Origin of the sequence: Lelliottia amnigena, assembly GCF_019047465.1 — a bacterium.
In the GTDB taxonomy this organism is placed as follows: domain Bacteria; phylum Pseudomonadota; class Gammaproteobacteria; order Enterobacterales; family Enterobacteriaceae; genus Enterobacter; species Enterobacter amnigenus.
Genome location: NZ_CP077236.1, coordinates 806,297 through 921,639, shown reverse-complemented (window position 1 = coordinate 921,639; position 115,343 = coordinate 806,297). Strand labels below are relative to the sequence as shown.

The following is a 115,343-nucleotide window of genomic DNA, read 5'->3' as shown; positions in this document are numbered from 1 at the left end:
CGGGTAAACTGAGCAAATATTCCGACAACGGTTCCACGCTTTCTGCAGTGAACTTCCCGGAAGTGTCTCTGCCGCTGCACGGCGGGCGTCGTTTGCTGCACATCCACGAGAATCGCCCTGGTGTGCTGACAGCGATTAACCAGATTTTTGCCGAGCAGGGTGTCAACATTGCCGCGCAGTATCTGCAGACCAACGCACAGATGGGCTACGTGGTTATCGACATTGAGGCTGAAGACGATGTTGCTGAGAAAGCGCTGTTGAGCATGAAGGCGATTCCAGGAACGATTCGCGCGCGCCTGCTGTACTGATCTGCCGCACACTGATTTCTCTGCGTCGGAAGAGGACGCAAACAGTAAAAACGGTAACTGGCGTTACCGTTTTTTTATCACCACTCCCATACTTTTGATGGCGTGACCACGGCGGGCAGCGGGATATCCCATTTCTCTACCGGAAGTCTGTCTACGCCCTGACAATCATGCGCATATCCTACCGGCTGTAGGCCATGCTGCTGCCAGTTCTGTAGTGTGCGATCGTAGAATCCACCGCCCATTCCCAGGCGTTGACCATACCTGTCGAATGCCACCAGCGGCGTAATCAGCACATCCAGTTCATTGAGCGGTAAAACATCGCGCACATCCAGTTTGGGTTCAGTGATTTTCAGACGATTTACGACCAGTTCGCTGTGCGGATGATAATGCAGGAACAGCAAATTACCCGGGCTGAAGGGATGTAAAACGGGCAGATAGACTTTCTTTCCGGCGCGCCACAGTTGTTCGATCAGCGGTTGGGTATCCAGTTCACCATCAAACGATAAAAACAGCGCCACCGTATGCGCCATCACAACGGGCGAATAGGCCATCATACGTGCCGAGGCTTGTTGGGCAAAGTGAGCTTGTTGATCGGGGGACAGCGCACGACGTTGTTTGCGGATAAACTGACGGATTTCTTGTCGAGATGCAGGAACTTCAGGAAGTTGCGTCATGGTAGAAGCTAGGTAGTAAGAAGAGTGGGAATCTCCGAGATGCCGCCGCAGGCTGTAACCCTTGAACCCTTGGTTCAAGGTGAATATGTCGTCATAGTCTTAAGGCTTCTCGGACGAACCGAGCATGCTCACCGACCATGGAGCGCCACATTCTTGTGGTATGAAATATCGGCTCAGGGGACTGGCCCGCTTGCGAACATCTCAGAGAAATTTTTTCTTCACAGTCACTCTACCATAGTCAACTGCGAAGTGTTATTCAAACTTTTGTCCCGGTCTTTCGGGAGTGCGACCTTGATCAAGCAACGCTTGTTCGATGGTCTGCTGGAGCATTTTAATGCGTTGCTCCATGCTCGCCGCGTAATCGCGGGTCTTCGCTTTTTCCTGAGTTAATTCATAGCTGATGTTCAACGCGGCGATGAAAACCAACTGCTCAGTATTTGTGACTCTAGTGCGTTCTTTTAAATCTTGCAACCGCTGATTCAAATCGTCCGCAGCCTGACTCAAAGCATCCCTTTGTTCAGGCGGACAATTCACTCGCAGCGAACGGCCAAAAATTTGGAGATCGACGGGTTGTGCAGACATGCCACCTTCCTGCTTATTGACTGCGCGACCTTCGCTCATGGCCCGGGGGCTGCGAAGGGGCGACACTATAGCTACCATGATATGAAGATACAAGCCCTTTTCTGGTATCTCCAGGGTCCAAAGTGGTAGCATATCATGAATATTCTCCTAACGATGACGAATGCGCATGTCTATACAGAACGAAATGCCTGGTTACAACGAAGTAAGCCAGTTACTTAACCAGCAGGGCGTGGGTTTGACCCCTGCTGAAATGCACGGTCTGATCAGTGGCATGCTGTGCGGCGGAAACAGCGACAGCTCATGGCAGCCGCTGCTTCACGACCTGACAAACGAAGGTCTGGCGTTTGGTCACGAGCTGGCGGAAACGCTGCGTAAAATGCACTCGGCCACCAGCGACTCGCTGGAAGATGACGGCTTCCTTTTTCAGCTTTATCTGCCTGATGGCGATGACGTTAGCGTGTTTGATCGCGCCGATGCGTTGGCGGGGTGGGTAAACCACTATCTGTTAGGTCTGGGCGTGACGCAGCCTAAGCTTGATAAAGTCACTGGCGAAGCGGGTGAAGCTATCGACGATCTGCGTAACATTGCCCAGCTTGGCTACGATGAAGACGAAGACCAGGAAGAGCTGGAAATGTCTGTCGAAGAGATTATTGAGTATGTGCGCGTTGCCGCGCTGCTGTGCCACGATACTTTTACGCGCTCGCAGCCAACCGCACCGGAAGTCCGCAAACCGACATTACATTAAGAATAAGAACGCACAGGAGGGTGTCATGACTCAGCAGGAGTATCTTCGCCGCCGCCGGGCGCTGTTGGCAAAAATGCAGCCTGGAAGCGCGGCGCTGATTTTTGCCGCACCGGAAGCGACGCGCAGCAACGACAGCGAGTATCCGTATCGCCAAAGCAGCGATTTCTGGTACTTCACCGGTTTTAACGAGCCGGAAGCGGTCCTGGTGCTGATAAAAAGCGATGACACCCATAACCACAGCGTTTTGTTCAATCGTGTTCGCGATCTCACTGCAGAAATCTGGTTTGGTCGTCGCTTAGGTCAGGATGCCGCTCCCGAAAAACTCGGCGTAGAGCGCGCGCTGGCCTTTAGCGAAATCAACGAACAGCTTTATCAGTTGCTCAACGGTCTGGATGTGGTGTACCACGCGCAGGGTGAGTACGCATACGCGGACGATATCGTTTTCACTGCGTTGGATAAACTCCGCAAAGGGTCGCGTCAGAATTTATCTGCGCCCGCATCGCTCACCGACTGGCGTCCTATAGTTCATGAAATGCGCCTGTTTAAATCGTCAGAAGAGTTACAGGCCATGCGTCGTGCGGGCGAAATCAGCGCGCTGGCCCACACCCGCGCGATGGAAAAATGTCGTCCGGGCATGTTCGAATATCAGCTTGAAGGCGAAATCCTTCACGAGTTTTCCCGCCACGGCGCGCGCTTTGCGTCCTATAACACCATTGTGGGCGGCGGTGAAAATGGCTGCATTCTGCATTACACGGAAAATGAAAGTGCGTTGCGCGACGGCGATTTAGTGCTGATCGATGCAGGATGCGAATACAAAGGCTATGCCGGTGATATCACCCGTACCTTCCCGGTGAACGGCACATTTACCCCTGCGCAGCGAGCCGTTTACGACATCGTTCTGGAATCACTCGAAACTGCATTAACGCTGTTCCGCCCCGGCACGTCGATTCAGGAGGTGACGGGCGCAGTCGTGCGCATTATGGTCACAGGCCTGGTGAATCTCGGTGTTCTCAACGGCGACATTGATGAGCTCATTGCGGATAACGCGCACCGCGCATTCTTTATGCACGGCCTGAGCCACTGGCTGGGGCTGGATGTGCATGATGTCGGCGGCTACGGGCCTGACCGCTCGCGGACGCTTGAGCCGGGCATGGTGCTCACCGTCGAACCGGGACTCTACATCGCCCCGGATGCTGACGTGCCTGCCGAGTATCGCGGCATCGGCATCCGTATCGAAGACGACATCGTCATTACCGAAACCGGTAACGAAAATATGACTGCGCAAGTGGTGAAAAAGGCAGACGATATCGAAGCGCTGATGGCGGCGGCACGCGCATGAGTGTCATCATTGTGGGTGGTGGCATGACTGGCGCGACGCTGGCATTGGTGATTTCTAAGCTCACCGAGGGGCAATTGCCCGTGCATCTTGTCGAAGCGGTTGCCCCGCAGGTTTCTGAGCACCCGGGTTTTGACGCCCGAGCGATTGCGCTGGCGCAAGGCACCTGCCAGCAACTCGCACGCGTGGGGATCTGGCAAGCCATCGCCGACCGTGCAACCGCAATCAACACCGTTCATGTCAGCGACCGGGGCCATGCTGGTTTCGTGACGCTGGATGCGCAGGATTACCGCATTGACGCGCTGGGGCATGTCGTTGAGCTGCATGACGTTGGCCTGCGTTTATTCCGCTTATTGCAGGATGCGCCTGGCGTCACGCTGCACTGCCCAGCGCGGGTGGCCAGTTTTACCCGTAGCCAGGATAGCGTCAGCGTTACGCTTGATAATGGCGACACGCTCGAAGGGCAACTGCTGGTCGCTGCTGATGGTTCTCGCTCCGCGCTGGCCACCCAGTGTGGCGTTGAATGGCATCAGCAGCCTTACGGTCAGGCGGCGGTGATTGCGAATGTTTCTACCGCTGTCGCCCATCAGGGGCGTGCGTTCGAACGTTTTACTGAGTTCGGCCCCCTCGCGATGCTGCCGATGTCGGACGGACGCAGTTCGCTGGTCTGGTGTCACGCGCTGGACCGTATTGACGAGGTGATGACCTGGTCTGACGCCCGTTTTTGCGACGAGCTGCAAAAAGCATTTGGCTGGCGGCTTGGTCGTATCACCCATGCGGGACAGCGTTCCGCATACCCCCTGGCGCTGACCACTGCATCGCAATCCATTTCCCATCGCGTCGCCTTAGTCGGCAATGCCGCGCAAACGCTGCATCCAATTGCAGGACAGGGATTTAACCTGGGTTTACGCGACGTGATGAGCCTGGCAGAGACGCTGGCACAGGCGTGGCGAGATCACAATGATTACGGTGCCTATGCCATACTCAGCCACTATCAGAAGCGTCGCCAGACAGACAAAGAGGCCACTATTGGCGTCACCGATGGCCTGGTGCATCTTTTCGCAAACCGTTGGGCACCGCTGGTTGCCGGGCGCAATGCGGGGCTGATGGCGATGGAACTATTCATTCCGGCACGTAACGTGCTGGCGCAGCGGACTCTTGGTTGGGTCGCGCGTTAAGGAGTTAACTCAGTGCAGAATGTTGATGTTGCCATTGTTGGCGGCGGAATGGTTGGGCTGGCTTTAGCCTGCGGTTTGCAGGGAAGCGGCCTGCGCGTTGCCGTTCTTGAAAGCACGCCACCGCAGCCCGTAGCCCCGGACGCACCGCCTGAACTTCGCGTATCGGCCATCAACGCCGCCAGCGAAAAGCTGCTGACGCGTCTTGGCGTCTGGTCAGATATCACGGCGTTTCGCGCAAGCTGTTATCACGGGATGGAAGTGTGGGACAAAGACAGCTTTGGTCACATTGCGTTTGATGACGAAAGCATGGGCTACAGCCATCTGGGTCACATCGTCGAAAATGCGGTCATTCATCATGCTCTATGGCAAAAAGCGCAGCACAGCGCAGATATTACGCTGTTAGCGCCTGCACAGGTGCAGCAAGTCGCCTGGGGTGAGAACGAAGCCTTCATTACGTTGCAGAGTGGCGAGATGCTAACGGCGCGTCTGGTTGTTGGCGCAGATGGTGCGAACTCCTGGCTGCGAAATAAAGCGGATATCCCACTGACGTTTTGGGATTACCGTCATCACGCGATGGTCGCGACGATTCGTACCGCTGAGCCGCACGGTGGCATAGCGCGTCAGATCTTCCATAATGACGGCATTCTGGCGTTTCTGCCGCTGAGCGATCCGCATCTGTGTTCAATTGTCTGGTCGTTGATCCCGGAGAAAGCCCAGCAGATGCAGGACGCGACGCTGGAAGAATTCAGCCAGGCGCTGTGCATGGCGTTTGATAACCGCCTGGGTCTGTGTGCGCTTGAAAGCGAGCGCCAGGTGTTCCCATTGACTGGCCGATATGCGCGCCAGTTTGCGGCGCACCGTCTGGCGCTGGTGGGTGATGCTGCGCATACCATCCATCCCTTAGCGGGACAGGGCGTTAACCTGGGCTTTATGGATGCCGCTGAGCTCATCGAAGAGCTGCGTCGTTTACATCGTGAAGGGAAGGACATTGGTCAGCACCTTTATCTGCGCCGCTACGAGCGCAGCCGCAAGCACAGTGCCGCGATGATGCTGGCGGGTATGCAGGGATTCCGCGAGCTATTTGCAGGCGATAACCCCGCCAAAAAACTGCTTCGCGATCTGGGTCTGAAAATGGCCGATACTCTTCCAGGTGTAAAACCCCAACTGCTTCGTCAGGCGATGGGGTTGAACGATCTGCCAGACTGGCTGCGCTAAGTTAGACCCCCATCACACTTTCATTTCCCGGCTTCTGAGCCGGGACATTTCTCTCATTTGAAATATTCTAATTTCACACCCTAATTCGCATTAGATTATCTAATCTCGCGTTTTTTTCATGATGGGAAATCGCCATCTTTTTCCGCATTAAATATCACTCTTATCTAAATAACTCGGCCATTACATTGCGTTTACTCGGCGTTAATTGCATTTATCCAGTGAATCGTTCTGTTGTCGTTTTGGTGTTTTTTAGTCATAAGCTAATGTGATGACCCGTTTTACCTTATGGTTAATCCCTGGTTTCGGTGGTAAGTTCAGGTAAAAGAGAACGTTTGCGTCGGCGTCCAGGCGTGATGCCAACGCCGGGTTTCGTGATGGATTTTTATGCGAAACACAAGATAGCCCTGCTTATTCAACGAGGACAAGATGGCTCAACAAACTCCTTTATACGAACAACACACGTTATGCGGTGCACGCATGGTGGATTTCCATGGCTGGATGATGCCGCTGCATTACGGCTCACAAATCGATGAGCATCATGCCGTGCGCACCGACGCCGGTATGTTTGATGTGTCGCACATGACCATTGTCGATCTGCGCGGGAGCCGCACCCGGGAGTTTTTGCGTTATCTGCTGGCAAACGACGTCGCTAAGCTCAAGACCCCAGGCAAGGCGCTCTATTCCGGCATGTTAAATGCCTCCGGCGGCGTCATAGACGACCTGATTGTTTATTACTTCACTGAAGATTTCTTCCGCCTCGTTGTTAACTCCGCCACCCGCGAAAAAGACCTCTCCTGGATTTCCCAACACGCTGAAAAGTACGCCGTCGAAATTACCGTTCGTGACGATCTGTCGCTGATCGCCGTTCAGGGTCCTAACGCGCAGGCGAAAGCCGCCACGTTATTCACGGATGAGCAGCGTCACGCGACTGAGGGCATGAAGCCATTCTTCGGCGTGCAGGCGGGCGATTTGTTTATCGCCACCACCGGTTACACCGGTGAAGCGGGTTACGAAATTGCGATGCCGAACGAGAAAGCTGCCGAATTCTGGCATGCGCTGGTGGAAGCCGGTGTCAAACCTGCTGGTCTTGGCGCGCGTGATACGCTGCGTCTGGAAGCTGGCATGAATTTGTACAGTCAGGAAATGGATGAAACCGTCTCTCCGCTGGCCGCCAACATGGGTTGGACCATCGCGTGGGAACCTGCCGATCGTGAATTTATTGGCCGCGAAGCGCTTGAGATGCAGCGCGAAAAAGGCACCGATCAGCTGGTCGGCCTGGTGATGACTGAAAAAGGCGTGCTGCGTAACGAGCTGCCTGTGCGATTTACCGATGAGCTCGGCAATCAGCGTGAAGGCATGATCACCAGCGGTACCTTCTCGCCGACGCTGGGCTACAGCATTGCGCTGGCGCGCGTTCCGGCTGGCATTGGCGAAACCGCCATTGTGCAGATCCGTAATCGTGAAATGCCGGTCAAAGTGACTAAACCGATTTTTGTTCGCGCCGGTAAGCCGGTCGCCTAATCATTTTTTATCAGGAGAATTCCAATGAGCAATGTGCCAGCAGAACTGAAATACAGTAAAGAACACGAATGGCTGCGCAAAGAGGCCGACGGCACGTACACCGTAGGGATCACCGAGCATGCGCAAGAGCTGCTGGGTGACATGGTGTTTGTCGACCTGCCGGACGTCGGCACGACCGTCAGTGCGGGCGACGACTGCGCGGTAGCGGAATCAGTTAAAGCCGCATCCGACATCTACGCACCCGTGAGCGGCGAAATCGTTGCGGTCAACGATGCGCTGAGCGACTCTCCGGAGCTGGTGAACAGTGACCCGTACACCGACGGCTGGATTTTCAAAATCCGCGCGGCTGACGAAGCAGAAGTGGAAGCGCTTCTGGATGCGACGGCGTATGCCGCTCTGCTAGAAAACGAGTAAATACGCGTCATCCTTCACGTTGCAGGTGCGTAGGCGTCCTCGCTCATCTCAGTCACTTACTCATGTAAGCTCCTGAGGATTCGCAGCGTCGCTGCCTTCCTGCAACGCGAATGATTAAGCGTATCAAGGCAAGACAATCACGATTTCTACATCGATTCACCGCACGTTTCAGGAACCATCGCTCATGACACAGACTTTAAGCCAGCTTGAAAACCGTGGCGCCTTCATTGAACGTCACATTGGGCCGGATGCTCAGCAACAGCAGGAGATGCTGAAGACAGTTGGCGCGGATTCGTTAAACGCACTGATCGGCCAGATCGTGCCGAAAGACATTCAGCTCGCCACGCCGCCGCAAGTGGGTGAGGCGACAACGGAATTTGCTGCGCTGGCGGAACTGAAGGCCATTGCCGGTCTCAACAAGCGCTTTAAGTCTTACATTGGCATGGGTTACACCCCAGTGCAGTTGCCGCCGGTTATTCTGCGTAACATGCTGGAAAACCCGGGCTGGTACACCGCCTATACGCCTTATCAGCCGGAAGTGTCTCAGGGCCGTCTGGAAGCGTTGCTGAACTTCCAGCAGGTCACGCTGGATCTGACCGGATTGGACATCGCCTCTGCTTCTTTGCTGGACGAAGCAACTGCCGCCGCCGAAGCGATGGCGATGGCAAAACGCGTGAGCAAGCTGAAAAACGCCAACCGCTTCTTCGTCGCGGCTGACGTGCATCCGCAAACGCTGGACGTTGTGCGTACGCGTGCCGAAACCTTTGGTTTTGACGTGATTGTCGATGATGCAGATAAAGTGCTGGATCATCAGGATGTCTTCGGCGTGCTGTTGCAGCAAGTCGGCACCACCGGTGAAGTACACGACTACAGTGCGCTGATTGCCGAGCTGAAATTCCGCAAAATTGTTGTCAGCGTGGCGGCCGATTTTATGACGCTGGTGCTGTTAACGGCACCGGGCAAACAGGGCGCGGATATTGTTTTCGGTTCCGCGCAGCGCTTTGGCGTGCCGATGGGCTACGGTGGCCCGCACGCGGCATTCTTCGCCGGAAAAGACGAATTCAAACGCTCTATGCCTGGCCGCATTATCGGTGTGTCGAAAGATGCCGCGGGCAATACCGCGCTGCGTATGGCGATGCAGACGCGTGAGCAACACATTCGTCGCGAAAAAGCGAACTCCAATATCTGTACCTCTCAGGTACTGCTGGCGAATATTGCCAGCCTGTACGCGGTGTTCCACGGTCCAGTGGGCCTGAAGCGCATCGCGACCCGCATTCATCGCTTTGCGGATATTCTGGCTACCGGTTTACAGCAAAAAGGCCTGAAGCTGCGCCATGCCCATTACTTTGACACGCTGTGTGTTGAAGTTGCGGATAAAGCCGGTGTGCTGGCGCGCGCAGAAGCCGCAGAGATCAACCTGCGCAGCGATATTCTCAACGCCGTCGGTATCACGCTGGATGAGACCACCACCCGCGAGGACGTGCAAAATCTGTTTAACGTCCTGCTGGGCGATGCACACGGACTTGACGTCGATGCCTTGGATAAAGAAGTGGCGCACGATAGCCGCTCTATTCAGGAAAGCATGCTGCGCGATGATGCGATTCTGACTCACCCGGTATTCAATCGCTATCACAGCGAAACCGAGATGATGCGGTATATGCACTCTCTGGAGCGCAAAGATCTGGCGCTGAATCAGGCGATGATCCCGCTGGGTTCCTGCACCATGAAGCTGAACGCCGCCGCAGAAATGATTCCGATTACCTGGCCTGAGTTCTCTGAGCTGCACCCGTTCTGCCCGGCAGAACAGGCGGAAGGGTATCATCAGATGATCAACCAGCTCTCCGACTGGCTGGTGAAGCTGACCGGTTATGACGCACTCTGCATGCAGCCAAACTCCGGCGCACAGGGCGAGTACGCCGGCCTGCTGGCGATTCGTCATTACCACGAAAGCCGCAACGAAGGTCATCGCGATATCTGCCTGATCCCAAGCTCCGCACACGGCACCAACCCGGCATCCGCGCAGATGGCGGGAATGGAAGTCGTTGTCGTCGCATGCGACAAAAACGGGAACATCGACCTGACCGATCTGCGTGCCAAAGCAGAACATGCGGGCGAAAAACTCTCCTGCATTATGGTCACGTATCCGTCCACGCACGGTGTGTACGAAGAAACCATCCGTGAAGTGTGCGAGATTGTGCATCAGTTCGGCGGCCAGGTGTATCTTGATGGCGCGAACATGAACGCGCAGGTGGGCATCACCTCTCCGGGCTTTATCGGCGCGGATGTTTCGCACCTGAATCTGCATAAGACCTTCTGTATCCCGCACGGCGGCGGCGGCCCGGGTATGGGACCGATTGGCGTAAAAGCGCACCTGGCACCGTTTGTTCCAGGCCACAGTGTGGTGCAGATTGAAGGTATGTTGACCCGTCAGGGCGCGGTATCCGCGGCACCGTTTGGCAGCGCATCCATTCTGCCAATCAGCTGGATGTACATCCGTATGATGGGCGCAGAAGGGCTGAAACAGGCAAGTCAGGTAGCGATCCTGAACGCCAACTACATTGCCACACGTCTGAAAGACGCCTATCCAGTGCTCTATACCGGTCGTGATGGCCGCGTGGCGCACGAATGTATTCTGGATATTCGTCCGCTGAAAGACGAAACCGGGATCAGCGAACTGGATATCGCCAAGCGCCTGATTGACTACGGATTCCACGCACCGACCATGTCGTTCCCGGTAGCGGGCACGCTGATGGTTGAGCCGACCGAGTCAGAAAGCAAAGTTGAACTGGATCGCTTTATCGAGGCGATGCTGGCGATTCGCAATGAAATCACCCGCGTGAAGCAGGGCGAATGGACGCTGGAAGATAACCCGCTGGTCAATGCGCCGCACACGCAAAACGAGCTGGTAGCGGAGTGGCATCACGGCTACACCCGCGAAGTGGCGGTCTTCCCGGCGGGCGTGGCAAACAAATACTGGCCAACGGTGAAACGTCTTGATGACGTTTATGGCGACCGCAATTTGTTCTGCTCCTGCGTGCCAATGAGCGAATATCAGTAATACTTAACGTGACTGCTTAAGCCGGGCGAGTGATGCCCGGCTTTTTTTATTTTGGAGGGACGTCTCTTGGCTATTGCTCTTGTAACCGGCGCAAGCCGCGGAATTGGTAAAGCGACCGCGCTGCAACTGGCGCGTGAAGGCTACACGGCGGCGGTGAATTATCACCACAACATCAAAGCCGCGACGGATGTGGTGAATCAAATTACCGACTCCGGCGGCAAGGCTTTTGCGTTACGCGCTGATATCAGCGACGAAACGCAGGTGATGGCGATGTTCGAAAGCCTGGACCGTGAAGGCGAACCGCTGGCCGCGCTGGTCAACAACGCCGGCATTTTGTTTGAGCAAAGCACGATTGAAAATCTGACCGCCGAGCGCATCAATCGCGTATTAACCACTAACGTGACGGGCTATTTCCTCTGCTGTCGTGAAGCGGTGAAACGCATGTCTCATCAACACGGCGGCAAAGGCGGGGCGATAGTGAATGTGTCGTCTGCGGCGTCGCGTCTTGGGGCTCCCGGTGAGTATGTCGATTATGCCGCCTCGAAAGGTGCGGTAGATTCGTTGACCATCGGATTATCGCTGGAGGTGGCGGCGCAGGGCATTCGCGTGAACTGCGTGCGTCCAGGGCTAATTTATACCGACATTCATGCTTCTGGCGGTGAGCCGGGGCGTGTAGATCGGGTGAAGTCTCTGTTGCCGATGCAGCGCGGCGGCCAGCCCGAAGAGGTGGCGCAGGCGATTGTCTGGCTGCTGAGCGAAAAGGCGTCTTACGTGACGGGAAGTTTTCTTGAATTAGCGGGCGGGAAATAATTCCTCTCGCGCAGGGGAGAGGAATACGCGGTGCAGTTTTCCCCCTCATCCTTTGCGGAGAGGGGGAGTCGGTGCGATCTTTTCGATCTCGCCCGCAGGGGAAAGGGCTGGGGTGGCTAGAGCGTTTCGCCGTTGCTGGCGATCACCGCTTTGTACCACTCGAAACTTTTCTTACGGGAACGCGACATGTCGCCAGTCCCGTCGTCGTGTTTGTTCACGTAGATAAAGCCGTAGCGTTTACTGTACTGACCGGTGGTGAATGACACGCAGTCGATGCAGCCCCATGGCGTATAGCCCATCAGATCTACACCGTCGTAGGTAACCGCTTTGATCATCTCTTCGACGTGAGCGCGCAGGTAGTCGATGCGGTAGTCATCGTTGATGCTGCCATCTTCTTCCACTTTATCGTAGGCACCAAAACCGTTTTCCACGATAAACAGTGGTTTCTGATAGCGCTCGTAAAGCTCGCACAGCGCATAGCGCAGACCCACAGGGTCAATCTGCCAGCCCCAGTCTGAAGCTTTCACATGTGGGTTTGGCACGCTGCCTTCAAAGCCAGAAATCGCGTCACCTGTCCCGCCTTCCGCTTTGACCGCATTGGTCATGTAATAGCTGAAACCTAAGTAAGCGCAGGTGCCTTCACGCAGGATTTGCTCGTCGCCAGCGTCCATTTTGATTGAGAAACCGCGGCGTTCCCATTCGTTCAGCACGTATGACGGGTAGTAACCGCGCAGCTGGACGTCGGTAAAGACATAGCGTTCACGCATTGATTCCTGAGCAAACATCACGTCTTCGGGTTTGCAGGAGAACGGATAGAGCGCCACCATCGCCAGCATGCAGCCCACCTGCATCTCTGGATTAATACGACGCGCGGCTTTTACCGCCAGTGCGCTGGCCACAAACTGATGGTGCAGCACCTGGTACATGGTCTCTTCCGGGTTTTCATGCTCGGTGTACACCACGCCAGAGCAGCAATAACCGAACAGCGGCGCACGCCAGTTACGCTGATTATTGATTTCGTTAAAGGTCATCCAGTATTTGACCTTCGTTTTGTAGCGCTCGAAGACCACTTCGGCAAAACGCACGAAGAAATCCACCACTTTACGGTTGGTCCATCCACCGTACTCCTGCACCAGATGCAGCGGCATTTCGAAGTGGGAGAGGGTGATGACCGGTTCGATGTTGTACTTCAACAGTTCATCGAACATGTCGTCGTAAAACTTCAGGCCTTCTTCATTGGGCTGGGTTTCGTCGCCTTTCGGAAAGATACGCGTCCAGGCGATAGAGGTTCGGAAGCATTTGAAGCCCATCTCAGCAAACAGCTTGATGTCTTCTTTGTAATGACCGTGAAAATCGATGGCTTCGTGGTTCGGGTAATATTTCCCGTCGATCACTTCCTGCGTGATTTCGCGAGGAACGCCGTGCGCGCCGCCGGTCAGCACGTCACAAATGCTCGGCCCTTTGCCGCCTTTGTTCCAGCCGCCTTCGACCTGGTGAGCAGCGACCGCGCCGCCCCATAAAAAGTCTTTTGGTAAGGTGAGTTTTTTCATATTGGCTAGTCTCGAATTATTGCTGTTGTGTTCGAGTCTAGCAAAGCGGAATTAAATGTCACGATATAACAAATGGCGGTTTATGTGATTTGTTACATCAAAAAAACAGCCTGTTTTATTCCGCCAGTTTCTTCGCCAGTTTCCGACCTAACGATTCAAGAATATAAATAACCGGGATTTGAGTGGTTATATCGTAGACGCCGCCAATGCGGGTTTGAGGTACATGCCATGAGAGATTAAAGTCGGCAAGTTTTGCCAGTCGAGAGTGTTCATGGCTGGTGATGGAGAGCACTTTACAGTTGTGCAGGCTGAACTGGCTGGCGAAGCGCAGGATCTCTTCGGTTTCACCGGAAACAGAAAGCACAATCGCCAGCGCATTTTTTGCCATGTCGTTGGTGACCGGAAAATAAGGATCGTCGATATGATTGCTGAATTTTCCAATATTTGAAAAGAACCGCGCGCCATATTTTGCCAGCGAACCAGAGGTGCCAGCGCCAACAAAAATAATACGCTCTGACGATAATATAATATCGACAGCGTGCGCTAATAACGAATCGAATTCTTCGTTATTAACACTGCGGAAGAAACTGATAATTTCACTGGCACCGAAATTAGCCTGCTGCGGTTCATTATTCTCTAAATACAATTTAAACCGCACACGGAATTCAGAATAGCCTTCGCAGTTGAGCTTGCGGCAAAAGCGCAGCACGGTGGTGGTGGAGACTCCCGCCGCGTCCGCCAGTTCGCGGATGGTCATGTACGTGACCTTGTCGCGGTTTTTGATAGCATAGTTGTAAACCATCATCTCAAGATTGTTGAGACTGGCAATAGCAGAATGGGAGAACATGCTCACGCTGGCTAAACTCACTTATCAGACTTTATCTTCAGGGAATAATACCATGCAGCCAAACGACATTACTTTTTTTCAGCGCTTTCAGGAAGACATTCTGGCCGGGCGTAAAACCATCACTATCCGCGACGAATCAGAATCACATTTTAAAGCAGGCGATATTCTGCGCGTTGGGCGCTATGAGGATGAGGGGTACTTTTGCACCGTTGAAGTCATCCGCACGTCGACGGTGACGCTGGATGCGTTAACCGAAAAACATGCGCAGCAGGAAAACATGTCACTGGAAGCACTCAAAGCGGTTATCGCCGAGATTTACCCTAACCAGTCCCAGTTTTATGTGATTGAATTTAAATGCCTTTAATAAAAGTGAACGAGTGTTAGGTGAATTTTAACCTCAATGTAATGATTTTAATGGATTATTCTGGAATAGGTATTTATTTTAGCTAACATGTGTTCACTGGAATCGTTCTCAGTTAGCATAGTTTGGTGATACATTTTTATCTTCTGTTTTCCTGGAGTTTCCTATAGTGAGCAAACCAATCGTTGCACAGGGATATTCACTGGCTGAGGAAATAGCCAACAGCATTAGTCACGGGATTGGCCTCGTTTTTGGTATTGTCGGTTTGGTACTTCTGCTGGTGCAGGCGTTTGATGCGAACGCCAATGCGCTGGCTATTACCAGCTATAGCCTGTATGGCGGGAGTATGATTCTCCTCTTTCTCGCCTCAACGCTTTACCACGCCATTCCGCATCAGCGTGCCAAAATTTGGCTTAAGAAATTTGATCACTGCGCTATCTATCTCCTGATTGCCGGAACCTATACGCCATTTTTGCTGGTGGGATTGAACTCGCCCTTATCACGCGGCCTGATGATCGTCATTTGGGGACTGGCACTGCTCGGTATCTTGTTTAAGCTCACGATTGCGCACCGGTTTAAAGTGCTGTCGCTGGTGACATATTTGACGATGGGTTGGCTGTCGCTGATCGTGGTATATCAACTGGCGACAAAGCTGGACGCGGGTGGGGTGACGCTGCTTGCGGCGGGGGGGATCATCTATTCACTCGGGGTGATTTTTTACGTCTGTAAACGTATTCCGTACAACCACGCTATCTGGCATGGCTTCGTGCTGGGCGGCAGCGTGTGCCATTTCCTGGCGATATATTTATACGTGGCGCAGGCTTAACGTTTTGAACGCCCGGCAATGAATCCACTGCCGGGCAAAGTATTACTCTTCTAATGAATACGGCAGCGGCTGGATGCTTAATGTATTGGCATCGTCACGCACGCGGAACACGCTGTCAGCTTCCATGTCATTGTTCATCACCACCTGCACCAGAACTCGGCCATCGTCCAGCTGAACAGCAGCCAACACAGTACCTGTGCGACGCCAGTTTTCACCCATTTTCAGCTCGAGATCTTCACCGGCTTCTGGAACGCGACTGGCGTTTCCTGCCAGATACCACAGCGCGCGTTTATTGGCCCCGCGGAATTTTGCCCGGGCCACCATCTCCTGACCGGTGTAACAGCCTTTTTTAAAGCTGATGCCGCCGAGTGCCTGAATATTGGTAGCCTGCGGAATAAACTGTGCGCTGTTTGCCGCGTCAATGATCGGCAGACCCGCTTCAATATTCAGCGCTAACCACTGCAGGCTGTTGTTGAATTGTGCTTCGCCACGCAGCGCTTCGGTCACGCGCTCCGCAGTCGCGACATCCGTGACCAGCAGGAAGCGTTCCTCTGGGTATTCAAACCACAGAAGGGAAGTCGCGCCATCATTAATCAATGGTTTATCAGCATCAGGCAGCTCGCTGAAAAGAGTTTTCAGCGCCGCGCGGGCCTGAAAACCGGCGACGCCAAGCAGCACATTTTCGTCGTCTGCAACGATTGTCACTTTAGAGAAAACCGCATACTTTTTCAGTTCAGTCAGTTGCGCATCTCGCAGGCTACGGCGTTCGATAATGGCAAAACCATCCTGACGACGGAACAGACGCAGATTGCTCCACATCTTTCCTTTAGGATCGCAATGCGCCACCAGCAGATGCTGATGCTCGCCTAACTGGGCGACGTCGGCAGTGACCTGACCCTGAAGATATTTTTCGCTATCAGCGCCAGAGATTGTTGCCAAAGCCCAGTCATCAAGAGAGATAAGCGTCAGCGGCAGACGCGCGGAGGCGACAGGCTGGCGAGGAGGAAATGGTGTAAAAGCCATAGTGATATCCTGAATTGCTTAACGCTTTGTTAATGCCTAATGGTAAAAGAGACAGCAGTCATTGCAAGCCCTTTCAGCAGCCCAATTGTGCCTTATTAACGTTCTGCGTAGCGTCACGCAAAACAGAGTAATCCGCTCTCTTTATAGGGGATTTTTCTGGAAGCGTGCTTCCAGTCAGTGATTTTCCTGTAATGAAACGGCAAAAAACACGTTACACTAGAAATCGTCCCTCTTAGAGGTAGAAGAAACGTTTAGCAGGAAATCAACATGGACATTAGCAATAAGGCTCGTATTCACTGGGCGTGCCGCCGCGGCATGCGCGAACTTGATATTTCCGTCATGCCATTCTTCGAATATGAATACGACAGCTTAAGCGATGACGATAAGCGTCTGTTTATTCGCCTTCTTGAAAGTGACGATCCTGATTTATTCAACTGGCTGATGAATCACGGCAAGCCCGCCGACACCGAGTTGCAACGGATGGTGCAATTAATTCAAACACGGAATCGGGAACGTGGTCCTGTGGCAATCTGATCTGCGCGTATCCTGGCGCTCACAGTGGATGTCTTTGTTGCTCCACGGAATGGTTGCGGCCTTTGTTTTGCTGATGCCGTGGCCACTCAGCTACACCCCGTTATGGATGCTGTTACTCTCGCTTGTGGTGTTCGACAGCGTGCGCAGCCAGCGACGTATCAATTCCTGTCAGGGCGAAATCAAGCTGCTGATGGACTCTCGTCTGCGCTGGCAAGGTAAAGAGTGGGAAATCGTCGGTACGCCCTGGATGCTGAGTTTTGGCATGATGTTTCGCTTGCGTAACGTGCAAGGCGGACGAAACCAGCATTTATGGCTTTCGGCGGACAGTATGGATGCTGACGAGTGGCGAGATTTGCGTCGGATGGTTTTGCAGCAACCGACGCCCGGTCGATAGCGGATTAGCTAAATTTTTCCGCCATTTCACCCAGAATTTGTTCACACCAGCTTTGCAGGCGCTCGTCACTGAGGTCGTACTGGTTGGTTTCGTCCAGCGCCAGGCCCACAAACAGCTGGCCATCAGCAATCACCGGTTTTGGGCTGGTGAACTCGTAACCCTCTGTTGGCCAGTAGCCGATAAAATGGACGCCTTTTGGGGCAAGCTTATCGTGCAGCATGCCGAGCGCATCAAGGAACCACTCGCCATAACCTAGCTGATCGCCCATACCGTAAAGCGCAACGATTTTGCCTTCCAGGTTGAGTGAATCGAGCTGCTCCCAAATGGCTTCCCAGTCCTCCTGTATCTCACCAAAATCCCAGGTCGGAATGCCCAAAATCAGAACATCGTACTGTTCCATTTCGGTGGGGGCATCGTCTTTAAGATTGTGGAGCGTCACCAGTTCAGGGCCGATAATGTCGCGAATTTTCTCCGCGGCCATCTCGGTATAGCAGGTGCTGGAACCATAAAACAGACCAATATTCATCGCGTAAACTTCTCAATACTTGCTATGACTTTGCGCGTAGTGTACCAGAAAGCTGTACCATTACGTCATAATGGCCGAGGGCAGAATCACAGGAGCAGACGTGGAAAAGGATCTCGCACTCATCGAACAATTTCTCGATGCGCTGTGGCTTGAGAAGAACCTGGCGGAGAACACGCTGAGCGCCTATCGTCGCGATTTAACGATGCTGGCGGAATGGCTCGCGCACCGTGGCTTGTCGCTCGAACAGGCACAGCGAGACGATCTCCAGTCTCTACTGGCCGAACGTATGGACGGCGGCTACAAAGCCACCAGTTCCGCGCGCCTGCTGAGTGCAATGAGACGACTGTTTCAGCATCTGTATCGCGAGAAGCTTCGCGCTGACGATCCGAGTGCGCTACTGGCATCCCCCAAGCTGCCGCAGCGTTTACCTAAAGATCTCAGCGAAGCACAAGTTGACAGATTATTACAGTCACCGACGGTTGACGTGCCGCTGGAGTTACGCGATAAAGCCATGCTTGAAGTGCTGTATGCCACGGGTTTGCGCGTCTCGGAACTGGTGGGTTTGACGATGAGCGATATTAGCCTGCGTCAGGGCGTGGTCCGCGTGATAGGTAAAGGAAACAAAGAACGTCTGGTCCCGCTTGGCGAAGAGGCGGTGTACTGGGTGGAGAACTATCTCGAGCATGGTCGACCATGGCTTCTGAACGGTGTTTCTATTGATGTTCTGTTTCCCAGCCAGCGTGCGCAACAAATGACGCGACAAACCTTCTGGCATCGCATAAAACATTACGCCACACTGGCGGGTATCGACAGTGAAAAACTTTCGCCGCACGTTCTGCGCCATGCCTTCGCAACGCACTTGCTCAACCATGGCGCTGATTTGCGCGTCGTACAGATGTTGCTGGGACACAGCGACCTGTCAACCACGCAAATCTATACCCACGTTGCAACAGAACGGTTGCGGCAGCTACACCAACAGCACCACCCGCGAGCGTGAGTGCCGAAACATAGTCATAGGACCGAAAATGAAAAAATCTTTAGCGCTGTTCTCTCTGCTGGCTGCATCCTGGGCGGGCTTTGCTCATGCTGACGATGCGGCAATTAAACAGTCACTGGCCAAACTCGGCGTGACCAGTAGTGATATCCAGCCTGCACCCGTAGCCGGCATGAAAACGGTACTGACAAACAGCGGTGTGCTCTACGTTACCGAAGACGGCAAGCATTTCGTTCAAGGTCCAATGTATGACGTCAGCGGCGCGCAGCCGGTTAACATCACTAATCAGTTACTGATGAAAAACCTGAATGCGCTCGAAAAAGAGATGATTGTCTACAAAGCCGCGCAGGAAAAACACGTTATTACCGTTTTCACTGATATCACCTGCGGCTATTGTCACAAGCTGCATGAAGAGATGAAAGACTACAACGCGCTGGGGATCACCGTGCGTTACCTGGCTTTCCCGCGTGCGGGTATTCAGAGCCAGCCAGAGCAGGACATGAAAGCCATCTGGTGTGCCAAAGATCCGAAACAAGCGTTTGATGATGCGATGAACGGCAAAGGCGTCAAACCGGCGTCCTGCGACATCGACATTGCGAACCATTACGCGCTGGGTGTGCAGTTTGGCGTGACCGGAACGCCTGCCATCGTGCTGAGCAACGGATACGTCGTGCCGGGTTATCAGGGGCCGAAAGAGATGAAAGAGTTTCTCGACGCACACCAGAAACAGACTGGCGGTAAATAATTCGCGTGAAAGCAAAGACTCAACTGCGCCGCCGTGAGGTGGATGAGAACGTTAATTTACCTGCCGATCTTTCGCCGCTTCTGCGCCGACTTTATGCAGGACGTGGCGTGCGCAATGCCGATGAACTTGAGCGTAGCGTCAAAGGCATGTTGCCCTGGCAACAGCTCAGCGGTGTAGAAACAGCGACTGAACTGCTCTACAACGCGCTGCGTGAAGGGACGCGCATTGTCGTCGTCGGTGATTTTGACGCCGATGGCGCAACCAGCACCGCGCTAACGGTGCTCAGCCTGCGTGCGCTCGGCTGCGATAATGTCACCTATCTGGTGCCTAATCGCTTTGAAGATGGCTACGGCCTGAGTCCGGAAGTGGTTGATCAGGCTCAAGCGCGTGGCGCGCAGATGATCTTAACCGTCGATAATGGGATCTCGTCACACGCCGGGGTCGATCGGGCGCATCAGCTTGGGATCCCGGTTATCGTTACCGATCACCATTTGCCGGGTGACACCTTACCGGCTGCCGAAGCGATTATTAACCCCAATCTGCGCGACTGCGACTTCCCGTCGAAATCGCTCGCGGGCGTGGGAGTAGCGTTCTATCTGATGTTGGCGCTGCGCACGTTGCTGCGTGATAAAGGCTGGTTTGAGACGCGTGGTATCGCGGTGCCTAATCTGGCGGAATATCTCGATCTGGTCGCGCTGGGGACGGTTGCGGACGTTGTCCCGCTGGACACCAATAACCGTATTCTGACCTGGCAGGGTTTGAGCCGGATTCGCGCGGGGAAATGCCGACCAGGCATCAAAGCGCTGCTGGAGATTTCCAACCGCGATGCGCAAAAGCTGGCGGCAAGCGACTTAGGTTTTGCTTTGGGCCCACGTCTGAACGCGGCAGGGCGACTGGATGACATGTCTGTTGGCGTGGCGCTGCTGCTGTGCGACAACATCGGTGAAGCGCGCGTGCTGGCGAATGAACTGGATGCGCTGAATGAGACGCGCAAAGAGATTGAGCAGGGGATGCAAGCAGAGGCGCTGACGCTGTGTGAAAAACTTGAGCGCAGTAGCGAAACGCTGCCCGGCGGGCTGGCGATGTATCACCCGGAATGGCATCAGGGCGTCGTGGGTATTTTGGCCTCGCGCATCAAAGAGCGTTTTCATCGTCCGGTGATCGCGTTTGCACCGGCGGGTGACGGCACGCTAAAAGGGTCGGGTCGTTCTATTCAGGGGCTGCATATGCGCGATGCGCTAGAGCGTCTGGATACGCTGCATCCTGGGCTGATGATTAAATTCGGCGGTCACGCCATGGCGGCGGGTTTATCGCTGGAAGAGACGAAGTTTGATGAGTTTCAACGGCTCTTTAGCGAACTGGTGACCGACTGGCTGGATCCCGCCTTGCTGCAAGGTGAAGTGGTTTCCGATGGTGCGCTGACGCCTGCTGAGATGACCATGGAGATCGCGCAACTGCTGCGCGAATCAGGACCCTGGGGACAAATGTTCCCGGAACCGCTGTTTGACGGCCGTTTTCGTCTACTGCAACAGCGTTTGGTGGGCGATCGTCATCTGAAAGTGATGGTTGAACCGCTTGGCGGCGGCCCGCTGCTGGATGGGATTGCTTTCAACGTCGACACCTCAGTTTGGCCTGATAACGGCGTGCGTGAAGTCGAACTGGCCTACAAACTGGATATCAATGAGTTTCGCGGAAATCGCAGTTTGCAAATCATCATCGATCATATCTGGCCGATGTAAGCTGACCAATTTAGCGTCACTATTCTCTATAAAAAAGAGCGTGGATTGGGTACAATCCCGCTCTTATCACCGCATTTTGACTAGTCCAATAAAGAAAACAGACCATGTTTGAAATTAATCCGGTAAAAAACCGCATTCAAGACCTTACGGAGCGCTCCGCCGTTCTTAGGGGGTATCTTTGACTATGATGCGAAGAAAGAACGCCTTGAAGAAGTAAACGCCGAGCTGGAACAGCCGGACGTCTGGAACGAACCTGAACGCGCACAGGCGCTGGGTAAAGAGCGTTCCTCCCTCGAAGCCATCGTTGAAACGCTGGATCAAATGACGCAGGGACTGGAAGACGTTTCTGGTCTGCTGGAATTAGCGGTCGAAGCCGACGACGAAGAAACATTCAACGAAACGATCGCTGAGCTCGACGTATTAGAAGAGAAACTGGCGCAGCTTGAATTCCGCCGCATGTTCTCTGGCGAATACGACAGCGCCGATTGCTATCTCGATATCCAGGCCGGTTCTGGCGGGACCGAAGCGCAAGACTGGGCGAGCATGCTGGCGCGTATGTATTTGCGCTGGGCAGAAGCGCGCGGCTTCAAAACCGAGATTATCGAAGAGTCTGAAGGTGAAGTGGCGGGTCTTAAATCCATCACCATCAAGATCATTGGCGATTACGCTTACGGCTGGTTGCGTACCGAAACGGGCGTTCATCGCCTGGTGCGTAAAAGCCCGTTCGACTCCGGCGGTCGCCGTCATACCTCTTTCAGCTCTGCGTTTGTCTATCCAGAAGTGAAAGACGATATCGATATCGAAATCAACCCAGCCGACTTGCGCATTGACGTTTATCGCGCATCTGGCGCGGGCGGTCAGCACGTTAACCGAACGGAATCCGCGGTGCGTATTACCCACCTTCCGACCAACACGGTAACGCAATGCCAGAACGACCGTTCGCAGCATAAGAACAAAGACCAGGCCATGAAGCAGATGAAAGCGAAGCTTTATGAGCTGGAGATGCAGAAGAAAAATGCCGAGAAACAGGTGATGGAAGATAACAAATCTGACATCGGCTGGGGCAGCCAGATTCGTTCTTATGTCCTTGATGACTCCCGCATTAAAGACTTGCGTACCGGGGTTGAAACCCGTAACACGCAGGCGGTGCTGGACGGCAGCTTGGATCAATTTATCGAAGCAAGTTTGAAAGCAGGGTTATGAGGAACCAACATGTCTGAACAACAAGCACAGGGCACTGACGCGGTAGTCGATCTTAATAACGAGCTGAAAACGCGTCGCGAAAAGCTGGCTGCACTGCGTGAGCAGGGTATTCCATTCCCGAACGATTTTCGTCGCGATCACACTTCCGATCGGCTGCACGCTGACTTCGATGCAAAAGAAAACGAAGAGCTGGAAGCGCTGAACGTAGAAGTGTCCGTTGCAGGCCGCATGATGACCCGTCGTATCATGGGTAAAGCGTCCTTCGTGACGTTGCAGGACGTCGGTGGCCGTATTCAGCTGTACGTTTCCCGTGACGATCTGCCAGAAGGCATTTATAACGAGCAGTTCAAGAAGTGGGACCTGGGCGATATTCTTGGCGCAAAAGGCAAGCTGTTCAAGACCAAGACGGGCGAACTCTCTATTCACTGCACCGAACTGCGCCTGCTGACGAAAGCACTGCGTCCGTTGCCGGATAAATTTCACGGTCTGCAGGATCAGGAAGCGCGCTATCGTCAGCGCTACCTGGATCTCATCTCTAACGATGAATCCCGCAAAACGTTCAAAATCCGTTCCCAGATTATGGCGGGCATCCGTCAGTTCATGGTTGGCCGTGATTTTATGGAAGTCGAAACACCAATGATGCAGGTGATTCCGGGTGGCGCGTCTGCGCGTCCATTCGTGACCCATCACAATGCGCTGGATCTGGACATGTACCTGCGCATCGCGCCGGAACTGTACCTGAAGCGTCTGGTGGTTGGCGGCTTCGAACGCGTGTTCGAAATCAACCGTAACTTCCGTAACGAAGGTATTTCTGTTCGCCATAACCCAGAGTTCACCATGATGGAACTCTATATGGCGTATGCGGATTACAAAGATCTGATCGAGCTGACCGAATCGCTGTTCCGCACCCTGGCGCAGGATATTCTCGGCACCACGGAAGTCCCTTACGGTGACGAAGTGTTCGACTTTGGTAAGCCGTTCGTCAAGCTGACCATGCGCGAAGCGATCAAGAAATACCGTCCAGAAACCGAAATGGCCGATCTGGATAACTTTGACTCTGCGAAAGCCATCGCGGAAAGCATCGGTATCAAGGTTGAGAAGAGCTGGGGTCAGGGTCGTATCGTGACTGAGATCTTCGAAGAAGTGGCAGAAGCGCATCTGATTCAGCCTACCTTCATCACCGAATACCCGGCTGAAGTGTCTCCGCTGGCGCGTCGTAATGACGAAAACCCGGAAATCACTGACCGCTTTGAGTTCTTTATTGGCGGCCGTGAAATCGGTAACGGCTTTAGCGAGCTCAACGATGCGCAGGATCAGGCGCAGCGCTTCCAGGATCAGGTTGATGCGAAAGCCGCAGGCGACGATGAAGCGATGTTCTTCGACGAAGACTACGTGACCGCGCTGGAACACGGCTTGCCGCCAACGGCGGGTCTGGGCATTGGTATCGACCGTATGGTGATGCTGTTTACCAACAGCCACACCATCCGTGATGTGATCCTGTTCCCGGCGATGCGTCCGGTAAAATAATACCGTAACGATTGAAAAGCCCCGGCGTTTATCACGTCGGGGCTTTTTTTATGCCTTTAGGTTATCGGCGAACTGTCTGAGTTTTTCACACGCGTTAGCCGCTTCCGAAACCATCCACGGGCTGAAAGCCCACGGCGTGGCCTCCAGGGTACGTAACAGTGACGCCAGTTCAACCCACTGATAGTCCATCACCTCGTCGGGATTTACCCTGAGCGGGCTGACAATCTGTGCTGCAAATACCGGGCAAATTTCGTTTTCAACGATGCCCGAAGGATCGATCTCACAGTAACGGAAATCTGCTGCGATCGGCGTAAGATGCGCGATCTCTACGCCGACTTCGAAACGACAGCGGCGTTCTATCGCCTGTTCGGTGGTTTCGCCGATTTGTGGATGGCCGCAGACCGAGTTTGTCCAAACGCCAGGCCAGGCTTTTTTGCTCAGTGCGCGGCGGGTAACAAGGCATTGACCCCGATCGTTAAACAGCCACGAAGAGAAAGCTAAATGCAGCGAGGTATGAGAAGTGTGCGCAGCGTACTTCTCCTGAGTGCCAACAACCTCTCCCTGGTCGTTAACCAAAATGACGTGTTCTTGTATGCTCATTCCGACTCCAGTACCCGAACGACGGGATGGCGAAATTATATCTCACTCTTTCCCAAACGAGTTGTCGCCGCGAGCTTAAATATGTATTACCGGCAAAAGTTGGCAACAGGATTTAGGCTGTTATCATAGGACGCCATTTACCTTGACCAAGGATCCGTTTTGTTCGCAGGAAGCCTGACGAGAAATCCCCTGAGTGCTCTTTTCTGCCTGATGCTGGCATTGCTGCTGGCGGGCTGTTCTGGCAGTAAATCATCTGATTCGGGAAGCTACTCCGGCGCGGTCTACACCGTTAAGCGCGGCGACACACTCTATAAAATCTCGCGCTCAACCGGAACGAGCGTGAAAGACTTGGCTCGCCTGAACAATATTTCTGCACCTTATACCATCGAAATAGGGCAAAAGCTCAGGCTCAATAGCGGTAGCTCGACGGCGAAAAAATCCTCTTCCTCGAAGGGTAAAACCGCCAAGGTGACGCCGTCTTACGCTGTGCCGCAATCGTCATGGCCGCCGGTCGGACAGCGCTGTTGGGTCTGGCCTGCCAGCGGAAAAGTGATTACCCCGTATTCGACGGCAGAGGGCGGCAATAAAGGGATCGATATTGCGGGCTCACGCGGTACGCCAGTCTATGCGTCCGGAGCAGGAAAAGTGGTCTATGTGGGGAATCAGCTGCGCGGTTATGGCAATTTAATCATGATTAAGCACGGCGAAGACTACATTACCGCCTATGCGCACAACGACTCGTTGCTGGTCAATAACGGGCAAAATGTGAAAGCCGGGCAAAAGATCGCGACGATGGGCAGCACGGGCGCGAGTTCTGTTGCCCTGCATTTCCAGATTCGTTACCGTGCAACCGCTATCGATCCTCAGCGCTATCTGCCTGCGCAGGGCAGTAAGCCAAAATGCTAAACGGTTAATTAATCACCGGTTAGCGCGTGAGTGACTTGTGCGAAAAAGCGTAAGGTCTATAATGCCTTACGCACCATCAAAGCGGGCGTAGTTCAATGGTAGAACGAGAGCTTCCCAAGCTCTATACGAGGGTTCGATTCCCTTCGCCCGCTCCAGATCTCTCCCCTTGTGGCAAAACACTGCCAGTAGCTGGCTTAAACGTGTTTCGCTATCAACAACTTACCTTAAAGTAAGTTGCCGTGATCGTTCTACCATTGAACGACGAAGTACCAACGGGGATTACACTGTTAGTTGTCACGGATAGTTACTATGGAAGTGAGAGTATAACTATTTCGGCGGCGGCAGTTTCAACCTCACACCGCGATAGCACAACGTGAAGGAAAAGCCTGATCCGGGCATTGTCTCTTACAACAGACTGATCACACGCATTTCAAGCCCGATGTGCGGCTCTCAGAGCCTCGTAAACAGGTTTATGTTAATAACGTACCTACAAACGACATGTAGGTTCTATCAGCGTTTCAGCCACGCTCCCGCAAGGGTGACACTCACGAGTGTTTCCCGATGGGTACACGGTTATCCTGATAAGGTGTGATCCTTCTGACAATCCGATGAAGTCGCTACGCTCCGCTTGTTGCTGTATCACCAACGGGGCTTTATGGCTTCTATTGCCTAAAATCGGGGGGAAGGGGAAAGGCTGGTGGATTCCAGCCTTTGGCTGTCATCTCACCTTCTTGAAAATGAGCAAGACCAAAACAAGGCAAATGGCACTACCGAAAAATGCTTTGATCAAGAGGTTATCCACTGAACGCGATAAGTCATCTATGATCGCCTCACATAAACGGGCTTCCATCTCACCTGTTGAAGGGGGGCCGTTGTATTTCCGGGTTAACCCAAAATCAAGCACTGGAATCATCAGGGCGATAGAGTAGATGGCGAAAACTAAAGCAATGCCTCCCCACCGAAGAATCGTTTTTGTTCTACTCGCAATCGCTTCGCGGCTCTCCAAATCATCTCACCTTTTTGAAGATAAGTAGGATCAGAGGTACGCAGACAGCGAAACCGTAAATTGCCACATAAAAAACACCGCTTGTAGCTTGACCAAGTGAATCAACAGCTTGGTAATACTCTTTTAATGGAACAGGGTTTGAGACAAGAGTCTGATTTTCAGAGAAAACCGCGAATGCTTGTGAGGCGACAAACAGACCGAAGAAGTAACCCAAGCTAACGATGAAAATCCCTCCCCATCGTAAGAAAAATTTTATGCCACTGTTCGTGTTTATGAGTGTTTCCAAATCATCTTACTTTTTTAAAGATAAGCAGAATCAGAGGTACGCAGATCGCAAAGCCAAACAGGGCGACAGTAAAAACACCATCAGTGGCTTGCATGATCGAGTCTATCGAAGCTTGGTAGGCTTTTAATGAGATTGGGCCAGAAAAACGCACACTTTCTCTTTCCCTAAATGCACTAAAAGTGAATGTTGATGCTATCAGAGTAATAAAGTAGCAAAGTGATACTGTGACTATTCCAGCCCATCTAAGAATGGTTTTAGTTGAACTACTCATCATAATCTCCAAGAACAGCGCCAACATTTTCGCCTGAGTATGGAGAAATCGAACCTAGTGAAGACATTGTTTCTGCGGCGTATCGTTTGGCTTTGCCTGCCCTACCTTCTGGGGATACGTGTTGTCCGTTCACGTTCGGATACAGGTTTTTAAACTCGCCAGTAACTTCTACAACAGCCATTGAATGTAGGCTTCGGCTTTTGCTGAGAAGGTAATTTTGCAATGATACTGGTATGGTGAAATGCTCTTCTGATTCAATAGGAAGCAGAGTGCTTTTTGAGCTGTAACTTGTATCAAAGATCGTTGAGCCTGCGGCTTTTATGCCAGCTACTGTGTGCGTTGTGCAGTTGCTTCCCGTTACATCGTAGGAGTCAATAGAGAGACCAGTTCGATCTGTAGCACTGTTTTCCTCTACCCCTATGGGCTTTCGCCCTTCTTTCCACAAATTTTCAAAGAATGCACGGGTTTCTGGTATGACTGCATCATTGATTTTAAAAACTCGAGCGTCGTTTTCGTAAAGTTCTTTTCTGTAATAGTCTCGGGCATCATCACCTTTCATAAAATCGAGAATACCATCACCCGTCATTCCGAATGGCCCACCAGTTCTTCCGTATCTGCCATGGGTGTAAATGTATACAGTATTGTTTTCATGCACGGCAACAAAAGCGTGTCCGGTTTCGATGGTTTCAGTCCAGATATAAACGCCGTTCAAGAGCGGGTTATCTTCGGGTTTGCAGGTGTCAGCAAAGCTATCAGTTTTAGGATCCGCAATTGGTCCCGGAAGTACAGGCATCTCGACGAGGTGAGACAAATCCATGTGCGTTACTGTTGGTTCTCCACCAAATTCGTAGTCATCATCCCAGTTTGATGGAACAAATTTCGATTTGCAGGGGCATGAACTATAGCTGTGTAGCGTTCCAGCAATCCTTTTACCATGTATATCGTCGTCTTCAAGCCCGCCGCAAATACGGTAATACCCGGGATGTTTGCCGCAAGTCACTTTATGACCTTCGCACGCCATGTCTTTATCGAAGAACTGATGATCGCTCCATCCTTCAAGGATCCTTCCACCACAAACCGTCTTATCACCCCTGAGCAGATAATTCCCTTTAGCACCCATTAGTGTTTACTCCCAGGCATGATCAGGAATCCTTCCGGGAGAGAGTCACCCTCACGGAATACCAGTCGATTGCTGGATTGTGGTGTTGAGATTATTTCATCGCCATTATCAAGCATACTTCCAACCAGTGCAGCGGATGCTCCCTGCATGACTCGAGCCTTGCCAGCACCAGAAATGATAGTGGCTTCACTGCCGTCAGCGTATACAATCTTATCTCCTATTCGTGTGACCTGAAATCCTCCAGCAGTGCTCTTACCTGATGCTTTTCGAAGAACGCCACCGTTACGGGTAAGACTTCCGACCGTTGCTATTCTGAATATTAGCTTGACAGGGCAGGTGGCAAATCGTGTGGTCAGATTTAACACTTCCGGCTGCGTGCTTTCGTCAAATGTGGCGATCTCTTCTGGTGTGAATGGTGGTTGAGAGGATGATTTTATTATTTCGTCGGTTAGCTCGTTGGTGTATTGCTGCACAAATCCCTCTACTTGCTATGGGTATAATCCTGTCGGTCATTTTACAAACAACTGCTATGTGAGCAATAAACGTTGAACTTAAGTGAAACTCCTTTTCGTAACAGAAAGTTATCAGGTAAAACGATGGGCGTTAATCGTCGATAAATCTCAAGTAGGGGATGTTATGGCAGGTGTATTGGCAAGCAAGGCGGCAGTGGTTGGGGTTGCTGATAAAGCGATTAAAGGAGTATTGCCCTTTTCAGGCACTCGCGCCTGACGATCGGCTTTCACAATATGTTCTGCACCGTTTTATGACCGCACAATATTCTCAGTGGCCAGGATGCCCGCAGCGGGAGCACCCTGGCCAGACGCCAAACCGTTTCAGGCATCAGGCATTTACGCGTGTGAATTCAGCGTCAATGGCTTCAACCTGATCGCGCCATTTAGCAAATTGCGCCTGGCGTTCCTTACTTTGGCGTAATGTCTTCTCTAACCCTTCGAGTTCGTCATTCATCATCACGTAGCCTGAGAAGAAACGCTCAACATAGTCAGGTGCATTGAGGATGCCAATTAACTCTTCACGCTGAGCGCGGAAGTTTGCCACCATATCCTGAATAGTTTTGGCAAACTGCTTTTCACGCTTCGCCTGTTCCAGCGAATCCCACGCCTCCAGAGCCAATCCTGCAAAGGAGAGAAGTCCATTCAGACCTTTTGCCAAATTGACCGCTCCCCAGGGTTTGAAGCTCAGTATCTTACCGAGATCCAGGCCAACCATTTTTGCTAGCGAAACCACACCATCACGAGCGGCAAGTACGGTCGTATTGTTGATGACTTTACTCTTCACCACATAATTCAGACCCTGCTTACCCATAGCGGATAGCGTTCCGTTGTAATGGTTAATTTCGGCATTATAGCCAATCTGCATTTTTTCAAGCGCCTGAGAGACGGACTGAATTCGTCGATCAAATTCGTTTTGCAGACGTGTTGAAAGAACAATGCCCTTATCACCGACTTCACGTTCGAAAAAGGCCAGGTACGTTTCCATGCTTAATCCCTCAGCCTGAAGGATCAAATCGCTGAAGTAATCGGTGACAAATGTTCGCAGAGCGGTACGAGTTGCCGCCATGTCCTTTTCCATACCGATCATTTCGTTACGCATCCGCTGATGAATGACAGCAAGTTCGGCAACCTCTTCGCTGATGCGTTCATCGTTCTCAATGGCAACGGGCAATTTGCGCGTAAGGATGTCACGAATAACGCTTTTCTTCGTCTCTTCACCCAAAGCCTGAAGGCCGCCACTAAGCGCAATTTTTTGACTGGTCGCGGTCTGTAGCATGCTGATATGCGAAAGCGTGCGGAACTTCTCAGGATTTTCAAGCCAATAGTCTGTACCCATATCGAATGGGTTGGCGGCGACAGCCACTATGCTTAACTCCTCACGTTCTTTTGGCGTAAGAGCGATTAAATCGTGCAGGCGTGATGCCACATTTTGACATTTTACGCTGGCGTTGGACTGGTAGTCCTCTTCATCTTCCACATCCGCGACTTCGTCAAAACGGCTGAGAACAAAGACAGTCCGATCGAGCAAATTCAGCGTACGGAACAGCCATTCCAGATCCTGTTTGTGGCTTTCTTTGATCGGGTTGGTGGAGTTCATGACATACAAGACAAGATGCGCTTCACTGACGTATTTCTTCGTCATGTCTTTGTATTTTTCCATGGACTGCGTCCCTTCATCGAACTGTTCTTTAAAGCCAAACAGCCCGGGGGTATCAATCAGCACAAAATCAGAACCAACATCATAAACTTTTACCTCGTTTGATGATTCCTGGTGGCTGATATTCATACTCGCCTTATCCAGTTTCTCCATCCAGGCTGCTGCAATAGAGGTTTTCCCTTCAGAAAAACCACCAATCAACGCAATATGCAGTTTTCCATTAGAAGCATTCTCTTTTGCCGTCTGCAATTTTTGCAGCAAATGCGGTTCTGTTTGAATACCAAACGCTTCGCCTTGCTGCAGAAATGCATTCAGATTATTAAGGATTTCAAGATTCTTCGCTTGCTGCGATTTGAATACATCGAGTGTCTTTTCCATTACTTATTTCCTGACATATCTAGGCTGAGTGACAGATGGCGTAAGTTAGCGGTAGCGTTAATCAGGATCTTATTAATCTGCGCCGCCTGACGGGTGGGTTCTTCCAGCATGGATTTAAGTTGCACCACTTTTTCTTCCAGTTCAGGAAACACGTTGTCAATACCCTCTTCTATTGCTGACTTCATACTCCGGGCAATCTTGTTCAGGTTTTCGTCAGCTGACTGCTTTTGCTGAGAAATTTTGTAAGAGGAACTGAAGAAACTGCGTACTGCTTTATAAAACGCGAAAACCATTCCTGCGATTGCAGGGCCCAGAATGAACCACCCGGCCGGGTTCCAGAAAAGCAATGCACCACCCGCTAAAGTCGCAAGCATGCTGGTTAACTTCAGGCCATTATCAATATCGATTTTCAACTCGAACGCGTTATCGAATTTTTGTTTCTGTAACTTCGAATACGTTTCCAGAACATCTTTGGCATACCCCTGGAAGCGTTTGACGATCTCTTCGGTTTCGCCTTTAAACTTATCCAGTTCACTCTTTAAGAGTTCCGGAAGCGTGTTGTTGAGTTCCGCATGTTGCTGCTTGATGGTACTTTCCAGCTCATCTTTGAAACGATCGTTGCCGATATCGTCTTCGATTTCTCGATAGATCTGCTTCCTCGCACGACTTCTGAAAGCATCTACGGCGGTTTCGCTCTGATCTTTCAAACGTGTTTTTAACGAAGCCAGAGAGATATCCAGCAGCTGATGGGCATTGATCGTGTCGCTTTGCAGTTGTTTTGCCAATTTGCCATAACTCTCTTTTTGCAAATACGACAGCTCGGAAGTGACATCTTCGACGGTGGTGCGCGCTTTATTAAAATTAGAGCGGGCGATCTTGGTTTTGCTGTCAGACACCAGTCGTTGGGTCAGTAATGATAAGAATCCCTTTAAACCTGTCTTTTCCAGAATCTCTTCGGGATTTAATTTCTCTAATAATTTAACGCGTTTTTTGGCATTTTCTGACCCAGGTACCAAATGATCCGCAACGCTCAGGAAAGCAGGCATCGCGCTAACGGACCAAGTATCCCGGTAATTATCACCCAGTTGTTCACTCATTTTTTTATTCAGATCGTCAAGGCTAAGTTGCTCGTCGGCGCTGACTAGAGTAGGGCGATTCAACTGAACGGGATTCGTAATGCGTTTATTAAATAACGTCCAAACTTCAGTCTGAGCATTAAGATGGGCCTTAATTTTTTCCAGTGTTCCAGGTGTTTTGTCATCCCCTTTTTGCGGGGCTGTAGGTTTACTGGTGACATAAAAAACGGCATGGGCTTTCTCGACCGCGTGCTGAATTTGAGACAGAACTTTGCTTTCTTTTCCTTCAATGCCTGGTACGTCCAGCAGTGCAAATTGTTGTGCACCAGACTCGAAAGGATACAGGGTCGTGTCCATTGTGAAGTCAGAAACACCTGTGCCGATGATTTCGCCATCGGCAAGCAGAGATAACTCATCCAGCTTATTCTTTTGCGCCGCCTGTAATTGTCTCAGGGACGAGGCGTTCGATTCGCATTCGGATTTTTGCTCTTCAATGGATTTCAGCGCGTGTGCTTTTTCATGTGCCAGTGCCTGTTTTAGCACTTCCTGGCTCTCTTTTTCTTTCTGTTCAGGCGTTTTTACCCATAGGTTGAGAAATTTGCGCCAAAGGGAGAGATGCTGCCGTTGTGCGGTAATTAGCGCAGTAATAGATTCTATCTGATCCTGAAACGCATTTTCTCGCTCAAGGTATTCATGATTGATTGTCTCGATTGCGACCGCCAACTCTTTAGCGCGTTTTTCATTTTCGTTAAGCGCGTTCTGAAGTGTTTCGATGTCGCTTTCAGTGAGCTGATGTTGTTGCTGGAATTCTCTGAATGCCTGCTGCCGAGCGCGTTTACTCTGTTCATTAAGCAAAATGCGCAGGGTCTCAATGATGGTAGATTTGCCGGCGTTGGTTTCGCCATAAAAGGCAATGGTAAATGTATTCCACTCAGCATTTTTTTGCAGGCTTTCAATGTTATCGTTTAGCTTCTGGCGGAACGCATCAAGCTGCTGGCGTGCATTTTCATTCGCGTGTTGTAATGCAGAATCGGTTGTTGTTTGGGTGAGATTCTGCAGAATGCGATCAACTTCCAGTGATATTTTTTGGTAGACCCCGCCAGGAGTCACAGCTTCAACTGACATATTACTTCCTTTGATATGACATCCATGGCAAATCGATGTAATGGGCAGATATGTCCTTTATCCACTCTTAACTTCACTGATGTGTCGTAGTGTGAGAGATGAAACTGACAAACTTTGTCAGTTAAAATAATTAAATCCCCCAGACATAAACGGCAAAGTAAGGGCATTACTTTAATCCTAATTACGATTTTATGATTAATTTTATTTAATGATTTCAACTGAGTAGTTTGCGGTTGGATGTTTGAAAAACTACGAGGAATGATAGTTGTTGCTGGGAAGGTAATTCTATATTCTCAGGGAGGAAGTAGATGATAAATGTCGTTGCTCAGGTAGATTTAATAATATCCTTTTCAGATTGAACACGCACCGGGAAAACCGCTGCGTGCTCACTCTAATTAACCCACAAACATCACCAATACGCACAACACACCCACAATCAGCGTGATCAGGTTGCCGATGGAGCGATGCGGTTTGAGTGCGGGAATCAAGTACGTGGAGAGTGTTGGCATAATAAACAGAATGATGGCGATAAGCGGGCCGCTGATCGCATAAATCATTGAAATGGCGTTCGGGTTAATGCAGCACACCACGAAGGTAATGAGCGAGGCGGCCATTATCGACAGCGCGCGGTTAAAGGCACGGCTTTTCTTAATTCCCACCTGATTCAGCGATGATTTCACGATCTCCGTCGCTCCCTCAATCACTCCAAAATAGGTGCCGAGAAATGATTTCGACATCGCTACAATCGCCACGATGATGCCAGAAATACCCAGCCAGGCGGGCGATGACGGCATCATTGAAAGCGCTGAAAGAATGGTCACACCTTCTTCTTTTGCCGCCACAATATACGACGGCGGAATCGACAGCAGACAGCTGAAGACAAAGAACAGCACGCTCAGACAAATAATCAGGTACGCGACTTTCATGATTTTTTTGCATTTACCCATGGCCGCATCGCCATACTTTTCACGTCGGTCGACGGCGAAAGTAGAGATGATCGGAGTATGGCTAAAAGCGAAAACCATCACTGGAATAGAAATCCATACCTGGTGCAGCGTGTGCTGATTCACTGCCATCTGGCTGGTGAGCAATGACGGCTGCCAGCTGGAGGTGAGATACAGCGAAACAAACAGAAAGTAGGCAATCAGCGGAAAGACCAGAAAGCCCATCACCTTGATGGTGATATGGCGGCCCGTCAAAAAGATCAGGTTTAGCACCATCACCACGCCCAGGCTCACCATGACCCGCACGGACGTGTCCACCGTCAGATGCCTGGCGAGCTGTTCGGTTATTGAGTTAGTGATCGCCACAGCATAGATCAGTACCACCACGAAAAAGGCGATAAAGTAGAGCGTGGTAATCAGGTTGCCAATTTTCTTCCCGTAATAGTGAGTGACCGCGCGGGTGATCCCTTCGCTGCCTTTGGCATTTGACGAGAGAATGAACTGTGCGAGCGCTTTATGCGGCCAGTAGGTTAACGGATACGCCACAAGGGCAGTAACGAGCAGGACGATAGCGCCTGCGGAACCGAGCTGAATAGGCAAGAACAGCGTTCCTGCGCCCACGGCAGTGCCGTAGAGGGCGAAACTCCAGAGAGTCTCTTCTTTTGACCAAATTTTCGACATTAGAGCAACGTATCAACTGTAAAACCAACAAAAAGGAGTGCAATTTACCATAGTTATGGTTTAAGGGCGCAGTTGACGTGATCGTTAAGGGCCGGAAAGGCTTCCGGCCCGTGCAGAAATTAGTTTGCCAGAGCGCGTCGTTGCTGGCGGCGTTTGATATTTTTCTCGCGCAGTTTATCGTACGCCCAGTTGTAAAACATGGTGTACGGCAGGAAGAACAGGAAGAAACCTATTTCTAACGTGAATGCCTGAAGCAGCGTCACGCCGAGCACCGCTGCGACAATGGACACCCCGATCACGATAAAGCCGCACTCAAAGCCCAGCGCATGCAGCGCGCGGACTTTTGCGGTACGGGTGACGCGCTGAACGGGCCAAAAACGGTCAAATCCAAAGTTATAGATAATATTCCAGAGCATCGCCGTGGTCGCCAGGATAATGGTTAATCCGCCCATTTCTACGACCGAGCGCTGCATCAGCCAGGCGGCCGTTGGGGCCAGAATGGCGGTGGCAATCCCTTCGAAGCAAACCGCGTGAAAGATCCGCTCCGGCAATTTGCGGTGATGTACATCATGTTGCATAACCTGAACCTCATTAATTCGCCGTTATGGGCGTTGATGTGCGCTATTTTCATCGCAAAAAATGATATATAAAAGATAGTAACCATCGATAAAGTAGATAGATTATGCGTTATTCCCCTGAAGCACTTACTGCGTTTGTCGAAACCGTGGCCACCGGATCGTTTTCCGCGGCGGCGCGCCGTCTGCGTAAAAGCCAGTCCACCGTCAGCACTGCGATTGCCCATTTTGAGGCGGATTTAGGTTTTGCACTTTTCGATCGATCAGCGCGTCAGCCCGTGTTGACCTCACAAGGAAAACAGGTTCTGGGCTATGTGCAGTCGATTCTGGCCGCCAGTGCGCGTCTGGATGAACTTGCCGTGTCGCTGACCGCGCAGACCGAAGCACGGCTGGCGTTTGTGCTGTCGGATACGCTGCATCCGGATGTACTGGAAGACCTGATGATCCAGTTCGACAAACGTTTTCCCCATACCGAGTTTGAATGTCTGATTGGTGAAGACGAGGATGTCGTCGATCTGGTGCAAAAAGAGCGGGCGCAAATCGGGCTGATTGAAGCCCGCGAAAGCTATCCCACGGATATCGGCGTGGTCCGCCTGCCGCTGCAAACGCACATGGCGATCTATGTCGCGCAAGCGCATCCGCTTGCCTCACAAAACGTGGTTGAACGGGACGAGCTGCAGGGCTGGCGCGAATTACGGCTCAATACCTATCTTGAGCGCGAACCGACGCTGACGGCGGGCCCCGTGTGGTCTGCGCCAAACTATTTGTTGTTGCTGAGTATGGCGGTGCAAGGTTTCGGCTGGTGCGAGCTGCCCGTCGCGCTGGTGGAGGAGTTTTCTGCAGCGAAAACGCTCACCCAACTGAATGTTCCCGGCTGGCCACGCTCGATTGCTATTGACCTGTTATGGAACAAACGGACACCGCCGGGGGTGGCCGGAAGTTGGCTGCGTGAGTTTTTGCAGGAGAAACAGTGATCCTTTGTGATTAAACTCACTTATTTTAAACAATTACGTTAATAGTCGATAACAATGCCTCTACTATCAGCGCTGTTAATTTGCGCTGAGGTAGTGATGAAAGATGTCGTGATAGTGGGTGCGTTACGTACGGCTATCGGCTGTTTTCAGGGGGCGCTGGCACGGCATTCTGCGGTGGATCTGGGAAGCGTGGTGCTTAAAGCCCTGGTTGAGCGCAGTGGAATTGCCGCACAAGAAATCGACGAAGTGATTTTGGGCCAGGTGCTGACGGCAGGCGCCGGGCAAAACCCTGCGCGTCAGGCAGCGCTCAAAGGCGGGTTACCCAATACGGTGTCGGCCATTACGATTAACGATGTCTGTGGATCGGGATTAAAAGCACTGCATCTGGCGACGCAGGCGATCCAGTGCGGTGAGGCGGACGTTATCATCGCGGGCGGCCAGGAGAATATGAGCCGTGCCCCGCACGTCCTTACCGACAGCCGTACCGGTGCGCAGCTCGGCAACAGCCAGTTGCTGGACAGCCTGGTACACGATGGATTATGGGACGCCTTCAACGATTATCATATGGGCGTGACGGCCGAAAACCTGGCCCGCGAATACGGCATTAGCCGCGCATTACAGGATGATTACGCGCTCAATTCGCAGCGCAAAGCGCGCGCCGCAATCGACTCCGGTCGCTTCCGCGATGAAATTGTCCCGGTAAAAACCGTGCGTCAAAATGGCGAGCCGCTGATCGTAGATACCGACGAACAACCGCGTACGGATGCCAGCGCAGAAGGGCTGGCGAAACTGGATCCTGCGTTCGAGACGCTGGGCTCGGTGACGGCGGGGAACGCCTCTTCTATTAACGACGGCGCGGCCGCTGTGATGATGATGAGTGAAAGCAAAGCGGAAGCGCTGAATCTGCCGGTGCTGGCACGTATCAAAGCCTTTGCCAGCGTCGGGGTCGATCCGGCTCTGATGGGCATCGCGCCGGTTTACGCCACGCGGCGTTGTCTGGAACGTGCGGGCTGGCAGCTTGGCGATGTTGATCTGATTGAGGTCAACGAAGCGTTTGCCGCTCAGGCGCTATCCGTGGGGAAAATGCTGGAGTGGGATCCTCGCCGTGTGAATGTCAACGGCGGGGCGATTGCCCTCGGCCATCCCATTGGTGCCTCCGGCTGCCGTATTTTGGTTTCACTGGTTCATGAAATGATCAAGCGCGATGCGCGGAAAGGCCTGGCGACGCTGTGTATTGGTGGCGGTCAGGGCGTGGCATTGGCCATCGAAAGATAAGTTCCACTCAATCTATTTTCTGAAAAAAGGCTTTCCTTGGGGAGCCTTTTTTTGTGTGAGCGAAATCATATTTTTTTCCACTTCAGTTAATTCTAATGCGACAAGTTTAGCGCACCAGAAATAAATCCCCTCTCATTATAATTTTTATGTGATCTCAATCCTGAAATTTACCCTTAATTCCGTGAGTTTGTTGATGCCTGTCACGTCGATTCTTGCCAAAAAAAATGAAACAAATAATTACGATCTCGATCACTAAAATATTGTTACGTTAAAAATAAAATGCAGTTCCATAAAAACGAAATGATATTTTAATTGAGGGTTTTTTCATGTTAAAGAAATCTCTGGTCCTTGCGTCTCTTGTTGGTGCGTCATTTGCAGCTCAGGCTGTTACCGTTGATTTACGTCACGAATACATCGATAGCGGCTCAAACGCCGATCGCGTTGCTGTCTCGCATCGCTTTGCGAATGGTTTTGGATTTTCCGTTGAAGCTAAATGGAAATCAGGCGGCGATAAAGCTGACCGCCCATTCTCAGACACGGTAGGCAACGGTCATGAAGATCAAATTAGCTGGCGCTGGAAAGCAACAGATAATATTGCGCTGACGCCGGGCTTTACGCTTGAGAGTAATGACAGCCGCACCATTTATAAACCCTTCTTGCATGCGCAATACAGCTTTGACAATGGCTTCTATGTGGCCGCGCGTTATCGTTATGATTATACCCGCTACCCGTCAAGCGCTGAGAAAGATGACGATAAAGTCAACCGTGGTGATGCATGGTTAGGTTGGGTGATGGGTGATTTCCGTACCGAGCTGAATTATGTTTACGCGAAAAGTTCAGAAGGTACCATTCGTAGTAATAACAAAGATTACTCCGAAGAATATAACGCGAAGCTGGCGTACAAAATTGATAAAAACTGGTCTCCGTATGTTGAAGTGGGTAATGTAAACGGCAGTAAAACCACCGACGAGCGTCAAACACGGTTCCGTTTAGGTGTGGCATATTCATTCTAATATCAGTATCTCCGGGTAAAAATAGCCGGCTCATTCGAGCCGGTTTTTTTACATCTGTATTATTTGGCTGAATTCCACGCATAAAAAAAGCCCTCCACAGGGGAGGGCAAGGCCAGTTACAGAAACACTAACTCAAATCATGCTTGCAACATTTCAGGTTGCTCGGGGAGTTTCGCAATATAGAGGGCAGGTTTGCCGTCTTTATCGGAACTGAACAGAACCGCTTTATCATCCGGGGTAAAGGATGGATGCGGGTGGGTTACCTGGCGGCTGTTCGCCACGGTTGCCCATGAGGTGTCGTGACGAGCGATGCGGAAGTGCGCTTTTTTCGCCACATCAAATGCGTACAGGTAAGGGTCGTTGTCGATCGTATACCCGCTGGTATCTTTCACGTCGACAGGCGTGCCGGAGCCATCACCCACAAACAGTGAGCCGTCAAAGTTGCTCATTAAATGCGAACAAGCTGGCATCTGCATCACTGCTTCGTTCACGCCGGTATCCGGATTGAAGCTATAAATGGTACGGCCCTGCTGACCCTTAAGATAAGAGACGTAAACCAGCGCGGAGCCGTTTGGCACCCAGAACTCATGCGTGCAGCTTTCGCCTTCGGCGTGTTCTTTCACTTTACGAACATTGCTGCCGTCCTCGTTTACCATCCACATGCGTGCATCGACCAGGTCGTGCGGGCCTTCATGGCAGAACGCGACGGTATTGTCGTCGAATGGGCGGTAAATAGGATGACCCAGCCAGTTCTTCTCTTCATGAATCGTTGCGCTTTCGCCCGTTTTCAAATCGACGCGCAGCAGGCGGCAGTGCGGCCCTTTATGGAAGAAGTCGTGGAAGATTTTCCAGTCGTTGAGCGGCGTCCAGTCACTTTTCGCGATCTCAATACCGACCAGTTTAGTGCAATCACTGTTGGCAACCCAGGTCCCGTAACCGACCCAGTCATCCGCAACCCGGTAAACTTCGCGCTCGGCCAGCGTTTCCAGATTCACTTCCAGCAGCGTGCGATCGTTCTTCACGTAATAAAGAGACTTATCGTCTGGCGACAGGAAACCGCCAAAGGTGTTGTCGCCTGCGCCTTCTGTCAACTGCACGGCTTCTGCTTTGTTCAGGTCCAGCAGGTAATAATTCCAGTGACCGTCGAACTCCCCCGCAAACAGCAAATGGCTGCCGTCATTAAAGAAGCACTTCTGATAGAAGTAGTTTCGGTGACACGTTACTTCCGGTGGGGTCAGGCGGGTGATTTCCACGCCTGTATCCGGATCGCGGCTGACCTCATAGTTCAGCTTGACCCGCATACCTTTAGCCATGATGCGCTCCTTTGTATCGACGGCTGGACACTGTTCCGGCAGTCAGATCTACATGTGAAATAAGTTAAAAACCAAGTATTAAATTATCAAAACGACGTTTCAATATGTGTGACTGATAGCGCACTTTGTGAGATTCATTACACATAATGATGATTATCTTTGATTTTTAACGCTGAATGAAATTTATACGGTCAAAACTTCAAGGTTTTATAATTGATTGTTTACTATGATAAATCTGAATCCCGTATTTTGACTCTTAAACCATCCTTGCGCCGTCAACTCTCAACAATCGTGATCCCAACTGCATTTCTGTCATTAAGATGCAGTAAAATTGAAACAACGTTTTAAATGTAATTGAAAACCCATTTCGCAGCGGATACTATGTGCCAATAAAGAAATCGGAACATTGTTTCGTTAATTTTCCAGGCCTTCGGGCACGATCATTTGGAGGTAAATGTGGACGTCAGACAAAGCATCCACAGCGCGCATGCTAAAACGCTGGATACTCAGCAGCTGCGCAATGAATTTTTGGTTGAGAAGGTGTTTGTTGCCGATGAGTACACCATGGTGTACAGCCACATTGATCGCATCATTGTTGGCGGCATCATGCCGGTGGCAAAAACGGTGTCAGTCGGTGGCGAAGTGGGCAAACAGCTCGGCGTCAGCTATTTCCTGGAACGCCGCGAACTCGGTGTGATCAATATTGGTGGCCCAGGCACGATTACGGTTGACGGTCAGTGCTTTGAGATTGGCCATCGCGATGCGCTGTACGTCGGCAAAGGCGCGCAGGAAGTGGTGTTTGCCAGCGTAGAGAGCAGCAAGCCTGCGAAGTTCTACTACAACTGTGCACCTGCTCACATGACTTATCCGACCAAAAAAGTGACCCCTGCAGACGTTGCGCCGGTCACGCTGGGCGACAACCTCACCAGCAACCGTCGCACCATCAACAAATATTTTGTTCCGGATGTGCTGGAAACCTGCCAGCTCAGTATGGGTCTGACAGAGCTGGATCCGGGCAACCTCTGGAACACCATGCCGTGCCATACCCATGAGCGCCGCATGGAAGTGTACTTCTATTTCAACATGGACGAAGACGCCTGCGTTTTCCACATGATGGGACAACCCCAGGAAACTCGCCACCTTGTGATGCACAACGAGCAAGCTGTGATTTCACCAAGCTGGTCGATTCACTCCGGCGTTGGAACCAAAGCCTATACCTTCATCTGGGGTATGGTCGGTGAAAACCAGGTCTTCGATGACATGGACCACGTTGCTGTTAAAGATCTGCGCTAGTCGCGGGCAGTTAAGCATAACCCTGCCTGTCCGTGACAGGCGCTGAAAGATTAAGGAATAAAAATGATTCTGGATGCATTTTCTCTGCAAGGTAAAGTCGCGGTAGTGACGGGCTGTGACACGGGTCTTGGCCAGGGTATGGCGTTAGGTCTGGCTGAAGCGGGCTGCGATATCGTCGGTATCAATATTGTTGAGCCGACTGAAACTATTGAGCGCGTGACTGCGCTGGGCCGTCGCTTCCTGAGCCTGACTGCCGACCTGCGTAAAATCGACGCGATCCCGGAACTGCTGGAGCGCGCGGTGGCAGAGTTTGGTCATATCGATGTGCTGGTTAACAACGCGGGTCTGATTCGTCGTGAAGACGCAATCAACTTCAGCGAGCGTGACTGGGACGACGTCATGAACCTGAACATTAAGAGCGTGTTCTTTATGTCCCAGGCGGCAGCGAAGCACTTTATCGCTCAGGGTAATGGCGGCAAGATCATCAATATCGCGTCTATGCTCTCCTTCCAGGGTGGCATCCGCGTGCCGTCTTACACCGCTTCCAAAAGCGCAGTCATGGGCGTGACCCGTCTGCTGGCGAACGAGTGGGCGCAGCACAATATCAACGTCAACGCGATTGCACCGGGTTACATGGCAACAAACAACACCCAGCAGCTGCGTGCCGACGAAGAGCGTAGTGCGGCCATTCTTGAGCGTATCCCTGCGGGCCGTTGGGGTCTGCCAAGCGACCTGATGGGACCGATTGTGTTCCTGGCGTCTCCGGCATCTGACTATATCAACGGCTATACCGTTGCTGTCGATGGTGGCTGGCTGGCGCGTTAATCTTCGCTTTCATCGAGAAACCTCTGCCTGGCGCGGAGGTTTTTTTTGTCTCAATTTCGTCATTGTCCATATGGCGAAAATAAGAAAATCCATAGAAATATCCCTTGTGATGATAGCGATCACATTTATATTTCTTATAAATTATAGAGTTAATATTAAATGATGATTATTCATTAAAAGTTTAAATTGGAATATCCATCACAAAACGATGCCTGACAACCCAATAATCCATATCTTCGCGTTATAAGACCTGACACTTTATCGCGCTTTCTCGTAATTTCAGTAAACGTCTTACGCTGTTATGGCTGGAAATAATGACATCATTTAATGACTCACTCTTAATGCCCCGCGCGCTGCGCGATACCCGCAGAATGAACCAGTTCGTCTCGATCTCTGCTGCGGTAGCGGGTTTGCTGTTTGGCCTGGATATCGGCGTGATTGCCGGTGCGTTACCGTTTATTACCGATCACTTTACGCTCAGTAATCGCCTGCAGGAGTGGGTGGTGAGCAGTATGATGCTGGGCGCGGCGCTGGGCGCGCTGTTCAACGGCTGGCTCTCGTTCAAACTGGGCCGAAAATACAGCCTGATGGTGGGGGCGATTTTGTTTGTCGCCGGATCGTTAGGCTCGGCGTTTGCGACAGGTATTGAAGCCCTATTGCTGTCACGCGTGTTGCTTGGCGTGGCTGTTGGCATCGCGTCGTACACGGCACCGCTTTATCTCTCTGAGATGGCGAGTGAAAATGTGCGCGGCAAAATGATCAGCATGTACCAACTGATGGTCACGCTCGGGATTGTGCTGGCGTTCCTGTCGGACACGTATTTCAGCTATAGCGGCAACTGGCGCGCGATGCTTGGCGTACTGGCGCTCCCTGCTGTTCTGCTGATGGTGTTGGTGATTTTTTTACCGAACAGTCCGCGTTGGTTGGCGCAAAAAGGGCGTCACGTTGAGGCGGAAGAGGTGCTGCGTATGCTGCGCGACACATCGGAAAAAGCGCGCGAAGAGCTGAATGAAATTCGCGAAAGCCTGAAGCTAAAGCAGGGCGGTTTTGCACTGTTTAAGGCGAACCGTAACGTGCGCCGCGCGGTGTTTCTCGGCATGTTGTTGCAGGCGATGCAGCAGTTTACCGGTATGAATATCATCATGTATTACGCGCCGCGTATCTTCAAAATGGCCGGATTCACCACGACCGAGCAGCAGATGATCGCCACGCTGGTGGTGGGGCTGACCTTTATGTTCGCGACCTTTATTGCGGTCTTTACCGTGGATAAAGCTGGGCGTAAACCCGCGCTGAAAATTGGTTTCAGCGTCATGGCGATCGGCACGTTGATTCTCGGCTATTGCCTGATGCAGTTTGATAATGGCACGGCGTCGAGCAGTCTCTCCTGGCTGTCCGTTGGGATGACGATGATGTGTATTGCGGGTTATGCGATGAGCGCCGCGCCGGTGGTATGGATCTTGTGCTCTGAAATTCAGCCGCTGAAGTGCCGCGATTTTGGTATCACCTGTTCGACCACCACCAACTGGGTGTCGAATATGATTATCGGCGCGACTTTCCTGACCTTGCTCGATGCTATTGGCGCTGCGGGAACGTTTTGGCTCTATACCGCGCTCAACGTGGTATTTATTGGGATCACGTTCTGGTTAATTCCTGAAACCAAAAACGTTACGCTGGAACATATCGAGCGCAGGCTGATGTCTGGAGAGAAGTTACGCAATATCGGCGTGTAATTTTCCGCTCCTTCGCCTAAGGCAAAAGCGAAACGGCAACGTCGGTTGCCGTTTTAGTGTTTACTCCCTCTCCCTGTGGAATAACAAAGCAAAGACCCGCATAAAACCTTAGAGAACTGCGGTCAGGCCAGGATAGCGCCGAAACGGCCCCTTACATTTTAAGCGTTTGGACTTGAGCTAAGGCAGGGCGTGAACATCCGCCGACAGTCGACGGCTTAGATGGGGACACCCTAATCCTTATCGTCTCTGCTGAAACAGGTGCTTATGTTTTTATCAACGGCATTCTTGCGTCTATCCTGCGAGACATAAACAGAGCAGAGATCCCCGCGGATTTGCGATCTTCATGTAGCACATCATTCTCACCCCCCGGAAGGGAACATGACGCCCTAGCATTAAGGCTTGCTAACTTATACAATGCTGGGCTCTTAACCTATTTCGAACATTATGTGTATCAGATGTTGAAGAGATTAAGATTAAATATTCATGTTTCCTGGAATTCCAATGAGTAATATAACAATATCGTTAGCAAGCGATAAATCCACAGAGAAAGTAAATTTTCGCCACGATATAAATTTATTACGTGGGCTGGCCATTTTATCCGTTGTTTTTTACCACTTCGTGCCAAAGTTGCTACCAGGTGGATTTATAGGTGTTGACATTTTCTTTGTTATCTCCGGCTACTTGATGACATCAATAATCACAAAAAATGCCATCAAGGGAGATTTTTCATTCATATCTTTTTACTCAGCCAGATTCAGACGGATAGTTCCGGCACTATTTGTCGTGACTATCACGCTGATGCTTGCATTTTGGTACTGGTTGCCAACAGTCGAATACAGAAAACTCGGGAACTACGTTGGGTACGTCGTATTATTTATTTCAAACATCAGGTTAAATAAAGAATCAGGGGATTATTTCGCCGGTGACTCCCATGAGAATTGGTTTCTTCACACATGGTCACTCTCAGTGGAATGGCAATTCTATTTGCTATTGCCGCTTTTAATTGTTTTTTTAGTGAAAATAAAAAAAGCGAAATCATTGCCATATGTATTTTTGGCGCTTGCTGTTTTGTCATTTTCTTCTTCTGTCTATCATAGCTCTGAATTTGACTCTTCCACGTTTTATTTATTACAGTACCGGGCCTGGGAAATGTTGTGTGGCGGGTTAAGTTTTTTCTTAACCGCAAAGATGAGTTCTACTGTCAGAAATTTTGGTGCCGCAACAGGTCTTGTTGCTATCATTCTTTGTGCATTCTTATTAGATCAAAATGTGACTTGGCCAGGCATATTTACAGTAATACCTGTTGCCAGCACAATGCTGTGTATCATCTGTAATAGCCAAACATTGGCGTCCCAGTTAGATCGTCATATTAGTTGGGTCGGTTTAAGTTCGTACTCCGTCTACCTGTGGCACTGGCCCCTTGCGGTATTGCTGGTTTATGCCAACGTAAACAACGATGTTCGTTGGGTAAGTCTTGCACTCATCGCATCGTTTATTATTGGTGTTCTCTCATGGAAAACTATCGAAAACCCAGCAAGAAGCGCATTAGCCCGGATTTCCAACCTTTCGCTTTTAACGGTGGCTGTAGTCTTTGCAGGAAGTCTTTATTTGACTTCATATGCCATTAAAAATCAGATAGTAACCAACGATCCCAATCCCCGAGTCGATGTAATCGCCTCTGAAGCAATCAACAAAAACTACAGTGAAGATAGTAGAACCCATATCAGTCACTATGGTTCAGGTCCTGTCAAAGCTATTATTATTGGCGATTCACATGCGGTGGCGACAGCGACAGTGCTGGCTTCAGCGGTAGGCGATAATGGGTCAGTCGTTGGCCTTACGTATTCCGGATGCCCAAATATTGCGTTTGGCGATCTTAAAGACCACCCAGGATGTAGCCTCTTTAATCAACAGCTTTTGAATCGTTTGTCAGAATTCAATTCGCAGACTCCCGTTTTTTTGGTTAACCGGTCCACACATTACATTGAAAATGGATTAATTGATTTTGGTTCCAGGACTGATTCAAAAGAAAAAAATGATGAATTGTTCAAAGAATCCTATTCTGAAATGGTGTGTGCAATACGCAAGCGTCATAACGTCTTCATGGTGAATCCGATCCCTGAAATGCCCGTGAATGTCCCAAGACGTATATCACACGATTTGATGATGGGGAAAACACCAGAAGATATATTTACAACAGTCCAGTCGTATATCGAAAGGAATCACTTGATTTTAGACGCTCAAAAAAACGCAGCGAAAAGCTGTAGTGCAGAAATCTTAAAACCTATCGATTATTTATGTCACGATGGGTTGTGTTATGGAAGCGAAAATCTTCAACCACTTTATTTTGATGACAATCATATAAGTGAAACAGGAAATAAAAAACTCATACCCATGTTCAAAAGCGCCTTGAAGTGAAAAAATAAAAAAGCGCCATCACAGGCGCTTTTTTTAACTTCTTCTGATACCAATAACGTAAATTATGCTGACACCACAGATAATTCACCCCTCTCATTGTCAAAATCTCACCAACTGATGTTGTTATCTCTCATTTAATTTCAGTCTATTAGCGCTATGTAAACAAAATTCGCCACATCACTGTAGGGTTAAAGAAGTCATCGATGAGTTCTATCTCTGACATCACGGCTGGAGTGATGGCATCAGACGGCGCAAAGATAAAGTGCCGGCATCCCTTCCTCATCCGACGTATACAGAACCCACTTATTGTCCGGTGAAAACGACGGGTGCGGATGCGTCACCTGCCGATCGCCATCCAACACTTTCCAGCTCGTGTTGTGCTGACAAACGGCTTTTTGCGTTCCGGCCGCAATATCAAACACCCAAATAAACGGATCGTTCAGACTGATATCGCCGGTATTGTGCGGCGCGCCGTCGCCAACAATCAGCGACCCGTCGAAATTGCTCATCAGATGTGAGCACGGTGGGATCGCCATGAGCTGGCGGTTGTCGAGAGAGTGAGGGTCCGCGCTAAACAGATAGCGCTGCGGATCGTTTTCTTTATGCGCCACGTAATACAGCGCGGAACCGTCCGGCACCCAGAATTCATGAGTAAAGCTTTCACCTGGCGCATGCTGGCGCACCTTACGCAGATTGCTACCGTCCTCGTTGATCAACCACATACGGGCATCAATCGCATCGCGCGGTCCTTCGTGACAAAACGCGACGGTATTGTCGTCGAACGGGCGATAAATGGGGTGCCCTAGCCAGCGTTTTTCTTGCAAAATCACGCGCGGTTCACCCGTGCATAAATCGATGTTAATGAGGCGGCATTCCGGCTGGGTGAAGTAAAACTCGCGGAATTTGCTCCAGTCTGTCAGCGGCTGCCAGTCGCTCTTTTTAATCTCGATTCCGACCAGTTTTGTGCAATCAGAATTCGCGACCCAGGTGCCGTACGCCACCCACTCATCATCCACTTCATACACCACATGCTCTTCGAAACTCTCGAGATCAACCCGGCGCAGCTCACGGCTGTTTTTCACATACCACAGAGATTTATCGTCATCAGATAAAAAACCGCCAAAGGTATTATCGCCAGCGCCCTCGGTCAGTTGGGTTGCATGTTGTTTTTCAATATCTAACAGGTAGTAATTCCAGTGGCCTTCGAATGCGCCACCAAAAATGATCTTGCTGCCGTCCTGCGTAAAACACTTTTGATAGAAATAATTACGGTGACAAATGATGTGCGGGGGCGTCATCCGTATCACCTCGTGTCCGGTTTCTGTATCCAGACGCGAGCGAAAATTCAGTGGGATGATTTTGCCTTTCATAGGGTTTCTCCAGATAAAAAAATACCCTGCCACCGAAGGGACAGGGTAGGGATCGGACGGAATGATTAGCGCATTGCGCGTTTCAGGATACGTTCAGCCTGACGCTGGAAGTCTGCCGCGGTCTCTTCTACGGTTTTCTGGCCATAGTCGATGTACTGCAGAGAGGTACCAAACTGCGCCACGATCTGCGGATCGTCAAAGTAAGGTGACACGGAGAGTTTAGCTGGCAGAGATTGCGCCATGCGCAGACCCGCAACAGACGGATCGCTCTCTTTGATGGTGCCATCTTCAGTCAGGTACTGTACCGCGACTTTGCTTAATGGTACGCCGCGCTCAAGGCCCAGAGTGTGCACGCCTTCTTTGCTGTTCAGCAGGAAGTTAATCACTTTTGCAGCGGCTTCTGGGTTTTTGGTCGTTTTACCGATAGAGAGCATCTGTGCAGGTTTAAAGAACAGGCCCGCATCGGTTGCACCCGGCAGCATTGGGTAGTTACCCAGCTCCAGTTTTGCTGGTGGCTTCAGGTTATCGGAATACTTATTAATGGTGGAGTTCCACATGTAAGTTCCGCCCCATTCACCCTGAATCCATGGCTTCATTTCATACATGTTGCTCTTACCAAATGACGCATAGTATTTGGTGTCAGGCATCACGTGGCTATCCACCAGATTTTTATAGGTCTGGAAGAATTCAACCCACTGCTCTTTGGTGTAGGAGAACTTTTTGGCTTTCTCATCAACCGCAGGAATGTTGTATTTCTGAATCATGTAAGAGTTCAGCAGCGCCAGCGTATCCTGGTGTTCCAGAACCACAGGGTAATACTGTTTGCCCAGCTTGCTTTCGAAGGCTTTACCCGCCGCCATCAACGCGTCCCAGGTTTTCGGGTATTCAACTCCCGCTTTTTTCCAGGTCTCGTCATTGAAGTAGAACACGCGAGCCGTCACGGAGATTGGGATCCCGTTCAGCTTGCCGTTAACCGTGGTGGACTGCAGCTCTTTCGGATCAAACTGCGTTAAGTCGATCACGTCTTTCATTTTGTTCAGATCGTAGAAACCGTCGCCATTTTTCGAGAAAATTGGCAGCCAGTTCCAGTTGGTCTGCATCACGTCCGGCTCTGTGCCGCCCGCGATTTGCGTGGTCAGACGGGACAAGTGACCGTCCCAACCGGTGTATTCTGCTTTGACGTTAATGTCAGGGTTCTGTTTATGGAACTCTTCTAACGCCTTCAGCGTCACCTGATGACGGCCATTGCCCCCCCACCAGGACATACGTAAATCAACATCTTGCGCCATTGATGGTAGCGCGGTAAGGCCCAGGGTAGCGGAGATTGCTGCGCTTAAAAGCACTTTTTTCATTTTTATAACTCCATTTAGAGAGAGATGTTCTGTTCAGTTTTCGCGTCAAAGATATGACACTTATGCATGTCGAACTTAAAATACACCTTACGGTGAAGGCCCTTGTTGATCAGAGGCTTAGCTTCATCGGAAGGAATTCGGGCAGTCAGTTCGTACTCGCCAACTTTCAGGTAAACGAAGAATTCGTGTCCCATGTTTTCAGCGCGAACCATCTCGCCGCTGCAACTTCCCTCCGCGAATGGCTCATCGGAGATCGACACAAAGTCCGGGCGAATGCCGTAGAACATGTCTTTATCGGCGTAGCTGGCGACTTTCTCTTTCAGCTCTGCGCTTAACGGCATGGTCTGGTTGCCAATGGTCAGAGACAGCTGACCGTCCTGCTGCACCAGTTTGCTGGCACGGATGTTCATTTCTGGCGATCCAATAAAGCCGGCTACGAACATGTTTTTCGGTCTGTGGTACAGGTTATCCGGGGTATCCACCTGCATGATATGGCCGAGCTTCATCACGCAGATGCGGTCGCCCATGGTCATTGCTTCGGTCTGGTCGTGTGTGACGTATACCGTGGTAGCCGGCTTGCCGGAAGCCTTCAACTGCTTGTGCAGGTCAGAGATACGGATACGCATCGAGGCACGCAGCTTGGCATCCAGGTTAGACAGCGGTTCATCGAACAGGAACACATCGGGTTTTTTCACAATCGCACGGCCTACGGCCACACGCTGCGCCTGACCACCGGAAAGCTGACGCGGCAGACGATCCAGCAGCTCATCGAGCTCGAGGATTTTTGCCGCTTCGTTAACCTGCGCTTCGATCTGCGCTTTTGGCAGCTTGCTCAGCTTCAGGCCAAAGGCCAGGTTTTCACGCACGGTCATGTGCGGATACAGCGCATAGTTCTGGAACACCATCGCAATCCCGCGTTCTTTTGGCGCGAGGTTGTTCACGATTTTCTCACCGATGCGCACTTCGCCACCGCTGATGGTTTCCAGCCCGGCCAGCATGCGCAGGGTCGTTGATTTGGCGCAGCCGGACGGACCGACAATCACCATGAATTCCCCTTCAGCGATTTTCAGGTCGATAGCATGTACCGCTTTGAAGCCGTTGGAGTAAACCTTTTCCAGTTTGTTGAAAATAACTTCAGCCATGATATTTCCCTCTTAACCTTTAATTCCGCTGCTGGTTACGCCCTGTACGAAGTAGCGCTGTGCCAGGAAGAAGACAATGATAGATGGCAGAATGGAGATGCTCGCCATTGCCAGAATTTCGTTCCACGGCGCACCTTCGGTGACGTCGATGGACATTTTCAGAGCCAGTGCAATCGGGTATTTATCCACGCTGTAGACATAAATCAGCGGCCCGATAAAGTCGTTCATTGACCACATGAACTGGAACAATGCGACGGATATGATGGCCGGTTTCAGAATCGGCACCACCACGTACCAAAGCACTTGCAAGGAGTTACAGCCATCGATCTGTGCGGCTTCTTCCATATCACGCGGTACACCGCGCAAGAACTGAATCAGCATGAACACGAAGAACCCTTGGGTGGCAAACGCCAGCGGCAGGTACAGCGGCATATAGCTGTTCAGCATGCCCATTTCGCGGAACATCAGGTACTGAGGAATCAGCAGTACGGTGCTCGGCAGCAGCATGGTGGTGATGAGCGTGGCGAACCAGAATTTCTTCCACGGAATCTCGAAGCGCGCAAAGCCGTACGCCACGATAGTGGAAGAGATAATGGTCAGAATGACTTTCGGGATCACATACTTGAACGTATTCAGCATGTAGTGACCGAAGTTGTATTCTGTCCCGGTTTTCCAGCCGTTCACAAAGCCGTCCCAGGTCGCGTTTGCAGGCCACAGGCTTAAGGTGGTGAAGATCTCATGGTTCGGCTTAAACGACGCCGAGAACATCCAGACCAGCGGATAGAGCATCAATAAACCCACGAAAAGCAGGATCACGTAGCGAATGCTGGCGTTGATTTTCTCTTTGCGCATGGTCCGCGCGACTTCACGTTCCGCGATGCTTCTCGCCGTGGAAAGTTCTTGAATATCAGCCATTTTTGCCTCCCTTATCGGCGGAGTAGAACACCCAGTATTTCGAAGACTTAAAGGCGATAGCGGCAAAGACAGCGACTACCAGGAACAGGATCCAGGCCAGCGCAGCGCCGTAGCCCATGTCAAAGTACTTGAATGCGGTGTCGTAGATGTACAGCGAGAACAGATACGTGGAGTAGGTTGGTCCGCCGCCCGTGATGACGTAGGGTCCAGTAAATTCCTGGAACGCCTGGGTGGTTTGCATGATGAAGTTGAAGAAAATAACCGGCGTAATCAGCGGCACGGTGACTTTCGTGAACATCTGCCATTTAGACGCACCGTCGATCATTGCCGCTTCATACTGAGATTGCGGAACGTTCTGTAGTGCTGCCAGGAAGATAACCATCGCCGAGCCAAACTGCCAGACGCGAAGCAGCGTGACGGACATCAGCGCCAGAGAAGGCTCACCGAGCCAGTTCACCGCGTCAAAACCAAATACGCCAATGAAGCTGTTCAGCAGGCCATCAATTGCAAACAGTGCGCGCCACAAAACGGCAATTGCGACAGAGCTGCCAAGGATTGACGGAATATAGTAAGCGGTACGGAAGAATCCTATGCCACGTAATTTAAAGTTCAGGACAAACGCAATTCCCAGTGCAAACGCGAGTTTCAGTGGGATGGTCAAAAATACATACGCAAAGGTGACGCCCATGGATTTCCAGAAGAGTGCATCTTCGGTAAACATGTAGCGATAGTTTTCGATGCCGTTAAATACCGGCGGACTCATCAAATCGTAATCAGTAAAACTGAGAAAGAAAGATGAAACGAAGGGGAATGCGGTAAAGAGTATCAACCCGATGATATAGGGTGATATCCACGCAAGCCCCAGCATTTTGTTTTCATTCATACATACCTACCTGGCAATCAATGGTTTAAAACGGAATCTGCTGGTGATGCAGCTGCCCGCGCATTTGTTACGAAACGGGGAAGCGAGTGTTCTGTGTTCGACGCAAGGTGATGGTTCCTTTTACCTCTGATTAATAAGAACTTTCATGCGTTTTTCTCGACGCGCCCTGTCTGAGTTTTAAAACACGTGAACTGCTGTTCTTGATTTGTAAAACGGCGTTTTAATTTATTCTATTGCTATTTATTTCTGCGTCATTCGGTAAATGATGGAAATGTGATCGCCGTCGAAACGCTGTTTCAATAAAGTGAAGTGACTGGCAATTTTGACTTAAATGAGAAGGCCATATTCAGAAATACGAGAGGGATTAAAGTTGATTGTTCCACTATGCAACTTTAATTAACGTGCTGGTAACAACTACCAAATATCATAGTGTTGTCCTGATTTAAGTTAACTTTAAGTTCAGATAATTCCTAGGCTCTAGTATTATCATCTTCCCCCGATACGCCTCAGCAGGATTTAACTGCAATCTAAATAGAAGAATTGGTATGTCAGCGATGGATTTCAAAAAGAACAGGGAACTGGATTTTGCCCGCTATTCACCCCCCGAGCGTAAGCAAAATGAGATCGATTTCATCGACCTCATAGAGGTACTGCTCGCTGCGAAGAAGCGCATCATCATGACCGTTATGGCGTTTGCGATTGTCGGTGCGGTGGTTTCATTTATGATGCCGCAAAAATGGATCAGTAAAGCTATCGTCACTCCCCCAGAGCAAACCCAGTGGAATGATGTTGAGCAAATGCTGGTGACCTTAAAGGTGCTTGATGTCGACTTCAATATCAAACGCGAAGATGCGTTCGAGCTCTTTATAAAGAAATTTCAGTCGCAATCGTTGTTTCAGGCATACATCAAATCATCGCCATACGTGATGGATCAGCTAAAGGGCGCGAATATCGATCCGCTGGAACTGCATCGCGCGATTGTGGCTATCTCGGAAAGAATGACGGCGCAGGACAATGCGGCGGTGAAAAATGCGGCGACCATGCCTTATACCGCCTGGACGCTGAGTTTTAGTGCGCCAAAAGCGCAGGATGCGCAGATCGTACTTGAGGGATACATTGCGTACATTTCTGCCATCGTTGAGAAAGAGACCATGCAAAACGTGCGCAACGCGATCGCACTGAAAACCCGCATGATGAAGGAGCGTCTGGAACTGGATCGTGTGCGACTGACCAATTTGCACAATATTACTATTCATCGCCTGAATTATTCACTGGAAGTGGCAAATGCCGCAGGGATTAAAAAACCCGTCTTTAGCAATGGTCAGGCGGTCAAAGACGATCCTGATTACTCTGTGGCACTGGGGGCTGACGGTATCGCTCAAAAGCTGGCGATTGAGAAATCGTTAAAAGATGTCGCCGAGCTGAATGCTGATTTCCAGAATCGCGAACATCATCTTTCTCAGCTTGAGACGCTTTCCGTTACCAATGTGAGTTTTGAACCGTTCAAATATCAGCTTCTGCCGTCATTACCGATGAAAAAAGAGGGGCCCGGCAAAGCGCTGATTATTATCCTGGCCGCGTTGGTTGGCGGGATTGTGGCCTGCGGAGGCGTGCTGATACGCGAAGCCATGCACTCTCGCGCTGTGCTGTCAGACCCTGCGACAGCCTAAGAGAACGGCATAAAAAACGATATAAAAAAGGGCGAATGAAAATTCGCCCTTTTTTACGTTAAGACATTACTTGAGGAAATCTTCACGCACCGGCGTAAAGGTATCCAGCAGCGTACCGGGCTTCAGACAAACGCAGCCGTGCATGACATGCGGCTCTTTATAAAGGGTGTCGCCCGCCGTCACCACATGCTTTTCTTCGCCGATGGTAAATTCGAACTCCCCGGACAGCACGTAAGTCAGCTGTTCGTGCGGGTGATTGTGCATCGGACCGACAGCGCCCTCTTCAAAATTAACCTCAACCGCCATCATTTTTCCGTTATGCGCCAGAATGCGGCGCGTGACGCCATTGCCCAGATCGTCAAGCGTTGTCTCTTTATGGAATCTAAACATTTTTATGTCCTGCTAAGTAGTGAAACATTGTTTTAATTAATTTATCGCACTACGGGTTAAAAGGAAACGACAAGCCAAATAACTGGAAACACGATCACAAGTTTGCTTCACTGGAGGAAACATAAAGGAGCGAATATGAAAACGATCGGCCTGATAGGTGGAATGAGCTGGGAATCGACCATTCCTTATTACCGTCTGATTAACGAAGGCATCAAACAGCATCTCGGTGGCCTGCATTCGGCAAGCCTGCTGCTGCACAGCGTAGATTTTCATGAAATCGAAGCTTGCCAGGCCAGCGGCGAGTGGGATAAAGCAGGTGAAATGCTGGCGCAGGCAGCGTTAGGTCTGGAACGTGCAGGCGCAGAAGGCATTCTGTTATGTACCAATACGATGCATAAAGTGGCATCGCATATTGAAACCTGCTGTTCACTGCCATTCCTGCATATTGCGGATGCGACCGGAAGGGCGATTGCGGCGACCGGCATGCAACGCGTGGCGCTGCTGGGCACGCGCTACACCATGGAACAGGATTTCTATCGTGGGCGCCTGGAGACGCAATTCGGGATTGAAAGCATCGTACCGGACGAAGCAGATCGCGCGCGCATCAACCAAATTATCTTTGAAGAGCTGTGCCTGGGGACGTTCAGCGACGCCTCGCGCCACTATTATCTTAGCGTGATTGATAAGCTGGCGAAGCAGGGTGCACAAGGGGTGATCTTTGGCTGCACCGAGATCGGACTGTTAGTCCCGGCAGAAGAAAGCCCGATCCCGGTGTTTGATACCACGGCCATTCATGCCGTGGACGCCGTGGAGTTTATGCTCTCGTAACGTGTTCTACACCTTTTGTAGTTCGGGTAGACGATGCGCTATCTGAAGCGAATGCTCAGCCAAATGTATCGAAAAAGCCTCGACTAGCGCCGAGGCAGGGCGATGCAGCGGCCTGATCAAACTGACGGTGAACGGCACTGAAATGCTGAAACGACGAATCACAATGCCGCTATCGGCGTAATCCAACGCCGTTAGCGGGTTGACCACCGCAATGCCGACGCCTGCCCGAACCATGGCGCAAATGGATGCTGCGCTGTGTGTTTCCACAACCATTCGGCGTTTCACCTGATGTTCTGCGAATAATGAATCGAGTAAGTGTCGATAGCTGTCCGTTTGCGACAGGCTGATATAATTCTCGCCGTGAAAATCAGCAGGCGTCAGCACGCTCTTGCTGGTCAGCGGATGCCCTTTGGGCAACACACACACTTCATCCAGCGAGAGTAATTCTGTGCGTTCAGTGCCTGCGGGCGTGGCGAGTGTTTCGGTCAGGCCTAAATCGTGGCGCTGCGCGGAGAGCCACTCTTCGAGTAACGGCGACTCCTGCGGCACAATGGTGAGATTGACGTCAGGATAGCGCGCCAGGAACGGCTGAATAAGCTGCGGCAGAAAGGATTGCGAAAAAACCGGCAGACAGACAATCGATAACTCGCCCTGGCGGAACTCCCGCAGGCTCTCCGCTGCGCTGACGATGCGATCCAGGCCGTACCAGGATCGCTGAACTTCCTCGAACAAGCGTAACCCTTGCACTGTGGCGTGAAGCCTGCCACGAGAGCGTTCAAACAGCGTCAATCCCAACACTTTTTCAAAGCGCGCCAGTTCACGGCTGACCGTGGGCTGGGAGGTGTGCAGCATCTGCGCGGCTTCTGTTAGATTTCCGGTGGTCATCACCGCATGAAAAATTTCAATGTGGCGTAAGTTAACGGCGGGCATAAGGCACCTGTGTTTAACGATTATCCATATCATTTTTGCATAGACTTGCGATAAAACGATATTTTTTATTCTTATTCAGCTGTGGCGTAATGTTAAAAAATGCCGTTATCTGGAGAACACCATGCCACGCCCGCTCAACAACACGGAAACTGACCTGAACGCCGCGAATTTACTGCGACTCCCTGCCGAATTCGGCTGCCCGGTCTGGGTTTACGATGCGCAGATCGTTCGCGAAAAGATCGCCGCCCTGCATCAGTTTGACGTGGTGCGTTTCGCTCAGAAAGCATGCTCGAATATTCATATTTTGCGTCTGATGCGCGAGCAGGGCGTCAAAGTTGACTCGGTATCATTGGGCGAAATTGAACGCGCGTTGGCAGCCGGGTACGATCCGCAGGCCGACAGCGATGCGATTGTCTTTACCGCAGACCTGATTGATAGCGCCACCCTGGCGCGCGTGCATGAACTGCAGATTCCGGTAAATGCCGGTTCTGTGGATATGCTGGAACAGCTTGGGCAGGTTTCGCCAGGTCATCGCGTGTGGTTGCGCGTCAACCCAGGTTTTGGGCATGGCCACAGCCAAAAAACCAATACCGGCGGGGAAAACAGCAAACACGGCATCTGGTATGCCGATCTGCCCGCCGCGCTAGAGGTATTGCAGCGCTACAATCTGACGCTCGTGGGCATTCACATGCATATCGGTTCTGGCGTGGATTATGCGCACCTGGAGCAAGTGTGCGGTGCGATGGTGAACCAGGTGATCGATTTTGGTCAGGATCTGGAGGCGATCTCGGCGGGCGGCGGTTTGTCGATCCCTTATCGCGAAGGCGAAGAGGCGATCGATACCGATCACTACTACGGCCTGTGGAGTGCGGCGCGCGACAAAATCGCTGCGCATCTTGGTCATGCGGTCAAACTGGAAATTGAACCGGGGCGTTTCCTGGTGGCGGAATCGGGCGTGCTGGTGGCGCAGGTCCGCAGCGTTAAAGCGATGGGCAGTCGTCATTTTGTGTTGATCGACGCAGGTTTTAACGATCTCATGCGACCGTCAATGTACGGCAGCTATCACCACATTACGGCGCTGGCGGCAGATGGGCGTGATTTAACGACTGCGCCGCAGGTCGACACGGTAGTGGCGGGCCCGCTGTGTGAATCGGGCGATGTGTTCACCCAGCAGGAAGGCGGAAAAGTGGAAACCCGCGCGCTGCCTGCGGTTCAGCCTGGTGACTATCTGGTGTTGCATGATACCGGCGCGTACGGCGCGTCGATGTCATCGAATTACAACAGTCGTCCATTGTTGCCGGAAGTGCTGTTTGATCACGGCGTGGCGCGACTGATCCGTCGTCGCCAGACCATTCAGGAGCTGCTGGCACTCGAGCTATTTTGAGGCGTAATACGGTCCTGTCGTTACCGAGTCACGCAAAACCAGCGTACCGGTAAACGGCGGGATCGTTTCGACCGGCTGGTTATTTGCCAGCCGGATCGCCTGATCGATGGCCGTGACGATCATGCTGTCGATCGGCAAATAGACCGATGAGAGTGCTGGCTCAAGCCATTTTGCGCAGGGCGCATCGTCAAAGCCAAACAGCGAAATATCCTGCGGAATACGCAGTCCCGCCTGATGCAGCGCCTTTGATGCCCCGAGCGCCATGTCATCGTTACAGGCAAACAGCGCGCTGAACGGCGCCTTTTCACTGAGCAATTCCCGACACAGTTCATACCCCCGCGTCATGCCCGCATCGCCGTACTTTACGCGACGATCGTCCCAGACAATTCCGTGCTTTTCCAGCGCCTTACGATATCCCATCAGGCGTGCTTTACCCGTTGGCGTATGAATTGGCACGGTCATACAGGCGATTTCGCGATGGCCCTGACTGATTAAATAATCAACCGCTTTAAATGCCGCGTCTTGCTGTTCAAAGAACACGCAGCGATCCGCCGCCTGAGCGACTTCGCGGTTAATCACCACCAGCGGGGTTTGCACGGTGTGGATCAGCTTCATGATCGCTTTTTCGCTCATGTAGCGGGTGTAAAGCACGATTGCGTCGCACCTGCGATCCGCCAGCATTTGCACTGCTTGTTCTTCCTGCTCTGGCGCGTCATGGCCGTCGGTGACAATCAGCTGTTTGCCGTGCGTTTCGGTCTGTCGCGACGCCTGTTGCAGCAGACGACCAAAATAGAAACCGTCAAATGTCGACACCACCAGACCAATGCTGTTGCTGGTCTGGTTCGCCAGTGATTGCGCGAGAAAGTTCGGACGATAGCCTAACTCTTCCATCGCTTTAAACACTTGCTGACGCGTACTCTCTTTTACCTGACCTGTGCCGTTCAGCACGCGCGAAACCGTCGCTTTCGAGACACCTGCGCGTAATGAGACATCCAGCATTGTTGCCATTAGAAATTCCTGCTCTCACGTAATCGTCATGAGTTTATCACACAGAGTGAAAGGGATAAGCGGGGCGGGGGAGCGAAAAGCCCTATCAAGATCACGCTTTCTGGCAACGGTTCGCCACTTCAGCATAAAACGGGGTAAGTGGTATGCCAAAGTGGTGAAAAATCATGATTTGGAATACCTCTTGGCGCAGTGAGAGCTCAATCACAGAACGATCTGGCGTGGGCGACTATTTTTGGTATGCCAATAGTATCCGGCTGTACACCTTATTCTATAAAAGCCCTTTTACTGAGGTATTACCCTATGGCTTTACAGGAAAAATTGATCAACTCTCTGGGCAGTTTCGCCACCACCTTCAATAGCTATCGCTATATTATGGCGATCAAATCCGCCTTCATTACCCTCATGCCCGTCATCATCGTTGGGGCATTTTCGGTCCTGATCTCCAACATGGTTCTGGATCCAAAAAACGGGTTAGCCAGCTTTGAATCGCTCTCTTTTCTGGCCGCATTAAAGCCGATCACCAGCGCCCTGAATTACGCCACGCTGAACTTCCTGAACATCGGCGCGGTGTTTCTTATTGGTATTGAGCTGGGGCGTATTAACGGAATTAAATCGTTGTTCCCTGGCCTGCTGGCGGTGATCTGCTTTATTTGCGTCACGCCAACTACCGTCGAAATGCTGGTGGATGGCGAAATGCACGTGGTGAAAGATGTGCTGCTGCGCCAGTTCTCTGACACCCGCAGTCTGTTCCTCGGCATGTTCATCGCCATTCTCTCCGTCGAGGTTTACTGCTGGCTGGAGAATCGCAACGGCCTGAAAATCAAAATGCCGGACACCGTGCCGCCTAACGTGGCGGCGTCGTTCTCCGCGCTGATCCCGGCCATTATCACCACCACCGCGATTGCGACGTTTGGCTTTGTTTTCCACCAAATCACCGGCATGTATCTTTACGACGCGGTTTATCAGGTGGTTCAGCAGCCGCTGGAGCGCGTCGTGCAAAGCTTGCCGGGTATTCTGCTGTTGATGTTTGTGGCACAGCTTTTCTGGGTGATCGGGATTCATGGTAATCAGATGATCAAGCCGATCCGCGAGCCACTGCTGCTGGGGGCGATCACCGTCAACATGAGCGCGTTTGAGCAGGGCAAAGAGATCCCGAACATTATCACCATGCCGTTCTGGGATGTGTATATGAGCATCGGCGGGTCGGGGCTGACCATCGGTCTGCTGATCGCAGTGATGATCGGCACCAAGCGCAAAGAGATGCGTGAGATTGCCAAGCTCTCCATTGGCCCTGGGATCTTCAACATCAACGAGCCCGTGATCTTCGGGATGCCGATCATGCTGAACCCGATTCTGGCCATTCCTTTCATCATCACGCCGCTGGTGACCGGCTCGATTGGCTATTTCGCCACGGTGACGGGCTTCGCCGGAAAAGCCGTGGTGATGGTGCCGTGGACGACGCCGCCGCTGATTAACGCCTGGCTGTCAACGGCTGGCTCGATGGGCGCTGTGGTCACGCAATTTATCTGCATCATCACCGCCGTACTGATCTATTTGCCGTTTGTGAGAATCGCCTCGCGCCGCGCGGAACAAGCGGCCCTGCTGGCACAAAGCCAGCAAGCGACCAACAACGCATGAGGATGTTATGAGCATAAAAAGTATTGCGATACCGCAGGATTTTATTCTGGGCGCAGCAGCGTCCGCCTGGCAGACGGAAGGCTGGAGCGGAAAAAAAGAGGGTCAGGATTCGTGGATCGATCTCTGGTACAAAAACGATCGACACGTCTGGCATAACGGTTTTGGACCCGCGGTCGCGACCGATTTCATCAATCGTTTTCGTGAAGACGTGGCGCTGATGAAGCAGGCCGGACTCACCCACTACCGCACGTCAATCAACTGGTCGCGTTTTCTGACAGACTATGAAAACGCAACCGTTGATGAAGAGTACGCCGCCTGGTACGACGCGTTGTTCGACGAAATGCACCGGCAGGGCATCGAGCCGATGATCTGTCTTGAGCATTACGAACTGCCGGGTGTTTTGCTGGAAACCTACGGGGGCTGGGCGTCGAAACATGTCGTCGAGCTGTTCGTTCGTTATGCGCAAAAGGTGTTCGAACGCTATCACGCAAAAGTCACGCGCTGGTTTACCTTCAATGAGCCAATCGTCGTGCAAACTCGCGTCTATCTGGATGCGCTGCGTTGGCCCTATGAACAGAACACCCACACCTGGATGCAGTGGAATCACCATAAAGTGCTGGCAACCGCGAAGGCAGTGAAGCATTTTCACGAGAAGGGCTATCACGGAACGGTGGGCTGTATTCTCAATCCGGAAGTCACTTATCCGCGCTCTCAGGCGCCACATGACGTGCGCGCCGCTGAACGCTACGATCTGTTTTACAATCGTGTTTTCCTCGATCCGTTTGTGCACGGGCGCTATCCGCAAGAGTTGTTCACGCTGCTGGAGCAGCATCAGGTGCAGTGGGAATATACGGCCGAAGAGTTGGCGATCATCGCGGAAAACACCGTCGATGAGTTGGGGATCAATCTGTATTATCCCCATCGCGTCAAAGCGCCGTCGCGAGCATGGCATCCCGAGACGCCCTTCCATCCGGCCTATTATTACGAGCCCTTCGACCTGCCGGGACGCAGGATGAATACCTCCCGCGGATGGGAGATTTATCCACGCATTATTTACGACATGGCGATGCGCATTAAAAACGAATATCGCAACATTCCGTGGTTTGTGGCGGAGAGCGGCATGGGCGTGGAAAACGAAGCGCAGTTCCGCAATCGTGACGGCGTGATTGAAGACAATTACCGCATTGATTTTATCAGCGAGCATCTCTATTACACGCTGTTGGCACGAGAGGAGGGGGCAAACTGCCACGGCTATATGCTGTGGGCGTTTACCGATAATGTTTCGCCAATGAATGCCTTTAAAAATCGCTACGGACTGATTGAGATCGACCTGGAAAATAATCGCGCGCGCCGGGCGAAAAAATCCGCTTCGTGGTTCCGACAGCTGCGAGATGAGCGCAGGCTGACGCTCACTGTCGATGATGAATGGAAATAGGCTCTCCAGGCGAGGGTTCTGGTAAAATAGCGTCCAGAGTGGCCGGGGAAGGATGCCCGGCCTGAGTAATAATTCATAAGCAAGTGCAGGTGATATTGTGGAGAAGGCCGTTGTTCCGCCGGAAAAAAAGCAGTACCAGGAAATTGGCGAGGATTTGCGTACGCAAATCATTCAGGGTCACTATCCTGTTGGATCGCGTCTGCCGCCTGAGCGCAATATTGCCGAAACTTACGGCGTAAGCCGCACGATTGTGCGTGAAGCACTCTTGATGCTGGAACTACAAGGAACGGTGGATATTCGCCAGGGTTCCGGCGTCTACGTGATGCGTATTCCAGAAGAACACGAAAACGAAGAAGAGCGTTTCTTGAGTAGCGACGTCGGCCCATTTGAGATTCTACAAGCGCGTCAGTTACTTGAGAGCAATATCGCCGCTTTTGCGGCGAAAATGGCGACGCGTGCGGATATCGACAATTTGCGCCGTATTATTGAACAAGAGCAGCGCGCGATTGCCGCCAACGATAATAGCCAGGACAACAATAAAATGTTCCACCTGGTGTTGGCAGGGGCCACGCAAAACCAGATGCTGCTTGCAACCGTTGAAAGCGTCTGGCATCACATGGACAGCAGCCCGCTTTGGCAGCAGTTTAACGTCCATATCGCCAGCCGCGCGTATCGCCTGAAATGGCTGGGCGACAGGCAAACCATTCTGGCGGCGCTGCGTCGTCGCGACGTGATGGGCGCGTGGCAGGCCATGTTCCAGCATCTCGAAAACGTTAAAAAAAGCCTGCTTGAACTGTCCGATGAAGACGCACCGGATTTTGACGGCTATCTCTTCGAATCTGTCCCCCTGTTCCAGGGCAAACTGGTATGACTATTCTGCCGCTGTATGCCGTTGCACATCACGCGGAGCAAGTGACCGACTGGCTCTGGCAGGCTTTTGGCGACGGACTGCCGCGTGAGTTTTTTGCCAGCATCATCACTCATAGCCAACAGCCCGACGCGCTACCCATCACGTTTGTGGCGGTTGAGGGCGAACAGCTGTTAGGCACGGTGGGGCTGTGGCGCTGTGATTTAATCACGCGCCAGGATCTTTATCCGTGGCTGGCAGCGCTGTATGTCGATGAATCGGCGCGTGGAAAAGGGCTGGCGGGGAAATTACAGGAATACGTGATGGACTACGCGGCTCGCGCCGGCTATTCCGAGCTGCATCTTTGGTCAGCCTGCCGTGACTTTTATGAACGTTACGGCTGGCATGACATTGGCGATGCGCTGGAATATCCGAATAAAACAGTCCATCTCTATCGCTATTCGCTGGGATCCGCAGGCGAAACAACGGAGTGACGGCGCACCAGCGTCGGGCTGAATAGGTGCGTAATATCTGGCAGAGGGCGTTTATCGGCCAATGCCAGCGCCAGTTCAGCGGCCTGGGTTGCCATAGTGACGATGGGGTAACGCACGGTGGTTAAACGCGGACGAACGTAGCGCGCAACCAGCACATCATCGAAACCAATCAGCGAAATTTCTGCTGGCACATCAATGCCATTATCGTTGAGCACGCCCATGGCGCCTGCGGCCATCGAGTCGTTATAGGAAGCCACAGCGGTAAAATTGCGCCCACGGCCTAAAAGCTCGGTCATCGCATGCTCACCGCCGCTCTCATCCGGTTCACCATAGGCGACCAGCCGATCGTTACAGGGCAGACCGCTTTCGCGCAAGGCATCGTAGTAACCGCGCAGACGGTCTTCTGCATCTGAAATCTGGTGATTGGAACAGAGATAGCCGATGCGGGTATGGCCTTGCTGAATGAGATGACGGGTGGCGAGCCAGGCACCGTAACGATCGTCAAGCGCAACACAGCGTTGCTCATAGCCAGGAATAATGCGGTTGATGAGCACCATGCCAGGGATTTGCTGCATTAGATGCAGCAGTTCAGCATCGGGCAGGACTTTGGCGTGGACCACCAGCGCCGCACAGCGATGGCGAATCAGCTGTTCAATCGCCTTGCGCTCTTTTTCTTCGTTGTGATAGCCATTACCGATCAGTAAAAAATTGCCCGTCTGGTAAGCCACCTGCTCGACGGCTTTGACCATCGCGCCGAAAAACGGGTCAGATACGTCACCTACCACCAATCCAACCGTTTCAGTCGATTGCTGCGCAAGCGCGCGGGCGTTGGCGTTGGGATGATAATTCAGCGTTTCCATTGCGCTCTGCACTGCCTGGCGGGAAGCGTCGCTGGCTTTCGGTGAATCGTTAATCACACGCGACACCGTCGCGACGGAAACACCGGACAGACGGGCCACATCCTTTATTGTCGCCATTTAATACCTTCTTTTGGGGGTAAGCGTTTACACACTCATCAGTGTTGCGGAAAAGCGAGGTGCATTCAAGGGCTGTACGTGAAAGGCCGTCGCAAACGTGATGCAGAACAGGGGAAATCCGTGTAATCGTTACACAGCCAGGCGTATCAGAATAATATTAAACGGAACCTTTAGTTACACTTTGCGGCAAGCTGTTGCGATTGTCCGCTGGCAGTCATTACCAGCGAATTGCTACAGTCGAGTTCCCAGAGGTATTGATAGGTGGAATCAGCTCCGGTTGATTAACACAATTTTGCACCAACCTGCGTCCATACGCAGGTTTTTTTTGCCTGTAACTTCAATATGTAACAGCAATCGATAATTTTCACACCTGGTTGCACTTAGGCTCATTCGCTTGCGTTTTCCCACTGGCAAAGCCCGGGGCCAACAACCACAATCAAGATCCCAGAGGTATTGATTGGTGAGAATTCTAAGTACGGAATCGTACTCATCTCTTGCACCAGCCTGCGCAGATGCGCAGGTTTTTTTTCGCTCCGAATAAGCTATCGCCCCTCCTGCACTTCTCGTGTAATCTGCCACAATTTAGCGTAACGCCAATTATTGACAGGCAAAGGGAGTTGAAATGCTATTTGGGTTCTTCCGTACCTTATTTCGTATCCTCTTTCGCATCCGTCTGACGGGTGATACCCAGTCACTGCAAGGCGATCGCGTCCTTATCACCCCAAACCATGTTTCCTTTATCGACGGGATCCTGCTGGCCCTTTTCCTGCCTGGACGTCCGGTGTTTGCGGTGTACAGTTCTATCAGCCAGAAATGGTTCATGCGCTGGCTTGCGCCGCTGGTGGATCTCGTCCCACTCGACCCCACAAAACCGATGATGATTAAGCATCTGGTTCGCCTGATCGAGCAGGGGCGGCCGGTGGTGATTTTCCCGGAAGGCCGTATCTCCGTAACGGGTTCGCTGATGAAAATCTACGACGGGGCCGGTTTTGTTGCGGCCAAGTCGAAAGCGACAGTCGTTCCGTTGCGTATTGAAGGCGCAGAACTGACCTATTTCAGTCGTCTGAAAGGGCTGGTGAAGCAACGGCTGTTTCCGCAGATTACGCTGCATATTCTGCCGCCGACAACGCTGCCCATGCCTGACGCCCCACGCGCTCGCGACCGCCGAAAAATGGCGGGGGAAATGCTTCATCAAATTATGATGGAAGCCCGCATGGCGGTGCGTCCGCGTGAAACGCTGTATGAAGCGTTACTTTCGGCTCAGGACCGCTATGGTGCGCGAAAAAACTGTGTCGAAGACATTAATTTCAACCCGGATACTTATCGCAAACTTCTGACCAAAACGCTGTTTGTCGGACGTATTCTTGAGAAATACAGTCAAAAGGGCGAGAAAATCGGCCTAATGTTGCCCAACGCCGGCATCAGCGCAGCGGTGATTTTTGGTGCCGTCGCCCGCGGTCGAATTCCGGCAATGATGAACTACACGGCGGGCGTTAAAGGGCTGACCAGCGCCATTACGGCGGCAGAGATCAAAACGGTCTTCACTTCACGCCAGTTCCTCGATAAGGGCAAACTCTGGCATTTGCCGGAACAGCTCAAGCAGGTGCGCTGGGTCTTCCTCGAAGATCTCAAAGCCGACGTCACAACAGCGGACAAAGTGTGGATTTTCGCGCATCTGCTTATGCCGCATTTGGCGCAGGTTAAACAGCAGCCGGAAGATGCGGCGATGATTCTTTTTACCTCAGGATCTGAAGGCCATCCAAAGGGCGTGGTCCACAGCCATAAAAGCATTCTGGCGAACGTTGAGCAGATCAAAACGATCGCTGACTTTACCGCCAAAGATCGATTTATGTCGGCGCTGCCGCTTTTCCACTCTTTCGGCCTGACGGTCGGGCTTTTTACACCGTTATTCACCGGGGCGGAAGTGTTCCTTTATCCCAGCCCGCTGCACTATCGGGTTGTGCCGGAACTGGTTTATGACCGTAATTGTACGGTGCTTTTCGGCACGTCGACGTTCCTGGGGCACTACGCGCGCTTTGCAAATCCGTATGATTTCTTCCGTGTGCGCTACGTGGTGGCCGGGGCCGAAAAATTGCAGGACAGCACGCGCGAAATTTGGCAGGACAAGTTTGGTCTGCGCATTCTAGAAGGCTATGGCGTAACGGAATGTGCCCCCGTCGTGTCAATCAACGTGCCGATGGCTGCCAGACCGGGCACGGTGGGGCGTATCTTACCTGGAATGGACGCGCGTTTGCTGGCGGTGCCGGGTATTGACGAGGGCGGTCGCCTGCAGCTCAAAGGGCCAAACGTGATGAACGGTTATCTGCGCGTTGAAAATCCAGGCGTGCTTGAAGCGCCGACGGCGGAAAATGCCGCTGGCGAAGTGGAAACCGGCTGGTATGACACGGGCGATATTGTGCGCTTTGACGAACAGGGATTTGTGCAAATTCAGGGCCGTGCGAAGCGCTTTGCTAAGATCGCCGGAGAAATGGTGTCGCTGGAGATGGTTGAACAGCTCGCGAATGCTTTATCTCCCGAAAAAATGCACGCAACGGCGATTAAAAGTGACGCCAGTAAAGGCGAGGCCCTGGTGCTCTTTACGACGGATAGCGAGCTTAAACGTGAACAACTGCTCCATTATGCTCGTGAACATGGCGTGCCAGAACTGGCCGTGCCGCGCGACATTCGTTATCTGAAGCAGTTACCCGTATTGGGCAGCGGTAAACCCGATTTTGTCGCGCTAAAAGGCATGGTTGAAGAGGCAGAGAAGCACGATGCGTGAGTCAGCACACACTAACACTTCGCTCTGGTCGAAGGGCATGATGGCGGTGACATCTGCCCAGTTTCTCTCGGCCTTTGGCGATAATGCCTTGCTCTTTGCCACCCTGGCGCTTCTGAAAGCAGAATTCTATCCTGACTGGAGTCAGCCTATTCTGCAGATGGTGTTTGTGGGCGCTTACATCCTTTTTGCCCCGTTCGTCGGGCAGGTGGCGGACAGCTTCCCAAAAGGGCGGGTGATGATGTTCGCCAACAGCCTAAAATTGTTGGGTGCCGCAAGTATCTGTTTCGGCTTCAACCCCTTTATTGGCTACACGCTGGTGGGTATTGGGGCAGCGGCTTATTCTCCTGCCAAATACGGCATTCTGGGTGAGCTGACAACGGGCGATAAGCTGGTCAAAGCCAATGGTCTGATGGAGTCATCCACGATTGCCGCGATTCTCCTTGGTTCTGTTGCCGGTGGGGTGCTGGCGGACTGGCACGTTCTGGCGGCGTTGGGCGTTTGCGCCATGGTGTATGCCGGTGCCGTAGTGGCAAACCTGTTTATCCCGACGCTGCCCGTGGCGCGTCCGGGGCAATCCTGGCGATTCACCCCGATGACGTCCAGTTTCTTTAATGCCTGCCGGGTGTTGTGGCGCGATGGCGAAACGCGTTTCTCCCTGATGGGAACAAGCATGTTTTGGGGCGCTGGCGTGACGCTACGCTTCCTGCTGGTGTTATGGGTTCCGACAGCGTTAGGCATCACCGACAACGCGACGCCAACCTATCTGAACGCCATGGTCGCTGTTGGGATTGTGGTGGGTGCGGGTGCAGCGGCGAAACTGGTGACGCTGGAAACGGTCAGGCGCTGTATGCCCGCCGGGATTTTAATTGGCGTGGGCGTGCTGTTCTTTTCCCTGCAACATGCGCTCTTACCAGCTTACGCATTGCTGATCCTGATTGGTATTTTGGGCGGTTTCTTTATCGTGCCGCTCAATGCGTTATTGCAGGAGCGCGGCAAGCATACTGTTGGCGCAGGCAACGCGATTGCCGTGCAGAATTTGGGTGAGAACACCGCGATGCTGCTGATGCTGGGGCTTTACTCGCTGGCTGTCAAAGCGGGGTTACCGGTGGTGAGTATTGGTGTGGGATTTGGTGCACTCTTTGCGCTGGCGATTACCGGGCTGTGGATCTGGCAGCGTCGTCGCTAGCGTGGCGGCCTGATAGTGTTATCTCACCCAGAGAGGGGTAAAATTCAAAACGGCAACAAAGTTGCCGTTTTGCTTTTATTACGGTGCAGGGTAGGTGTAAACCTGATGCACGGCTTCAATCTCCGCTAAAACGTCGTCGCTCAGCTCAAGATGGACGCTTTCAATGTTAGTTTTCAACTGATCCATAGTCGTTGCGCCCAATAACGTACTCGCGACAAACGGTTGGCGGCGAACAAAGGCTAACGCCATTTGTGCCGGATCCAGCCCGTGATGCTTCGCAATATCAACGTAAGCCGCCACCGCCTTCTGCGTTTGCTCGCCGCTATAACGCGTAAATCGGCTGAACAACGTATTGCGTGCGCCCGCCGGTTTAGCACCATTCAGATATTTACCGGTTAACGTCCCAAAGCCCAGGCAGGAATAAGCTAGCAGTTCGACACCTTCATACTGCGTCACTTCCGCCAGACCGACTTCATAGCTGCGATTCACCAGACTGTAGGGATTCTGAATCGTTACGATGCGCGGCAGATCGTGTTTATCCGCCAGATGCAGATAACGCATTACGCCAAAGGCCGTTTCGTTCGAGACGCCGATGTAGCGAATCTTACCGGCACGCTGGCATTCAGTCAGTGCTTCCAGCGTTTCGAGCAGCGTCACGACAGGTGCGCTGTCGCTCCAGCTGTAGCCCAGTTTACCAAAGCAGTTGGTTGGACGCTGCGGCCAGTGCACCTGATATAAATCGAGGTAGTCTGTTTGCAGGCGCTTTAAGCTCTCATCCAGCGCGGCACGAATATTCTTGCGATCCAGAACCTGATTCTGGCGAATACCCGCATCATTGTTACGCGAGGGACCGCTCACTTTTGAAGCAATAACCAGTTTTTCGCGATTACCGCTCTTCGCCAGCCAGTTGCCAACGTAAGTTTCGGTTAATCCTTGGGTTTCCGGGCGCGGTGGCACGGGGTACATTTCTGCAACGTCAATCAGGTTAATACCCTGGCTGACGGCAAAATCGAGTTGCGCATGGGCATCGGCTTCGCTGTTTTGTTCACCGAATGTCATCGTGCCCAACCCCAGTTGGCTGATCTCCAAAGTACTGTGGGGGATACGGTGATAATGCATAGCCGGCTTCCTTAGTGTGACATGTAGGCTGCGTCGGGATCAGGAACGGACTCCGGACGGAGGAATATAAACATGGCAGAGGGGAGGCAAAAGGGGAAGGAAAAAATCAAAAAGGCCAGCAAGCGGCTGACCTTTATCTGTTTATCGTTCGATAATTTGCGACACATCGTCACGATTAATTTGCATTTTATTACCCTGCTGGTCGTTATAACTCACCAGTCCGGTATCGTCGTCGACTTCGGGTTTGCCGTCTGTCAGTATCATTCGGCCATCTTTCGTGGCCATGACGTAATCGCTGCTACAACCTGAAACAGCAAACGCTAAACCGACCGCCGAGATTATCACCGCCCATTTTTTCATCGTTATCATCCTCATCTGGCTCGTATCAAATCATAGTGTAGTAATAACCTGAATATGCGCTATGGGGAAGCAGTGAAATCTTAAAAAGAAGGTGATTGAGTTTGATTCACTTCAAACTTCACATAAAAACTATGTTTTCAACAGGAAGTGGCGAGCCAGCAGGGCACCCGTGAAGTTCTTTTTTAAATAAAAGCCGCGTGGCAGCGTGAGTATTGGCTCACCACGGGCACCGATGGCTTCGGTGAGCGCTTTGCTGTTAGCCGCTTTCGGACGTAATTGCATAACTTCGCCATGACGCGCCGTTATACGCTCAACGTGCCCAAGAACGATCATATCCATTAACTCTTCCCAATCCTGACAAAGTTGTCGATCTTCCTCTTCATCAGGGCTCCACAGCAGCGGTGCGCCCACCCTGCGCTCAGCCAGCGGGATTGCTCTGTCACCTTCGATCGGTATCCACAGTACCCGCTTCAGTTTATGACGGACATGGCTTGTTTCCCAGGTGACGCCAGTATTTCCGGTTAAGGGAGCGACGCAGACGAACGTCGTTTCGAGCGGTTTACCCTGGCTATCGACAGGAATGGTTTTCAGCTCGACACCCAGCGCGGCGAAATCTTGTTCAGGCTTGCTGCCTGCGCTAGCTCCCAGCCACAGTTCTAGCAATACGCCGATCCAACCCTTATCGCGTTTCAGATCCTGGGGTATAGGCAGCCCTGCCAGTGCGGCTAATTCTCCGAGGGTATGGCCGGCTACGCGCTGCGCCTGGTGCAATAACTGCTCTTCTGTTGCAGGGTGAGAGCGGAGTGGAACGAGCGGAAGCATTTATATCTGCCTTTGTTTAAAAAATGAACAACAAAAAGAGACCTTGTGGATAGAGTTTAACGATTTCTGAACAGATATGGCAGGATTATGATTTATATGTCTTTTTTATTTAAAAAAAGAGCGAAACTTAATTCGAAATCAGGGTTGTTCAAAACTGGTCACTGGCAATGAACAGGATCTTACACCCAGTTATCCACAGAAAAGTGGGATAACTGGGTATAACCCTCACTACTGTTTCGATTTACAGCCTAGACGTGCGACGAAAATCGAATTTTCACACAAAATGTGACTAACTTATTGGCACAATCTGTGGATAAAACCGACGCTGTTCGATCTTTCATCAGCCTTACGATCTTCACTGTGATAACGGTCACGCTTTGGTAGGTGATGCTCATTATTTTGTTTTTAAGTTATTAATAATTATGGTTTTTATTTTCTGGTAAGACATTCTTATTTTCGTGCTGGAAAATGTTGTCCATCGGTAATTCCATACTTCTTCACAAGTATATCCACAGAAAAAGTGAATAAAATCGGCCTCAATCCTGCCTGTCTGTTTATAACTTGGGTGAAAATTGTGAGTTATTCAAATGTTATTAGGTTGCAGCCCTGTAAGAGAGTGGTTTACCGCCTCACAGTAGTATGAAACAATCATTCATATATAAGGTTTAGTTTGAGGTAGTCCGGTGATTGATGACGATGGCTACCGCCCGAACGTAGGTATCGTAATTTGTAATCGTCAGGGCCAGGTTATGTGGGCAAGGCGATATGGTCAGCACTCCTGGCAATTCCCGCAAGGCGGGATAAATCCTGGAGAGTCCCCAGAACAAGCGATGTATCGGGAGCTGTTCGAAGAAGTCGGCTTAAGCCGAAAAGATGTTCGCATCCTGGCTTCGACCCGCAACTGGTTGCGTTACAAGTTACCGAAACGTTTGGTGCGTTGGGACACAAAGCCGGTTTGTATCGGCCAGAAACAGAAATGGTTTCTCCTGCAATTGGTAAGCAACGACTCTGAAATCAATATGCAAACCAGCAGTACGCCAGAATTTGATGGCTGGCGCTGGGTGAGCTACTGGTATCCTGTCCGTCAGGTCGTCTCGTTTAAACGCGATGTTTACCGTAGGGTAATGAAAGAGTTTGCAAGTGTTGTGATAGCGTTTCAGGAGGCTCCTCCTAAACCACAAAGCGCACCTGCCTGGCGACGTAAAAGAGGTTAAGCAACGCAAATCATGCTCACCCGCTTGCGAGAAATAGTCGAAAAGGTTGCCAGTGCGCCGCGTCTCAATGAGGCGCTGGATATCCTGGTGACTGACATCTGTCTTGCGATGGAAACCGAAGTTTGTTCGGTGTATCTGGCCGACCATGATCGACGCTGTTATTACCTGATGGCGACCCGCGGCCTTAAAAAACCGCGTGGTCGCACCGTTGCACTTGCGTTTGATGAAGGTATCGTCGGCCTCGTCGGTCGGCTGGCGGAGCCTATCAACCTTGCGGATGCGCAAAAACACCCCAGTTTCAAATATATTCCTTCCGTTAAAGAAGAACGCTTTCGAGCCTTTCTTGGGGTGCCGATCATTCAGCGCCGCCAGCTGCTCGGTATTTTGGTTGTCCAGCAGCGCGAGTTGCGCCAGTTCGACGAAAGCGAAGAGTCATTTCTCGTCACGTTAGCCACCCAAATGGCGGCGATCCTCTCTCAATCACAGTTGGCAGCACTGTTTGGCCAATATCGCCAAACGCGAATCCGCGCGCTGCCTGCTTCACCTGGCGTTGCCATTGCCGAAGGCTGGATGGATGCCACGTTACCGCTGATGGAACAGGTGTATGAAGCCTCAACGCTTGATGCTGTACTTGAGCGAGAGCGTCTGACGGGGGCGCTGGAGGAGGCTTCAAACGAATTCCGACGTTACAGCAAGCGTTTTGCGGCAGGTGCGCAAAAAGAGACGGCGGCCATTTTTGACCTCTATTCACACCTGCTTTCCGATGCGCGTTTGCGACGTGAACTTTTTGCTGAGGTCGACAAAGGTTCCGTGGCTGAATGGGCAGTGAAGAAAGTTATCGAAAAATTTGCCGAACAGTTTGCGGCATTGACCGATGATTATCTTAAAGAACGGGCAGGCGATCTCCGCAGTCTCGGGCAGCGTCTGTTATTCCATCTCGATGACACTAATCAGGGTGAAAACGCCTGGCCGAAACGTTTTGTGCTGGTGGCGGATGAGCTTTCTGCGACGACGCTTGCTGAATTACCGCAGGACAGACTGGCGGGCATCGTGGTGCGCGATGGTGCAGCAAACTCCCATGCCGCGATTATGGTGCGGGCGTTGGGGATCCCCACGGTTATGGGGGCGGATATTCAGCCTGCCGTGCTGCAACGGCGCACGCTTGTCGTTGATGGTTATCGCGGCGAATTATTGGTCGATCCTGAGCCCGTTTTGCTGCAGGAATACCAGCGGCTGATTAGCGAAGAAAATGAGTTAAGTAAGCTTGCGGAAGATCACGTCAATCTGCCTGCGCAACTGAAAAGCGGCGAGCGGGTCAAAGTGATGCTCAATGCAGGCCTGAGTCCCGCGCATGAAGAAAAGCTCGGGAGTCGCATTGATGGTATTGGCCTGTACCGCACGGAAATCCCCTTCATGTTGCAAAGCGGATTTCCGTCCGAAGAAGAGCAGGTGGCGCAATATCAGGGCATGCTGCAGATGTTTAACGACAAGCCGGTAACGCTGCGAACGCTGGATGTTGGCGCCGATAAACAACTGCCCTATATGCCCATCAGCGAAGAAAATCCTTGCCTCGGGTGGCGCGGGATCCGTATCACGCTCGATCAGCCAGAAATCTTCCTGGTTCAGGTTCGCGCAATGCTGCGTGCGAATGCAGCCACGGGCAATCTCAGTATTCTTTTGCCGATGGTTACCAGCCTGGATGAAATTGACGAAGCGCGTCGTTTAATCGAACGTGCAGGCCGCGAAGTGGAGGAGATGATCGGCTATGCGATCCCGAAACCGCGTATCGGAGTGATGCTTGAAGTGCCTTCAATGGTCTTTATGATGCCGCAGCTGGCAAATCGCGTCGATTTTATCTCTGTCGGTACCAACGATCTCACCCAGTATATGCTCGCGGTGGATCGCAACAATACGCGTGTTGCCAGCATTTACGATAGCCTGCATCCGGCGATGCTCCGTGCGCTGGCGATGATCGCGCGAGAAGCTGAACAGTACGATATCGATCTGCGGTTATGTGGCGAAATGGCGGGGGATTCGATGTGTGTCGCCATATTGATTGGCCTTGGATTCCGCCATTTATCGATGAATGGCCGCTCGGTGGCTCGCGTTAAATACCTGTTGCGCCATATTGATTTTGACGAAGCTCAGGATCTTGCAAAGCGAAGCCTTGAGGCGCAGTTCGCAACAGAAGTGCGTCACCAGGTTGCCGCTTTTATGGAGCGTCGTGGCATGGGTGGCTTGATCCGCGGTGGTCGGTAACGACCAACATCGTTACCCCCGTTCGGCGATCGCTTCGGGGTAAACAAATAAATTCTCACGATACTCTATACACATCTTTTACATCTCAACCGCATCCTCCCTGCCAGCCTTATGCTATGATTCGCCACTTTGGAGCGTCGGTTAACGCCGTTCGCGATTCTCTGCCGCTGTGCCTTTTCAGCGGAATAACAAGAACTTGTGGTGACAGATGAACAGTGGTTATCTGCATTTTCCGGAATTTGATCCGGTCATATTCTCTATCGGGCCCGTTGCGCTGCACTGGTATGGTCTGATGTATCTGGTTGGTTTCATCTTTGCCATGTGGCTTGCCGGTCGTCGTGCCGGTCGTCCTGGCAGTGGATGGACAAAAAGTGAAGTTGAAAATCTGCTGTATGCAGGTTTCCTGGGTGTGTTCCTGGGCGGGCGTATCGGCTACGTGTTGTTCTACAACTTCCCGACATTCCTGAGCGATCCTCTGTACCTGTTCCGCGTCTGGGACGGCGGCATGTCCTTCCACGGTGGCCTGATTGGTGTCATCCTGGTAATGGTAATTTTTGCCAAACGGACCAAGCGCAACTTCTTCCAGGTCGCGGACTTCATGGCACCGCTCATTCCATTTGGTTTGGGCGCGGGTCGTCTGGGCAACTTTATCAATGGTGAGCTGTGGGGACGCGTTGATCCGAGCGTGCCGTATACCATGCTCTTCCCGGCCTCTCGCGCTGAAGACATCGCGCTTTTACCTTCGCACCCGGAATGGCAATCCATTTTCGATACCTACGGTGTGCTGCCGCGTCATATGTCTCAGCTCTATGAGCTGGCGCTTGAAGGCGTCGTGCTGTTTATCATTCTGAATCTCTTTATCCGCAAGCCGCGCCCGATGGGGTCTGTCTCCGGCCTGTTCCTGATTGGTTATGGCGCGTTCCGTATTATCGTGGAATTCTTCCGCCAGCCAGACGCCCAGTTCACCGGCGAATGGGTTCAGTACATCAGCATGGGGCAGATTCTATCCATCCCGATGATTGTCGCGGGTATCATCATGATGATTTGGGCGTACCGTCGTCCACAGCAACAGCTCTCCTGAGGAACCATGAAACAGTATCTTGAATTGATGAAAAAAGTGCTCGATGAGGGCACGCCGAAAAACGACCGCACCGGAACAGGTACGCTCTCTATTTTTGGCCACCAGATGCGCTTCAATCTGCAAGAAGGCTTCCCTCTGGTGACAACGAAGCGCTGCCATTTGCGTTCGATCATTCATGAGCTGCTCTGGTTCCTGCAAGGCGATACTAACGTTGCTTATCTGCGTGAAAACAACGTGTCTATCTGGGACGAATGGGCGGATGAAAACGGCAACCTGGGGCCGGTTTATGGTCACCAGTGGCGTGCATGGCCTACGCCTGATGGCCGCCATATTGATCAGATCACCACCGTGCTCAATCAGCTAAAAAACGATCCAGACTCGCGACGCATTATTGTGTCCGCCTGGAACGTCGGTGAACTGGACAAAATGGCCTTAGCGCCTTGTCACGCTTTCTTCCAGTTCTACGTTGCCGATGGCAAGCTGTCTTGTCAGCTTTACCAACGCTCCTGCGATGTATTCCTTGGCCTGCCATTCAACATTGCCAGCTACGCGTTGCTGGTACATATGATGGCGCAGCAATGTGACCTTGAAGTGGGTGATTTTGTCTGGACAGGAGGCGATACCCATCTCTACAGCAATCACATGGAACAGACGCACCTTCAGTTGACTCGTGAACCACGGGCTTTGCCTAAGCTGATTATCAAGCGTAAGCCGGCGTCTATCTTCGACTATCGCTTCGAAGATTTTGAAATTGAAGGCTACGATCCGCACCCTGGCATTAAAGCGCCAGTGGCCATCTAACAAGCGACATCTTCACACAACCGGCGCTAATCAGTGCCGGTTTTTTTTGCCTGACTTTTGATTTTACGAGTCGCTTTCAACCCTTTTTGCAACGCAATGCAACGAAAAAAATAGCGTGGAAAACGCCTCGTAACTTTCAATTTCCTCCCTCGTTTTTTCTTGTCGTTCTCATCACACTGCCGCCATGAAAACAGAACGTGGATTTACGCTCATCGAAACGATGGTGGCTATCTCAATTGTGGTCATTCTTAGCGCGACGGGATTATTTGGCTGGCAAAGCTGGCAGCAACAGCAGCGCCTCTGGCAAACCGCACATCAGGTGCGGGACTTTCTGGTGCAATTACGCGATGACGCAAACGGGCATAACCGTGACCACATTATTTTGCTCAAAAATGACGGTCAAAGCGGGTGTCTTTTAACGACGAAAATAACGGATTGTGATACGCGAAGCGTTTTTGTTCTCAAGCCGCTATGGCCTGACGTCACGATCGCTGAGGTGACCCCCTCGCTGGCATTTTATGGGTTAAGGGATACCGCCTGGCCCGGGCATATTCGCGTTAAAAGCGATGTGGGCGAGTGGTTACTCATCGTCTCAAACGGGGGGCGAATTAGGATGTGTAACAGTACGGGCAAAGGAATATGTCAATAAATCAACGAGGTTTTTCGTTATTAGAAGTGCTGTTAGCCATGGCGATTGGCAGCATTTTATTACTGAGCACTGCGCGTTTTCTGCCGGGTTTGCAGCGTGTCAGCCTGATGCAAGAAAGGCAGCAGGAACTGGAAGAAGAGGTAGGGTTAAGAATCTCTGCAATTGGTAAACAGCTGCAGAGAGCTGGATATTGTGCTGGCCTTTGTCAGGGGCAAGCGCTGTCGATTGGCAGGGCAGGAAGCTGCGTCATTGTTCAGTGGGATGCTAACAGCAATGGACGTTGGGAAAACGCGCCGCAATCAGAAACTGAGCAAACGGGTTTTCGTCTCGAAGGGGGAGCGCTTGAAATACAGCGCGGAGCCACTTCCTGCGACGGAAAAGGGTGGGAAAAACTAACTGATCCCGCCAGCATTCTGATCAAACGATTTTTAGTGAGCAAAACGCAGTCATCTGGATTTTCACCTGAATTAACGATTGAGCTTGCGGCTTCTCGCATCGGTCTGCAAACCGAACCTTATCAAGCGACTTATCGCGTAACTGGGTTCAATCTGTGAACCTCCAGCGTGGAATGTCTTCGCTCGCCCTGGTACTGCTTCTGCTCATTATTGGGAGCTTAATACTGACTGGGCTCAACCAACAACTGGACTCGTTTACACGTATTGTCAGCAGTGAGCGCCAGTTGATACAGCATCAGGCTAACGCACAGTCAGCGCTGGAGTGGGGAAAGAGTCAGCTATGGCCAGTGAGTCCAAATCTCCAGTGCAAGAATGCCCGGCAAGGGCGAGCTTGCGTGCGCTGGCTGGGTAATGACCGCGTTTTACTGATCGCTGGCAGTGGTGAAGTGATGTTATGGCGTAGTGGGGAAATACAGAATGGGCGAGTTGTCTTTTCTCCCCATGGCTGGAGCGATTTTTGTCCACTCAAGGAGGACGCGCTATGTCGGCTACCCTAGAAAGACAAAAGGGATTCAGCATGGTGGAAGTGTTAGTGGCGATGGTGTTACTGGTGATGATTGTCACTGCGCTGTCTGGCTATCATCGAGCATTAGCGAGCCGTTTTGCGATGTTCAATCAATATCGTCAGCTCTGGCATTATGCCTGGAATCAGGCGCAATTATACTCTGATACGTTGCCGGAGGGTTGGCGTACGAACCGGGTGCAGACAACGCAGGCCGGATGTGTCAGCATCACGGTCACTATTTTTTCTCCTCTGGGGCGGCAGGGTCAAATGACACGCCTGCATTGTCCGGTAAGCCAGTAGTCGGGAGCGTGTATGTTAAGGGTCTACCATTCTAATCGTCTGGATGTGCTGGAAGCGTTGATGGAGTTTATCGTCGAGCGCGAGCATCCTCTCGATCCTTTCGAGCCTGAAATGGTGCTGGTACAAAGCACCGGTATGGCTCAATGGTTACAAATGTCCTTTGCGCAAAAATTCGGTATCGCGGCAAATATCGAATTCCCGCTTCCCGCGAGTTTTATTTGGGACATGTTTGTCCGTGTTCTGCCAGATATCCCTAAACAAAGTGCATTCAGTAAACAAAGCATGAGCTGGAAGCTGATGTCGATTCTGCCCGATATGCTTCCACGCGATGAATTCGTCATGCTCCGGCACTATCTCAGTGACGATAATGATAAACGTAAGTTGTTCCAGCTCGCCTCGCGTACAGCCGATCTGTATGACCAATATCTGGTCTATCGTTCGCAATGGTTGAACTGTTGGGAAGCTGGAGAACTTATTGATGGTTTACCCGATGCTCAAATCTGGCAGGCCCCGCTCTGGAAAGCGCTGATAGAACATACTGAAAAGCTGGGGCAGCCCCAGTGGCATCGTGCCAATCTCTACGATCGTTTTATTGCAACGCTCGAAGCGGCTTCGAAGCCACCGGAAGGGTTACCCTCGCGCGTGTTTATCTGCGGAATCTCGGCGTTACCGCCCGTTTATCTGAATGCACTTAAAGCGTTGGGCAAGCATGTCGATATCCACATTTTGTTTACTAACCCTTGTCGACATTACTGGGGCGATATTCAGGATTCCCGTTGGCTCGCTCGGCTCGTTACCCGCCAGAGACGTCGGATATTCGAAGAACGCTCTATCCCGCTTTTTAAAGACAGTGCCACTGCTGCTCATCTTTTCAGTGAAGAGGGGATTCAGGATTTACCGAATCCGCTGCTCGCATCATGGGGCAAACTGGGACGAGACTATATTCATATGCTTTCCGACATTACCTCTTCTGGCGAAGGTGACGTCGACGCGTTTGTGGACATTAGCTCAGATAGCCTTTTACACAATATCCAGTCGGATATTCTTGATCTGGAGAATCGCGCAATAGCGGGAATCACGGCTGAAGAATTTGCGCGCAGCGACAAGAAACGCAAACTGGATCCTGACGATCGCAGCCTGACCATTCACATGTGTCATAGCCCGCAGCGCGAAGTGGAAATACTTCACGATAAACTCCTGGCGTTGCTGCAGGACGATCCTGAACTTACTCCGCGCGATATCGTGGTAATGGTTGCTGATATAGACAGTTACAGCCCCTTTATCCAGGCGGTATTTGGCAGCGCGACAGGCGAGCGTTATCTCCCTTATGCTGTTTCTGACCGAAGGGCGCGTCAGTCTCATCCTGCTTTACAGGCGTTTATTAGCTTGCTCTCTTTGCCGGATAGCCGTTTTATTTCAGAAGATGTGCTGGCGTTGTTGGACGTTCCCGTTCTTGCCGCCCGTTTTGATATTGATGAAGAAGGGCTGCGCTATTTGCGTCAATGGGTTAACGAATCGGGTGTTCGCTGGGGGATTGACGATGACAACGTCCAGGAGTTTTCCCTTCCGCCGACAGGTCAACACACATGGGCGTTTGGCCTGACGCGCATGCTGCTGGGCTATGCCATGGAAAGCAGCCAGGGAGAGTGGAATGACGTCTTACCTTATGACGAATCGACAGGACTGATTGCGGAACTGGTTGGACACCTGGCGTCACTGTTGATGCAGCTTAGTCGCTGGAAGCATGAACTGATGCAGCCCCGTCCGCTGGAGGAGTGGCAGACAATATGTCGTGAAATGTTGACTGATTTCTTCCTGCCAGACAGCGATACCGAAGCGGCGATGGCGCTGATCGAGCAACAGTGGCAGGCGATAATAGATGAAGGGATTTCATCACATTACGATCAGTCTATCCCACTGTCGCTTTTGCGTGATGAGCTCACACAACGCCTAGATCAGGAGCGTATTAGTCAGCGTTTTCTGGCCGGGCCTGTCAACATTTGTACCTTGATGCCGATGCGTTCGATTCCGTTTAAGGTCGTCTGCTTGCTGGGGATGAATGACGGCATATATCCACGCGCGCTCGCGCCGTTGGGCTTTGATCTGATGAGCCAGCAGCCGCAGCGTGGCGATCGTAGCCGACGCGATGATGACCGTTATCTTTTCCTTGAGGCGTTAATCTCTGCCCAGAAAATGCTCTATATCAGCTATATTGGGCATTCAATTCAGGATAACAGCGAACGTTTCCCGTCGGTTCTGGTGCAGGAACTCGTTGATTACATTGGGCAGAGCCACTATCTGCCTGGCGATGAAGCGCTGAATTGCGACAAGAGTGAGCAGAAGGTAAAAGCGCACATCACGCATTGCCACAGCCGCATGCCGTTTGATCCGACAAATTACGTGGAAAACGAACAGCAAAGCTATGCGCGCGAGTGGCTTCCCGCCGCGAAGAATTCAGGCATAGCACATACTGATTTTATTCAGGAACTTGAGCCACGCCCCATTGAAACGCTGACCTTTGAGCAATTGCAGCGCTTTTGGGCACACCCGGTACGCGCGTTTTTCCAGCAGCGTTTGCAGGTGAACTTCCGCTCTGAGGACAGCGAAATTCCTGATGCAGAACCGTTTACGCTCGACGGATTAAGCCGCTATCAACTTAACCAGCAATTACTGAATGCTCTGGTCGAACAAGAAAATGCGCAAATGCTCTTCCGGCGTTATCGCGCTGCGGGACAGCTTCCTTTTGGCGCATTTGGCGAAATAGCCTGGGACGCACAGTGTCAGGAAATGCAGACCTTAGCCGATCGCGTTATTGAGAGCCGTCAGCCGGGAAAAAGTCTTGAAATCGACCTGAACTGTAATGGTATCCAACTGACTGGCTGGCTACAGCATGTGCAGTCTGACGGGCTATTACGCTGGCGTCCCGCGATGCTCAGTGTTTCGCAGGGCTTGCAACTCTGGCTCGAACATCTTGTCTACAGTGCGGGCGGGAATGAAGGTGAAAGCCGGTTGTTTGTGCGTAAAGACGGCGAATGGCATTTCCCGCCAATGTCCTCAGAACAGGCGTTAGCGTATCTGACGCTGTATGTTGAGGGTTATCGACTGGGCATGAACAAACCTTTGCTGCTGCTCCCAGAAAGTGGGGGCGCATGGATAAAAACCTGTTACGACGCGCAGAATGATGCCATGTTAATGGATGAGGCGACTTTGCAGAAAGCGCGAAGCAAGTTTATACAGGCGTATGAAGGGAACATGATGGTGAGGGGCGAAGGGGACGATGTTTGGTATCAGCGGTTATGGCGAACGCTGGAACCCGAGTACTTCGACACGATTACGGTTGAAGCTCAACGCTACCTGTTACCGATGTTCAAATTTAATAAGTCATGACGGCTGTATAAAAATTGCACAGGACTGGGCGTTCAATTATCATGCCCGGGTTGTCACGGACTGATGTAAACAGAAAGAGATGCTGGCGTGTCCAGCACGCAGTTGATTAATGATGTAGCCGTGATGAAGAGGTAGTGAATGCCAGGCAGCACCTTATTTAAAGCGTTTGTATTGTTTGTCGCCCTTTGGGCACCCGTCACTCAGGCAGACTCCGGTTGGCAACCCGTAAAGGAAACAATCCGTAAAAGCGATAAAGACGCCCGACAGTATCAGGCGATTACGCTTGATAACGGGATGACTGTGCTGCTGGTTTCTGACCCGCAGGCGGTGAAGTCACTTTCTGCTCTGGTGGTGCCCGTGGGATCGCTTGAAGATCCTGACTCGCATTTGGGCCTTGCGCACTACCTTGAACATATGACGCTGATGGGGTCTAAAAAATACCCGCAGGCGGACAGCCTCTCTGAATTCCTCAAAATGCACGGTGGCAGCCACAATGCCAGCACTGCGCCGTACCGTACCGCCTATTATCTTGAAGTCGAAAACGATGCGCTGGAGCCTGCGGTAGACCGCCTGGCAGATGCCATCGCATCACCGTTACTGGATAAAAAGTACGCCGAGCGTGAGCGTAATGCGGTCAATGCTGAACTGACGATGGCGCGCACCCGAGACGGTATGCGCATGGCGCAAGTCAGCGCAGAAACCATCAACCCCGCACACCCTGGCTCGCGTTTTTCCGGCGGTAATCTCGATACGCTGAGCGATAAAGCGGGGAGCCCGGTGCTTGATGCACTGCACGCGTTCCGCGATACGTATTATTCCGCTAACTTGATGAAAGCCGTGGTATACAGCAACAAACCGTTGCCTGAGCTGGCACGTATTGCTGCGCAAACCTATGGTCGTGTTCCGAACAAAAATATTGAACGTCCTGAGATCACGGTTCCTGTTGTTACCGATGAGCAAAAAGGGATCGTTATCCATTACGTCCCCGCGCTGCCGCGTAAGGTGCTGCGTGTCGAATTCCGTATTGATAACAATACTGCGCAATTCCGTAGCAAAACGGATGAACTGGTCACCTATCTTATCGGTAACCGCAGTCCTGGTACGCTCTCCGACTGGTTGCAAAACCAAGGCCTCGTGGAAGGTATTCGCGCCGACTCTGACCCGGTAGTGAACGGTAACAGCGGTGTTCTCGCCATTTCTGCGACATTAACTGACAAAGGTCTGGCGCACCGCGACGAAGTCGTTGCTGCCATTTTTAGCTATCTGTCGCTGCTACGCGAAAAGGGCGTGGATAAACGCTACTTTGACGAACTGGCGCACGTGCTGGATCTCGACTTCCGTTATCCCTCCATCACGCGTGATATGGACTACGTTGAATGGCTTGCAGATACCATGCTCCGCGTTCCGGTAGAACATACTTTGGATGCCGTTAATATTGCCGATCGCTATGATGCTGAGGCAATAAAAGCGCGTCTGGCGATGATGACCCCGCAAAACGCCCGTATCTGGTATATCAGCCCGAATGAGCCACATGATAAAAAAGCGTATTTTGTTGATGCGCCTTATCAGGTCAATAAAATCAGTCAGCAAACATTCGCTGACTGGCAGAAAAAGTCGAATGACATTGGTCTCAAGCTGCCTGAACTGAATCCGTACATTCCGGATGATTTCACGCTGATCACACCATCGAAAAAATATCCGCATCCGGAGCTGATTGTTGACGAGCCGACGCTGCGCGTGGTGTACACCCCAAGTCGTTATTTTGCCAGCGAACCCAAAGCAGACGTGAGCGTCATACTGCGCAACCCTCAGGCCATGGATAGTGCGAAAAATCAGGTGATGTTCGCCCTGAATGACTATCTCGCGGGAATTGCGTTGGATCAGCTCAGCAATCAGGCCGCAGTCGGGGGTATCAGTTTCTCGACGAATGCCAACAATGGTTTGATGGTGAACGCCAATGGCTACACTCAGCGTCTGCCGCAGCTTTTCCAGGCGCTGTTGGACGGTTATTTCAGCTACACGCCGACCGAAGAGCAACTGGAGCAGGCCAAATCATGGTATGCGCAAATGATGGATTCGGCAGAGAAAGGCAAGGCGTTCGAACAAGCAATAATGCCTGTGCAGATGCTGTCCCAGATCCCGTATTTCCAGCGCGAAACGCGTCGTGCATTACTCCCTTCTATCACGCTTAAAGAAGTGATGGATTATCGTAACGCGTTGAAGACGCATTCACGCCCTGAGTTTCTGATCGTCGGAAATATGAGTGAAGAACAATCGAAAACGCTCGCGCAAAATGTTCGCAAACAATTAGGTGCTAACGGTAACGAGTGGTGCCGTAATCAGGATGTGTTGGTTGAGAAACAGCAAAATGTGATCTTTGAAAAAGCAGGCAGCAGCACAGACTCTGCGCTGGCCGCTGTTTTCGTCCCAACGGGTTACGACGAGTTTGCAGGTTCTGCTTACAGCGCGGTGCTGGGGCAAATTATTCAGCCTTGGTTTTACAGTCAGTTGCGTACCGAAGAGCAGCTTGGCTACGCGGTATTTGCTTTCTCCATGAGCGTGGGCCGTCAGTGGGGCCTGGGTTTCTTGCTGCAAAGCAACGATAAACAGCCGGCGTATCTGTGGCAGCGTTACCAGGCTTTCTTCCCGCAGGCGGAAGAGAAACTGCGCAAGATGAAGCCCGAAGAGTTCGCTCAAATACAGCAGGCGGTTATCGCCCAGATGCAGCAAGCCCCGCAAACGTTAGGCGAAGAAGCGTCACAACTGAGCAAAGATTTTGACAGAGGGAATCTGACGTTTGATTCGCGTGATAAAATCGTGGCCGAGATAAAATTGCTGACGCCTGAAAAGGTGGCTGATTTCTTCCACCAGGCGGTGGTGAAGCCACAAGGTATGGCCTGCTTATCCCAGATATCTGGCAGCCAGAATGGTAAGGCGGATTATGTTAATCCGCAGGGCTGGAAAGTTTGGGAAAGCGTCAGCGCATTACAGAAATCTATGCCCTGGAGCAAAAAAGAATGACCGATACCGCTGAGTCCCTTGATCCCTTACGTTTGCCGCTACAAGGTGAACTATTGATTGAAGCCTCAGCGGGAACGGGAAAAACGTACACCATTGCTGCTCTCTATCTGCGCTTGCTTTTAGGCTTGGGCGGCAATGCGGCTTTTTCACGCCCCCTTAGCGTGGAAGATCTGCTGGTCGTGACGTTTACCGAGGCCGCGACTGCCGAGCTGCGCGGGCGTATACGCGCTAATATCCATGAACTGCGTATCGCCTGTCTGCGCCAGAGTACCGATAATCCTCTCTATCTGCGCCTGCTTGAAGAGATCGTCGACAAGCAGCAGGCGGCGCAGTGGCTGTTGCTGGCCGAGCGGCAAATGGATGAAGCCGCCGTCTTTACCATTCACGGTTTTTGTCAGCGCATGTTGAGTTTGAATGCGTTTGAATCCGGCATGCTCTTTGAGCAACAGCTCATCGAAGATGAATCGGCGCTTCGTTACCAGGCCTGCGCGGATTATTGGCGGCGTCATTGCTATCCGTTGCCGCGCGATATTGCCGAAGCGGTACATGCCTTGTGGAAGGGGCCAGAGGATCTTCTGCGCTCTATCGATCGCTATCTTCAAGGTGAAGCGCCCGTCATCAAATCCCCGCCTCATGCGGACGAAACGCTTGCTGAACGGCACGAAAAAATCGTGTCGTTGATTGCCACCCTGAAGCAAAAATGGTGCGATTCGGTGGGGGAAATCGACAGCATTATTGAAAACTCGGGCATCGATCGGCGTAAGTTTAACCGTGGCAATCAGGCGAAATGGATCGAAAAAATCAGCGCCTGGGCGCAGGAAGAGACGCGCGGATACCAGCTACCTGACGCGCTTGAAAAATTTTCCCAGAACTTTCTGGCAGAGCGCACCAAAGCCGACGGCGTTGTGCCGGAACACCCCTTGTTTGTTGCCATCGAAACCCTGCTATCGCAGCCGCTTACGCTGAATGATCTGATGATCACGCGCGCCATGGCCGAGATCCGTGAAGCGGTCGCACGTGAGAAAAATCGTCGTGGAGAACTGGGATTCGACGACATGCTGAGCCGACTGGATACGGCACTGAGCAGCGAAAATGGTGAGGCGCTGGCTGCTGCGATCCGCACCCGGTTCCCGGTGGCGATGATCGACGAATTCCAGGATACCGACCCACAGCAATATCGCATTTTCCGTCGGATCTGGCGCAAGCAACCTGATACCGCGCTACTCCTGATTGGCGACCCCAAACAGGCGATTTATGCTTTTCGCGGCGCGGATATTTTCACCTACATGAAGGCGCGTAGCGAGGTCGAGGCGCATTACACCCTCGACACTAACTGGCGTTCAGCGCCCGGTATGGTCGCCAGCGTAAATACCCTTTTTGAGCGGATGGATGCGGCCTTTATGTTCAAGGAAATTCCATTCTCTCCCGTTAAGTCCGCACCGCAAAATAGCGCTCTTCGCTTCGAATATCAGGGAAAAAACCAGCCGGCCATGACCTTCTGGCTGATGAATGGCGAAGGCTGTGGCGTCAGCGACTATCAGAACGCGATGGCTCAGCAATGCGCGGCGCAGATCCGCGATTGGCTAAGCGCCGGCGTGCGTGGCGAAGCGTTACTGTGGAAAGGTGAAACTGCAAAGCCGGTTAGCGCTTCAGACATTACCGTGCTGGTTCGCAGTCGACAGGAGGCGTCGCTGATTCGTGACGCGCTCACATTACTTGATATTCCCTCGGTGTATTTATCCAACCGCGACAGCGTTTTTGAAACCCTTGAGGCGCAGGAGATGCTGTGGCTGCTGCAGGCTGTGTTAACGCCCGAGCGCGAGAGTACGCTGCGTAGCGCGCTGGCAAGCTCCATGTTGGGCCTCAACGCACGAGACATTGATGCGCTGAATAATGATGAAGCGGCATGGGACACGGTTGTCGAAGAATTTGTCCATTACCGCGAGCGCTGGTTAAAGCGCGGCGTGATGGCCATGCTGCGTGAACTGATGTCTCAGCGCCACGTCGCTGAAAATATGCTGGCGACTTCCGGTGGTGAGCGGCGTCTGACTGACATTTTGCACCTCAGCGAACTGTTGCAGGAAGCCGGATCGCAACTCGAAAGCGAACACGCGCTGGTGCGCTGGTTATCGCAACACATTGCCGATCCAAACAGTAATGCGGCCAGCCAGCAGATGCGGCTCGAAAGCGATAAGCATCTGGTGAAAATTGTCACTATTCACAAGTCGAAAGGGCTGGAATATCCGCTGGTTTGCCTGCCGTTTATCGCGAATTATCGCGCACAGGATCAGGCGTTTTATCACGATCGTGACTCGTTTGAAGCGATTCTCGATCTCAGCCGAGCGGACGCCAGTATTGAACTCGCGGAGGCTGAACGTCTGGCAGAAGATCTGCGCCTGCTCTACGTGGCGTTAACGCGATCTGTCTGGCATTGCAGCCTTGGCGTTGCGCCACTTTTCCGTCGTCGTGGCGAGAAAACCGGTGAAAGCGATTTTCATCAAAGCGCACTCGGACGCCTGATACAGCAAGGTGAGCCAAAAGATGCCGCAGGGCTTAAGCAGTGCCTTGAGGCGCTGTGCGATGAGAATATCGCGCTTCAGATCCCGGGGCCGATTGATTCGACACGCTGGCAGATACCGGAGATCTCCGCGCCTGATTTAAGCGCGCGGCAAATTACGCGTGGGCTTGTGGATGACTGGCGCGTGACGAGCTATTCCGGGCTGCAGCAGCATGGACAGAATTTTGCGCAAGAATTAATGCCTAAACTCGATGTGGATGCGTCGGGAGTCGGCGAAGTGATTGAGCAACCGGCGCTTACGCCGCATCAATTCCCGCGTGGCGCATCGCCGGGAACATTCTTGCACAGCCTGTTTGAAGAGCTGGATTTTACGCAACCTGTTTCGCCGGAATGGGTGGCTGAGATGCTACAAAAAGGCGGTTACGATGCGCACTGGCAACCTGTTCTGACAAATTGGGTCACCTCGATTTTGCAGGCGCCGCTTACGGAATCGGGTATATCTCTGAGCCAGCTCACCGCCAAAGAAAAACAGGTAGAGATGGAATTTTATATTCCTATCGCCGGTCCGTTGACGGCGGGGGCGCTGGATGGCCTTGTCCGCGAATATGATCCGTTGTCGAAAGCGTGTCCGGCGTTGAATTTCCGCCAGGTGAGCGGCATGCTAAAAGGCTTTATCGACCTTGTTTTCCGCCATGATGGTCGCTATTACCTGCTGGATTACAAATCCAACTGGCTGGGCGATAGCAGCGAGGCGTATACCCAACAGGCGATGGCCGCAGCGATGCAGTCGCACCGTTATGATTTGCAATATCAGCTTTATACGTTGGCGCTCCATCGATATCTGCGTCATCGCATCACGGATTACGCCTACGAGCAGCATTTTGGTGGTGTGATTTATCTATTTTTACGAGGGATTGACGCGAACGATCCGCACTCCGGGATTTTTACAACGCGCCCTGACGCTGCGCTGGTGGATAAAATGGACATGCTGTTCGCGGCAAGGACGGAAGAGGTGGCAGAATGACGATGCAAGCGTTACTGCTCGAGGCGGTCGAACAACGTGTTTTGCGCCCACTCGATGCACAGTTTGCCATGATGGTGGCGGGCAATGACCAGCCAGCCGTCATGCTGGCCGCCGCTATTCTGAGTAGGGATGCGGGTGAAGGGCATGTTTGTTTACCGCTCTCGCGTCTGGTGATCGATGACAAAACCCCGGCCCCCTTACAAGCGTGCTTTGCACTGGTGGGCGAAACGGTGAACTGGCAGGACGTCTTGTTGCAATCCCATGCCGTCAGCACCGGCGATCGGCCGACGCCGCTCATCCTGTGCGCTGAGCGGCTCTATCTCAATCGCATGTGGCGAAATGAGCTGGCGATTGCCCGCTTCTTCAACGAGTCAAATCAACCGTTGCCTTACGATCCTGCCCAGTTACATCAAACGCTGAACGCGTTATTTGATGAGAGTGAGTCGGTGAACTGGCAAAAAGTGGCGGCGGCGGTTGCGCTAACCCGGCGTATTTCCGTGATTTCAGGCGGGCCAGGAACGGGTAAAACCACCACGGTGGCAAAATTGCTGGCCGCTCTGATTCAAATGGCGGGTGAACAAAAATGCCGAATTCGTCTGGCCGCACCAACCGGAAAAGCCGCTGCGCGACTGACAGAATCGCTGGGCGGCGCGTTGCAAAAACTCCCGCTCAACGATGCGCAACGCACCTTGTTCCCGAATGAAGCCAGCACGTTGCACCGTCTACTGGGCGCCCAGCCGGGCAGCCAGCGCCTGCGTTATCACGCGGGCAACCCGCTGCATCTGGATGTGCTGGTGGTGGACGAAGCCTCCATGATCGATCTGACGATGATGTCGCGTCTGATCGACGCCTTGCCGCCCCATGCCAGAGTGATTTTCCTCGGCGATCGCGATCAGCTCGCCTCGGTTGAAGCGGGCGCTGTGCTGGGTGATATCTGTCATTACGCCAGCGCGGGTTATACGTTACCGCGCGCGCAGGAATTATCGGAACTCACAGGATGTTCGATTGAGGGCTCGTCCGATCCGGTGGCGGGCGCGTTACGTGACAGCTTGTGTTTACTGCAAAAAAGCTATCGATTCGGCAGTGATTCCGGTATCGGCCAGCTTGCCGCGGCGGTCAATCGCGGCGATCGACATGCTATTCGCGCGGTGTTTAAGGGGGCTTTTGCTGACATAGAAAAAAAGCCGCTGCAAACGGGTGAAGAGTATCTGGCGATGCTTGAAGATGCGGTTCAGGGTTATCAGCGTTTTCTGCACGGTGTTCACCAGCAGGAATCGCCGGAAGCGGTTATCGCGGCTTTCGGTGAATATCAGCTCCTGTGTGCCCTTCGTGAGGGGCCGTTCGGTGTGACGGGGCTTAACGAACGCCTGGAGCAGACGTTATCTCAGAAGCGTAAAATCATCCGCCAGCCGCATTCGCGCTGGTATGAAGGGCGACCTGTGATGATTTCACGCAACGATAGCGCTCTCGGGCTGTTTAATGGTGATATCGGTATTGCTCTCGATCGCGGGGAGGGGGTTCGCGTGTGGTTCCAGATGCCGGATGGCAGCGTGAAATCGGTCCAGCCAAGCCGTTTGCCGGAACACGAAACGGCATGGGCGATGACGGTGCATAAATCGCAAGGTTCTGAGTTTGATCACGCGGTGTTGATTCTGCCTGTGCAAATGTCGCCGGTCATTACGCGTGAACTGGTCTACACCGCTATCACCCGCGCCCGTAAGCAGTTATCGCTCTACGCCGATGAACGCGTGCTGACGCAGGCGGTCACGACGCGCATTGAGCGTCGCAGTGGGTTAAGCGCCATCTTTGAGTCAGTCTGAAATTCGCCCTCTCCCAATGGGAAAGGGCAGTTACCGTGCAGGTTTATCCCAGGTCTGCCATCAGCACTTTTGAACGGCGCTGATAGTTGTACATCTCTTTTTTACTCTCAGGCAGTGAATCAATATCCACCGGCGTAAAGCCGCGTTCCTGGAACCAGTGAATGCTGCGCGTCGTGAGCACAAACAGCTTACTCAACCCAATTTGTCGTGCTTGCGCTGCAACACGTTCGAGCAGGACTTCCCCTCGCGATGAGCTGCGGTAATCGGGATGGACGGCCACGCAGGCCATCTCACCGATTTTTTCTTCCGGGAAGGGGTAAAGCGCCGCACAGGCGATGGTCAGATTATCGCGCTGGATGATGGTGAATTTGTCGATTTCCATCTCCAGTTGCTCGCGTGAGCGGCGCACCAAAATTCCCTGTTGCTCCAGCGGGCGAATCAGCTCCAGAATGCCGCCGATATCGTTAATGGTGGCGCGGCGAATTTGTTCTGCACTCTCCATCACGATCTGCGTGCCGATACCGTCGCGTGAGAACAACTCCTGCAGCAAAGCACCGTCTTCCTGATAGCTGATGAGATGGCTGCGCCGTACGCCGCTACGACAGGCCTTAACCGCACCACGCAGGAAACGCACGGTCCCCGAGTGATAATCCCCTTCGGCTTCGAGCGTTTCGACGCGCGCCTGGGCTTCGTTAGGGAAGAGTTCAGAAACAATATTCCCTTGTTCATCAAACACACCCTGCGAGGAGCAAAATCCAATCATCTTTTCTGCTTTGAGTTTAATCGCCAGCTGAGTGGCGACCTCTTCAGAAGTGAGGTTGAAGCTCTCGCCCGTCACGGAAACGGCAACCGGACCCATCAAGACAATCGCGCCGCTGTCCAGTTGACGATGAATCGCTTCTTCATCAATACGACGAATACGTCCGCTGTGGCAGTAATCCACACCGTCATCCACGCCCAGCGGCTGTGAGATGATGAAATTGCCGCTGACCACGTTAATATGAGCGCCCTGCAACGGTGTATTGTTGAGGCTCATTGACAGGCGTGCAGTGATATCCAGCTGCAAAAGTCCGGCGGCTTGTTTCACCAGTTCCAGCGTTTTGGCGTCCGTCACGCGGGTATGTTTATGGTAAATCGGTTCGTGATGATGAGCGGCAAGGTTAGCGTCGATCTGTGGTCGAGCGCCGTAGACGACGACCAGACGAATGCCCAGGCTGTGCAACAGGCCGATATCATTGACGATACTGGAAAAGTTTTCATGTTCAATGGCTTCGCCACCCAGCATGATGACAAACGTTTTTCCCCGATGGGTATTGATGTAGGGAACGGAATGGCGAAATCCCTGGACCAACTCGGTTCTACGTTCCTTTACCACGGCACAACCCTCAGTGAATGTTTATTCGTATTTTGTGTATTTTTATTCGATTATTGCCGCGCGTGCAAGCCTAAATTCTGAGGGAACCAGAGAATTTATTGAGTGATGCGTGCGTTAACGCATGATTGTTTACCCTTTTATTGATGACAGGTTATGCGTCATTCGTTAAAGTTTTCGGTCAATTTGGACGTTTTACTAATTAATTTGATGTATTGCTCGGGAGAGGCATGTCGGGATCCAAAACAGCAATAAGCCGCCGCCGTTTGTTACAAGGGGCCGGGGCGATGTGGTTGCTAAGCGTCAGTCAGGTTGCTCTTGCCGCCGCAAGCCATGTCGTGGCGGTGCGCGTCTGGCCGTCTTCGACGTATACGCGCGTGACGGTAGAGTCCAATCAGGTGCTGAAATATAAGCAATTTGCACTCAGCAACCCGGAACGCGTGGTGGTGGATATCGAAGGGGTGAATCTGAATTCTGTGCTGAAGGGCATGAGCGCGCAGATCCGCGGTGACGATCCTTATATTAAATCTGCCCGCGTTGGCCAGTTTGATCCGCAAACCGTGCGAATGGTGTTCGAGCTGAAACAGAACGTGAAGCCGCAACTGTTTGCGCTGGCGCCCGTTGCGGGTTTTAAAGAGCGTCTGGTGATGGATCTCTATCCGTCAAATGCGACAGATATTCAGGATCCGCTGCTGGCTCTGCTTGAGGATTACAACAAAGGCGATCTCGACCGACATGTTCCGCCTGCGCAAAGTGGCCCTCAGCCGGGGAAAGCAGGGCGCGATCGTCCGATCGTGATCATGCTCGATCCTGGACATGGCGGAGAAGATTCCGGTGCGGTGGGCAAATATCGCACGCGCGAAAAAGATGTGGTACTGCAAATTGGTCGGCGTCTGAAAGCGCTGATCGATAAAGAAGGCAATATGCGCGCCTATATGACGCGAAATGAAGATGTTTTCATTCCGCTGAAAGTGCGGGTGGCTAAAGCGCAAAAGCAGCGTGCAGACCTGTTTGTCTCTATTCACGCCGATGCTTTTACCAGCCGACAGCCCAGTGGTTCGTCCGTGTTTGCTCTCTCAACTAAAGGGGCGACCAGTACGGCGGCAAGATTCTTGGCGGATTCCCAAAATGCCTCTGACCTTATCGGTGGGGTGAGCAAAAGCGGGGATCGTTATGTCGATCATACCCTGTTCGATATGGTGCAATCGCTGACCATTACCGATAGCCTGAAATTTGGTAAAGCGGTGTTGGGTAAACTTGGGAATGTGAACAAGCTGCACAAGAACAGCGTGGAACAGGCAGGGTTTGCGGTATTGAAAGCCCCGGATATTCCCTCGATCCTCGTCGAAACGGCGTTTATCAGTAATGTTGAAGAGGAGCGAAAGCTCAAGACGGCGAAATTCCAGCAGGAAGTAGCTGAGTCAATTCTGGCAGGGATAAAGGCGTATTTCTCGGATGGCGCGACGTTGGCCAGAAGAGGGTAGATTCTAAAGCCGGGTTCGTGCCCGGCGAATCATCACATCACAAACGACAGATACAAAAAAACACCCATAAGGGTGTCAATTGTTTAGAAGAATTGGTTGCGGGGGCCAGATTTGAACTGACGACCTTCGGGTTATGAGCCCGACGAGCTACCAGGCTGCTCCACCCCGCGTCCGTCTTTTACTCTTCCATCGAGTAAATCTTCTTACTACTTATTCTACAGCTTAGTTGGTTGCGGGGGCCAGATTTGAACTGACGACCTTCGGGTTATGAGCCCGACGAGCTACCAGGCTGCTCCACCCCGCGTCCGGTTTTACTCTTCCATCGAGTAAAATAACTAACTGCTTTACTTCTTACGGCTTAATTGGTTGCGGGGGCCAGATTTGAACTGACGACCTTCGGGTTATGAGCCCGACGAGCTACCAGGCTGCTCCACCCCGCGTCCGTGGATGCGCACTATACTCGGATGACTTTTTGATGCAACCCTTTTTCAAAGAAAAAGTTAAATTAGTATGTAATTTGAACGACATCGCGCATTCGGGTTATTTAATGCGCAAAATCGGCCTTAGGGCGTGGTATCACATTTCTTTCGCTCTGGCGGTTTGTTATCTTCATTAAGAAGACATAGGGCAACTTTAAGACGAGATATAATGAAAGGACGTTGGGCGAAGTATCTGATGACAGGCGCAATGGTAGCGATTCTTGCGGCTTGCTCTTCCAAACCGACCGATCGCGGTCAGCAATATAAAGATGGGAAATTCTCTCAGCCTTTCTCTTTAGTTAACCAGCCAGACGCCGTCGGCGCGCCAATCAATGCCGGAGACTTTGCTGAGCAGGTCAACCAGATCCGCACCGCATCGCCACGTTTATATGGCTCGCAAAATAGCGTCTATAACGCCGTTCAGGACTGGTTACGTGCCGGAGGCGATACGCGCACTATGCGTCAATACGGTATTGACGCCTGGCAGATGGAAGGTGCCGATAACTACGGCAACGTCCAGTTTACCGGTTACTACACGCCGGTCATCCAGGCGCGACACACCCGCCAGGGCGAATTCCAGTATCCTCTTTATCGTATGCCTCCAAAACGTGGGCATCTGCCATCCCGCGCTGAGATCTATTCTGGTGCGCTGAACGAGACCTATGTGCTGGCCTACAGCAACTCCCTGATGGATAACTTCATTATGGATGTTCAGGGCAGCGGATATATTGATTTTGGTGATGGCTCGCCGCTTAACTTCTTCAGCTACTCCGGTAAAAATGGTCACGCGTATCGCAGCATTGGCAAAGTGCTGATCGACCGTGGTGAAGTAAAGAAAGAAGATATGTCGATGCAGGCGATCCGCGAGTGGGGCGAAAAACACAGCGAAGCCGAAGTGCGTGAGCTGCTGGAGCAGAACCCGTCCTTCGTATTCTTCAAGCCGCAAAACTATGCCCCTGTGAAAGGCGCGAGCGCTGTACCGTTAATTGGCCGCGCGTCGGTGGCCTCGGATCGCTCAATTATTCCAGCAGGAACCACGCTGTTAGCAGAAGTCCCACAGCTGGACAACAACGGCAAGTTCAGCGGTCAGTATGAATTACGCCTGATGGTGGCACTGGACGTGGGGGGCGCAATTAAAGGCCAGCACTTCGATATTTATCAAGGCGTGGGTCCTGATGCGGGCCATCGCGCGGGTTGGTATAACCACTATGGTCGCGTGTGGGTGTTGAAGCCAGCTCCTGGCGCAGGCAACGTTTTCAGCGGCTGATTGTGGTAATATCGAGCACATAGTTTTCCTCCTTCTCCTTATGGGAGAAGGGCGGGGTGAGGATCAGTCCTCACCCTTTTTACATCTGAGGTCTTATGTCTGTGGTAATCAGCGATGCCTGGCGTCAAAGCTTTGGCGGTACGGCACGTTTATACGGTGAAAAAGCTCTGCACCTGTTTGCGCAATCGCACGTCTGCGTCGTGGGCATTGGCGGGGTTGGGTCATGGGCGGCTGAAGCACTGGCGCGCACAGGTATTGGCGCCATCACATTGATTGATATGGATGATGTCTGCGTCACCAATACCAATCGTCAGATCCATGCGCTGCGCGATAACGTCGGGCAGTCTAAATCAGACGTCATGGCCGATCGCATTCGACTCATTAACCCTGAATGCCGTGTGACGGTCATTGATGATTTTGTGACGGCAGAGAATGTCGCGGAATATATGAGCGCAGGTTTTAGCTATGTGATCGATGCTATCGACAGTGTCCGTCCAAAAGCGGCCCTGATTGCTTATTGCCGCCGCTATAAAGTTCCTTTGGTGACAACGGGCGGTGCGGGGGGACAAATTGATCCTACGCAGATCCAGGTCACCGATCTGGCGAAAACCATTCAGGATCCTCTTGCCGCCAAACTGCGTGAGAGGCTGAAGAGCGATTTCAACGTGGTGAAAAACAGTAAAGGAAAACTGGGCGTTGACTGCGTATTCTCGACGGAAGCGCTCGTTTATCCGCAGGCAGATGGCTCCGTTTGCACGATGAAAAGCACCGCGGAAGGGCCAAAACGAATGGACTGTGCCTCAGGATTTGGCGCAGCCACGATGGTGACTGCGACCTTTGGTTTTGTGGCGGTATCGCATGCGCTCAAGAAAATGATCGCGAAAGCAAATCGTCAGGCCTGAGCCTCACGCGCCGCGTTTTGCACGGCTTCACTCAGCGCGGCAAGTCCCTGACTGCGTGAGGCGCTCAGCTGACTACGCAGCCCCAGCTCATCAAAAAGCGCCAGCGGATCGTTTTTAAGCAGATGATCCGCGCTTTTGCCTTCCACCGCCGTTAACAACACGGCCAACAGACCGCGCACGATGCGTCCTTCGCTATCGCCAAAGAAATGCAGTTCATTCCCTGATGTTGCCGCACCCAACCAGACGCGGTTTTCGCAGCCTGCAATTTCTTTGGCCTGCGCTTTTAGCGCATCGGAAAGCGGCGGAAGCTGCTTGCCCAGCATAATCAGCTGGCGGTATTTATCTTCCCACTGCGTGAGCGGAACGAACGTTTGTCGCAGCGTCTCTTCAGTAATCACGCTGCCGAAAGGGTGTCCGGTTAAAGCTGAACCTGTCATTAATCCACCAGAAGTTGAAGGGCGCGATCGACGGCGTCAACGAGGGCTTCGACGTCATTTTGCGTATTATAAGGAGCAAAAGAGGCGCGGAGCGTTCCGGTTACACCGAGCGCAGCGAGAAGCGGCTGGGCGCAGTGCTGTCCGGCGCGTAAAGCGATGCCGTATCCCGCGAGCAGCGTTACCATATCGCTGTGATGTACTCCGGCAAAATCAAACGCCAGCAGGCTGGAATCCTGTACGCGGAAAGAGCGAAAACCGGGACGTTTTTTCAGTTCTTCCTCTGCGAGCGTTGCCAGCCCGCGACTCCAGTTTTCTGCCTGCGCGACGTCGGTTTGCGCCAGCCATTCCAGCGCGGCGCTCAACCCAATGACGCCCGCTACGTTTGGCGTTCCGGCTTCAAGACGATACGGTATTTCCTGCGTTTTAAACCCATCGAACGTCACCTCGGTGATCATCTTGCCACCGCCCAACCAGGGGGGCATTTGCGCCAACAGTTCCGGTTTGCCATACAACGCGCCAATGCCCGTTGGGCCATAGAGTTTGTGAGCGGAGAAGGCGTAGAAGTCGATATCCAGTTTTTGCACGTCGGCCGGAAAATGAACCACGCCCTGTGCACCGTCAACCATTACGACAACGTTGTTTGCATGTGCAATCTCAATCGCGCGGCCGAGATCCGGGCAACCACCCGTGACGTTAGACATCTGCCCCAGCGCCAGAATCCGACTGCGCGAGGTGATGAGGTCAGGCAAGCGCGCGATATCAGGTAAGAAATCGGCCCCCAGCGGGAGCTTCACAACGCGCGCGCCGGTTTGTTCTGCCACCATGAGCCACGGCACCAGGTTAGCGTGATGTTCTGCTTCGCTGACAATAATTTCATCGCCAGGCTTAAGGCGCGGGCGCGCGTAGCATTGCGCGACCATATTGATGGCTTCGGTGGTGCCGCGCGTCCAGACGATATTTTTACCGCTTTCGGCGTTTAACAAATTAGCCACCTGATCGCGCGCGGCTTCGTAACGTGCGGTCAATCGCTGGGCTTCAGCAAACTGGCTGCGATGGACGTTTCCGGCGCTCAGACGATAAAAATCCTGTGTTGCCTCGATCACGGCCAGCGGCTTTAAGGCCGTGGCGGCACTATCAAGGTAAACACCGGCATCGGCCAGCGCGGGAAACTGCGCGCGAAAGTGCGCAGGGCTGAAAGCGTTCATAGAATTCCTCATTTCAATCACGGGATCGTCGCGCAAATTTCGCAAGAGGGCAAGGCAGTTGATCTGTATCGGAATTGTCTGCTTATCCTGGCACTCTCACAGAAGCAGGTTATGCTAAATAGTGTTAGGCGAAAGCATAAGCCTGTTACTCATTAAGATTTTAATAGCATGAATTGCTAAAGGAGATAAATCATGAATAAGACTGCCGCAATCATTTCTGCCTGTGTGATGACCTTTGCCCTGAGCGCATGTTCCGGTAATAACTACGTTATGCACACCAATGATGGCCGCACCATCGTGTCCGATGGCAAACCTAAAACCGATAACGAAACCGGAATGATCTCGTACAAAGATGCGAACGGTAACAAGCAGCAGATCAACCGCTCTGATGTGAAAGAGATGGTAGAGCTGGATAAATAAGGCGCTAAATTTTAGCCAAAAAAAAGCACCGCAAATAGGCGGTGCTACATTAATCACTATGGACAGACAGGGTAAATGTACAGGAAGTGAAAAAAGGGTAGCTTCGCTACCATGATCTGAATAGCAGACCAATTGCAAACACAACAACACAACATCACAACCGCAAGCCAAAAGCCCTTCAGAACACGCATTCCAAAAAAAGCTTTTCGTTCCGGCTCAGGAAGTGCCGCCACTATAGGTATTTGCTGGTAGTTCCTCAACGGACAAATTATAATGGCTCAGATAAAAAAAACTAATAGGTTAAACGTTGTTTCCTATCTGTTAAATGCCTTTAACATCTAAGCCTGATAACCATGTCAAAGCGATTACCACCCTTAAATGCATTACGTGTTTTTGATGCCGCAGCGCGCCATCTTAGCTTCACTCGTGCGGCCGATGAGCTTTTTGTGACACAGGCCGCAGTAAGTCACCAAATCAAGTCACTTGAGGACTTTTTGGGGCTTAAACTGTTTCGTCGTCGCAACCGTTCATTGCTTCTGACGGAAGAAGGCCAGAGCTATTTTCAGGATATTAAAGATATTTTTTCCCAACTAACGGAAGCCACACGTAAACTTCAGGCACGTAGTGCTAAAGGTGCGCTGACGGTCAGTTTATTACCCAGTTTTGCTATTCATTGGCTGGTGCCAAGACTCTCAAGCTTTAACTCAGCTTATCCGGAAATTGATGTCAGAATCCAGGCGGTTGACCGTCAGGAAGATAAACTCGCGGACGATGTTGATGTGGCGATCTTTTATGGTCGCGGCAATTGGCCGGGCTTGCGCGTCGAAAAATTATACGCAGAATATCTGCTGCCGGTCTGTTCACCTTTGCTGCTTACGGGCGACAAAGCGTTGAAAACACCTGATGATTTAGCGCAACATACGCTTTTGCATGATGCTTCTCGCCGCGACTGGCAAACTTATACCCGCCAGTTGGGTCTAAACCATATCAATGTGCAGCATGGCCCCATCTTTAGCCACAGCGCGATGGTGTTACAGGCTGCCATACACGGACAGGGCGTTGCGTTGGCGAACAACGTGATGGCTCAGTCCGAAATTGAGGCAGGCCGCCTGGTTTGCCCGTTTAATGATGTTCTGGTCAGCAAGAATGCTTTTTATCTGGTTTGTCATGACAGTCAGGCAGAACTGGGTAAAATAGCCGCCTTCCGGCAGTGGATACTGTTGAAGGCGGCACACGAACAAGAAAAATTCCGCTTTCGGTATGAGTAATCACTTCTTTTGTGTGCCGGGCACGCATAACTTTAGGACAGAGACATGACCAGCCGTTTCATGCTGATTTTTGCCGCAGTCAGTGGCTTTATTTTTGTCGCATTGGGCGCTTTTGGCGCGCATGTGTTAAGCAAATCCTTAGGGGTTGTGGAGATGGGCTGGATTCAAACCGGCCTTGAATATCAAGCGTTTCACACGCTGGCCATCTTTGGGCTTGCTGTGGCAATGCAGCGCCGAATCAGCATTTGGTTTTACTGGAGCAGTGTCTTCATGGCGCTCGGAACCGTACTGTTTAGTGGCAGTTTGTACTGCCTCGCACTTTCGCATTTACGCCTGTGGGCGTTTGTTACACCGGTCGGAGGTTTTAGCTTCCTGGCGGGTTGGGTATTAATGTTTATCGGAGCTATCCGTCTGAAACGCAAGGGCGTTGGTCATGAATAAGGTTGTTTTATATTGTCGCCCGGGGTTTGAGAAAGAGTGCGCCGCGGAAATCACCGATAAAGCGGCGCGCCGTGAGGTGTTCGGCTTTGCACGCGTGAAAGAGAACGCGGGCTATGTGGTCTTCGAGTGCTATCAGCCCGATGACGCCGACAAACTGGTACGTGAGTTACCGTTCAGTTCATTAATTTTTGCCCGTCAGATGTTTGTTGCGGGTGAACTGTTGCGCGATCTGCCACCCGAAGATCGTATCTCGCCTATCTCCGGAATGCTGCAAGGCGTTGTAGAGAAGGGCGGCGATTTGCGCGTTGAAGTGGCTGACACCAACGAAAGCAAAGAGCTGATGAAGTTCTGCCGCAAATTAACCGTGCCGCTACGCGCGGCATTGCGCGAAGTGGGCGTGCTCACTAACTATGAGACGCCTAAGCGCCCTGTCGTTCATGTGTTCTTTATTGCGCCGGGCTGTTGTTATACGGGTTATTCCTACACGACAAACAATTCACCGTTTTATATGGGTATCCCGCGTCTGAGATTCCCTTCAGATGCGCCGAGTCGTTCCACGCTGAAACTGGAAGAGGCATTCCACGTTTTCATTCCTGCCGATGAGTGGGACGAACGCCTGACTAACGGGATGCACGCGGTTGATCTAGGTGCTTGTCCTGGCGGCTGGACCTATCAGCTGGTGAAACGCAACATGTGGGTGGCTTCGGTAGATAACGGTCCGATGGCGCAAAGCCTGATGGATACCGGACAGGTCACCTGGCTGCGTGAAGACGGCTTCCGCTATCGTCCGACCCGCAACAACATCACCTGGATGGTGTGCGATATGGTTGAGAAACCCGCAAAAGTGGCTGCATTGATGGCGACCTGGCTGGTTAACGGCTGGTGCCGTGAGACGATTTTTAACCTCAAGTTGCCAATGAAAAAACGCTACGAAGAGGTGTCTCAAAACCTGGCGTACATTCAGGAACAGCTGAATGCCCAGGGGATTAACGCTGAAATTCAGGCGCGCCAGCTCTATCATGACCGCGAAGAAGTGACGGTGCACGTCCGTCGCTGGTGGGCGGCTGTGGGTGGTCGTCGCGACGAGCGATAATACCTGTGCCCTTCATTCTTCACGGATGAAGGGCAATTATTTGACTAACCTTAATTGCTGCAAATTCCCATCTAGCTGTAAATCAATTTGTAATCTCGCCACATCCCGGCAAATAAACGCCATCTCTTTATGCGCGTCCAGCTTCTTGCGCCACTTCTCGGGCACATCCTCAAGGTGAGCGTAAATCCCTTCGAGATCCTGAAAATCAGTCAGCAGCTGTGCGGCACTTTTGGGACCAATACCCGCAACACCCGGGACTTTTGAACTGCTGATCCCGGCAAGCCCCCAGTAGTCAGGGAGTTGCTGAGGTGACACGCCAAATTCGCTGGCGATAAACGGCGCATCGAGCCAGCGTTTCTGGAAATAATCACGAATGCGGATGGTGGGGGAAAGAAGCTGGCAATAGCCTTTGTCAGTGGAAACAATTGTCGCCTGATGGCCAGCACCCGCCACTTTTATCGCCAGCGTTGCTGCCAAATCGTCTGCTTCATTACCTTGTGCGCCCCAACAGGGAACGCCGCGTTGTTCGAACGCTGCGCGGAGAGCAGGCATCTCGGCATGCAGGTCATCGGGCATGGGCGCACGTCCTGCCTTGTAGTCGGGTAAAAGTTGATGGCGCCAGCCAGTGTTCCGGGCTTCGTCATCGAAGACGGCAACCACATGGGTCGGCTGACTGTGGCGAATAAGCTGCTCCAGCGCGTTCAGGCAAGTGTCCTTGCAGGGCGTGCCTTGTACCGCATGAATGCGGCGGATTAGATTTAACGCATCAACAATCAGCAAATGAACGGCCACAGACATTCTCCCTTTTATCCAGTCGAATAAGGGTAACACTGCGAAGAGAAGGAAACTATGAAAGGCGGAGATAACGGGAAGGTGCCTCGCAGAACGAGGCACTTTTTTGACTTAATCGCAGGTCACGATTTTCATCGCCAGACCGCCGCGAGAGGTTTCGCGGTATTTGGCATTCATGTCTTTGCCCGTTTCGTACATTGTTTCGATAACTTTATCGAGACAGACGCGCGGCTCGCTGGTACGGCGAAGCGCCATACGTGCAGCATTGACCGCTTTGACGGAGGCAATCGCATTACGTTCGATGCAAGGCACCTGAACTTGTCCGGCGACCGGATCGCAGGTCAACCCAAGGTTGTGCTCCATGCCGATTTCAGCCGCGATGCAAACCTGCGTAGGGCTGCCGCCTAACAGCTCGGCAAGACCCGCAGCCGCCATGGAACAGGCAACGCCGACTTCACCCTGACAGCCAACTTCAGCGCCAGAAATGGACGCGTTCATTTTGTAAAGTGAGCCAATGGCGCTGGTCACCAGCATGTAGCGAGCCAGTGAGTTGGCGTTAACTTCACGGATAAACTTATCGTAATAAGCCAGAACCGCAGGAACGATACCGCACGCGCCGTTAGTCGGGGCAGTCACCACGCGACCACCTGCTGCGTTTTCTTCATTTACCGCCAGCGCGAACATGTTGATCCAGTCAACAACCGCCATCGGGTCGGTCGTGGTTTTGTCGGTGCTCACCAGCATACGGCGTAACGCGACAGCACGACGCGGAACGCGCAGTTTGCCCGGTAAAACGCCTTCAGTGGTAATGCCACGTTCAATCCCGCCACGCATCACATCCCAGACGTTATTGAAGTGCTGTTCAAGCTCTTCTTTGCTGTGCAGCGCCAGTTCGTTTTTCATCATCAGGCCGGAGAGCGACAGGCCCGTTTCCTGGCAGTGACGCTGTAAATCCGCCGCATTTTTGTACGGATAAGGCACTGCAACGGATGAATCATTGGACTGACCAAAATGCTCTTCGTCGACGATAAAACCGCCGCCGATAGAATAATAAGTCTGGCTGTAAATCGCCTTTTCGCCTGCGAGCGCGGTAATACGCATACCGTTCTCGTGCAGGGAGAGGTTGTCGGCATGGAAATTCATGCACTTATCAACCGGGAACTCCACCTCATGGTCACCGTTTGCCAGAAGCAGGCGGCCATGCGTGTTCACGTCCTGGATAAAGCCAGGGATGGCATCAATATCGACGCTGTCCGGCAGGTTACCCGCCAGGCCCATAATGATGGCGATGTCGGTGTGGTGGCCTTTACCTGTCAGGGAAAGGGACCCGTAAACATCAACAACCACGCGCGTGACGTCGTGCAGAATGCCGCGTGCAATCAAGTCATCCGTGAATTGTTTACCGGCTTTCATCGGCCCGACAGTGTGAGAGCTGGAAGGACCAATACCGATTTTAAAGATATCGAATACGCTAATCATGATGCGTCCATTGCTATCAGTCAGAGGAAGGGTGCGCCGTCCAAAGACGGCGCGGGAGGTATTAGCTGAACAGCGAGAAGAAGATAGCGGAGATAGCAATCAGACCCATAATCACAACGAATACGTTGCTGACGTGGCCGCTGTACTTACGCATCGCCGGTACTTTCTGAATCGCATACATCGGCATCAGGAACAGAATCATTGCAATGATTGGGCCGCCCAGGGTTTCGATCATGCCGAGAATGCTCGGGTTCATCGTCGCTACCGCCCAGGTGGTCAACAGCATGAACAGTGCAGTGATTTTGTTCAGTTTGTTGATTTCAATGCTTTTGCCTTTACCACGCAGAGATTTAATCACCATACCGTTGAAGCCTTCACGTGCGCCGAGGTAGTGGCCCAGGAAGGATTTGGTGATAGCAATAATCGCGATGATTGGCGCCATCCAGGCAATCAGCGGTGCGTTAAAGTGGTTAGCCAGGTAAGACAGAATAGAAATGTTCTGTGCTTTTGCTGCTGCCAGATCCGCTGGGGACAGGCTCAATACACAGCTGAAGACGAAGAACATAACGGTAATCACCATCATGACGTGAGCGCGTGCCAGGATGCTGGAACATTTCTTCTCTGCGCCCTGACCATACTCTTCACGTTTTGCAACAGCGAAAGAAGAGATGATCGGGGAGTGGTTGAAGGAGAAGACCATGACCGGGATAGCCAGCCACAGGGTCATCCACAAACCGTTACCGGTAGCAGACGCACTGCTAAAGGAGAGGGTTTCCAGCGCTGCGCTGTTCCACTGTGGGATCAGGTAGCACGCCAGCACCATCAGGGCAACCACGAACGGGAATACCAGAACGCTCATCGCTTTCACGATCATCTGCTCGCCGAAACGAACGATAGTCATCATGCCCAGAATCAGAATCAGAGACAGAATGGCACGCGGTGGTGGCGTCATGTGCAGCTGGTGCGTCATGAAGCTTTCCACGGTGTTAGTGATCGCCACGCTGTAAACCAGCAGAATTGGGTAGATAGCGAAGAAGTAAAGCAGGGTAATCAGTTTACCAGCGCCAATACCAAAGTGTTCTTCAACAACTTCAGTGATGTCTTCGCCTGGGTTTTTGCCGGAAAGAACAAAACGGGTCAGGCCGCGGTGTGCAAAGTAAGTCATCGGGAAGGCAATAATTGCCATGATGATCAGCGGAATCAGACCGCCAACGCCTGCGTTAATTGGCAGGAAAAGAACGCCAGCACCGATTGCTGTACCGTACAGGCCCAGCATCCACATGGTGTCCGTTTTGCGCCATCCACTTCTGGATTCTGTTGAAGCAATGGTGCTGGTTTGAGTGGTTTCCATCTATTTCTCCTGGAGGAAGCAATTTGTCAGGTTTCTGGTCAAATCCATTAAAAAAACGCCTGACGGTAATATGAAATTCGTTTAGTGACGGTTTTTTTATAATTTTCCCCCGTAACTATTTGCGGGCGGAAAGATACATTTAAGTAATGAATGTATCAGTGATCCTGATCCCAAATGCAATAATCCACTTATGATGTGGGCATTATTAGACCAAAAAACTGTAATTAAAACGTCAAAGGGGATTTATGGGCGCGAAGGCTATCATTAACGACATATGGCAGGATAGCTTGTTGCTGCATATACGCGTGATTGGCTGTAAACATTGGCTTTTTTAGTGTTATCTGGTGGGTAATTTAGATTAAGGATGATAATTGACGGTTTGAAAATACAGGTAATCGTTTGCGTACAAGTCGAAAATGTAAATCAGATAAGTAATACCTATGATTAATCAGGTGAAATTAAAAAGCCGGGTGAAAACCCGGCTTGAAAGAGTGCAGTGGATTATGCGGCTATGCGCAAATTTCGTAGCAGGGGATATAGGCAGAACCGGGGAGCTTCATACGGTGCTGCGCGACAAAGCCTTGTAGCAGATCGTCCATACGGCGCATCATCTCGCTATCGCCGTGGATTTTGTACGGCCCAAACTCTTCAATGGCACGAATGCCCACCTCTTTGACGTTGCCGGCCACGATGCCGGAGAACGCACGACGCAGGTCCGCTGCCAACACCTCCACCGGCTGATCCGGATACAGTTTGAGGTTTGCCATATTTTCATGGGATGGCTCGAACGGCATTTGCAGATCCGGTGGAATACGAATCGACCAGTTAAAGCTGTAGGCATCGCCCGTGTCGCGGCGGTTTTCTTTCACTAACGGCATCGCTTTTTTCATCTGACGCGCCACTTCTGCCGCATCGTCAACAATAATGCGGTAATGGCTTCGCGCCGCTTCGCCGAGGGTATGGACAATAAATTCATCCAGAACGCGGAAATAGTCCGCGCTCTCTTTAGGACCGGTCAGGATCAGCGGAAGCACCTGGTTTTTGTTGGCCGGATTCATCAGGATACCCAGCAGGTAAAGCAGTTCTTCTGCGGTACCCACGCCACCCGGGAAAATGATTATCCCGTGCGCGATACGCACGAACGCCTCAAGACGTTTTTCGATATCCGGCATGATAATCAGTTCATTAACCAGCGGATTCGGTGGTTCAGCGGCAATAATAGACGGCTCGGTCATACCAATGAATCGGCCTTCTTTATAACGCTGCTGCGCGTGACCTACCGCCGCGCCTTTCATTGGCGCTTCCATCGCACCTGGACCGCAGCCAGTGCAAATATTCAGTTCGCGCAGCCCCAGCTGTGTGCCAACCCGGCGGGCATACAGATATTCCGTTTCATTGATGGAGTGGCCGCCCCAGCAGACGACCATATTCGGCGCTTCGCCCACGTGCAGTGCACGGGCGTTACGCAGAATGGAGAACACCAGGTTCGTCATGTGGACCGAGCTTTCCAGATTCAGATGCTGGAAGCGGCCGGCGTTGTGAATTTGTCCGTTAACAAACAGGATGTCGCGCAGGACAGCAAACAGGTTGGCCTGCAATGAGCGAATAATTCGCCCGTCGACGAAGGCATCTTCCGGTGGGTTAATCACTTCAAGCTTTACGCCACGTTCGCGGCGTAACACGTTGATATCAAAACTTTCAAAACGAGACAGCAGCTCTTTGCTGTTATCTGTCAGACTTCCGGAGTTCAGAACGGCAAGTGAACAGTTGCGAAACAGTTGATAGAGGTCACTGCTGGCCGTGCGTTTAAGCATGTCCACTTCCAGTTGCGACAACATATCCATTGAGCCAAGCGGGCTAATATGTGTAATCAAGTGAGCTCCTTATGGGACGAAGATCGTCTTTCCCTGTTGATTACAATAGCCCTGGCTTATGACGTTTCACAACCTCAAGCGCGGAATGAACCGCGCAAATCGTGAAAAAAATTACTGACGGACCAGACGCCCAATCGCGGGAGCAAAATCGGTATTGGTACGCCACGGGTTAATATCCAGGCCACCACGACGGGTGTAGCGTGCATAGACGCTCAGTTTCTCCGGCTGGCAGAAGCGCTGAATATCATTAAAGATGCGCTCGACGCACTGCTCGTGGAATTCGTTGTGATGTCGGAACGACACCAGATAGCGCAGCAGTTTTTCCCGGTCAATTTTCGGGCCACGATACTGAATTTGTACCGAGCCCCAGTCTGGCTGATGAGTGATCAGACAGTTTGATTTCAGTAAATGGCTGACCAGCGTCTCTTCCACCACGTTGCCGCCGGTGGCGTTTTCGAGATAGTCGGTGCTGAATTCGTAGTTGTCGATCTCAATATCCTGATCGTCAATGCACGCACCATGGAAATGGGCGATGGGCTGTCCTTCCAGCTCGTTCAGCCGATACAACGCCACCGTGACGTTGCCCTGCGCACAGGCGCTGAGATCTCGCTCCAGCGTATGTTGCACGTCATCCCAGGAATCAAACCGTGTCTGATTAAAGCTGTTCAGGTAAAGCTTGAAGCTTTTGGATTCCACCAGATTCACACTGGCGTAATCCAGCTCAACGTGTCCAACGGCCACCTGTGGTAAACCGCGCGCATTCAGCCAGGAGAGTTCATAAAGCGTCCAGATATCGCCGCCGACAAAAGGCAGCGCGTCGGCGCTCAACCCGAGCGGATCGCGATTAAGACTGCGCGGAACGCCTTGTAGCAGGCTCGCGTCATAGGTGTCGCGGTAATCGGTCGTTTTGCCCAGCGTTAAACCCGTTAACGCCTGATGATTTTCGTAAGACATGTTTCATTGCCACTTTGCAGGTACACTATAACCCCAAGTTTATCCTGTCTGACGTGAAGAGAGAAATCGGTGGATATTGAGACTGCAAATGCCCTGACGGCATTCACTGCACGCTATTGCGATGAATGGCATGAAATCAATGGCACGTGGCCGCAAAGTGAAGAGCTGTACGGGGTGCCGTCGCCATGCATTATCACCACGATGGACGATAAAATTCTCTGGCAGCCCCAGCCGTTCTCATGTGAGCAGAATGTAAATGCAGTTGAGCGTGCAATGAACATCGTGGTACAACCCGCGGTTCATGCGTTTTACACCACACAGTTTGCCGGGGATATGCGGGCTCGTTTCGCCAATGAAACGCTGACGCTGCTCCAGACCTGGAGCGAAAATGATTTCCAGCGGGTTCAGGAGAATCTAATTGGGCATCTGGTGACGCAAAAACGCCTGAAACTTGCCCCGACGCTCTTTATCTCCACGCTGGACAGCGAACTGGACGTGATCGCTGTCTGTAATCTGAATGGCGAAGTCATTAAAGAGACGCTCGGCACCCGCAAACGCGACGTTCTCGCGCCCTCACTTGCGGATTTTCTCAATCAGCTTGAGCCTGCTTTGTAATCCAATGCCCTACCGCTTTTGTGAGAGATCTCTTACACGGGTTGTGAGAGATCGCCGCTAAACTCCGCTTTGACTTCATCATTTTCCTTATTAAATTTCTTTATTTTCAATGAATTGAACTGCTATTTAAGCGTTTTTACTGTTAGCCACTTTGCTGTGAGGCCCTGTGGATGGGTTGTAAGACGCAGCGGAATGGGTGATCCTATACAGGTCGACAGGATGCCGACACGAGAAACGAACATCAGGATGATGGCGTTTTTCACCGAGGATACGTCAGGATGGCGCTGCAGGAAGGCTTCAGGATGAAGCAAAAAGGATCACGCAGGACGCGTAAGGGACACCTCCAGGAAGGAGAACGAGAACCGGTCAGGATGCCCGGTGGGTCAGGAAGATCAGGACGTTTCGGGAAGAAACATTCACATCAGGATGATGTGAGCAGGATGCGCGGTTTACGGACGACCAGGCCCTCGGGCGACAGGAAAAGTTGTCACGGACGAGCAGGGAGCACAAATTGTAGCTGGAATGCTGCGAAACGAACCGGGAGCACTGTTTATACAGTGCTCCCTTTTTTTGTTTCTGCGTCACGCAATGCTATGCTGCGCGCCGTTCAGTTTTTCAGTTGAGGTATTTATGACGCATCACGACAGCGTTCGTGCTCAGTTGCACGCTATTGAATCCCTGTTGCGCCACCACCAGCTGTGGCAAGAAATAGCGCCGCAGGCCGAGGCTTTCGAAAGCACGCAGCCATTTTGCCTGGATACGCTTGAGCCTTTCGAGTGGCTACAATGGGTACTGATTCCCCGCTTGCATGCCTTGCTGGACGGCGGTCATCCCCTTCCGCATGATTTTGCCGTTAGCCCCTATTATGAAATGGCGCTCGATACGTCCCACCCGCAACGGGAAGGGGTATTGATTGAGCTGCAGCGTCTGGACAAACTCTTTGCCGGAAATAACGTATGACCATTGAGATCCTGTATCAGGATGAATGGATCGTTGCCGTTAACAAACCGTCAGGCTGGCTAGTTCACCGCAGCTGGCTGGATCGCGATGAAAAAGTCGTGGTGATGCAAACCGTGCGCGACCAGATTGGTCAGCACGTTTTTACCGTGCATCGCCTCGACAGACCCACCTCCGGGGTTTTACTGATGGGGCTTTCCAGCGAAGCCGGACGTTTGTTGTCTCAGCAGTTTGAACAGCATCAAATTCAAAAGCGCTACCATGCCATCGTGCGCGGCTGGCTGATGGATGAAGCTACGCTTGATTATCCGCTGGTTGAAGAGCTGGATAAAATCGCTGACAAATTTACCCGCGAAAACAAAGATCCGCAGCCAGCCGTGACGGATTACCGTGGTCTTGCCACCGTTGAAATGCCCGTGGCGACAGGGAAATTCCCGACGACACGCTACGGACTTGTTGAGCTGGAACCCAAAACTGGACGTAAGCACCAGCTTCGTCGCCATCTTTCCCACCTGCGTCATCCGATTATTGGTGACAGCAAGCACGGTGATTTGCGCCAGAATCGCAGTGCGGCGGAGCACTTTGGTTGTGACCGGTTGATGCTGCACGCGAGCCAGCTCAGCCTGACGCACCCTTTTACCGGCGAACCGCTGGTGATTCGTGCGGGTCTGGACGATGTGTGGATGCAGGCGCTGTCACAGTTTGGCTGGACGGGACAACTCCCCGAAAATGAAAGGGTTGAGTTTGTTGCCAGCAACGTTCAGGATGAACAGCACGAGCAATAATTGAGGGCGTTAAGCATGGCTGAAGTCGGAATTTTTGTCGGCACGATGTACGGCAACTCGCTACTGGTGGCCGAAGAAGCCGAAGCGATCCTGGCCGGGATGGGCCATAAAGCGACGGTCTATGAAGAGCCCGATCTGGCCGACTGGGAAAAGTATAAAAACCAGTATGTGCTGGTGGTGACCTCAACAACTGGGCAGGGCGATCTGCCGGACAGCATCGTTCCGCTCTTCCAGGACATCAAACTTAAGCTGGGTTACCAGCCTGACGTTCGCTACGGCATCATCGCTCTGGGTGACAGCAGTTATAGCCATTTCTGCGGCGGCGGTAAGCAGTTTGATGCACTACTGCAGGAGCAAAGCGCTCAGCGCGTCGGCGATATGCTAATGATTGATGCGAGCGAGCATCCTGAGCCTGAAAGTGAATCAAACCCCTGGGTCGAAAACTGGGGCACGTTACTCAAATAATGGCTCGCCCTCCCGTCTGCGGAGGGCGTTATCCCCGCGTCAAGCGACCTGATTCACACTCTTCTGTTTCCTTCTCTCTCTTTATTCCCGTATCTGCGTTTTCGTGAAGTCCCTTCCATTTCGTTGTGCTTATGCCTCAAACAACCTCAAACACGCCCGTCAATGTTGTGTCGTTGCACGGTGAGAGGGGCGAGAGTTCGTACATATACTTTCCTCGTCAGTTACCAAAAAGGCAGTTAGACACAATAAAACGGCACTGATATTTCAGGAAAGCCGTACCAAAACTGCAAAACACTAACCTCTCATTCTGATTACCCTACAGGTTGTGCCGTACAGAATGAACCTGGCGAAAGCTACGATTCAGGAGTGCAACAATGAGTACATTAAGCCACGCGGCGAGCAGCGCTGAGAAGCGCACCAATGCTCGCTACTGGATAGTGGTGATGCTGTTTATCGTCACGTCCTTCAACTATGGCGACCGCGCCACGCTGTCTATTGCCGGTTCCGAAATGGCAAAAGATATTGGTCTCGATGCGGTCGGTATGGGATATGTCTTCTCCGCATTTTCATGGGCCTACGTGATTGGCCAAATTCCCGGCGGCTGGCTGCTTGACCGCTTCGGCTCAAAACGCGTCTATTTCTGGTCCATCTTTATCTGGTCCCTGTTTACACTGCTGCAGGGTTTTGTTGATGTCTTCAACGGTTTCGGCATTATCGTTGCACTCTTCACCTTACGTTTCCTGGTGGGGCTGGCCGAAGCGCCGTCGTTCCCGGGCAACAGCCGTATCGTCGCCGCCTGGTTCCCGGCACAAGAAAGGGGCACGGCAGTCGCGATTTTTAACTCCGCACAGTATTTCGCGACGGTGATCTTCGCGCCGATCATGGGCTGGCTAACGCATGAAGTAGGCTGGTCACATGTGTTCTTCTTTATGGGCGGCCTTGGGATCATCATCAGCTTTGTCTGGCTTAAAGTTATCCACGAACCCAATCAACATCCTGGTGTGAACAAAAAAGAGCTGGAGTACATTGCCGAAGGTGGCGCGCTGATCAACATGGATCAGAAGAGCACCAAAGAAAAAGTACCGTTCAGCCAAAAATGGGGCCAGATCAAACAGCTTATCGGCTCGCGCATGATGATCGGTATCTACCTCGGCCAATACTGCATCAACGCTTTGACATACTTCTTTATTACCTGGTTCCCGGTGTATCTGGTGCAGGCACGCGGTATGTCGATTCTGAAAGCGGGCTTTATCGCCTCTGTTCCTGCGGTGTGCGGCTTTATCGGCGGCGTGCTGGGCGGGGTGATTTCAGACTGGCTGATGCGGCGTACCGGATCGCTCAACATTGCGCGTAAAACGCCGATTGTGTTGGGGATGCTGCTCTCCATGTCGATGGTGTTCTGTAACTACGTCAACGTGGAGTGGATGATTGTCGGCTTTATGGCGCTGGCGTTCTTCGGCAAAGGTATTGGTGCATTGGGGTGGGCGGTCATGGCGGATACGGCACCGAAAGAGATCAGCGGTCTCAGCGGCGGTCTGTTCAACATGTTCGGCAACATCTCTGGCATCGTCACGCCGATTGCGATCGGCTATATCGTCGGTACTACCGGGTCGTTTAATGGGGCGCTGATCTATGTTGGCGTACACGCTCTGGTCGCGGTCTTGAGCTATCTGGTACTGGTAGGCGATATCAAACGCGTTGAGCTAAAACCGGTCGCGGGGCGTGCATGATGAACACACAATCAAGTCCGATAATTACCGATATGCAGGTCATTCCGGTGGCCGGTTACGACAGTATGCTGCTCAATATTGGCGGCGCGCATAACGCGTATTTCACGCGCAATATCGTGGTGCTCACTGACAGCGCCGGGAATACTGGCGTAGGGGAGGCCCCCGGCGGTGAAGTGATTCTCCAGACGCTGCTTGATGCCATTCCGATGGTCATCGGTCAGGAAATTGCCCGCTTAAACAAAGTGGTTCAGCAGGTACATAAAGGCAATCAGGCCGCCGATTTTGATACGTTCGGCAAAGGCGCCTGGACGTTCGAACTGCGCGTCAATGCTGTCGCCGCGCTGGAAGCCGCGCTGCTGGATCTGCTCGGAAAAGCGCTGAATGTCCCGGTATGTGAATTGCTCGGTCCCGGGAAGCAGCGTGATGCGGTTACGGTGCTGGGGTATCTCTTCTACATTGGCGATCGGACCAAAACCGATCTCCCGTATCTGGAATACACCGCGGGCAATCATGACTGGTACCACTTGCGTCATCAGGAAGCATTGACCAGCGAGGCGGTGGTTCGTCTGGCAGAAGCCGCACAGGATCGCTATGGATTTAAAGACTTCAAGCTGAAGGGCGGCGTACTGCCGGGTGAGCAGGAGATCGACAGCGCACGCGCACTCAAAAAACGTTTCCCCGACGCGCGTATCACTGTCGATCCCAACGGGGCATGGCTGCTGGATGAAGCCATCTCACTGTGCAAAGGGCTGAACGACGTGCTGACCTACGCAGAAGATCCCTGTGGCGCGGAACAGGGCTTTTCAGGGCGCGAAGTCATGGCGGAATTCCGTCGCGCGACAGGATTGCCCGTAGCGACCAATATGATCGCCACCAACTGGCGTGAAATGGGTCACGCGGTGATGCTGAATTCAGTCGATATTCCGCTGGCCGATCCGCACTTCTGGACGCTTTCAGGCGCAGTGCGTGTCGCGCAACTCTGCGACGACTGGGGTCTGACCTGGGGTTGTCACTCCAATAATCATTTTGATATCTCACTGGCGATGTTCACGCACGTTGGGGCCGCTGCGCCGGGTACGCCGACGGCCATCGACACCCACTGGATTTGGCAGGAGGGCGACGCGCGCCTGACCAAAAATCCCCTTGAGATTAAAAATGGCAAAATCGCCGTACCGGATGCACCGGGATTAGGCGTTGACCTGGATTGGGATCAAATCCACAAGGCACATGCGCTGTACAAGACGCTGCCAGGCGGTGCGCGAAACGACGCAGGCCCGATGCAGTATCTTGTTCCCGGCTGGACATTTGACCGCAAACGCCCGGCGTTCGGTCGCCACTGATTAAAAGGATGAAATGATGAGCACTTTCTCTACCCCTGTTGTGACGTCAATGCAGATTGTCCCGGTCGCGGGGCACGACAGCATGCTGATGAATCTGAGCGGCGCGCATGCTCCGTTCTTTACCCGCAACATCGTCATCATCAAGGACAACTCAGGCCATACCGGCGTGGGTGAAATTCCGGGCGGCGAGAAGATCCGTCAAACTTTGGAGGACGCGATTCCATTAGTGGTGGGTAAAACGCTTGGCGAATACAAAAACCTCTTAAACGGAGTGCGTAACACCTTTGCCGATCGCGATGCGGGCGGCCGTGGGCTACAAACGTTTGACCTGCGTACTACGATTCATGTGGTGACGGGGATTGAAGCCGCGATGCTGGATCTGTTGGGGCAGCATCTCGGTGTTAACGTCGCCTCATTGTTGGGCGAAGGCCAGCAGCGGAGCGAAGTTGAAATGCTCGGCTATCTGTTCTTCGTGGGCGATCGCACACTGACACCACTGGAATACCAGAGCCAGCCGGACGAAAAATGTGACTGGTATCGTCTGCGTCACGACGAAGCCATGACGCCGGATGCGGTAGTACGGCTGGCAGAAGCCGCCTACGAAAAATATGGCTTTAACGATTTCAAACTGAAGGGCGGCGTTCTGGCGGGAGAGGAAGAGGCTGAGTCGATTGAAGCCCTGGCGAAGCGCTTCCCGCAGGCGCGCGTCACGCTCGATCCCAACGGTGCCTGGTCGCTCGATGAAGCGATCCGTATTGGCAAGCGGCTGAAAGGCGTGCTGGCCTACGCGGAAGATCCGTGCGGCGCTGAGCAAGGTTTTTCTGGTCGCGAAGTGATGGCTGAATTCCGCCGTGCGACGGGGCTGCCGACGGCGACAAATATGATTGCCACCGACTGGCGTCAGATGGGGCACACCCTCTCGCTGCAATCGGTCGATATTCCGCTGGCCGATCCGCATTTCTGGACCATGCAAGGTTCGGTGCGCGTGGCGCAAATGTGCCACGAGTTCGGTCTGACCTGGGGCTCGCACTCTAACAACCACTTTGATATTTCGCTGGCAATGTTTACCCACGTTGCGGCTGCCGCGCCGGGCAATATCACCGCTATCGACACCCACTGGATCTGGCAGGAGGGCAACCAACGCCTGACTAAACAGCCGTTCGAGATCAAAGGCGGAATGGTACAGGTGCCCACCACGCCAGGCTTAGGCGTTGAACTCGATATGGATCAGTTAATGAAAGCGCACGAGCTGTATCAGAAGCATGGCCTGGGCGCGCGTGATGATGCGATGGCGATGCAGTATTTAATCCCGGACTGGACCTTTAACAATAAGCGTCCTTGCATGTTGCGTTAGGTGTGAATGCCGGTTCCTGCGGGAGTCGGCATTTTTGCACTCTGCGCGGGTGTATGCTCAACGAAGTTAACAGGCGTAAGGATGGCTTATGAAAATTGTAATCGCACCGGACTCGTATAAGGAAAGTTTGAGTGCTCTTGAGGTGGCGACAGCGATCGAGCAGGGATTTAGCGAGATCTTTCCTTCGGCGCAGTACGTCAAATTACCGGTAGCCGACGGCGGCGAAGGCACGGTCGAAGCGATGGTGGCGGCTACGCAGGGCAAAATCATCAACGTCCAGGTCACTGGACCGTTGGGCGAAAACGTTGAAGGGTTCTACGGATTATCCGGGGACGAACAAAGCGCGTTTATCGAAATGGCGGCCGCGAGCGGCCTGGAACTTGTCGCCTCATCCTTACGTAATCCGCTCAAAACCACCTCCTGGGGCACGGGCGAGCTCATTCGTCATGCTCTGGATGCGGGGGTAAAACATATCATTATTGGCCTTGGTGGAAGTGCCACGAACGACGGCGGAGCCGGAATGGTGCAGGCGCTGGGGGCGAAATTGCTCAACGCCCAAGGCCATCAAATTGGACATGGCGGCGGCGAACTGGACACGCTGGTACGCATTGATCTCAACACGCTGGACACACGGTTGGCGGAGTGCTGCATTGAAGTGGCCTGCGATGTCACCAATCCGTTAACCGGTGATGAAGGCGCGTCAGCGGTGTTTGGCCCGCAAAAAGGGGCGACCCCGGAAATGGTCAGCAAGCTGGATCAGTCGCTGGCGCACTTTGCCCGAATCATCTCCCGCGATCTGGACAAAGACGTGCTCAACCTTGCGGGCGGCGGCGCAGCCGGTGGCATGGGCGCGGCGCTGTACGCGTTTTGCGGCGCGGAGTTACGCCAGGGGATTGAGATTGTCACCGACGCTTTGCATCTTGATAAGCACGTTGCGGATGCCGACTTAGTCATCACCGGCGAAGGGCGCATCGACAGCCAGACGATACATGGCAAAGTGCCGGTCGGCGTGGCGAAAGTCGCCAAACGTTACAACAAGCCGGTGATCGGTATTGCGGGGAGCTTGACGGCAGATGTTGGCGTAGTGCATGAGCACGGCATCGACGCGGTGTTCAGCGTGATTTATACCGTTTGCTCTCTGGAAGAGGCGTTAGAAAATGCCGCTGAAAACGTGCGCATGACGGCGAGAAATATCGCGGCGACGCTGCTGGTGGGAAAGGGGATGTAATATCCCCTGATTTTCTTATCCCAGCATTTTTCTCGCTTCGCGGGTGACGTTATCCATTTCATCCAACAATTCGAGAAATTCTGGCTCCAGCTCTGACTCAGGCGTACCGGAACGCAGCTGCTGCTCAAGTAACTGGCAAAGACTTTTCAGGCGTGGCACGCCGCTGTAGCTGCAACTGCCGTGCAGTTTATGAATGGCCTCCAGCAGGTCTTCCGGATTTTCACCAACCAGCTGTTCTTCCACTTTATTGCGGATTTCCGGCAGGAAGGCGATCAGCATTTGCAGCATCTCTCGAGCTAAGTCGGGTTTCCCCGCCGCCTGATGCAGCGCCAACTGCCAGTCGAGCGTGGTATTGGGATTAACGTTCATCTCCACGGGTTCTGATGGGGCAATGTTGGCTCCCCCCACGAGGCCGGGCTTATAGCGTAACAGCAGGCTGTGCAGCTTCTCTTCGTCGATCGGTTTCGCCAGATAATCATTCATTCCGGCACTCAACAGCTTCTCTTTTTGCCCCGCCATGGCATGAGCCGTCACTGCAATCACCGGAGTTTGCTGCTGATGCGGGAGCTGGCGAATCAACTCGCAGGCGCGAATGCCATCCATGTCCGGCATCTGAATATCCATCAGAATCAAATCGAATTGCATCTGTTTCGCATGTTCCACGGCCTGTGCGCCGCTAGTGCATAACTCAACGTGCTGCACCTGATCTTCAAGCAATACCCCGATGAGCTTCAGGTTTGCCGGATTGTCATCGACAGCCATAACGCTCATCGGCAGTTTGTGATCATCATGGGCCACGGGGAGCGCATGATGATTGATGCGGCAATATTCGGTCAGCGCGGGCAACAGACGTGTTGCGGTCAGCGGTTTTAACAGACAGGCAGCCGCTCCGTCATTTTTTAGCTCTTCCGCGTTCAGCTGCGCGTGGCAAGGCAGCGCCAGAAGCAGGTAATCGGTCATGGAAGCGGCTTTCGCCAGTCGCTCCTGCTGCATCGTCAGTTCGCCCGTAAAGGTGACCGGAATGCCCATCAGCAAAATGTCGTAATGATCGACCGCGAGGGCTGAGAACGTTGGGCTGTAAATGACCTCCAGCGGTGTAGTGCTGAGCACATCCAGCGTACTTTGGGCCGCTGCGGCATTCGGTTCGACATAGGCCAGACGCATGCCGCGCAGGCAGTTCGTCACTGGGCCATCGGTCACCACGTTGGGATTCAGGTCGAGACTGATATGGAACCAGAACGTCGAGCCGCGATTGGGCTGGCTGTGGAAGGAGATATCCCCACCCATCTCTTTAAGCAGTTTTTGGGTAATCACCAGACCCAATCCCGTCCCACCGTGGCGACGGGAAATACTGGCATCCGCCTGGCGGAAAGCCTGGAACAGTCGCGACTGATCGC

At 52.2% G+C, this 115,343-nt stretch carries 98 protein-coding genes, 4 tRNA genes, 1 other RNA gene and 1 pseudogene (2 of these 104 running past the window's edge); 63 read left to right on the top strand and 41 right to left on the bottom strand.

Annotation, left to right across the window (positions count from 1 at the left end; translation table 11 throughout):
• A protein-coding gene (serA, locus tag I6L74_RS04290) for a phosphoglycerate dehydrogenase (protein ID WP_059177590.1) crosses the window boundary here: on the top strand, positions 1–308 show its end. 925 nt of this gene lie to the left of the window's left edge; 308 of the gene's 1,233 nt are visible here — the last part of the coding sequence; its start codon lies beyond the left edge, outside the window; its stop codon occupies positions 306–308.
• 77 nt (positions 309–385) lie between these two features.
• Here serA and I6L74_RS04285 read toward each other — a convergent pair whose 3' ends face one another.
• The 3 genes from I6L74_RS04285 to zapA all read right to left on the bottom strand — a co-directional run bounded on the left by I6L74_RS04285 (position 386) and on the right by zapA (position 1,564).
• Positions 386–982: a 5-formyltetrahydrofolate cyclo-ligase gene (locus I6L74_RS04285; RefSeq protein WP_059177591.1), complete on the bottom strand. Its 597-nt coding sequence runs from the start codon at positions 980–982 to the stop codon at positions 386–388.
• 27 nt (positions 983–1,009) lie between these two features.
• A non-coding RNA gene (ssrS, locus tag I6L74_RS04280) (6S RNA) lies at positions 1,010–1,193 on the bottom strand.
• Between the two features lie 41 nt (positions 1,194–1,234).
• Positions 1,235–1,564, bottom strand: a complete 330-nt coding sequence (gene zapA / locus I6L74_RS04275) for a cell division protein ZapA (RefSeq protein ID WP_015960320.1) — start codon at positions 1,562–1,564, stop codon at positions 1,235–1,237.
• A 166-nt stretch (positions 1,565–1,730) separates the two neighbouring features.
• Between zapA and I6L74_RS04270 the strand changes: the two genes are divergently transcribed.
• From I6L74_RS04270 to I6L74_RS04235, 8 genes are all read left to right on the top strand, one after another.
• Positions 1,731–2,309 carry a YecA/YgfB family protein gene (locus tag I6L74_RS04270; RefSeq protein WP_072241760.1) on the top strand — a complete coding sequence of 193 codons (579 nt, stop codon included), beginning with the start codon at positions 1,731–1,733 and terminating at the stop codon, positions 2,307–2,309.
• A 25-nt stretch (positions 2,310–2,334) separates the two neighbouring features.
• Positions 2,335–3,648, top strand: a complete 1,314-nt coding sequence (gene pepP, locus I6L74_RS04265) for a Xaa-Pro aminopeptidase (protein WP_059177592.1) — start codon at positions 2,335–2,337, stop codon at positions 3,646–3,648.
• Positions 3,645–4,823, top strand: a complete 1,179-nt coding sequence (ubiH, locus tag I6L74_RS04260; RefSeq protein ID WP_059177593.1) for a 2-octaprenyl-6-methoxyphenyl hydroxylase — start codon at positions 3,645–3,647, stop codon at positions 4,821–4,823. The genes pepP and ubiH overlap by 4 nt, the downstream gene beginning before the upstream one ends.
• 12 nt (positions 4,824–4,835) lie before the next feature.
• Complete coding sequence (gene ubiI / locus I6L74_RS04255; RefSeq protein ID WP_059177594.1) at positions 4,836–6,038, top strand: FAD-dependent 2-octaprenylphenol hydroxylase; 1,203 nt, start codon at positions 4,836–4,838, stop codon at positions 6,036–6,038.
• Between the two features lie 426 nt (positions 6,039–6,464).
• Entirely contained in the window at positions 6,465–7,559 is a 1,095-nt protein-coding gene (gene gcvT, locus I6L74_RS04250) for a glycine cleavage system aminomethyltransferase GcvT (protein ID WP_059177595.1), read from the top strand.
• A 24-nt stretch (positions 7,560–7,583) separates the two neighbouring features.
• Positions 7,584–7,973, top strand: a complete 390-nt coding sequence (gene gcvH / locus I6L74_RS04245; protein WP_015960314.1) for a glycine cleavage system protein GcvH — start codon at positions 7,584–7,586, stop codon at positions 7,971–7,973.
• Between the two features lie 184 nt (positions 7,974–8,157).
• Positions 8,158–11,031 carry an aminomethyl-transferring glycine dehydrogenase gene (gcvP, locus tag I6L74_RS04240; RefSeq protein WP_059177596.1) on the top strand — a complete coding sequence of 958 codons (2,874 nt, stop codon included), beginning with the start codon at positions 8,158–8,160 and terminating at the stop codon, positions 11,029–11,031.
• 66 nt (positions 11,032–11,097) lie between these two features.
• Entirely contained in the window at positions 11,098–11,841 is a 744-nt protein-coding gene (locus I6L74_RS04235) for an SDR family oxidoreductase (RefSeq protein WP_059177597.1), read from the top strand.
• 116 nt (positions 11,842–11,957) lie between these two features.
• Here the strand turns inward: I6L74_RS04235 and bglA are convergent, their stop codons facing one another.
• Together bglA and I6L74_RS04225 are read right to left on the bottom strand one after the other, a co-directional pair.
• Positions 11,958–13,391: a 6-phospho-beta-glucosidase BglA gene (gene bglA, locus I6L74_RS04230; RefSeq protein ID WP_059177598.1), complete on the bottom strand. Its 1,434-nt coding sequence runs from the start codon at positions 13,389–13,391 to the stop codon at positions 11,958–11,960.
• Positions 13,392–13,506: 115 nt separating this feature from the next.
• The gene (locus I6L74_RS04225) at positions 13,507–14,238 is read right to left on the bottom strand and encodes a MurR/RpiR family transcriptional regulator (RefSeq protein WP_059177599.1); all 732 of its coding nucleotides are present in this window, start codon (positions 14,236–14,238) and stop codon (positions 13,507–13,509) included.
• A 52-nt stretch (positions 14,239–14,290) separates the two neighbouring features.
• Between I6L74_RS04225 and yqfB the strand changes: the two genes are divergently transcribed.
• Together yqfB and trhA are read left to right on the top strand one after the other, a co-directional pair.
• Positions 14,291–14,602 (top strand): N(4)-acetylcytidine aminohydrolase, encoded by a 312-nt coding sequence (gene yqfB, locus I6L74_RS04220; protein ID WP_059178027.1) that lies wholly within the window; start codon positions 14,291–14,293, stop codon positions 14,600–14,602.
• 163 nt (positions 14,603–14,765) lie between these two features.
• Complete coding sequence (trhA, locus tag I6L74_RS04215) at positions 14,766–15,425, top strand: PAQR family membrane homeostasis protein TrhA (RefSeq protein WP_059177600.1); 660 nt, start codon at positions 14,766–14,768, stop codon at positions 15,423–15,425.
• Positions 15,426–15,467: 42 nt separating this feature from the next.
• Here trhA and ygfZ read toward each other — a convergent pair whose 3' ends face one another.
• The gene (gene ygfZ / locus I6L74_RS04210) at positions 15,468–16,448 is read right to left on the bottom strand and encodes a tRNA-modifying protein YgfZ (protein WP_059177601.1); all 981 of its coding nucleotides are present in this window, start codon (positions 16,446–16,448) and stop codon (positions 15,468–15,470) included.
• A 267-nt stretch (positions 16,449–16,715) separates the two neighbouring features.
• Between ygfZ and sdhE the strand changes: the two genes are divergently transcribed.
• Together sdhE and I6L74_RS04200 are read left to right on the top strand one after the other, a co-directional pair.
• Positions 16,716–16,982 (top strand): FAD assembly factor SdhE, encoded by a 267-nt coding sequence (gene sdhE / locus I6L74_RS04205; RefSeq protein ID WP_015960306.1) that lies wholly within the window; start codon positions 16,716–16,718, stop codon positions 16,980–16,982.
• Positions 16,963–17,376: a protein YgfX gene (locus I6L74_RS04200; RefSeq protein ID WP_059177602.1), complete on the top strand. Its 414-nt coding sequence runs from the start codon at positions 16,963–16,965 to the stop codon at positions 17,374–17,376. Before sdhE ends, I6L74_RS04200 begins: the two co-directional genes overlap by 20 nt.
• Before the next feature lie 4 nt (positions 17,377–17,380).
• On the opposite strand, the gene fldB is transcribed toward I6L74_RS04200, so the two are convergent.
• Positions 17,381–17,902 carry a flavodoxin FldB gene (gene fldB, locus I6L74_RS04195; protein ID WP_059177603.1) on the bottom strand — a complete coding sequence of 174 codons (522 nt, stop codon included), beginning with the start codon at positions 17,900–17,902 and terminating at the stop codon, positions 17,381–17,383.
• A gap of 100 nt (positions 17,903–18,002) precedes the next feature.
• Between fldB and xerD the strand changes: the two genes are divergently transcribed.
• The 5 genes from xerD (at position 18,003) to lysS (ending at position 24,110) form a co-directional block, all read left to right on the top strand.
• The gene (gene xerD / locus I6L74_RS04190; protein ID WP_059177604.1) at positions 18,003–18,899 is read left to right on the top strand and encodes a site-specific tyrosine recombinase XerD; all 897 of its coding nucleotides are present in this window, start codon (positions 18,003–18,005) and stop codon (positions 18,897–18,899) included.
• A 28-nt stretch (positions 18,900–18,927) separates the two neighbouring features.
• Positions 18,928–19,641 carry a bifunctional protein-disulfide isomerase/oxidoreductase DsbC gene (gene dsbC, locus I6L74_RS04185; RefSeq protein WP_059177605.1) on the top strand — a complete coding sequence of 238 codons (714 nt, stop codon included), beginning with the start codon at positions 18,928–18,930 and terminating at the stop codon, positions 19,639–19,641.
• Positions 19,642–19,646: 5 nt separating this feature from the next.
• Positions 19,647–21,380, top strand: a complete 1,734-nt coding sequence (gene recJ / locus I6L74_RS04180) for a single-stranded-DNA-specific exonuclease RecJ (protein ID WP_059177606.1) — start codon at positions 19,647–19,649, stop codon at positions 21,378–21,380.
• A gap of 104 nt (positions 21,381–21,484) precedes the next feature.
• Positions 21,485–22,583 (top strand): peptide chain release factor 2 gene (prfB, locus tag I6L74_RS04175; RefSeq protein ID WP_096759544.1). Its coding sequence is split into 2 segments (ribosomal slippage): positions 21,485–21,559 and positions 21,561–22,583, totalling 1,098 coding nucleotides; the frame shifts between segments, so codons are not numbered across the junction.
• A gap of 9 nt (positions 22,584–22,592) precedes the next feature.
• Positions 22,593–24,110 (top strand): lysine--tRNA ligase, encoded by a 1,518-nt coding sequence (gene lysS / locus I6L74_RS04170; protein ID WP_059177607.1) that lies wholly within the window; start codon positions 22,593–22,595, stop codon positions 24,108–24,110.
• Between the two features lie 48 nt (positions 24,111–24,158).
• Here lysS and idi read toward each other — a convergent pair whose 3' ends face one another.
• On the bottom strand, positions 24,159–24,710 hold the full coding sequence (gene idi, locus I6L74_RS04165) for an isopentenyl-diphosphate Delta-isomerase (protein ID WP_059177608.1): 552 nt from the start codon (positions 24,708–24,710) through the stop codon (positions 24,159–24,161).
• Between the two features lie 159 nt (positions 24,711–24,869).
• Here idi and actS point away from each other — a divergent pair, with 159 nt between their 5' ends.
• Both actS and I6L74_RS04155 read left to right on the top strand, forming a co-directional pair.
• On the top strand, positions 24,870–25,616 hold the full coding sequence (actS, locus tag I6L74_RS04160; RefSeq protein ID WP_059177609.1) for an amidase activator ActS: 747 nt from the start codon (positions 24,870–24,872) through the stop codon (positions 25,614–25,616).
• Between the two features lie 81 nt (positions 25,617–25,697).
• A tRNA-Gly gene (locus I6L74_RS04155) sits at positions 25,698–25,771 on the top strand.
• 563 nt (positions 25,772–26,334) lie between these two features.
• Here I6L74_RS04155 and I6L74_RS04150 read toward each other — a convergent pair.
• The 7 genes from I6L74_RS04150 to I6L74_RS04120 form a co-directional block, all read right to left on the bottom strand.
• Positions 26,335–26,622: a hypothetical protein gene (locus I6L74_RS04150; protein WP_243398820.1), complete on the bottom strand. Its 288-nt coding sequence runs from the start codon at positions 26,620–26,622 to the stop codon at positions 26,335–26,337.
• 549 nt (positions 26,623–27,171) lie between these two features.
• A complete protein-coding gene (locus tag I6L74_RS04145; protein WP_059177610.1) occupies positions 27,172–28,299 on the bottom strand; it encodes a PAAR domain-containing protein in 1,128 nt (375 codons plus the stop codon).
• Entirely contained in the window at positions 28,299–28,772 is a 474-nt protein-coding gene (locus I6L74_RS04140; RefSeq protein WP_059177611.1) for a PAAR domain-containing protein, read from the bottom strand. The genes I6L74_RS04145 and I6L74_RS04140 overlap by 1 nt, the downstream gene beginning before the upstream one ends.
• A 367-nt stretch (positions 28,773–29,139) precedes the next feature.
• The gene (locus I6L74_RS04135; RefSeq protein ID WP_059177612.1) at positions 29,140–30,846 is read right to left on the bottom strand and encodes a LeoA/HP0731 family dynamin-like GTPase; all 1,707 of its coding nucleotides are present in this window, start codon (positions 30,844–30,846) and stop codon (positions 29,140–29,142) included.
• Positions 30,846–33,047, bottom strand: a complete 2,202-nt coding sequence (locus I6L74_RS04130; protein WP_059177613.1) for an AAA family ATPase — start codon at positions 33,045–33,047, stop codon at positions 30,846–30,848. Before I6L74_RS04130 ends, I6L74_RS04135 begins: the two co-directional genes overlap by 1 nt.
• 395 nt (positions 33,048–33,442) lie before the next feature.
• The gene (locus tag I6L74_RS04125; protein ID WP_059177614.1) at positions 33,443–34,672 is read right to left on the bottom strand and encodes an amino acid permease; all 1,230 of its coding nucleotides are present in this window, start codon (positions 34,670–34,672) and stop codon (positions 33,443–33,445) included.
• Positions 34,673–34,791: 119 nt separating this feature from the next.
• On the bottom strand, positions 34,792–35,250 hold the full coding sequence (locus I6L74_RS04120) for a multidrug/biocide efflux PACE transporter (protein ID WP_015960293.1): 459 nt from the start codon (positions 35,248–35,250) through the stop codon (positions 34,792–34,794).
• 104 nt (positions 35,251–35,354) lie between these two features.
• Here I6L74_RS04120 and I6L74_RS04115 point away from each other — a divergent pair, with 104 nt between their 5' ends.
• The 3 genes from I6L74_RS04115 (at position 35,355) to I6L74_RS04105 (ending at position 38,509) form a co-directional block, all read left to right on the top strand.
• Positions 35,355–36,221 (top strand): LysR family transcriptional regulator, encoded by an 867-nt coding sequence (locus I6L74_RS04115; RefSeq protein WP_059177615.1) that lies wholly within the window; start codon positions 35,355–35,357, stop codon positions 36,219–36,221.
• A gap of 96 nt (positions 36,222–36,317) precedes the next feature.
• Positions 36,318–37,496, top strand: a complete 1,179-nt coding sequence (locus I6L74_RS04110) for an acetyl-CoA C-acetyltransferase (RefSeq protein WP_059177616.1) — start codon at positions 36,318–36,320, stop codon at positions 37,494–37,496.
• 326 nt (positions 37,497–37,822) lie between these two features.
• Positions 37,823–38,509, top strand: coding sequence for an oligogalacturonate-specific porin KdgM family protein (locus I6L74_RS04105; protein WP_059177617.1), 687 nt, complete (start codon positions 37,823–37,825; stop codon positions 38,507–38,509).
• Between the two features lie 137 nt (positions 38,510–38,646).
• Here I6L74_RS04105 and I6L74_RS04100 read toward each other — a convergent pair whose 3' ends face one another.
• Positions 38,647–39,822 carry an oligogalacturonate lyase family protein gene (locus tag I6L74_RS04100; protein ID WP_015960289.1) on the bottom strand — a complete coding sequence of 392 codons (1,176 nt, stop codon included), beginning with the start codon at positions 39,820–39,822 and terminating at the stop codon, positions 38,647–38,649.
• 456 nt (positions 39,823–40,278) lie between these two features.
• Between I6L74_RS04100 and kduI the strand changes: the two genes are divergently transcribed.
• From kduI to I6L74_RS04080, 4 genes are all read left to right on the top strand, one after another.
• Entirely contained in the window at positions 40,279–41,115 is an 837-nt protein-coding gene (gene kduI, locus I6L74_RS04095) for a 5-dehydro-4-deoxy-D-glucuronate isomerase (protein ID WP_059177618.1), read from the top strand.
• A 63-nt stretch (positions 41,116–41,178) separates the two neighbouring features.
• Positions 41,179–41,940 carry a 2-dehydro-3-deoxy-D-gluconate 5-dehydrogenase KduD gene (kduD, locus tag I6L74_RS04090; RefSeq protein WP_059177619.1) on the top strand — a complete coding sequence of 254 codons (762 nt, stop codon included), beginning with the start codon at positions 41,179–41,181 and terminating at the stop codon, positions 41,938–41,940.
• A 314-nt stretch (positions 41,941–42,254) separates the two neighbouring features.
• Positions 42,255–43,670, top strand: coding sequence for an arabinose-proton symporter AraE (araE, locus tag I6L74_RS04085; protein ID WP_059177620.1), 1,416 nt, complete (start codon positions 42,255–42,257; stop codon positions 43,668–43,670).
• 501 nt (positions 43,671–44,171) lie between these two features.
• Positions 44,172–46,088, top strand: coding sequence for an acyltransferase family protein (locus I6L74_RS04080; RefSeq protein ID WP_059177621.1), 1,917 nt, complete (start codon positions 44,172–44,174; stop codon positions 46,086–46,088).
• 242 nt (positions 46,089–46,330) lie between these two features.
• Here the strand turns inward: I6L74_RS04080 and I6L74_RS04075 are convergent, their stop codons facing one another.
• From I6L74_RS04075 to I6L74_RS04055, 5 genes are all read right to left on the bottom strand, one after another.
• Positions 46,331–47,458 carry an oligogalacturonate lyase family protein gene (locus I6L74_RS04075; protein WP_059177622.1) on the bottom strand — a complete coding sequence of 376 codons (1,128 nt, stop codon included), beginning with the start codon at positions 47,456–47,458 and terminating at the stop codon, positions 46,331–46,333.
• Positions 47,459–47,523: 65 nt separating this feature from the next.
• Positions 47,524–48,810 carry an ABC transporter substrate-binding protein gene (locus I6L74_RS04070; RefSeq protein ID WP_059177623.1) on the bottom strand — a complete coding sequence of 429 codons (1,287 nt, stop codon included), beginning with the start codon at positions 48,808–48,810 and terminating at the stop codon, positions 47,524–47,526.
• 14 nt (positions 48,811–48,824) lie between these two features.
• Positions 48,825–49,952, bottom strand: coding sequence for an ABC transporter ATP-binding protein (locus tag I6L74_RS04065; protein ID WP_059177624.1), 1,128 nt, complete (start codon positions 49,950–49,952; stop codon positions 48,825–48,827).
• Between the two features lie 12 nt (positions 49,953–49,964).
• Positions 49,965–50,867, bottom strand: coding sequence for a carbohydrate ABC transporter permease (locus tag I6L74_RS04060; protein ID WP_015960282.1), 903 nt, complete (start codon positions 50,865–50,867; stop codon positions 49,965–49,967).
• A complete protein-coding gene (locus I6L74_RS04055; RefSeq protein ID WP_015960281.1) occupies positions 50,860–51,750 on the bottom strand; it encodes a carbohydrate ABC transporter permease in 891 nt (296 codons plus the stop codon). The genes I6L74_RS04060 and I6L74_RS04055 overlap by 8 nt, the downstream gene beginning before the upstream one ends.
• Positions 51,751–52,295: 545 nt before the next feature.
• On the opposite strand from I6L74_RS04055, the gene wzz(fepE) reads away from it, so the two are divergent.
• The gene (gene wzz(fepE), locus I6L74_RS04050; protein WP_059177625.1) at positions 52,296–53,420 is read left to right on the top strand and encodes an LPS O-antigen length regulator Wzz(fepE); all 1,125 of its coding nucleotides are present in this window, start codon (positions 52,296–52,298) and stop codon (positions 53,418–53,420) included.
• Between the two features lie 66 nt (positions 53,421–53,486).
• Here wzz(fepE) and I6L74_RS04045 read toward each other — a convergent pair whose 3' ends face one another.
• Entirely contained in the window at positions 53,487–53,810 is a 324-nt protein-coding gene (locus I6L74_RS04045; RefSeq protein ID WP_015960280.1) for a cupin domain-containing protein, read from the bottom strand.
• A gap of 135 nt (positions 53,811–53,945) precedes the next feature.
• Here I6L74_RS04045 and I6L74_RS04040 point away from each other — a divergent pair, with 135 nt between their 5' ends.
• Positions 53,946–54,638, top strand: a complete 693-nt coding sequence (locus I6L74_RS04040; RefSeq protein ID WP_059177626.1) for an aspartate/glutamate racemase — start codon at positions 53,946–53,948, stop codon at positions 54,636–54,638.
• Between the two features lie 6 nt (positions 54,639–54,644).
• Here the strand turns inward: I6L74_RS04040 and I6L74_RS04035 are convergent, their stop codons facing one another.
• Positions 54,645–55,568, bottom strand: coding sequence for a LysR family transcriptional regulator (locus tag I6L74_RS04035; RefSeq protein ID WP_059177627.1), 924 nt, complete (start codon positions 55,566–55,568; stop codon positions 54,645–54,647).
• 121 nt (positions 55,569–55,689) lie between these two features.
• Here I6L74_RS04035 and lysA point away from each other — a divergent pair, with 121 nt between their 5' ends.
• The gene (gene lysA / locus I6L74_RS04030; protein WP_059177628.1) at positions 55,690–56,952 is read left to right on the top strand and encodes a diaminopimelate decarboxylase; all 1,263 of its coding nucleotides are present in this window, start codon (positions 55,690–55,692) and stop codon (positions 56,950–56,952) included.
• Here the strand turns inward: lysA and I6L74_RS04025 are convergent.
• Positions 56,944–57,960: a LacI family DNA-binding transcriptional regulator gene (locus tag I6L74_RS04025; protein WP_059177629.1), complete on the bottom strand. Its 1,017-nt coding sequence runs from the start codon at positions 57,958–57,960 to the stop codon at positions 56,944–56,946. The genes lysA and I6L74_RS04025 overlap by 9 nt on opposite strands.
• Before the next feature lie 300 nt (positions 57,961–58,260).
• Between I6L74_RS04025 and I6L74_RS04020 the strand changes: the two genes are divergently transcribed.
• The 4 genes from I6L74_RS04020 (at position 58,261) to I6L74_RS04005 (ending at position 62,374) form a co-directional block, all read left to right on the top strand.
• A complete protein-coding gene (locus I6L74_RS04020; protein WP_059177630.1) occupies positions 58,261–59,598 on the top strand; it encodes a PTS sugar transporter subunit IIC in 1,338 nt (445 codons plus the stop codon).
• A gap of 7 nt (positions 59,599–59,605) precedes the next feature.
• Complete coding sequence (locus I6L74_RS04015) at positions 59,606–61,033, top strand: glycoside hydrolase family 1 protein (RefSeq protein WP_059177631.1); 1,428 nt, start codon at positions 59,606–59,608, stop codon at positions 61,031–61,033.
• A 97-nt stretch (positions 61,034–61,130) separates the two neighbouring features.
• On the top strand, positions 61,131–61,904 hold the full coding sequence (locus I6L74_RS04010; protein WP_015960273.1) for a GntR family transcriptional regulator: 774 nt from the start codon (positions 61,131–61,133) through the stop codon (positions 61,902–61,904).
• Positions 61,901–62,374 (top strand): GNAT family N-acetyltransferase, encoded by a 474-nt coding sequence (locus I6L74_RS04005; protein WP_059177632.1) that lies wholly within the window; start codon positions 61,901–61,903, stop codon positions 62,372–62,374. The genes I6L74_RS04010 and I6L74_RS04005 overlap by 4 nt, the downstream gene beginning before the upstream one ends.
• On the opposite strand, the gene galR is transcribed toward I6L74_RS04005, so the two are convergent.
• Positions 62,338–63,351, bottom strand: a complete 1,014-nt coding sequence (gene galR, locus I6L74_RS04000) for an HTH-type transcriptional regulator GalR (protein WP_059177633.1) — start codon at positions 63,349–63,351, stop codon at positions 62,338–62,340. The genes I6L74_RS04005 and galR overlap by 37 nt on opposite strands.
• 622 nt (positions 63,352–63,973) lie before the next feature.
• Here galR and aas point away from each other — a divergent pair.
• Together aas and lplT are read left to right on the top strand one after the other, a co-directional pair.
• On the top strand, positions 63,974–66,133 hold the full coding sequence (gene aas, locus I6L74_RS03995) for a bifunctional acyl-ACP--phospholipid O-acyltransferase/long-chain-fatty-acid--ACP ligase (RefSeq protein WP_059177634.1): 2,160 nt from the start codon (positions 63,974–63,976) through the stop codon (positions 66,131–66,133).
• Positions 66,126–67,319, top strand: coding sequence for a lysophospholipid transporter LplT (lplT, locus tag I6L74_RS03990; RefSeq protein ID WP_059177635.1), 1,194 nt, complete (start codon positions 66,126–66,128; stop codon positions 67,317–67,319). Before aas ends, lplT begins: the two co-directional genes overlap by 8 nt.
• A 78-nt stretch (positions 67,320–67,397) precedes the next feature.
• Here the strand turns inward: lplT and I6L74_RS03985 are convergent, their stop codons facing one another.
• The 4 genes and pseudogenes from I6L74_RS03985 to I6L74_RS21360 all read right to left on the bottom strand — a co-directional run.
• The gene (locus I6L74_RS03985) at positions 67,398–68,438 is read right to left on the bottom strand and encodes an NADP(H)-dependent aldo-keto reductase (RefSeq protein ID WP_059177636.1); all 1,041 of its coding nucleotides are present in this window, start codon (positions 68,436–68,438) and stop codon (positions 67,398–67,400) included.
• Between the two features lie 141 nt (positions 68,439–68,579).
• Positions 68,580–68,798 (bottom strand): lipoprotein YgdR, encoded by a 219-nt coding sequence (gene ygdR / locus I6L74_RS03980; protein ID WP_015960267.1) that lies wholly within the window; start codon positions 68,796–68,798, stop codon positions 68,580–68,582.
• Between the two features lie 129 nt (positions 68,799–68,927).
• Positions 68,928–69,620, bottom strand: coding sequence for a DNA mismatch repair endonuclease MutH (gene mutH / locus I6L74_RS03975; RefSeq protein WP_059177637.1), 693 nt, complete (start codon positions 69,618–69,620; stop codon positions 68,928–68,930).
• Positions 69,621–69,771: 151 nt separating this feature from the next.
• Positions 69,772–69,849, bottom strand: a pseudogene (locus I6L74_RS21360) (hypothetical protein); the annotation flags it as partial.
• 454 nt (positions 69,850–70,303) lie between these two features.
• Between I6L74_RS21360 and rppH the strand changes: the two are divergent.
• From rppH to recD, 12 genes are all read left to right on the top strand, one after another.
• The gene (gene rppH / locus I6L74_RS03965) at positions 70,304–70,834 is read left to right on the top strand and encodes an RNA pyrophosphohydrolase (RefSeq protein WP_015960265.1); all 531 of its coding nucleotides are present in this window, start codon (positions 70,304–70,306) and stop codon (positions 70,832–70,834) included.
• A 12-nt stretch (positions 70,835–70,846) separates the two neighbouring features.
• Positions 70,847–73,093, top strand: coding sequence for a phosphoenolpyruvate--protein phosphotransferase (gene ptsP, locus I6L74_RS03960; protein WP_059177638.1), 2,247 nt, complete (start codon positions 70,847–70,849; stop codon positions 73,091–73,093).
• Between the two features lie 208 nt (positions 73,094–73,301).
• Positions 73,302–74,174, top strand: a complete 873-nt coding sequence (gene lgt, locus I6L74_RS03955; protein WP_059177639.1) for a prolipoprotein diacylglyceryl transferase — start codon at positions 73,302–73,304, stop codon at positions 74,172–74,174.
• A gap of 6 nt (positions 74,175–74,180) precedes the next feature.
• On the top strand, positions 74,181–74,975 hold the full coding sequence (gene thyA, locus I6L74_RS03950) for a thymidylate synthase (RefSeq protein ID WP_059177640.1): 795 nt from the start codon (positions 74,181–74,183) through the stop codon (positions 74,973–74,975).
• Positions 74,976–75,159: 184 nt separating this feature from the next.
• Positions 75,160–75,624: a prepilin peptidase-dependent protein gene (locus I6L74_RS03945; protein WP_059177641.1), complete on the top strand. Its 465-nt coding sequence runs from the start codon at positions 75,160–75,162 to the stop codon at positions 75,622–75,624.
• Positions 75,615–76,178 (top strand): prepilin peptidase-dependent protein, encoded by a 564-nt coding sequence (locus I6L74_RS03940; RefSeq protein ID WP_059177642.1) that lies wholly within the window; start codon positions 75,615–75,617, stop codon positions 76,176–76,178. The genes I6L74_RS03945 and I6L74_RS03940 overlap by 10 nt, the downstream gene beginning before the upstream one ends.
• Positions 76,175–76,576 (top strand): DUF2509 family protein, encoded by a 402-nt coding sequence (locus tag I6L74_RS03935; RefSeq protein ID WP_059177643.1) that lies wholly within the window; start codon positions 76,175–76,177, stop codon positions 76,574–76,576. Before I6L74_RS03940 ends, I6L74_RS03935 begins: the two co-directional genes overlap by 4 nt.
• A complete protein-coding gene (locus I6L74_RS03930) occupies positions 76,561–76,884 on the top strand; it encodes a prepilin-type N-terminal cleavage/methylation domain-containing protein (protein WP_059177644.1) in 324 nt (107 codons plus the stop codon). The genes I6L74_RS03935 and I6L74_RS03930 overlap by 16 nt, the downstream gene beginning before the upstream one ends.
• Positions 76,885–76,896: 12 nt before the next feature.
• Entirely contained in the window at positions 76,897–80,271 is a 3,375-nt protein-coding gene (gene recC, locus I6L74_RS03925; protein ID WP_059177645.1) for an exodeoxyribonuclease V subunit gamma, read from the top strand.
• Positions 80,272–80,409: 138 nt separating this feature from the next.
• The gene (gene ptrA / locus I6L74_RS03920; protein ID WP_059177646.1) at positions 80,410–83,292 is read left to right on the top strand and encodes a pitrilysin; all 2,883 of its coding nucleotides are present in this window, start codon (positions 80,410–80,412) and stop codon (positions 83,290–83,292) included.
• Positions 83,289–86,834, top strand: a complete 3,546-nt coding sequence (gene recB, locus I6L74_RS03915) for an exodeoxyribonuclease V subunit beta (protein ID WP_059177647.1) — start codon at positions 83,289–83,291, stop codon at positions 86,832–86,834. The genes ptrA and recB overlap by 4 nt, the downstream gene beginning before the upstream one ends.
• Entirely contained in the window at positions 86,831–88,654 is a 1,824-nt protein-coding gene (gene recD / locus I6L74_RS03910) for an exodeoxyribonuclease V subunit alpha (RefSeq protein ID WP_059177648.1), read from the top strand. The genes recB and recD overlap by 4 nt, the downstream gene beginning before the upstream one ends.
• 43 nt (positions 88,655–88,697) lie before the next feature.
• On the opposite strand, the gene argA is transcribed toward recD, so the two are convergent.
• The gene (gene argA / locus I6L74_RS03905) at positions 88,698–90,029 is read right to left on the bottom strand and encodes an amino-acid N-acetyltransferase (RefSeq protein ID WP_015960254.1); all 1,332 of its coding nucleotides are present in this window, start codon (positions 90,027–90,029) and stop codon (positions 88,698–88,700) included.
• Positions 90,030–90,256: 227 nt separating this feature from the next.
• Here argA and amiC point away from each other — a divergent pair, with 227 nt between their 5' ends.
• Positions 90,257–91,510, top strand: coding sequence for an N-acetylmuramoyl-L-alanine amidase AmiC (gene amiC, locus I6L74_RS03900; RefSeq protein ID WP_059177649.1), 1,254 nt, complete (start codon positions 90,257–90,259; stop codon positions 91,508–91,510).
• Between the two features lie 93 nt (positions 91,511–91,603).
• Here amiC and I6L74_RS03895 read toward each other — a convergent pair.
• The 3 genes from I6L74_RS03895 to I6L74_RS03885 all read right to left on the bottom strand — a co-directional run bounded on the left by I6L74_RS03895 (position 91,604) and on the right by I6L74_RS03885 (position 91,950).
• A tRNA-Met gene (locus tag I6L74_RS03895) sits at positions 91,604–91,680 on the bottom strand.
• 57 nt (positions 91,681–91,737) lie between these two features.
• Positions 91,738–91,814 (bottom strand) — tRNA-Met (locus I6L74_RS03890).
• Between the two features lie 59 nt (positions 91,815–91,873).
• Positions 91,874–91,950 (bottom strand) — tRNA-Met (locus tag I6L74_RS03885).
• Positions 91,951–92,158: 208 nt separating this feature from the next.
• On the opposite strand from I6L74_RS03885, the gene mltA reads away from it, so the two are divergent.
• Positions 92,159–93,256 carry a murein transglycosylase A gene (gene mltA / locus I6L74_RS03880; protein ID WP_059177650.1) on the top strand — a complete coding sequence of 366 codons (1,098 nt, stop codon included), beginning with the start codon at positions 92,159–92,161 and terminating at the stop codon, positions 93,254–93,256.
• A gap of 95 nt (positions 93,257–93,351) precedes the next feature.
• A complete protein-coding gene (gene tcdA / locus I6L74_RS03875; RefSeq protein WP_059177651.1) occupies positions 93,352–94,158 on the top strand; it encodes a tRNA cyclic N6-threonylcarbamoyladenosine(37) synthase TcdA in 807 nt (268 codons plus the stop codon).
• Here the strand turns inward: tcdA and csdE are convergent.
• The gene (csdE, locus tag I6L74_RS03870) at positions 94,149–94,595 is read right to left on the bottom strand and encodes a cysteine desulfurase sulfur acceptor subunit CsdE (RefSeq protein ID WP_059177652.1); all 447 of its coding nucleotides are present in this window, start codon (positions 94,593–94,595) and stop codon (positions 94,149–94,151) included. The two genes, tcdA and csdE, sit on opposite strands and share 10 nt — an antisense overlap.
• Positions 94,595–95,800, bottom strand: a complete 1,206-nt coding sequence (gene csdA / locus I6L74_RS03865) for a cysteine desulfurase CsdA (protein ID WP_059177653.1) — start codon at positions 95,798–95,800, stop codon at positions 94,595–94,597. Before csdA ends, csdE begins: the two co-directional genes overlap by 1 nt.
• 192 nt (positions 95,801–95,992) lie before the next feature.
• On the opposite strand from csdA, the gene I6L74_RS03860 reads away from it, so the two are divergent.
• From I6L74_RS03860 to rlmM, 4 genes are all read left to right on the top strand, one after another.
• Positions 95,993–96,220, top strand: a complete 228-nt coding sequence (locus tag I6L74_RS03860; RefSeq protein ID WP_015960248.1) for a YgdI/YgdR family lipoprotein — start codon at positions 95,993–95,995, stop codon at positions 96,218–96,220.
• A 353-nt stretch (positions 96,221–96,573) separates the two neighbouring features.
• The gene (gene gcvA / locus I6L74_RS03855) at positions 96,574–97,488 is read left to right on the top strand and encodes a glycine cleavage system transcriptional regulator GcvA (protein WP_059177654.1); all 915 of its coding nucleotides are present in this window, start codon (positions 96,574–96,576) and stop codon (positions 97,486–97,488) included.
• Between the two features lie 45 nt (positions 97,489–97,533).
• Positions 97,534–97,929, top strand: a complete 396-nt coding sequence (locus I6L74_RS03850; protein WP_015960246.1) for a DUF423 domain-containing protein — start codon at positions 97,534–97,536, stop codon at positions 97,927–97,929.
• The gene (gene rlmM, locus I6L74_RS03845) at positions 97,922–99,022 is read left to right on the top strand and encodes a 23S rRNA (cytidine(2498)-2'-O)-methyltransferase RlmM (protein WP_059177655.1); all 1,101 of its coding nucleotides are present in this window, start codon (positions 97,922–97,924) and stop codon (positions 99,020–99,022) included. The genes I6L74_RS03850 and rlmM overlap by 8 nt, the downstream gene beginning before the upstream one ends.
• A 36-nt stretch (positions 99,023–99,058) precedes the next feature.
• Here the strand turns inward: rlmM and xni are convergent, their stop codons facing one another.
• The 5 genes from xni to queF all read right to left on the bottom strand — a co-directional run bounded on the left by xni (position 99,059) and on the right by queF (position 105,472).
• Positions 99,059–99,814: a flap endonuclease Xni gene (xni, locus tag I6L74_RS03840; protein WP_059178029.1), complete on the bottom strand. Its 756-nt coding sequence runs from the start codon at positions 99,812–99,814 to the stop codon at positions 99,059–99,061.
• A 111-nt stretch (positions 99,815–99,925) separates the two neighbouring features.
• The gene (locus tag I6L74_RS03835; protein ID WP_059177656.1) at positions 99,926–101,293 is read right to left on the bottom strand and encodes an L-serine ammonia-lyase; all 1,368 of its coding nucleotides are present in this window, start codon (positions 101,291–101,293) and stop codon (positions 99,926–99,928) included.
• 61 nt (positions 101,294–101,354) lie between these two features.
• Entirely contained in the window at positions 101,355–102,644 is a 1,290-nt protein-coding gene (locus I6L74_RS03830) for an HAAAP family serine/threonine permease (RefSeq protein ID WP_059177657.1), read from the bottom strand.
• Between the two features lie 509 nt (positions 102,645–103,153).
• Positions 103,154–104,518 (bottom strand): nucleotide 5'-monophosphate nucleosidase PpnN, encoded by a 1,365-nt coding sequence (gene ppnN, locus I6L74_RS03825; protein WP_015960241.1) that lies wholly within the window; start codon positions 104,516–104,518, stop codon positions 103,154–103,156.
• A 111-nt stretch (positions 104,519–104,629) separates the two neighbouring features.
• Positions 104,630–105,472: an NADPH-dependent 7-cyano-7-deazaguanine reductase QueF gene (queF, locus tag I6L74_RS03820; protein WP_059177658.1), complete on the bottom strand. Its 843-nt coding sequence runs from the start codon at positions 105,470–105,472 to the stop codon at positions 104,630–104,632.
• A 69-nt stretch (positions 105,473–105,541) separates the two neighbouring features.
• On the opposite strand from queF, the gene syd reads away from it, so the two are divergent.
• The 8 genes from syd (at position 105,542) to I6L74_RS03780 (ending at position 113,946) form a co-directional block, all read left to right on the top strand.
• Positions 105,542–106,087: a SecY-interacting protein gene (gene syd, locus I6L74_RS03815; protein WP_059177659.1), complete on the top strand. Its 546-nt coding sequence runs from the start codon at positions 105,542–105,544 to the stop codon at positions 106,085–106,087.
• Between the two features lie 630 nt (positions 106,088–106,717).
• Positions 106,718–107,047, top strand: coding sequence for a YqcC family protein (locus I6L74_RS03810; protein WP_059178030.1), 330 nt, complete (start codon positions 106,718–106,720; stop codon positions 107,045–107,047).
• Complete coding sequence (gene truC / locus I6L74_RS03805; RefSeq protein ID WP_059177660.1) at positions 107,044–107,829, top strand: tRNA pseudouridine(65) synthase TruC; 786 nt, start codon at positions 107,044–107,046, stop codon at positions 107,827–107,829. Before I6L74_RS03810 ends, truC begins: the two co-directional genes overlap by 4 nt.
• Positions 107,830–107,844: 15 nt before the next feature.
• Positions 107,845–108,294 carry a flavodoxin gene (locus I6L74_RS03800; protein WP_059177661.1) on the top strand — a complete coding sequence of 150 codons (450 nt, stop codon included), beginning with the start codon at positions 107,845–107,847 and terminating at the stop codon, positions 108,292–108,294.
• Between the two features lie 374 nt (positions 108,295–108,668).
• Positions 108,669–110,024 carry a galactarate/glucarate/glycerate transporter GudP gene (gene gudP / locus I6L74_RS03795; protein WP_059177662.1) on the top strand — a complete coding sequence of 452 codons (1,356 nt, stop codon included), beginning with the start codon at positions 108,669–108,671 and terminating at the stop codon, positions 110,022–110,024.
• Positions 110,024–111,364, top strand: a complete 1,341-nt coding sequence (locus I6L74_RS03790) for an enolase C-terminal domain-like protein (protein WP_059178031.1) — start codon at positions 110,024–110,026, stop codon at positions 111,362–111,364. The genes gudP and I6L74_RS03790 overlap by 1 nt, the downstream gene beginning before the upstream one ends.
• A 13-nt stretch (positions 111,365–111,377) precedes the next feature.
• A complete protein-coding gene (gene gudD, locus I6L74_RS03785) occupies positions 111,378–112,718 on the top strand; it encodes a glucarate dehydratase (RefSeq protein WP_059177663.1) in 1,341 nt (446 codons plus the stop codon).
• 88 nt (positions 112,719–112,806) lie between these two features.
• A complete protein-coding gene (locus I6L74_RS03780) occupies positions 112,807–113,946 on the top strand; it encodes a glycerate kinase (protein WP_059177664.1) in 1,140 nt (379 codons plus the stop codon).
• Between the two features lie 15 nt (positions 113,947–113,961).
• On the opposite strand, the gene barA is transcribed toward I6L74_RS03780, so the two are convergent.
• Positions 113,962–115,343 carry the 3' portion of a two-component sensor histidine kinase BarA gene (gene barA / locus I6L74_RS03775; protein ID WP_059177665.1) on the bottom strand. It continues 1,375 nt past the right edge of the window, so only the last 1,382 of its 2,757 coding nucleotides appear in the window; its start codon lies beyond the right edge, outside the window; it ends in the stop codon at positions 113,962–113,964.

Coding starts and splice junctions, on each gene's coding strand:
- I6L74_RS04285 (WP_059177591.1), bottom strand. CDS start 982: ATGACGCAACTTCCTGAAGTTCCTGCATCTCGACAAGAAATCCGTCAG.
- zapA (WP_015960320.1), bottom strand. CDS start 1,564: ATGTCTGCACAACCCGTCGATCTCCAAATTTTTGGCCGTTCGCTGCGA.
- I6L74_RS04270 (WP_072241760.1), top strand. CDS start 1,731: ATGTCTATACAGAACGAAATGCCTGGTTACAACGAAGTAAGCCAGTTA.
- pepP (WP_059177592.1), top strand. CDS start 2,335: ATGACTCAGCAGGAGTATCTTCGCCGCCGCCGGGCGCTGTTGGCAAAA.
- ubiH (WP_059177593.1), top strand. CDS start 3,645: ATGAGTGTCATCATTGTGGGTGGTGGCATGACTGGCGCGACGCTGGCA.
- gcvT (WP_059177595.1), top strand. CDS start 6,465: ATGGCTCAACAAACTCCTTTATACGAACAACACACGTTATGCGGTGCA.
- gcvH (WP_015960314.1), top strand. CDS start 7,584: ATGAGCAATGTGCCAGCAGAACTGAAATACAGTAAAGAACACGAATGG.
- gcvP (WP_059177596.1), top strand. CDS start 8,158: ATGACACAGACTTTAAGCCAGCTTGAAAACCGTGGCGCCTTCATTGAA.
- bglA (WP_059177598.1), bottom strand. CDS start 13,391: ATGAAAAAACTCACCTTACCAAAAGACTTTTTATGGGGCGGCGCGGTC.
- I6L74_RS04225 (WP_059177599.1), bottom strand. CDS start 14,238: ATGTTCTCCCATTCTGCTATTGCCAGTCTCAACAATCTTGAGATGATG.
- yqfB (WP_059178027.1), top strand. CDS start 14,291: ATGCAGCCAAACGACATTACTTTTTTTCAGCGCTTTCAGGAAGACATT.
- ygfZ (WP_059177601.1), bottom strand. CDS start 16,448: ATGGCTTTTACACCATTTCCTCCTCGCCAGCCTGTCGCCTCCGCGCGT.
- sdhE (WP_015960306.1), top strand. CDS start 16,716: ATGGACATTAGCAATAAGGCTCGTATTCACTGGGCGTGCCGCCGCGGC.
- fldB (WP_059177603.1), bottom strand. CDS start 17,902: ATGAATATTGGTCTGTTTTATGGTTCCAGCACCTGCTATACCGAGATG.
- dsbC (WP_059177605.1), top strand. CDS start 18,928: ATGAAAAAATCTTTAGCGCTGTTCTCTCTGCTGGCTGCATCCTGGGCG.
- lysS (WP_059177607.1), top strand. CDS start 22,593: ATGTCTGAACAACAAGCACAGGGCACTGACGCGGTAGTCGATCTTAAT.
- idi (WP_059177608.1), bottom strand. CDS start 24,710: ATGAGCATACAAGAACACGTCATTTTGGTTAACGACCAGGGAGAGGTT.
- I6L74_RS04145 (WP_059177610.1), bottom strand. CDS start 28,299: ATGGGTGCTAAAGGGAATTATCTGCTCAGGGGTGATAAGACGGTTTGT.
- I6L74_RS04135 (WP_059177612.1), bottom strand. CDS start 30,846: ATGGAAAAGACACTCGATGTATTCAAATCGCAGCAAGCGAAGAATCTT.
- I6L74_RS04130 (WP_059177613.1), bottom strand. CDS start 33,047: ATGTCAGTTGAAGCTGTGACTCCTGGCGGGGTCTACCAAAAAATATCA.
- I6L74_RS04125 (WP_059177614.1), bottom strand. CDS start 34,672: ATGTCGAAAATTTGGTCAAAAGAAGAGACTCTCTGGAGTTTCGCCCTC.
- I6L74_RS04120 (WP_015960293.1), bottom strand. CDS start 35,250: ATGCAACATGATGTACATCACCGCAAATTGCCGGAGCGGATCTTTCAC.
- I6L74_RS04115 (WP_059177615.1), top strand. CDS start 35,355: ATGCGTTATTCCCCTGAAGCACTTACTGCGTTTGTCGAAACCGTGGCC.
- I6L74_RS04110 (WP_059177616.1), top strand. CDS start 36,318: ATGAAAGATGTCGTGATAGTGGGTGCGTTACGTACGGCTATCGGCTGT.
- I6L74_RS04105 (WP_059177617.1), top strand. CDS start 37,823: ATGTTAAAGAAATCTCTGGTCCTTGCGTCTCTTGTTGGTGCGTCATTT.
- I6L74_RS04100 (WP_015960289.1), bottom strand. CDS start 39,822: ATGGCTAAAGGTATGCGGGTCAAGCTGAACTATGAGGTCAGCCGCGAT.
- kduD (WP_059177619.1), top strand. CDS start 41,179: ATGATTCTGGATGCATTTTCTCTGCAAGGTAAAGTCGCGGTAGTGACG.
- araE (WP_059177620.1), top strand. CDS start 42,255: ATGACATCATTTAATGACTCACTCTTAATGCCCCGCGCGCTGCGCGAT.
- I6L74_RS04080 (WP_059177621.1), top strand. CDS start 44,172: ATGAGTAATATAACAATATCGTTAGCAAGCGATAAATCCACAGAGAAA.
- I6L74_RS04075 (WP_059177622.1), bottom strand. CDS start 47,458: ATGAAAGGCAAAATCATCCCACTGAATTTTCGCTCGCGTCTGGATACA.
- I6L74_RS04070 (WP_059177623.1), bottom strand. CDS start 48,810: ATGAAAAAAGTGCTTTTAAGCGCAGCAATCTCCGCTACCCTGGGCCTT.
- I6L74_RS04065 (WP_059177624.1), bottom strand. CDS start 49,952: ATGGCTGAAGTTATTTTCAACAAACTGGAAAAGGTTTACTCCAACGGC.
- I6L74_RS04060 (WP_015960282.1), bottom strand. CDS start 50,867: ATGGCTGATATTCAAGAACTTTCCACGGCGAGAAGCATCGCGGAACGT.
- I6L74_RS04055 (WP_015960281.1), bottom strand. CDS start 51,750: ATGAATGAAAACAAAATGCTGGGGCTTGCGTGGATATCACCCTATATC.
- I6L74_RS04045 (WP_015960280.1), bottom strand. CDS start 53,810: ATGTTTAGATTCCATAAAGAGACAACGCTTGACGATCTGGGCAATGGC.
- I6L74_RS04040 (WP_059177626.1), top strand. CDS start 53,946: ATGAAAACGATCGGCCTGATAGGTGGAATGAGCTGGGAATCGACCATT.
- I6L74_RS04035 (WP_059177627.1), bottom strand. CDS start 55,568: ATGCCCGCCGTTAACTTACGCCACATTGAAATTTTTCATGCGGTGATG.
- lysA (WP_059177628.1), top strand. CDS start 55,690: ATGCCACGCCCGCTCAACAACACGGAAACTGACCTGAACGCCGCGAAT.
- I6L74_RS04025 (WP_059177629.1), bottom strand. CDS start 57,960: ATGGCAACAATGCTGGATGTCTCATTACGCGCAGGTGTCTCGAAAGCG.
- I6L74_RS04020 (WP_059177630.1), top strand. CDS start 58,261: ATGGCTTTACAGGAAAAATTGATCAACTCTCTGGGCAGTTTCGCCACC.
- I6L74_RS04015 (WP_059177631.1), top strand. CDS start 59,606: ATGAGCATAAAAAGTATTGCGATACCGCAGGATTTTATTCTGGGCGCA.
- I6L74_RS04005 (WP_059177632.1), top strand. CDS start 61,901: ATGACTATTCTGCCGCTGTATGCCGTTGCACATCACGCGGAGCAAGTG.
- galR (WP_059177633.1), bottom strand. CDS start 63,351: ATGGCGACAATAAAGGATGTGGCCCGTCTGTCCGGTGTTTCCGTCGCG.
- aas (WP_059177634.1), top strand. CDS start 63,974: ATGCTATTTGGGTTCTTCCGTACCTTATTTCGTATCCTCTTTCGCATC.
- lplT (WP_059177635.1), top strand. CDS start 66,126: ATGCGTGAGTCAGCACACACTAACACTTCGCTCTGGTCGAAGGGCATG.
- I6L74_RS03985 (WP_059177636.1), bottom strand. CDS start 68,438: ATGCATTATCACCGTATCCCCCACAGTACTTTGGAGATCAGCCAACTG.
- ygdR (WP_015960267.1), bottom strand. CDS start 68,798: ATGAAAAAATGGGCGGTGATAATCTCGGCGGTCGGTTTAGCGTTTGCT.
- mutH (WP_059177637.1), bottom strand. CDS start 69,620: ATGCTTCCGCTCGTTCCACTCCGCTCTCACCCTGCAACAGAAGAGCAG.
- ptsP (WP_059177638.1), top strand. CDS start 70,847: ATGCTCACCCGCTTGCGAGAAATAGTCGAAAAGGTTGCCAGTGCGCCG.
- lgt (WP_059177639.1), top strand. CDS start 73,302: ATGAACAGTGGTTATCTGCATTTTCCGGAATTTGATCCGGTCATATTC.
- thyA (WP_059177640.1), top strand. CDS start 74,181: ATGAAACAGTATCTTGAATTGATGAAAAAAGTGCTCGATGAGGGCACG.
- I6L74_RS03945 (WP_059177641.1), top strand. CDS start 75,160: ATGAAAACAGAACGTGGATTTACGCTCATCGAAACGATGGTGGCTATC.
- I6L74_RS03940 (WP_059177642.1), top strand. CDS start 75,615: ATGTCAATAAATCAACGAGGTTTTTCGTTATTAGAAGTGCTGTTAGCC.
- I6L74_RS03930 (WP_059177644.1), top strand. CDS start 76,561: ATGTCGGCTACCCTAGAAAGACAAAAGGGATTCAGCATGGTGGAAGTG.
- recC (WP_059177645.1), top strand. CDS start 76,897: ATGTTAAGGGTCTACCATTCTAATCGTCTGGATGTGCTGGAAGCGTTG.
- ptrA (WP_059177646.1), top strand. CDS start 80,410: ATGCCAGGCAGCACCTTATTTAAAGCGTTTGTATTGTTTGTCGCCCTT.
- recB (WP_059177647.1), top strand. CDS start 83,289: ATGACCGATACCGCTGAGTCCCTTGATCCCTTACGTTTGCCGCTACAA.
- recD (WP_059177648.1), top strand. CDS start 86,831: ATGACGATGCAAGCGTTACTGCTCGAGGCGGTCGAACAACGTGTTTTG.
- amiC (WP_059177649.1), top strand. CDS start 90,257: ATGTCGGGATCCAAAACAGCAATAAGCCGCCGCCGTTTGTTACAAGGG.
- mltA (WP_059177650.1), top strand. CDS start 92,159: ATGAAAGGACGTTGGGCGAAGTATCTGATGACAGGCGCAATGGTAGCG.
- tcdA (WP_059177651.1), top strand. CDS start 93,352: ATGTCTGTGGTAATCAGCGATGCCTGGCGTCAAAGCTTTGGCGGTACG.
- csdE (WP_059177652.1), bottom strand. CDS start 94,595: ATGACAGGTTCAGCTTTAACCGGACACCCTTTCGGCAGCGTGATTACT.
- csdA (WP_059177653.1), bottom strand. CDS start 95,800: ATGAACGCTTTCAGCCCTGCGCACTTTCGCGCGCAGTTTCCCGCGCTG.
- I6L74_RS03860 (WP_015960248.1), top strand. CDS start 95,993: ATGAATAAGACTGCCGCAATCATTTCTGCCTGTGTGATGACCTTTGCC.
- gcvA (WP_059177654.1), top strand. CDS start 96,574: ATGTCAAAGCGATTACCACCCTTAAATGCATTACGTGTTTTTGATGCC.
- I6L74_RS03850 (WP_015960246.1), top strand. CDS start 97,534: ATGACCAGCCGTTTCATGCTGATTTTTGCCGCAGTCAGTGGCTTTATT.
- rlmM (WP_059177655.1), top strand. CDS start 97,922: ATGAATAAGGTTGTTTTATATTGTCGCCCGGGGTTTGAGAAAGAGTGC.
- I6L74_RS03835 (WP_059177656.1), bottom strand. CDS start 101,293: ATGATTAGCGTATTCGATATCTTTAAAATCGGTATTGGTCCTTCCAGC.
- I6L74_RS03830 (WP_059177657.1), bottom strand. CDS start 102,644: ATGGAAACCACTCAAACCAGCACCATTGCTTCAACAGAATCCAGAAGT.
- queF (WP_059177658.1), bottom strand. CDS start 105,472: ATGTCTTACGAAAATCATCAGGCGTTAACGGGTTTAACGCTGGGCAAA.
- I6L74_RS03810 (WP_059178030.1), top strand. CDS start 106,718: ATGACGCATCACGACAGCGTTCGTGCTCAGTTGCACGCTATTGAATCC.
- truC (WP_059177660.1), top strand. CDS start 107,044: ATGACCATTGAGATCCTGTATCAGGATGAATGGATCGTTGCCGTTAAC.
- I6L74_RS03800 (WP_059177661.1), top strand. CDS start 107,845: ATGGCTGAAGTCGGAATTTTTGTCGGCACGATGTACGGCAACTCGCTA.
- gudP (WP_059177662.1), top strand. CDS start 108,669: ATGAGTACATTAAGCCACGCGGCGAGCAGCGCTGAGAAGCGCACCAAT.
- I6L74_RS03790 (WP_059178031.1), top strand. CDS start 110,024: ATGAACACACAATCAAGTCCGATAATTACCGATATGCAGGTCATTCCG.
- gudD (WP_059177663.1), top strand. CDS start 111,378: ATGATGAGCACTTTCTCTACCCCTGTTGTGACGTCAATGCAGATTGTC.
- I6L74_RS03780 (WP_059177664.1), top strand. CDS start 112,807: ATGAAAATTGTAATCGCACCGGACTCGTATAAGGAAAGTTTGAGTGCT.